This is a genomic window from uncultured Arthrobacter sp., assembly GCF_947495145.1.
Classification (GTDB): domain Bacteria; phylum Actinomycetota; class Actinomycetes; order Actinomycetales; family Micrococcaceae; genus Arthrobacter_D.
This window is the reverse complement of record NZ_CANLXP010000006.1, coordinates 57,396-167,729: the sequence shown is the minus strand read 5'-3', so window position 1 is coordinate 167,729 and position 110,334 is coordinate 57,396. Positions and strand designations below refer to the sequence as shown.

Genomic DNA, 110,334 nt, shown 5'->3' with positions numbered 1-110,334 from the left:
AGGCGTGGGCCGTTGACCTGCTGGACACGGCAGCGTTGGAGGAGATGACCCTCGACGCGGACATCCTCGTGAACAACGCCGGGATCCAGGTCGTGCAGCCTATCGAGGAGTTTGAGCCGGCTGACTTCCGGCGCATCCACACACTGATGCTCGAGGTGCCGTTCCTGCTGATGCGTGCCACCCTGCCGTCCATGTACGCCAACAAGTTCGGTCGGATCATCAACGTGTCTTCGGTGCATGGGTTGCGGGCATCGCCGTTCAAATCCGCCTACGTGTCCGCCAAGCACGGGCTGGAGGGGCTGTCCAAGGTTGCGGCGCTGGAAGGAGGACCGCACGGAGTCACCAGCAACTGCGTGAACCCCGGCTATGTGCGGACACCGCTCGTGGAGAACCAGATCGCGGACCAGGCGCGGCTGCACGACATCAGCGAGGACGAGGTGCTCGAACGGATCATGCTGACCGAGAGCGCCATCAAGCGGCTCGTGGAGCCGGCGGAGGTTGCCTCGCTCGTGGGATGGCTGGCGTCCGAGCAGGCCGGGATGGTGACCGGCGCGTCTTACACGATGGACGGCGGCTGGTCCGCGCGCTGACCTACCCCGCTCCGTGAGTTGGCAGGACACGCCCTCAATGCACGTGCAAAAGGGGCGTGTCCTGCCGAATCAACGTGGAGGGGGTCAGCCGACGCCGAGCAGCTGCTCGATCGGGCCGATCCCGAAGAACACCACGAAGGCGCCAGCCACTGCCCACATCAGCGGGTGAATCTCCCTGGCCCTGCCCTGGAACGTCCGCACCAGGACGTACGCGACGAACCCTGCGCCCAGTCCGTTGGCGATCGAATAGGTGAACGGCATCAGCGTGAACGTCAGGAAGGCCGGAATGGCAATTCCCCAGTCCTGCCAGTCAATGCGGCCCACCTGGGACACCATCATGAAACCAACGACGACGAGGGCCGGCGCCACCGCCTCGAACGGCACCAGCGAGATCAGCGGCGTAAAGAACATGGCCACGAGGAACAGCAGTCCGGTCACGATGTTGGCGATGCCGGTGCGCGCGCCTTCGCCGATGCCGGCGCCCGATTCAACGTAGATCTGGTTGGAGGAGACGGAGCCCGCTCCGCCGGCCACCGCTCCCAGGGCGTCGACAATGAGGACGCGGTCGACGCCGGGAATGTTGCCCTGCTTGTCCACCAGCTTTGCCTCATTCGCGAGACCCACCATGGTGCCCATCGCGTCGAAAAAGATGCTCAGCAGAATGGTGAAGGTCAGCAGCAGGGCGGCCGTTGCCCCGAGGCTGCCGAATGCTCCGAAAACGCTGACACTGCCGATCAGGCTCAGGTCGGGGAGACCGATCCAGGCCCCGGCCGGAAGCTCCGGAACAACGAGCGACCAGCCCTGCGGATTGGAGCCCTCCGGGCCCACGCTGGGCCCGACATTCGCCACCGCCTCAATGATGACGGCGAGGATCGTGGCGGCGACAACGCCGATCAGGATACCGCCGCGGACCTTCCGGACCACCAGCGCAATCGTGAGGATCAGGCCAAAGACGAAAACGAGGGTGGGCCAGCCGAGGAGTACGCCACCGAATCCCAATCCGACCGGCACGGTGGTCTCTGCAACATCAGGGATCCGTCGGACGAAGCCCGCATTCACGAGACCGATCAGGGCGATGAAAAGCCCGATTCCGACGACGATGGCCGTCTTGAGGCTCTCCGGCACTGCGTTGAATACGGCAGTGCGGAAGCCGGTGAGAACCAGCACCAGCATGGTGAGGCCGGCCAGAACCACGAGCCCCATCATGTCCGGCCACGTAAGTTCCGGATTGGTGGCAACGGTGATCGCGACGAAGGCATTGACGCCCAACCCGGTTGCCAGCGCAAAGGGATACTTGGCCCACGCACCCATGAGGATGGTCAGCAGCCCAGCAACGAGGGCGGTTACCGCGGCCACCCGCTCGAAGCCGAGGCTGCCGCCGCTGGCGTCCGCTCCGGCAAGGATCAGAGGATTCAGCACCACGATGTAGCTCATTGCGAAGAAGGTGGCGACGCCGCCCCTGATCTCACGCGAATAGGTTGACCCGCGGGCCGTGAGCTGGAAGTAGCGGTCCATTGTGGCGCGCAGTGCAGGCACAGATATTCCTCTGTTGGTGGGGGAGTTCGCGTCAGCAGTCTACCCAATGAGCGGCTCAGGATCCTGTCAGTTCGCTCCCGTAGGCTTGAGGTATGACCCAGTATTCCGCAGTAGTTGCAGCACGCCCGGCCGCGCTTTCCGGTGCCCGATCCTTTCAGCGCATCGCCGCGGTCCTGGCCGGCGTATTGATGATTGCGTTTGCCCTGGTCGTTGGACCGGCGAACACGGCTTCAGCGCATGAGGAACTGAGCTCATCGAGCCCGGAGCCGGGCGCAACCCTCGAGACGGTTCCTGGGGCGGTTGAACTCACGTTCACCAACGTTCCTGCCACAATCGGGTCAGAAGTTCAGGTGCTCGACGCTGAAGGCGAGGACTGGGCGGAGGGAGATGTGTCCATCACGGATACCGTGGCCACGCAGGCCATCCGCGCTGGAGCCCCGGCCGGAACCTACACCGTGAACTGGCGCGTGGTATCCTCTGACTCCCACCCCATCGAGGGAACGTTCGAATTCACCGCTTCCGACGGCGGCACCACTTCCGATGCTCCTGCAGCTTCGGGAACTCCCGAGGCTTCGGTAGGTACTGCCGGCCCCATTGAAACAGCTGACCCCGGCGCGCTTGACCAGGAGCCAGCAGCAGACTCCGGCCTGTCCTGGGGGGTCATCCTGATGATTGCCGTATTGATCGCCCTGGCCATAGTGCTGGCTCTCGGTGCCCGGCGCCGGCTCAAGCAGGGCAGTAACGACGCCGCGTAGGTTGTGCCTCAGGCACTGATTGCCGGGGTGCGGCGGGTGGAGCCGGAAACTGCCGCGGCCAGGACGGATGCTTTCACCGGCTGGACGCGCTGAGCTGTGAGCGCACCCTGCGAAACGATTGCGTCGCTGATCACTTTGGCCTGACGGACTATCTCACGGGTTGTCGGCGTCAGCACCTCGCCGACTCCGATGAGGTAAAGACCGATAGCGCGCAGAGCCGCCTTGATGTCGCTTCCCAGGGCCAGGCCGAGGGACTGTACGAAGCGCCGCAGCTGGTTCTGGGGATACTTCGTCAGAACCACATGGTCCGCGAGCAGGACGCCGTTCCGGGTCTGCACCGCCCACTTCTTGGAGCCGAGCACGGGTGCAGGCAGAATCTGCGAATAACCCACCATGCACAACCCCTCCGCTACGGTTTCCTGCCGAATGTCCAGGGAGTGGCTGGATGCATAGCAGCGGAGCAGCCGCAGGAGTTCAGTGCGTTCGGACAGGGACACCGAGTCCGTCATGATGGTCCGGTTCGGGCCGGAGTTCAGACATTCGATGCTCTCCACCACTATGGCTTGAACGCCTCGGCGGCTCAGCTCGCTGGCGACGGCCAGGCCGGACAGCCCGGAACCGACCACCACCGTGGTTGTCACCTCTGCCCCGCCGGGCATGAAAGATTCAGGAACCACACGCGTACTCGGCTCTGGCGCCATCGAAGAAACCTCCGGAGGAAGGAAAATTCCGCACAGCCCGGCGCCTCTTCCGGGCTGTGCGGACACTTGGCTGCGAACGGGTCAACCAAGCGCACTGAAAGCGGGCGGGAACCCACTGGGAGACCATCCGCCCGATAACGATTCTCGAAGCCTATATAACTTTTTGGGCGCTGAATAGTCCCCCTACTGGCGAGTAGGCTAGAAATAACTGGACGGCTGAGCGAAGGTGTCAATAGTAGTTCAACCGCGAGGAGGCGGACATGAAGGAGGCTCAAATTCCGGGCACGCAGGGGCATCCCCACGGGCGCGGAATCGTTGTCGGAGTTGACGGCTCGGACCAGGGCATGTGTGCCCTGGTATGGGCTGCACAGGAGGCTGAGCGTCGCCACACTCCGCTACATGTGGTGACCGCATATACAGTGCCGGTCTTCGCGGCGTCGAGCATGGATGCAGGTTACGCAACCGTGGATGACTCGGTGATCCGGGAGGGCGCGCAGGCAGTCCTTGACCAGTCCATCGAAAAGATTGCCCGGCATCACAACGTGGAGATTGTGCCGCGGGTCGAAAGCGGGGACGCCGCAGGAGTTCTGCTCGAACTTTCGGAGGAAGCGGAACTCATGGTCGTCGGCTCACGCGGCAGGGGAGGCTTTGTGGGGCGGCTGCTCGGGTCGGTCAGCTCTGCCCTGCCGGCGCACTCAAAGTGCCCCACCGCCGTCGTACCGCTCTACTGTGCTCCCCGCCTCGATGAAGCAGGTGTCTCGGCACCAAAGCCGAAGGGCGAGCCGTGTCCACGGGCGGAGGAAGTCGAGAAGGTTGTCGTTGTCGGCGTCGACGGCTCGGAGCAGGCCCGCATGGCTTCGCTGATCGCAGCCGAGCAGGCGGAATCACGCGGCATGCCTTTGCGGGTGGTGTGTTCGCTTCCGCCGTTCACCGGTTCGCTGGCGTGGATGCCCACCCCGGTTGATCGGGACGCCCTCCACGCCGAGATCATGGTTCAGCTCAACGCGGGGAAGGCATGGCTGCAGAGCCACTTCCCACAGTTGAGCATCTCAGTCGAGCTGCTCGACGGTCCGCCGGTTGAGGTGCTGATCGAAGCGTCACGCACGGCGGAGCTGGTTGTGCTTGGCACACGCGGTCGCGGGGGCTTCGCCGGCATGCTGCTCGGTTCCACGAGCCAGGGCATGCTGCATCACGCGAAGGGCCCGGTGCTCGTGGTTCCCGATCGTGAGGATCCGCGCCTGACTGACCGCTCGAAGTTTGGACCGATGGCGGCCTAGAGACGGGCAGCAAGCGGGTTGAGTGCGCCCATCCCGCTCATGTTTGCGAGACTTACTTCGAGGATGCCCTGGGTCGGGTTGAGCGCGTTGACCACAGTGTTGTTGCCGACATAAATGGCGACGTGCCAGATGCCGGCGCCCTCGCCCCAAAAGACCAGATCGCCGAACTGCGCCTGTGAAAGCGGGACATGCGTGCGTGCGGCGTAGAACTGCGCGGACGCCGTCCGGGGCAACGAGATGCCGCCCGAGGCGAAGGCCTGCTGGACCAACCCGGAGCAGTCATAGCCCCGGGGTCCGTTGCCGCCCCACTGGTAGGAGTATGGTGCTCCAACGCGGGCACGGGCGTAATTGACGGCCGCGGCCACGCGGCCGGTGTTGGTTGCCGGCGGAGCCGGTGCAGGTGCAGGTGCAGGTGCAGGTGCAGGTGCCGGAGCTGGTGCCGGAGCTGGTGCAGGTGCTGGTGCTGGTGCCGGCGTAACAGGTGCCGGTCGGGGAGCCGGTGCAGGCGTAACAGGTGCCGGTCGGGGAGCCGGTGCAGGGGCAGGGGCCGGTACTGGTGTGGGCCTCGGCGCAGGGGCCGGCGTCGTCGGACGGGGTAGTGGAACGGCGGGCCGCTCGACTGCCGGCGGCTGTACCGGAGATACGGGTGCTGGAGCCGGGGGAGTGTTCCGTGCCGGGGGCGCCGGCGCGGGAGCTGCGGATTGCGGAGCTGCTGCTTGGGTCCCAGCAGGCGCCGCAGTCGCAGCCTCGGCGGATGCTGCGAGGATGCGTGCGAGCTCTGCTTCACGGCGTTCCTGCTCAAGCCCGGCGATCCGCTGTTCCTCCAGAGCGGCGGTGGTGTTCCGCAGCTGAGCCAGTTGCGTAACGAGCGTTTCGCGTTCCGCCTGCTTTTCCTCAACCAGCTGTTCGGCCGAGGCCATGGCGGCTTCGGTTGCGGCGCCCGCCTTTTTCGCCGCGTCCGCCGCTTCGGCGGCAGCCTGCTCCGCGTCCCGGGCATCTGTCTGCAGCGACTCCAGCGAGCTCGCCGCTGTCTCAGCCTGACTGACCGTCCGTGACCGGGAAGCAGCCAAACCCTCGACGGTGGAAGCCTGGTACATGATGCTTCCCGGGTCCTGGGCGAAGGCAAGGAGGCTGCCGTCGGGCATGATGCCGCCGGCGCGGTAGATGTCCCCCGCAAGGTGTCCGAGCTCCGTTGAAGCGGTGCGGTAGGTCTCCTCCGCCTGCAATGCCAGCGCCGAGAGCCGCTGGGCCGTCCATCGCCGCTCCTCCAGTTCAGCCAGGGTGTCGATGTAAGCGCCCTGCGTCTTCAGGGACTCCACCTGCACGGATTGCAGTTCTGCGGCAGCGTTCTCGAGAATGCCTTCGATCTCCGTGACAAGTTCACCAGTCCGCGCGGTGTTGTCCTTTGCGGCTGAAATCTCGCTGGCACTCGGCAGGTCCGGTGCGCCGAATGCGGCCGACGGCGTCAGCCCGACAGTGAGCAGCGAACCGGCAAGCATGGCGGAGAGCACGGAGAACCCGCGCTTGGGGAAGGTTTGCGGCATAGCTCGATCCTCGGACGGCAACCAGACTGTCCGAGGATAGGGCTACAAATGTCACTTTAGCAACATTTGTCACAGCAGTATCGTAAACAACAACGGTGTCATTTGTGCTGAACGGCCTTTCCGGCGTGTCGTGGCCGCGTCAGGCGTGCTGCCGGTTCTCGTGCACCGCATGCTCCAGCGGTTCAAGCTGGAAGGTGCAGTGTTCTGTGTCGAAGTGGTTGCTGAGGCAGTGGGCAAGCCGGTCGAGCATGGAATCCACGCCCTCCGCGTTGAGGCTTTCGGCGTCCACCACAACGTGGGCCGAGAAAACCGGCACGCCGGACGTGATGGTCCAGGCGTGGATGTCATGCGCGTCGACCACCCCCTGGACCTTCAGGATGTGCTCCCGGATCATCGCCGGGTCCACGCCCTTGGGTGCCGACTCCAGCAGCACGTTGATGACGTCGCTCAACAGGCTCCATGCGCGAGGCAGGATCATCACCGCGATAAGGATCGAGGCAATGGCATCAGCCTGCCGGAACCCGGTGAGCGCAATGACGACGGCGGCAACCACCACGGCGACCGACCCCAGCAGGTCTCCCAGCACCTCCAGGTAGGCACCGCGCAGATTGAGGCTTTCCTTGTGGCCGCCGTGCAGGATCAGCAGGCAGGCGAGATTGGCCGTCCCGCCCAGGAGCGCGGCGACCAGCATGATGTCAGTGCGCACGTCGGTCGGCTCACCCAGCCTGCGGAAGGCTTCGATACTGATGACGACGGCGATCACCACGAGGATGATGGCGTTGGCGAGAGCGGCGAGGACTTCCGCCCGCTGGTGGCCGTAGGTGCTACGGACAGTGGCGGGCCGGGTAGCGATCCAGGAGGCAAGCAGCGCGATGAAAACGCCTGCGGCGTCGGAAAGCATGTGGCCCGCGTCAGCGAGCAGGGCCAGTGATCCGGACAGCGCCGCACCGATGACCTGAACGACGACGACGGCGAGCGTGATCGCCACAACCAGCACCAGCTTTTTGCGGTGTTTTCCCGTTGCAGTGACGGGATGTCCGTGTGAGGCACCCATGTAACCAGTATGAAGCCCGGCCTGTGGCGCGCGCGGTTATCCCCAGCCCAGTTCGTGCAGGCGCTCGTCGTCAATGCCGAAGTGGTGGGCTACTTCGTGGATCACGGTGATAAGGATTTCGTTGACGAGCTCCTCGCGGCTTTCACACATCCGTAGAAGGGGTTGCCGGAAGATGCTGATCCGGTCGGGCAGCGATCCGGCGTCCCACCACGAGTCCCGTTCGGTCAGCGGGGTTCCCTCATAGAGGCCGAGCAGGTCAGGGTCCGGTTCCTCGCCAGGACCCGGCTCGAACTCCTCTCGAACAAAGATCGCCACATTGTTCATTGCCCGCGCGAGCTTGTCGGGGATCTGGTCGATCGCGTCGTCAACAGCCGACTCGAAGTCGTCGAGACTCATCTCTATGGGCACGGAGAAAACTCTACTGCCGGCTCTTTTGGGTACGTTCCGCCGGTGATCGCCGGGTTTTGTGTAATCGAGATCGAGGCCCTATAGTTTTAGAGGTCCACAACGAGGAGTAAAGCACTTGTGTGGTCCAGGCCCCCATCGTCTAGCGGCCTAGGACACCGCCCTTTCACGGCGGCGGCACGGGTTCGAATCCCGTTGGGGGTACGCAGGAGTCTGGTCTGAGGCACGGTTACCGTGCTGGTAGGATGAAACTCTTGCAAAATCGCAAGGCCCTGTAGCGCAGTTGGTTAGCGCGCCGCCCTGTCACGGCGGAGGTCGCGGGTTCAAGTCCCGTCAGGGTCGCTGAGACGGCCGGAGAAATCCGATCGTCGACGGTGATCATCGCATGATGGTTGCAAGGCTCTGTAGCTCAGTTGGTAGAGCGTTCGACTGAAAATCGAAAGGTCACCGGATCGACGCCGGTCGGAGCCACCACTGGAAGCCCCTGGGAAACCGGGGGCTTTTTGCTGCGCCGACACTCTCTGCATCCGGACCTCCTGCAAGGCTGTCCTTGCGGCAATCCTTCCGCGTTCCTGCACATAAACCGCCCATCGCGCGGGCGGCAGTCGATTACGCTATGGGAAAGCGGGCAGTCTGCAATGCGGGAAGGGTCTGAAATGCCACACAAGATTCTGGTTGTCGACGACGACGCGGACATCCGTGACCTCGTCTCCACCAAACTCGAGTCCAGCGGGTACGAGGTCGAAACCGCCGGAGACGGCGTTGCCGGCCTCGAACTGGCGACCAACAATGGCTACAGCCTTGTGATCTCCGATGTCATGATGCCGGGCATGTCCGGGGTGGACATGGTCCGGATGATGCGTGCAGCGGAACCGCCGGTCTCCGTCCCCGTCATCCTGCTGACCGCCAAGAACCAGGAACGCGACATCGAGAGCGGTTTCGCAGCGGGGATCACCGATTATGTGGTCAAGCCGTTCAGCCCGCGCGAACTCGCCGCCAGGGTTGCCGGCATCCTCGCCCGTTAGCGCCCGTGCTGGTCTCATGGGACGTACTGGCGATCGCCGTCGTCGTACTGGTGGTGGGGTGCATTGTTGCGCTCGCCGCCGTCGTCGTCATCAAGGGCTCCCGCCATGCGCGTGAGCGCCGGCGGACCGTCCACGAGAACGCCGTCCGCAGCCGCATCATGGCGCTTGCCGTTGCGGAGGATGAGGCCCTCGATGCCCTCGTACAGGAACTCGCTTCGACTCCCGGCCCTCTCGGCGACCACGTGGAGCAGACCCTGCTGCGTATGATCCCGGAGGTCCGCGGCGATGTACGCGAGGCGATGATCAGCGTCCTCGCAGCCCGCGGGCTCCTCCGTCGCTCCCTCCAGCGGATCAGCTCCCGCAGCGCTATCCAGCGGGCCGGAGCTGCGGAACTCCTCGGCGTTCTCGGCGGAAGCGAGGTCATCAGGCCCCTTACCGCAGCGTTACGGGACAAAAACCTCGAAGTCCGCCTCGTGGCCGCACGTGCTCTCGGCGTTGCCGCCCGGCCGGAAGCCGGAGGGCATCTGGTCGACGCACTCTCGCTGACCAGCGGCATTCCCCACTCAGTCGCCGCCACAGCTCTGCTCAACCTTCCCGATCAGGATCCCACGGTGTATATCGAGGGTCTGCGGGACCGCGACGCCGGAATCCGTTATGGCTCGGCAGCGGTTGTGGGAATGCTGCTGATGTCGGAGGCTGCAGAGGCCCTGTTCGAATGTCTGCTGGCGGAGGGAGGCCGGGAGAACGCGTCCGACGTCGTTGTTGCTGCGTGCGCCAGATCGCTGGGCAGGTTGAGTTACAAGCCGGCCACCAGCGAGCTCGCGGAAATCTCCTGTTCGAGCAGTGCGTCGTCGTCGGTCCGTCAGGCAGCCGGGGAAGCGCTCCGGGCGATGCCCGGCGCCGAGGCCCGCGAGGTACGCCGGCACGTTATGGAGCGGGCCGACGCCGACGTTCGCCGTATCCTCGTGGACGCGTAGGGAACCCGGGTGGACAACATACTGGAGCCGCTGAGGGCAGGAATACAGTGGCTTTTCGAAATCACGGCCTACCCCGTGCTCGCCTATTTCATCGTGATCAACACTTCGCTGCTGTTGCTGATTATCTTCGCGAGCGTGAACTTCACGTCGCATCTTCGCAGGCAGTCCTTCACCGGATCCCGCGTCACTGCCGCTTCGCCGCTCAGCCCGGGGATCTCGGTCCTCATGCCCGCCTATAACGAGGGCGCCGTCATTGCCGCGTCGGTTCGCGCGGTGCTCGACCTGCGTTATCCCGATCACGAAGTTGTTGTCATCAATGACGGCAGTTCTGACGAGACCCTGCAGACGCTGATCGATGTCTACGACCTCGTCGAGGACCAAAGGGAGGTGTCCATCAAGGTTCCCGTTCGCGGGGCTGTCCGCCGCACTTACCGCGCACGGGATACGGCACTGCCTATCATCGTTGTCGACAAGGAGAACTCGGGGCGGTCGGACTCGCTGAACATGGGCCTGAACGTCGCGTCAAAGGACCTGGTGGTGATGGTCGACGCCGACAGCCTGCTGGATCCTGATTCCCTCCTTGTTGTTTCCAAGCCCTTCACGGATGATCCGGAGCACGTGATCGCGACCGGGGGCGTGGTGCGGGTGGCCAACGGGTGCGAGGTGGTCGCGGGCCGCGTGGTCAGCGTCAATATGCCGAAGAATTACTTCGCCCGCATCCAGATCGTCGAATATCTGCGCTCCTTCCTGCTCGGCCGTGCCGGGTGGTCGCAGCTGAACTCGCTCATCCTCATTTCGGGTGCTTTCGGAATGTTCCGCCGCGACCTGATCATTCGGGCGGGCGGGCTGGATGCGGACAGCATCGGCGAAGACTTCGAACTGGTCATGCGGCTGCACAAGCTGATGCGCGAGGAGAAGCGGAAGTACCGCGTCATCTTCATTGCCGAGCCGGTGTGCTGGACGGAAGTCCCTTCCAGCGCTGCTGTCCTGGCACGACAACGACGGCGGTGGCACCGCGGTCTGTGGGAAGTCCTCACCAAGTACCGCGGCATGACTTTCAATCCGCGCTATGGATCCGTGGGCATGATCGCGTTGCCCTACTACTGGATCTTCGAGCTCATTGCCCCTGCGATTGAACTGTTCGGGATCTTCATTGTCCCGTTGGGGCTGCTGCTCGGTGTGGTGAACGTCCCCTACGCGCTTGCGTTCATTGCTGTGGCGTACCTCTACGCCATCTTCGTGTCCCTGATGGCGCTACTGGTGGAGGAAGCCTCCTTCCACCGCTACAACCGGTGGAGGGACCTCTGGGTTGCCCTGTCCGTTTCTGTGATCGAAAACGTTGGCTACCGCCAGCTCACCGCGGTGTGGCGGATGCAGGGTTGGTGGGCGGCGCTGCGCGGCAAGAAGCAGGTGTGGGGAACCATGACCCGCACCGGTTTCGAGAGTTCGGCGCCATAGACGGACGCAAAGGAGGCGCCGGGAGAAGACTGGGCCGCTCGACCGTTAATCCCGTGGAGCGTTGCCGCGGGCAGCGGACGCTACATCCGCCAATTCAGCTGAACGGAAGGACCTGTCAGGCGTGAGACCCTTGTTCGCCGTGGCCGTTTCCGGTGTACTGACCCTGGCTCTGTCAGGGTGCGCCGATTCCGCACCTGAGGCGACAAGCAGCCTTAGCATGCCCGCCGAGCTGCCGGGGTCACCGCAGCCCGATCCCTCCGAATCTCAGGCGCCGGAGCGCAGGCTTGCTCAAGGAGCGGAGAGTGAGCGGGCGGAAATGAAGGACTGCCTGGTTGTGGCCGCCGGCGTCTCCTCGGTGCTGCTCGCGCCGCTCAGCTTCATGGGGGACGAGGATCCTGAGACGATGACCAGACTTGAGGACCAACTGCACTACCTTCACGGCAAGGTTCCGGAGGAACTCAAGCCGCATTTTGCCCGGGTGGCGGACGCCGCTGAGAGCGGCCCCGAGGGTGCCGGGCAGTTCGACGAATCGGCGTTCAGAGAGGCGTTGAAGCCGGTGCAGGAATGGCTCGAACTCCACTGCAGCGAACCCGTCCGCTGAGCCTTTCGCCCGCGTGTCAAACCTTCAGCGGAAGGGTTAGGCTGGGCAAAAGAGAAAGGGGGTCAGCATGGAGAACGAGCAGGAAATCCGGCCGGCGGGCATTCCGCCTGCCACCGCGGCGCCAACCGGCAGGACAACCATCTCCGAGACGGCCGTAGCCAAGGTCGCCGCCATCGCGGCACGCAGGATAGCGGGGGTCTATTCCCTGGGCAGCGGTACCGGCCGCGCCCTCGGAGCGCTCCGCGACGTCGTCGGTGCCGGCGACCTCGCCCAGGGCGTGCACGTGGAGGTCGGGGAAGTCCAGGCGGCTGTTGACGTCAACCTCGTCGCTGAATACGGCTATCCGCTGACCGCCGTTGCCGATCAGGTGCGCGCGGCCGTCTTCGCCGCTGTGGGTGAATTGGTGGGACTGCAGGTCATCGAAGTCAACGTCGAAATCAATGACGTGCATGTGCCCGGCCTGAATGACCCGAAGAGCACCGACAAGCCGCGCCCGGCGGCGAGCTAAGGAGACACCATGAACCTCACCGTCGTCGGGATCCTCGTGGGCACCATTCTGGCTTTCGCCGCGCTCATCTTCCACTTCTGGGGTTTCCTTCTGGTGGCACTGTTCATGGCCATCGGTGCCTTTGTGGGCCGGGTTGCGGAGGGCAAGCTGGACCTGCGCAGTGTTCGCGACGCCCTGGCCGGCCGCCGCTCTTCATCGTGACCGCACCTGCCGCACGGGAGCGGCTCGCCGGCCACAACCGCATCAGCACGCAGGCTCTCACCAGCACGGCCTGCGGCGTCGCTGCCGACGTCCTGCACGTGCCGGTGCGGGACATCCGGGCCACCTGGTTCGACGACGCCGGGCTGCTTGCGCTCAACCTTGCCCTTCCCATCCCAGTCCCCCCGCTGCACCGGGTGGCAGCAGACCCCGCAGCGGTGGCCGTCCTCGGCGGCTCCGTCGAGGACCGCGTGCACCGCGCCAAGGGGGAGATTCTAGAGCGGGTGGTGCAGCTCAGCGGATCGCGTCTCAGCCGGGTGGACATCCGGGTCACCGGTGCCCGCGTAACCGGCACGGGGAGGGCAAGATGACCGACGAAACGACCCGCCTGACCTCGGACGTCATCCGGCGGGAAACCCACTCATCGCGCGCTGTTCCTTCCACGATCATGGCCGGGCTGGTTATCATCTCCGCCCTCTATGTGATGCTCGAAGCAGCCCTGAAGGCGCTTGGCCAGGATCCGTGGCTGCTCGGTCCGGAGGCCGCAGCGGGCTGGATCAGCTCGCTTCCCGGCGGAATTTCCTCTACCGTCCTCGCCGCAGCCGGAGGGCTGACCTTTCTGGCGGGGCTTATTTTCTTCCTCGCCGCTGTGCTGCCCGGCAGGAAGGCGCGGCTGAGCATCCCGAACGAGCGTGCCGCCGTCGTTGTCGATGCGGAAGTGCTGGCCTCCTCCCTGGCACGCCGTGCGCGGGTGGCCGCCGGCGTGACCCCGGAGCAGGTGCTGGTGACCATCGACCGGCGTCTGGCAGAGGTGCAGGTGCGGCCGACATCCGGCATACCGGTAAGCGAACAATCGGTTCAGGCCGCGGTCGAGGATGAACTTCACCGGACAGCAATTGATCCGGTGCCGCTGGTCCGGGTGACAGTTGCCCAGTCCGGGGTGATCGGGCAATGAACCAGACCCCGCGGACGCTCAACCGGGTCCTGCTGGCCGTGTTCGGACTGGCACTGATGCTGGCCGGTGCCCTGGCCATGGCGCTGGGTGTGCCCGCCGTGGCCCGCTGGTGGCAGTCAGTGGCCGGGCAGGCGGGCGAGGCGATCGCCGGCGTCCTTGCGGCCACCACCCTCTCCGGGCAGCGCGACAGCTGGCTCTGGATTGTCGTAGCGCTGCTGATGATCCTGCTGGTCATCCTCATGTTTGCGTGGGTAGCCAACCAGGGAAAGGGGCGGTCAGGCACCCTTGCCTATGACGACGACGACCAGCCGGTCCCCGGCAGCGTAACCATCAACGCAGCGGTAGCAGAACAGGCGCTCAAGGCCGCCCTGAGCGAGCGGGTGGACCTGGTGAATTCGGCCGTTTCCACCTATGAATTCCGTGGCCGGCCCGCGCTCAAGGTGCGGGTCTCCCCACGGCAGGGGGTGGCTCCCCAGGTTGTGGCAGAGGAGGTGTCAGCGCTTGTCCTGGCGCTCGACGCCGTCCTCGGGGTGCAGACACCGGTGCTGATCAGCATCAGCTCCGGTGCCCGCTCGCGGTTTACCCGCGCCGAGAGAGTGCGCTAGGCCCTTATTGCGGCTCCGGCCGTGTCAGGACCGCTCGATCCACACTGAGCTGTCCGGCTGCAGCAATGTGCCTGTCTCCGCACCGTTCGCACCGTTCGCACCGTTCGTCACCGCATCCTCCGCACTGGCAATGACGACGACGCCGGCAGGCAGTTCGACGGGCTCCGCGCCCATGTTCGCAACCACCAGCGCTGAACCATTGGTGAACGCGAGTACGCCGTCTTCGGCACGGTGTTCCGGTGCCCATTCAAGTGAGCCGCGGCCCAGCCTGCGGGACGAGCGCTCGGCCAGTGCGGCCTTCACAAGCTCGTGCACTGAGCCGGGGCGATCCACCTGCACGTCCGCTGCGTACCCGGAGAATCCGGCGGGCTGGGGCAACCAGGGCGAGGTGCCGTCGTCGTCCGTTGTGCTGAAACCGAACCCCGGCGCGCCAGCTTTCCACGGAAGCGGCACCCGGCAGCCGTCGCGGCCTCGCTCAACGCCTTCGGTCCGGAAGAACGCCGGGTCCTGGCGGACAGTGTCGTCCAGCAGGGTGTGCTCGGGCAGGCCAAGCTCGTCTCCCTGGTAGAGGTAGGCCGAGCCGGGCAGCGCCAGCATAGTGAGCAGCGCTGCACGTCCGCGGCGCAGGCCGAGGACCTCATCCGGCTGCTCATCCTGCGCACCGACGCCCTTGGGCAGTTGCGTGGGGTCCTGCAGGCCAAAGCGGGTGGTATGCCGGACGGTGTCATGGTTGGAGAGAACCCAGGTACTGGGTGCGCCGACGTTGCCTGCCTGTGCAAGGGATTCGGTGATGCTCGCGCTCAGGCGCTTCGCATCCCAGCCGGCGCGCAGGAAGTCGAAGTTGAAGGCCTGCTGCATCTCGTCTGGGCGAACGTAATGGAAGAGCCGTTCGGCCGGCTCCACCCAGGCTTCCGCCACGAGCATGCGGTCACCCGGGTACTCGGCCAGGACGCGGTTCCAGTCGCGGTAGATGGCGTGCACCCCGGGCTGGTCGAAGTACGGCGGCGTGGGTTCGGTCGCCGCTGCTTCCTCTGCCGCATCCGGGTTATGCACGTCGCCGACCATGCTTTCCCGGCCGGCCCAATCCGGCAAACCCTCCGCCTTGACCAGGCCGTGCGCCACATCGATGCGGAAGCCGTCCACGCCGCGGTCCAGCCAGAAGCGCAGGACGGAGATCATTTCCTCGTGGACCTCGGGGTTCTCCCAGTTCAGGTCCGGCTGCTTGGTGTCGAACAGGTGCAGGTACCACTGGCCGTCCTCGACCCGCGTCCAGGCATTGCCGCCGAAGATCGACTGCCAGTTGTTCGGGGGCAGCTCGCCGTTCTCGCCGCCGCCGTCACGGAACATGTAGCGGTTGCGTTCGGCGGAGCCCTTCGGTGAGCGCAGGGCAGCCTGGAACCACTCATGCTCGTCGGAAGTGTGGTTCGGCACCAGGTCGACGATCACCTTGAGTCCGCGCTCGTGGGCTTCAGTGAGCATGGCGTCGAAATCGGCCAGCGTGCCGAAGCGGGGGTCCACGTCCCGGTAATCGGCGACGTCGTACCCGGCATCCGCCTGCGGGGAGACATAGAAGGGGGAAAGCCACACGGCGTTCACACCGAGGTTCTGCAGATAGGGCAGCTTGCCGGTGATGCCGTGCAGATCTCCCATGCCGTCACCGTTGCCGTCTGCAAAAGAGCGCGGATAGATCTGGTAGATGACGGCGTCTTCCCACCAGGCGCCGCCAGCTGCCTGAACCGTGCGTGCTGGAGAGAGATCGGAGGTGGTCATAGGGCTCCTCTGTAGGGATACGGGTCACGATTGCATATCGACGAGACGGTGGGGTGCGCTGAGTGTTGCAGATCACTACGTAAGCGCTTACTTTGATGGTATCAAGAGGCAAGGCGGCGGTGACCACTGAGTGCCCGGCTGCCGGACAAAGGAGTCATTTTCATGGCGATTATTCGCGGTAACAAAGCTGTGCTGCCACTGGCCGCGCTCAGCATACTCACGCTTACACTCTCTGCCTGTGGATCAGGAAGCGAGGGCGAAGGAGGCGGCGAAGAACCGTCAGCTGACTGCGCCGCCTACGAGGAATACGGAACCTTCGACGGTGAAGAGGTAAACGTCTACTCAACAATCGTGGACATCGAGGCCGAGAATCTCGAGAGTTCCTGGGCAGACTTCGCCGAATGCACCGGCGTCGAGGTTGTCTACGAAGGCTCGAAGGAATTCGAGACCCAGATCGGCGTTCGTTCACAGGCCGGCAACCCGCCGGACATCGCGATCTTCCCGCAGCCGGGTCTTCTGGCAGCAGAGGTCGCCGGCGGCAACGTCCTGCCCGCCCCTGCTGAAGTCGAAGCACTCGTGGACGAGAACTGGTCCGAGGACTGGAAGGGTTACGGCACGGTGGACGGCGAGTTCTATGCCGCGCCGATGCTCGCCAACGTCAAGGGCTACGTCTGGTATGACCCTGCAACCTTCGAGGAGAAGGGTTGGGAAGTTCCCACCACCCTCGACGAGATGATGACCCTCACTGAGGACATCGCTGCCGAGGGCACCATGAAGCCATGGTGTGCAGGCTTCGAGTCCGGGGAAGCCACGGGATGGCCGGGAACCGACTGGGTTGAGGATTACGTCCTCCGCCAGGCCGGCCCGGAGGTCTATGACCAGTGGGTGAACCATGAGATTCCGTTCAATGACCCCCAAATCGTGGAAGCCTTCGATTCCGTCGGTGAAATCCTGAAGAGCGATGAATTCGTCAACGGCGGTTTCGGTGACGTTCGCTCCATCCTGACCACTCCGTTCGCTGACGCCGGCCAGCCGGTCCTCGACGGCGAGTGCGCCATGCACCACCAGGCATCCTTCCAGGCGGCCAACTGGCCCGAAGGAACCGAGGTTGCCGAAGACGGAGATGTTTGGGCCTTCATGACTCCGGGTGTTGAGGAAGGCAGCAGCGCCATCACCGGTGGCGGCGAGTTTGTCGCTGCCTACTCGGATGAGCCCGCCGTTGTTGCTTTCCAGACGTTCATGGCAAGCGGTGAATTCGCCAACAACCGTGTCGAACTGGGTGGCGCCATCAGCGCGAACCAGGCTCTCGACCCCTCGCTGGCGCAGAGCGCGCTGGACCGTCAGTCCATCGAGCTGCTGCAGAGCGAAGACACAGTCTTCCGCTTTGACGGCTCTGACCTGATGCCGGGCGCCGTGGGCGCCAACTCCTTCTGGAGCGGCATCGTCGAATGGATCAACGGCACGCCGACGCAGGAAGTGGTTGACACCATCGAAAGCAGCTGGCCCCAGTAGTTCCCTCTTCAGACCCGGCGTTCCACAGTAGTGGGACGCCGGGTCTGTCCTGATATTCAACCGCACCCAGCAAGGAGGCTGCGCTATGGAGGATCTCGGCGAGAAATTCCTTCAGGTGGTAATCGCCATGGCGATCTTCGCCGCCGTTATCGGGATCATCATGCTGCTGGTGGACCGCGCACCCAAGTCATTCCGTGACAAGGCAACGATCATCGGGTTCCTGGCGCCCGCTGCAATCCTGCTCATCATTGGCATGGTCTGGCCGGCGCTGCAGACCACTTTCCTCGCGTTCACCGATCGCGACGGCAACATCAACGGCATCGACAACTTCATCTGGATGTTCACGGAGCCGACGGCCCTGGTCACTCTCCGGAACACGGTGCTGTGGGTGATTCTGGTACCGACCATCTCGACGATCATCGGGCTCGTGTATGCCGTCTTCATCGACAAGGCCCACGGCGAGAGGGTGCTGAAGGCCCTCGTCTTCATGCCGATGGCCATCTCGATGGTGGGCGCAGGCATTATCTGGAACTTCATGTACGCCTACCGTGGCGCGGAACAGGAGCAGATCGGGCTGGTCAACCAGATCCTCGTCTGGTTCGGCAGCGAGCCCCGCCAGTTCCTGCTCGAGGCGCCGGGAAACACCTTCTTCCTCATCGCCGTGATGGTGTGGATCCAGGTCGGTTTCGCGATGGTGATCCTCTCAGCGGCGATCAAGGGCATCCCCGCCGACATTGTGGAGGCATCACGCCTGGACGGCGCTACTGCCTGGCAGCAGTTCTGGAGCATCACCATCCCGTCCATCCGGGGAGCACTGGTTGTGGTGGTTACAACGATCACCATCATCACCCTGAAGGTCTTCGACATTGTGCGGACAATGACGGCTGGAAACTACGACACCTCGGTGATTGCGAACGAGATGTACACCCAGGCATTCCGGGCCAATGAGCCCGGCCGCGGCGCAGCGTTGGCGCTGATTCTGTTCCTGATGGTGCTGCCCGTGGTCATTTACAACGCCCGCGTGCTCAAGAAGCAGAAGGAAATTCGATGACCTCGACACCAGCTGTCCCAGCGATGGGCACCAAAGACACCGGGGAAGACACTGCGATACAGCCGCCGATCGCCAAGCGGGTCAAACAAAAGCTCACCTCGCGCGGCGCCACCATCGCCGCTGTCATTATCGCCGTCGTGTGGACCGTTCCGACTGCCGGACTGTTCATCTCCTCGTTCAGGCCGGAGGAGAACATCAACCAGAACGGTTGGTGGAACGTACTGGCGAACTTCGAATTCACACTCGACAACTACTCCGACGTTCTTGTCTCAGGCGGCAGCCAGTCTCCAAACCTCGGCCAGTACTTCATCAACTCCCTGGCTATCGTCATCCCGGCAACGTTGATCCCGCTCGTCATCGCTTCAATGGCGGCGTACATCTTCGCCTGGAGCCGGTTCCGGGGCAAGGACACACTGTTTGTGTTCATCTTTGCCCTGCAGATCATTCCGCTGCAGATGGCGCTGATTCCCCTGCTGACCCTGTTCGTCAACCTGAAGATCGGCGAATTCGAGCTTCTTCCGTCCGGATCCTACGCCCAGCTCTGGATTGCGCACACGATCTTCGCGCTGCCGCTGGCCATCTTCCTGCTGCACAATTTCATCGCGGAGATTCCCGGTGAAGTTATCGAGGCGGCGAGGGTGGACGGTGCCGGACACGCCACCATTTTCTGGCGGATCATCATCCCGCTGTCGGTGCCGGCTCTGGCGTCCTACGCGATTTTCCAGTTCCTGTGGGTCTGGAATGACCTGTTGGTGGCGTTGGTGTTCTCCGGAGGAACCGGCGATGTTGCGCCGATTACCCAACGGCTCGCTGAGCTCACCGGAACGCGCGGCGGCGAATGGCACCGGCTGACAGCAGGCGCGTTCGTTTCGATGATCGTCCCGCTGCTGGTCTTCTTCGGACTGCAAAGGTACTTCGTCCGCGGGCTGCTGGCTGGTGGTCTCAAGGGCTGATGCAACCGTGACCGGCATCGAGGATGTTGCGGTAGCCACGGGGGTCTCAACCGCGACGGTGTCGCGTGCCCTGCGGGGGCTGGCCGGCGTGTCGGCCGGCACCCGCGCCCGGGTCCTGACCGCCGCCCAGGAACTCGGGTACGTGCCGTCGTCGGCGGCGTCCGGACTGGCATCCGGGCGCACCATGGCGATGGGCGTGCTCCTGCCACAGATCGAACGCTGGTACTTTTCCGCTGTCCTTGAGGGAGTGGACCGCCAGCTGAGGGCTGCGGGATACGACCTCATTGTGTTCAGTCTGGGCGGAACCGGGATGAACCGCGAGCGGGTTTTTCACCGGTCGATCCTGAGGAAAAGGATCGACGCGCTTCTGGTGATGTGCATGGAGCTCACTGAGGCCGAGCACCGGTCGCTACGCGAACTGGAGTCGCCCACGATAGTGGTGGGCGGCTCTGTTCAGGGCGTGCGGCACGTGGGTATCGACGACGCCGGTGCGGTGAGCGACGCCGTCGAGCACCTCATTTCCCTTGGGCACACGAAGATCGGCCACGTGCGCGGCGGGGGCGACGACGGGCTCTCCTTCGAGGTACCGAGGATCCGCGAGGAGGCCTATCTGGCGGCCATGGCGGCACACAACCTGCCCATCCGGGATGAGTGGTCCGTGTTTGGCGACTTCCGCTTCAGCGAGGCGAAAGTGGCCGTCAAGCGAATGCTCGCGACCGTACGGGAGCGGCCCACTGCGCTCTTCTGCTCGTCGGATGAAATGGCTTTCGGCGCGCTGGTCGCTGCCGCAGAGCTGGGAATCAGTGTGCCCGCTGAACTGTCGATCGTCGGCATCGATGACCACGAGTTCGCGGAGCCCATGGGCGTAACCACGGTGCGGCAGAAACCGGAGGAGCAGGGCGCTTTCGCCGCTGAACTCCTGCTGAGTGAGCTTGAGGGTGCGGTGCCCGTGCTGAAGCCGCCCACGCAGCCCCACGAGCTCATCCAGCGCACGTCGACCGGACCGGCGCCCCGCTGACCGTTGCCCACACCGGCTGGGAACGGTCGCTAGGCTGGTACGCATGGCTACGGAACTCCTCTACCTTGACGACTTCGATGTGCTGACCAATTCCGCAACCGTTACCGCCGTCACCACGGCCGACGACGGTCGCGTTGACCTCATGCTGGACCGCACCTGCTTCTACCCCCGCGGCGGCGGACAGGATTGGGACATCGGGACAATCCGAGCAGGAGACGCCGCGTTCACTGTTGACGAGGTCCGTCTGGACGAGCACGGTGTGGTTCACCACCTGGGTCCGGGCGGAGGAGTGGGCGAAGCAGCGCTGGACGCAGGAATATCCGTAGGCGCCGGCGTCGTACTGGAAGTGGACGCCGACCGGAGGGCGGTCAACACCCGGCTCCATTCCGCAGGCCACATCGTTGACCTCGCTGTCGAACGGCTGGCGCTGCCCTGGGTACCCGGGAAGGGCGCGCACTACCCGCATATGTCCTTCGTCGAGTACAGCGGTGAGGTGCCCGGCGACGTGGAGGAGATTCGGCAGCGCATCGAGAACGAGGTAGCAAAGGTAATCGGGGAAGGCAGCCGCAACGAGATCAGGTTCATGCCGGTGGCCGAGATGGGTGAATACTGCCGGCACGTTCCAGACAACATCCCGACCAACAAGCCGGCGCGGATTGTTCTCTACAACGAGACCTTCGGCGTGCCATGCGGCGGGACCCACGTCCGCGATGTGACCGACGTCGGCAGGCTGAGCATTCCCAAGATCAAGTCGAAGAAGGGCGTCACCAAGGTGTCGTATGCGGTGGAGGGCGTTAGCTGACCGCTTCGGTTGCGTCTTCGACTGATGCCGTTTGGAACGGTGACAGCGCCAGGATCAGCGCGGCCAGCAGCAGAATACCGGCGGCGAAACCGAGCGCGACGACGGGACCGAACGCCGTTGCCAGCAAGCCTCCCAGCGGAGCGCCCACCACGATCATGCCGCGGTTCACGGACCGTCTCGTTGCGCTCATTCGGGCGGTCAGCGCGTCCGGGGTGACTCCCTGCCAATACCCCATTTCCAGCGGCCCTTCAGCTCCCATCGCCAGCCCGAAGAGGAACTGACCGAGGAACGCGCACGCGAACGCCGCCCACACCGCGGGCGGCCAGCTTTCGATGCTCCCGCCGCCCGTCTGCCCAGCCGCTATCAGCGGTGCAATAACCACGACGACGACGGCGGCCGGCTGAATCAGCCGCGCCGCCACCATGACCCGCCCAAGACGCCAGCGTTCGCCCCAGCCCGGCGACAGCGTGGTGCCGAGCACTGCGCCGATGCCTGCTCCGCCAAGGACCAGGCCCAAACCGAGGGCGCCGAGCTGGAGTTCCTTCAGGATCAGCGCAGGGAGGACCGTGCCGAGCATCGCTGAGCCGACGAACCAGACGTGAGTGCTTAGCGCCAGGGGCCGGAGCATCCGGTGTCCGTAAATCCACCGCAGGCCCTCGGCGATCCGGCTGCGCACCGTCGTCGTACTGGTGATCGGCGGTTCACGGGAAGGAACGGTGAGCAGCACAAGGCCGGAGAGCAGGTAGCTGAGCGCGTCGATAAGGAGCGCGAAGGGCGCACTGACGAGAGCGACGACCGCGCCGGCGACCGCCCCGCCCGAGGCCTGAGCCACCGTTTCACTCTGCTGCAGCCGGGCGTTCGCGTGGACCAACCGGGGCCGGGCCACCAACTGGGGAAGGAAGGACTGATAGGCCGCGTCACCGGCCAGGGCGAGGGTGCCGAACAGAAACATCAACACCACCAGCAATGGAATGGACGCAGAGCCCAGAAGTGCGAACAGACACAGTGCGGCGAGGACCGCTGCGCGTCCCAGATCCGCCGCCACCAGCACGGTGCGCCGGCGGAAGCGGTCCACCAGCACGCCGGCCAGCAAACCGAAGAGCAGGTAGGGAAGCCAGCGGGCGGCATTGACGGCGCCCTGATCCAGGGCCGTCCCGTCCAGCGTGACCAGGATGAGCACGGAGAGCGCCACGGTGGTGAGGTAGGTGCCGAAGTCCGACACCGTCGAGGCGAGCCAGAACCGGACAAAAGCGCGGTTCCGGCGGAGCTGCATGTGCTGCTGCACCCGCTCAGTCAGGAGGCGCGGGCGAGCTGGCGGATGGGAACCCACCGTGACGCGAGGCGGCGGTACGCGGCGGCCGCGCCGGTCATGTCCGCTTCCGCGAGGCACTCGATGCCCATCCGGACGTCCATGGGGGACTCGTCAGGGAACACCAGATCCGCCACCGGCCCGTAATCCAGCTCGACGATGGCATCACGACGGAAGGACTCAAGCCACTCCGTAATTTCGCTCAGCTCTTCAAGCAGGTCCAGTTCCGGGGCGGCAATGGCGAGGCTGGCGGACGCCCGCCTGGCACGGTCAATCCCCTCGCCGATGGTCACCGCGACGCGGACGGTGTGGACCTCGCCGTCGTCGTCAACCACCTCCGTGAGGTCGTCCTCGTGGATGAGCACAAACCAGGCGAAGGGGACCCCCCAGGTGGCCGACCGGGTATGCAGCTTTGCGGTGGAATCGGCCAGGGTTTCCGGGTCCAGCCGCGCCTGATGGGCTTCACGGGAAACCTCGGGAAGGAGCACGTCCATCAGCGGACCGCGAATGGTCTGCTCCAGGGATTCGGCGGCCAGGAAGGTGCGTACCGCGAGCTGGTTGGGGCAGTAGTAGGGCGCAGTGGTGCCGTTGCTGCGGGGGAAATGCAGCACACGCACGAGGTCCTGGGCATGGTGGGGGAAGGGGTCGGAGACCGCACGCGTGATGCGGCGAAGGGCGTCCAAGCGGTCCAGGTGTTCGGTGACCCTGCGCCTACGGGTGCGCTGTTCGAGGATGGCGAGCTGTTGCGCGTCACTGAAGGCATCGAGCGGTTCGTAAATTCGCAGGAAAGAGACGTAGGGAAAGCTGCGGCCCGTGCCCGGTACGTCAGCCATGGGTCAGGTCAGCTCCACAATGACCGGTGCGTGGTCTGATGCGCCCTTGCCCTTGCGTTCCTCACGGTCGATTGATGCGCCGCGGACGCGCTCGGCGAGGGCGGGCGAGGTCAGGATGAAGTCGATTCGCATGCCCATGCGCTTGGGGAAACTCAGCTGCTTGTAGTCCCAGTAGGTGTAGACGCCGGGGCCGGGGGTATGCGGGCGGACGACGTCGGTGAAGCCGGAATTCTCGAAGGCATGGAACGCGGCGCGCTCCGGCGGGCTGACATGGGTGTAGCCGTTGTTGAGGAAGAGGTCAATGTCCCAGACATCCTCATCCTGGGGCGCAATGTTCCAGTCGCCGGTTAGCGCCACCTGGGCTGAGGGGTCGGATTCCAGCAGCCCGACGGCGTGCTTGCGGAGCAGCTCCAGCCACTCCACCTTATAGGCCATATGCGGGTCTCCGAGCGCCCGCCCGTTCGGAACGTACAGGCTCCAGACTCGAACGCCGCCACACGTGGCGCCGATCGCGCGGGCCTCCTGCACCGGGTCCGTGTCCTTGCCGAACACCGGCTGGTCCGGGAACGTGCGCTCGACGTCGGTCAGCCCAACCCGGGACGCGATGGCGACGCCGTTCCACTGGCTCATTCCGAAGTGGGCCACCTCGTAGCCGCTCTTCTCGAACATGTCCCAGGGGAAGTTGTCGTCTTTGCATTTGGTTTCCTGGATGGCAAGGACGTCCACATCGGAGCGGTCAAGCCAGGCTTCCACGCGGTCGGCACGGGCTCGGAGGGAATTGACGTTCCAGGTAGCGATCTTCACAGAAGCTACGTTACCTAATCAGCGCCACCAGGAATCGTGGATGGAAACCGGAACCGTCCGCTTGTGCCGGGTCATGAGGTAGCGGCGCTCGATCGAGTGCGCAGCTTCCTCGGGGACGTCCCGGCCCTCGAGGTAGTCGTCGATCTGCTCGTAGGTGAGGCCAAGCTCATGCTCGTCGGTCTGGCCCGGGTTCTCATCGAGCAGGTCTGCGGTGGGAATCTTGTTGTACAGGCGCTCTTCCGCGCCGAGTTCCTTCAGCACTTGGCGGTTCTGCCTCTTGTTCAGTCCGAACAGCGGAAGGATGTCCGCCCCGCCGTCGCCGTACTTGGTGAAGAATCCCGTGACTGACTCCGCGCCGTGGTCGGTGCCGATGACCAGCAGGTTGTCATCGCCGGCAAGGGCGTACTGCGCCACCATCCGTACGCGCGCCTTGACGTTGCCCTTGTTGAAATCGGACATTTCATTACCGGCAGCGCTGGTGAACTCACGCTGGAAACCGTCGACGGCGGGAGCGACGTTGTAAACGACAGACCGGTCCGGATCGATGAACGCCAGAGCCGCCTGGGCATCGTCCTCATCATGCTGGACGTTGTACGGCAGGCGCGCAGCGACGAAGGTGGCATCCGTACCGTCAGCCCGCAGCTCCTCGGCCGCCAGCTGCGCCAGCTTGCCCGCGAGAGTGGAGTCCAGGCCGCCGCTGATTCCGAGCACGAAGCCCTTGGTGCCCGTAGCGCGCACATAGTCCTTCAGGAAGTCGATCCGGCGCCGGATCTCTTCCGCAGCGTCAATGGCGGGCCGGACGCCCATTTCCTCGATGATCTTCGTCTGGAGTTCACGCATAGGGGACAGGCTACTAAACTCCAGGCGCCTACTGCTTGAACGCGGCGTCGAAGGACAACGACGACGGCGCGAAGTCGAACTTCTTGAGGAAGGCCAGCGCCTCGGGGGCTCCGTCCAGGCGGTCCATGCCGGCGTCTTCCCATTCAACCGAGATCGGCCCGTCGTAGCCGATGGCGGTGAGTGCCCTGAAGCTGTCTTCCCAGGGCACGTCGCCGCGTCCGGTGGAGACGAAGTCCCAGCCCCGGCGGGGGTCCCCCCAGGGCAGGTGTGAGGAGAGAATGCCGTTGCGGCCGCCCCCCATCCGCATCTTGGTGTCCTTGCAGTCCACGTGGTAGATCCGGTCCGCGAAGTCGGAAATGAAGGCTACCGGGTCGATCTGCTGCCACATGAAGTGGCTCGGGTCCCAGTTGAGCCCGAAAGCGGAACGGTTGCCGACGGCGTCGAGCGCCCGGCGGGTGGACCAGTAGTCATACGCGATCTCTGACGGGTGCACCTCGTGCGCGAACCGCACGCCGCAGTCATCGAAGACGTCGAGAATGGGGTTCCAGCGGTCGGCGAAGTCCTGGTAACCGGCGTCGATCACGTCCTGGCTGACCGGCGGGAACATCGCGACATACTGCCAGATGGAGGAACCGGTGAAGCCGACGACCGTCTTCACACCGAGTTTCTGCGCGAGCTTGGCGGTGAGCTTCATTTCCTCCGCAGCGCGCTGCCGGACGCCCTCGGGATCGCCGTCTCCCCAGACCTTCGGCCCCACGATGGCTTCGTGGCGGAAGTCAATCGGGCTGTCACAAACAGCCTGGCCTTTGAGGTGGTTCGAGATGGTCCACACCTTCAGGTTGTTGCGCTCCAGGATGTCGAGACGATCCTGAATGTAATCGTCGTCGTCCCAGCGCCACGCGTCGAGGTGGTCACCGGAGACTGCGATCTCAAGGCCGTCATACCCCCACTGCCCGGCGAGTTCGGCCACCTTTTTGAACGGCAGGTCTGCCCACTGCCCGGTGAACAGGGTGAAATTGCGTGCCATGATTTTCTCCTTGTGTAGTAGGTCAGGAAAGAGTGCGGGTAGTGGGGTCCCAGTCCTCGGGCAGGGGCTCGGCCGCAACGGCTGAGCTGGCGACGTCAACGAACGCGTGCCCCTCCACCGATTCGGCGATCGACGCCATGGTGTCCGGGACGTGGAAGGCGGTTTCGCCCTGCGCGCGGTGTGGAACGCCGGCGCGGATCGAGCGGGCCATGTCGAGGACGCCTGTGCCGCGACCGTAGGTGGAACCGACGGACGGGAAGGTCTCCCAGTCTTCGGCGCCGTGGCGGTGGAGGCGGATGTCGCCGTCGAACATGTTGGGATCCGGGAAGGCGATTGTGGCTTCCGACCCGGTGATCTCGACGAAACCGTGCCGGGGAAGCGGTGAATCGAAGCTGAAGTTGCTCGTGGCGGAAGCGCCGCGCTCGAACTGCACCAGGGTGCTCACATGGGTCGGAACGGTGACGGCGAACTCCTCACCGGCGCGCGGGCCGGAGCCGATAATGCGCGTTTCCCGCGACCGTGAACCGAGCGCAGCAACGGTCTCGATCGCACCGAAAGTCTGAACGAGGGTTGTCAGGTAGTAGGGGCCCATGTCGAAAAGCGGGCCGGCGCCCTCCTGGAACAGGAAGGCGGGGTTGGGGTGCCAGGCTTCAGGCCCGGGGGACTGCATGAGGGTCAACGCTGTAAGCGGCACTCCGATGTCCCCACGCTGGATCATCCGGAGGCCCGTTTGCAGGCCGGCGCCGAGGAACGTGTCAGGGGCGCAGCCCAGGCGGAGGCCGGCGTCGGACGCGGCCTTCAGAAGGGACCGGCCGGATTCGCGGTCGAGCGAGAACGGTTTTTCACTCCAGACATGCTTCCCCGCAGCCACAGCGTCGAGGGCGACCGGCACATGTGCGGCGGGAGTGGTCAGGTTGACGATGATGTCGACGTCCGGGTGTGCGAGCGCGTCCTCGACAGTCCCGGAGGCAGCGATCCCGAACTCCTCGGCACGCGCCCGGGCGGCGTCCGGGAAGAGGTCCGCGACGATATGGACCTGAACGTCGGGGAACGCGGTGAGATTGGTCAGGTACTCCTTGCTGATGACGCCGGCGCCAATAATGCCGACGCCCACGGGCCCGCTCATGCTTGTGCCTGCCTGGAGTCCGGCTGCAGGTAACGCAGGCTGTCCTCAAGCGCCTGGAACAGGTCGCCGGCGCTGTCATCAAGCTCGACGACGCCTACTTCCACGGAGGCGGCTGCTGCCAGCACCGCAGGAATGTCCATCCGGCCTGCGCCTGCGCCTACGGCAACCTGCGACTTGTTGTCCTTGTCGACAGCACCGTCCTTGATATGGATATACCGGACACGGTCGCCCAGCTTCTTCAGCAGCTCCGCCGGATTCTGCCCGCCCACTGCCACCCAGTAAGTGTCCACTTCCAGCACGACGGCGGGATCCAGGGCTTCAGCGAGCAATTCAAGACCGGTACGGCCGTCGAAGTCGGTTTCCAGCTCCCACCAGTGGTTGTGGTAGCCAACCGTGACACCGTACTCCGCCCCGAGGAGCGCCACCTCATTGAGCGCCTGGGCGGTCTGAACAATCGCCTCTTCGGTGCTCCAGCGGACAGGATCAACCATGGGATCAATGACAGTGCCGATGCCCAGCGTCCGGGCAGCCTCGAAAATCAGGTCGCGGTCGCCGTCGAGCAGTGGCGCGTGACCGGTTGGCGCGGTCATTCCGTTGCGTTGCAGGGCAACGCTGAGCGCCTCCGTGTTAGCGGCGAAATTGTAGGGCTCGGCCCGAGTGAAGCCCATCGCTGCAAGGCGGTCAATGGTGCCGTCCAGGTCGGCTTCGAGTGCTTCACGGACTGTATAGAGCTGTACTGACAGGGGTGGAGTTGGCACTGTGGGTCCTCTCACTGACGCAAGCCGGAAAACGCTGGTACTAGATGGTCTTGGTCCAGACGCTATCGGCTTCTGCGCTGCGTTCCACCCCGTTCAGGACTTTCTGTACCTGGAGGCCGTCTGCAAAGGACGGCTCCGGCTGGCGGTTCTCGGTGATGGCTTCGACGAAATCCTTGGCCTGATGTGCGAAACCGTGCTCGTAGCCCAAAGCGTGTCCGGTGGGCCACCAGGCTGACATGTAGGGGTGAGCCGGTTCGGTGACCATGATGTTGGTGAAGCCCTGGCGGGTATCAGGTGCAGTTGCGTCGTAGAAGCCGAGCGAGTTCATGTTTTCCAGGTCGAAGGAGATGGCGCCGGTGGACCCGGCCACTTCAATGCGCAGCGCATTCTTGCGGCCGGTGGACATCCGGGTGGCTTCGAATGAACCGACTGCACCGCCGTCGAACCGGCCGGTGAAGAGCGCGAGGTCATCCACGGTAACGTTGCCGCGCTCGGCTGAGGACGTGCCTGCGAGACCTGAGGCTTCGGCCAGCAGCGGGCGTTCATGAACGAAGGTATTGAGGATGCCGCTGACGCCGGTGACTTTCTGGCCGGTGATGAACTGGGAGAGGTCAACCGCGTGTGCGCCGAGGTCCCCGAGGGCTCCGGAGCCGGCCGAGTCTTTCTGCAGGCGCCAGGTCAGCGGAGCTTCAGGGTCAACCAACCAATCCTGCAGGTAGGCGGCACGCACCTGGCGAACCTCGCCGATCGCGCCGGACTGAACCAGGTCCCTCGCGAAGGCTGCCGCCGGAACGCGGCGATAGGTGAAGCCGACCATGGCGAAAACGTTGTTGCCGGCGCGGTCAGCGGCAGCGGCCATCGCTTCAGCTTCTTCGAGGGTGTTGGCGAGCGGCTTCTCGCAGAGGACGTGCTTGCCGGCCTCGAGCGCAGCAATGGCGATCTCCGCGTGGGATCCACCGGGAGTAACGATGTCGATGACGTCGATGTCATCGCGGGCAATGGCAGCCCGCCAGTCCGTATCAGTCTGTTCCCAACCCCATTTGCGCGCCGACGCCTCCACGCCACGGGCATTGCGCCCCACAAGCAGGGCCATCTCCGGCTGGGCCGGCAGGTCAAAGAATCGCGGTGCAACCCGCCATCCCTGTGAATGGGCAGCTCCCATGAATCCGTGTCCGATCAGGGCAACCTTCAGGGGTGGTACGTCGTTGAGCATGTTTCCTCTTTATCCGGCGGCGGTAATAAAAGCAGTTGGATCGAGGTGGGGCGCCCTGTCGCTGGCAAGGGCGCCCCACCTCGATAAGGTTCTACGATTCGAAAGCCGTCGGCAGGTACTGATCGACGTTCTCGCTGGTGACAACCGGTGCGTTCAGAACGATGCGCTTCGGAACTTCCACTTCCACCAGGTCGCTCATGGCCTTGCCCTGAGCGATCAGGCGGGCGAGCAGGATGCCGTCCGCAGCCTGGGTGGCCGGGTAGATGACAGTAGCCTGGAGAACACTCTCGCCCGACTGGATCTCACGCATTGCGTTCGCGGATCCTGCGCCGCCCACCATGAAGAACTCATCGCGGCCTGCGTTGTCGATGGCGGCCAGGACGCCGATGCCCTGATCGTCGTCGTGGTTCCAGATTGCGTCGATCTCGGGAGCAGCGGAGAGCAGCTGCGATGTTGCTGCCTCGCCGCCCTGGACGGTGAAGTCGGCTGCGACGCGGTTGTCCACGTCGAGGCCACAGGATTCCAGTGCGTCCGCGAAGCCCTGGCTGCGGTCCTGCGTCAGCGGCAGCGAGTCGATGCCTGCGATCTCGGCAACCACTGCATCGTCATTGCCCTCGAGCTGCTCGCAGATGTAAGTGCCTGCGCTGACTCCCATTCCGTAGTTGTCGCCCAGGATGGTGGTGCGTGCCGCGAAGGGGCTGGAGAATTCGCGGTCCACGTTGATGACGGGGATGCCGGCTTCCATGGCCTGGGTGGCGACCGGGGTCAGAGCGGCGCCGTCGGTCGGCAGCAGCACGATGGCATCGACGCCGTCGTTGATGAACTGCTCAACCTGGCTGATCTGCAGGTTCGCGTCATTGGTTCCCTCGGCTACGCGCAGATCGATGTCCGGGTAGTTCTCCGCCGTCGCGATTGCAGCGGAGTTGATGGCACCGAGCCAGCCGTGGTCGGCAGCAGGCCCGGAGAACCCGATGACTACGGTGTCGCCCTCGGCCTGGTTGCCCTCAACGGATGCATTGGTGGGCTGCGTGTTGGTGTTGCCCGCTTCGGCAGTACACCCGGTAACAAGGGCACCGACAGCCAGGAAAGCACCGGTGGTGACGAGCATCTTCCGGCCCGTACGAACTGCAAGCATGTGTATCTCCTCAATGAGTTGGGTGCGTCTTCGCGAGCGGAACAGCTTGCCTCTGCAGGCCCGCATCTTCGCGTGACTGCAATCACAATAACAGAAGATTGAGCGAAATCGACGACTTTATACCGATTGCCGACATAATGTGTTAGCTTCGTCTCATGTTCGAAGAAGATCAGCCAAAGCCATTGCTCGAAGTTCGAGGAATCACCAAGCAATTTGCGGGTGTCCAGGCGCTCAAGGGCGTCGACCTGCAGGTGCTTCCGGGCGAAGTCCACTGCGTCATGGGCCAAAACGGAGCCGGCAAATCCACTCTCATCAAAACGCTCTCGGGCGTGCACCAGCCCGACGGCGGCGAGATCCGCTGGGAGGGCGAGCCGATTTCAATTCCGAGCCCCACCGCAGCACTGGATCTCGGCATCGCCACCATGTACCAGGAACTTGACGTCGTGGACGGACTCTCCGTCGCCGAGAACATCTTCCTCGGCCATGAGCGGGCCAGCGGCGGCGTGCTCCACGTAAAGAAGACCAACGCAATTGCCCGCAATCTGTTGAAGCGGCTTGGGCACGGCAGCCTGTCGCCGTCCACCGAGGTTGGTACGCTTTCGGCTGCCAACAAGCAGATCGTGAGCATGGCGCGCGCCCTGTCTCGGGACATCAAGCTGATCATCATGGATGAGCCCAGTGCCATCTTGGACTCCGGCGAGGTCGCCAACCTGTTCCGCGTTGTTCGGGAACTCACCGCGCAGGGCATCGCCGTCGTCTATATCTCCCACCGGCTCGAAGAGATCCGGCAGATTGGTGACCGCATCTCCGTCATCAAGGATGGCCGCAGCACCGCGAGCGGGCTCAGTGTCACTGACACCCCGAAGGCGGAACTCATTCGGCGCATGACCGGCCGCGACGTCGAGAACGTCTTTCCGGAGGGACAGCCGGTGGCGTCCGACGCACCCGTGGTCCTGGAGGTGGACAACCTGGAACTCGACGGCCACTTCGAAAATGTCAGCTTCACGGTGCGCGCAGGGGAAATCGTCGGCTTCGCCGGGCTTGTCGGATCCAAGCGGTCCGAGATTCTCGAGACAATTTACGGTGCGCGCAAGTCTTCCTCAGGGAAGGTGTCCGTGAACGGCAAGCTGCTCAAGCCCGGATCCATTCCCGCCGCGGTCAACGCAGGAATCGGACTTTCGCCGGAGGAACGCAAAAGTCAGGGCCTGATCCTCGACGAGCCGATCTTCAAGAACGTGACGCTCTCAAGCTTCGAACGGTTTGCTCGGGCCGGCAGCCTCAATGAGCGTGCAGAGCGGGATGCAGCACGCGAGCAGATTGCCGCCCTGGAGCTGCGTCCAGCCGATCCGGATCGCCCTGCCCGCACTCTTTCCGGCGGAAATCAGCAAAAGATCCTGCTCGCCCGCTGGCTGGTGCACGGAACTTCGGTCCTCCTGCTGGATGAACCGACCCGCGGCGTTGACGTCGGCGCGCGTGCTGAAATCTACGCTCTCATCCGCAGACTCGCGACAGCCGGAACGGCAATCATCGTCGTCTCCAGCGAAATCGAGGAGGTGCTCGGCCTCGCGGACAACGTTCTCGTTATCGATGACGGCAGAGTACTCACTCACACCAAAGCAAGCGATCTAGACGAGCACGGAGTGCTCGACCTCGTCATGAAGGGAAGTGCCGCGTGAGCGAGCAGAATACCAAGGTGGCTGAACCGCGTCCCGACGCGACGGCCGACCATAGCGCACCCAGGGCCAACCCCGTGCAGAACTTCCTGAGAGGTCCGGCGGGGCGGAACGTGGGACTGGTCATCGCACTCGCGCTGCTCTTCGTCGTGGGAGCGGCCACCAGCGGGGACCGGTTCCTCAACCCGGAAAACATGCTCACCATCCTGCGGTACGCATCGATCATCGGCGTAGTGAGTGTCGGTGTCACCTTTGTCATCACCGCGGGCGGCATCGACCTCTCGGTGGGCTCGGTGCTCGGCCTGACCTCGGTGGTTGCGAGCCTCACCAGCGTGCAGTTGGCAGCGACCCAGTCATCCTGGATCCTCATGGTGATTGTGGCACTGGCGGTCGGCGCCTTCGCCGGTCTGGTCAATGGACTGGTGGTCGCTTATGGCAACGTCGTCTCGTTCATTGCCACTCTTGCCATGTTGGTCGGCGCTCGCGGGCTTGCCGAACTCATCTCCGGCCGCAGCACTCAGATTGTGACCAACCGCGACTTCTCGCAAATTATGCGCAGTGATGTGCTGGGCATTCCGATCCTGGTCTGGATTTTTGTCATCGTGGCCGTGGCGGGCTGGTTCCTCCTGAATCGCACCACCTTTGGCCGCCGGACCATCGCCATCGGCGGAAATCTTGAGGCGGCCCGGCTCGCGGGTATCAAGGTGAAGCGCCACCAGGTCTACCTGTACGTCCTCGCGGGTCTCACCGCCGGCATTGGCGGGGTCATGATGCTCGGCCGCACCACAGCGGGCACGTCCACCCACGGTCTGCTCCTCGAACTCGAGGTAATCGCCGCAGTCGTCGTCGGTGGAACCCTTCTGATCGGTGGGCGCGGAACCATCATGGGAACCGTCCTCGGCGTGCTGATCTTCAGCACCCTGGTGAACGTTTTCACCCAAAACAACCTGGACACCTCCATCCAGGCGCTGGTCCGCGGCCTGATTCTCGTCGTAGCGGTCCTGCTGCAGCAGCGCTTCGCAAACCGCGGCAAAACACGACGGGCAAAAGCCAAGCCGGTGAAGGTCTAGCCGGAAGCTGGTTGCAGCCCACCAGCCGGCTCCCGGGCACCGGGAGCCGGCGGAACCGGAGGATGAGTCGGTGAACCTGAACGTGGACCATGCGCTGAAGGGCAATACGGACCTCGAGCTGGTCGAAGATGCGATCCAGCGATTCTTCATCGACGCGAAACTCCGCGCTGTATCGGTCAACGCGACCTACCTGGGGCTTTGGGAAGCTCTCGAACGGGCAACCGCGGGCGGCAAACGCTCCCGCCCGCGGTTGGTGATGCTCGCCTACCGGCAGCTCGGGGGCGCCGACTTCCCGAGCGCGGCGCAGTTGGCGGCTTCCTACGAGCTCCTGCACAGTGCGCTGATCATTCACGATGACGTCATTGACCGCGACTTCGTGCGTCGCGGCAATCCCAACGTGTCCGGCCACTACCGGAACAGGGCATTGCGTGCCGGTGTACCTTCAGCGCCCGCAGAACATGCGGGAGTATCGGCGGGCGTGCTTGCCGGCGACCTCGCCCTCTCGGGTGCCTTCCGGCTGTTGAGAAGCATCGATGCCTCTGTCGCCGTGCGCCGGCGGCTTGACGAGATTCTCGACGACGCCATTTTCTGCTCCGTGGGCGGCGAGGTTCTCGACATCGAGTTCAGCCGCACGGCGGACATGCCTTCCCTCGAGGACATCACCAAAACGGCGCACCAGAAAACCTCGGTCTACTCATTTGAGGCACCGCTGCAGGCCGGCGCCGTGTTGGCGTGTGCGCCCGAACCGGCTGTCGCCGCGCTGACCTCCTTTGGGCGTTACGCGGGTATCGCTTACCAGGTAGCCGATGACGTGCTGGGGGTGTTCGGTAAGGAAAGCCGCACCGGAAAAACCACCTGCGCAGCAGCCTCGAGCGCATGCTCTTCTCCGTCATCGAAGACGTAGAGTCCAACTAACCTCATTCCGGCCTCTCCACAGCAGCAGCCGCGCCGCAACCGCCCCGCCGTACACACCCGCGTTTCCCCGTTATCATGAAGGAACAAATCCGGCACCGAGGCGATCTGCCAGGAAGGCGCGTTCCTCCGAAATGACTTCGCCCGCGCAGGATGAACGCATTCGCCGCACGGTTGCGGGTACCAACCTCGGCAATAACCGCGATTCAACCCGGCAGCACAATCTCTCAACGGTGCTGCGGCTCGTGCACTCCATGGCGGGCGTCTCCCGCGCACAGCTCACCCGGGCCACCGGGCTCAACCGTTCGACCATCGCCGCACTTGTCGGCGAACTGGTCCAGCTGGGCCTCGTAATGGAGAGCAACCTCGACCTGGCGCAGCAGCACGGCCGCCCCAGCATCATGATCGAGCCGAGCCGCGGGGCGCTGGCGCTGTCCGTGAACCCGGATATTGACGTCGTCAGCGTGGCGCTTGTTTCGCTCGGCGGCCACATCGTGAATCCGGTACGGTTCCATACGGTTCGTGCGCCATCGGTCGCCGAAGTGGTGAACATCGTGAAAGCGGTCTACTCGGGAATGCGCACGTCGCTGCCCACCGGACACCGGATCATGGGGGTGGGGCTGGCCATTCCAGGGCTGGTGGATCCCGGAGACGGAACCGTTATCGAAGCGCCGCACCTCGGCTGGCGTGATGAACCGCTTGCCGCACTCCTCAGCGATGCGCTGAAGCTTCCGGTCATCGCCGCGAACGACGCCGTTGTGGGTGCCCGTGCCCAGGCGACCTTCGGCGCGGGCCGCGACGTGTCAGACCTCGTCTATCTCTATGGGGGAGCCAGCGGTATCGGCGGAGGTGTCATCAGCGGCGGCCGTCTCATCAGCGGCGCCACCGGGTTTGCAGGTCAGCTGGGACACACCCATGTGCGTTCCAGCGGCGCGGCGTGCACGTGCGGGTCTTCCGGCTGCCTGGAAGCCGAGGTCACGCGCGAAGAGCTGATTGCCGCCGTCGGTCTCCCTGCGGGTGAGACGGAGAACCTTGAAGAAGCAGTGATGGAGAAGCTGCAGCAAGAGGGGTCCCAGGAGCTGAGGGAGATCATCGAGCGGCAGGTCCAGCTCCTGGCCGTAGGGCTCAAGAGCGTCGTCAACCTGCTGAATCCCTCCATGATCGTGCTGGGAGGGTTCCTGCGGATCCTGGATCGCGCCGCCCCCGACGCCCTGAGCGAGGCACTGCGGACTCCGGGTACGCGCGGCCCGAGGGAGCGCGTGGCCATTGAACTGGCTCCCCTGGGCGAAGATCCTATCCTGGTCGGCGCCGCGGAGCTCGCGTTCGAACCCCTCATCCGGAATCCCGCCGGCTTCCTGCGCCTCCATGCCTGAGAGACATCGATGCAGCCCGGTTGCCTCGCTTTACTTCGGGTGATCTATCGCCACGTTCTGTCGAAAGTGTGCTGTAATTAGTCGATGAGTGACATAAGTAGCTTCAATGGCCTTGGTTCCTCTGGAGCAAGCGAGTTGTTCCAGATCCTGCGCGATGGCCGCCCCCGCACCCGCACTGAGCTCGCCGAGCAGATGGGGCTGGCGCGATCGACGGTCACGCTGCGCATTGAAGCGCTGATGGAATTGGGCCTCGTGGGTTTCGTCGACGACGCCGTTTCCACCGGTGGACGGCCATCCTCCCGCATTGCGTTGAAGGCCGGCAGCAAGGTCGTCCTGGGCGTAGACATTGGCGCCTCCCACCTGCGCGTGGCCGTCACTGACCTGACCGGCCACCGTCTGCGTGAGGCCGGTAGGACCATCGAGGTCACGCAGGGCCCCGACGTCGTACTGCAGGCTGTTGTCGAGTTGGGAACCGAGCTGCTTGAAGGCACCGGGCGTGCCATGACGGACCTTCTGGCAATTGGAATCGGCGTACCGGGTCCTGTAGAACACAGGACCGGCAGGCCCATCAACCCTCCGATCATGCCCGGCTGGAACGGCTTCGACGTTCCCGGTCATCTGCAGGACCACTTCCACGTCCCGATCCTCGTGGACAACGACGTGAACATCATGGCGCTGGGCGAGCGCAATGTCGCCTGGCCGAAGGTGGACAACCTCATCTTCGTGAAGGTTGCCACCGGTATCGGCTCGGGGATTGTGTCCAGCGGCATGCTGCAGCGCGGCGCTGACGGAGTGGCCGGGGATATCGGCCATATCCGCGTGCACAACGGCGGTGGCGTGCCCTGTCACTGCGGAAACAAGGACTGCCTCGAAGCGGTCGCTTCAGGACCGGCCGTCGCCTCGAAACTTCGCGCGCTGGGCCTGGAAGCGAACACCAGCGAGGACGTGGTGCGACTGGTCAGCGCCGGCACCACTGAAGCCGTGCACGCGGTGCGTCAGGCTGGCAGGGACGTGGGTGAGGTTCTTTCCGCCTGCGTGAGCCTCATCAATCCGTCGGTGATCGTCATCGGCGGCTCGATGGCCCTTACCGGCGAGCATTTCATCGCCGGTATCCGTGAGGTGGTCTACTCGCGCACAATTCCGCTGGCAACCCAGCATCTCCAGATTGTCCAGTCGAGCTCCGGATTGGACGCCGGCGTTCTCGGCGCCAGCATGCTCGCCATCCACCATGCCATGTCTCCACAGCGCATCGATGCAATGGTTCTGGGCCTCTCCGGCTCCATGGTGGGCTAGGCCGCTCGGCGACATTCTCCCGACGCTCGCCGACTTTTGCTTGACAGACAACAAAACCCGGAATTAGTCTCAAATCACAAAGCCCGGACGACGGCGGCACTACCTCCCGGTATGCGTCTCCTCAGTCCGGCCAGGCAAGAGGGCAACACTTTCTGTCTGGATTCTCCGCGCAAAAACGCGGGAAATCTGGGGATTCATGACGGCGAAGGCGTTCACCAGATCGACATCATGAGTTCCTGCCACCATCGCGTCTGTTACTGATCGACGGCAACGGTGGATCGCGGAGGCTGCGGCGAGGACGCTGCGGGTGAAGCAACCAACCGTGGGCGGCTCTGCTGTCCGGCCGAGTTCAGTGTCTGCCGCGAGCCCCGTAATCAACTGCTGCGCTGCAGCTTCGCATGCTTCCTGCACCAAAGCCGGTGGAGGAACGCATCCAGTGCCAGGAAAGGCAAACATATGTGCTTCGGATTCAATGCCCCAGGCGCCCTTCGTCGTTCATTGGAAGAGAAGGGGGTCGATCGGCGCAGTTTCCTCAGGGGAGCAGCGGCGGTGGGCGTGGGTGTAGGCCTCGCCGGCGTCGGCGGGACTGCTGCCATCGCGGCTCCCGGCGGCAGGAAGGGCCGGCCGGTTCCTCCCGGACTCATCAGCATCCAGCTGTACACGCTGCGTTCGATCATGCGTGGCGAAGGCGTGGATGCAACGCTGGCGAGCCTTGCCGATTTCGGTTACACCAAGGTTGAGCTGGCCGGTCTGTACGGACGCACCGCCGACTCAATGCGCTCAACCCTCGATTCACTCGGCATCACCCCTTCTTCGAGCCACGACGGCATCAGTTCCTCGCCGGCCGCACTTGAAACGAAGATCGCGAACGCCGTCACACTCGGCCAGACCCACATCAACGTGCCGTACCTGGCTTCCAGCGCTGCAGATGACTGGCGCCGCTGGGCCGACCAGATGAACGTCGAGGCCGCCGCGGCGCGCGAGGCCGGGCTGAAGTACGGCTACCACAATCACGCTCACGAGTTCACTACGGATCTGGGCGGCGGAGTGACCCCGTGGGACATCTTCACCAGCCGTCTCGATCCCAAACTGGTTCACCTTGAGGTTGACCTGTACTGGGCTGTCACCGGCGGTGTAGGCGTTGGCGCAGCCGATCCCATCCAGTTCGCCATCGACACGATCCACCAGGCTCCGCAGAAGGTTCTGCAGTACCACGTGAAGGATCGCGATTCTTCGGGCGATTTCGCCGATCTCGGAACCGGAACCATCGACTTCGCGCGCATCTTCCAAGCCCACAAGCCCAAGGAATACATCGTCGAGAACGATCAGCCGGACGTAACTCCGCTGCAGACGGCCGAGGTGGGCTACGACTACCTGCGGGCGCTCCGCTTCTAGCGGGACCAGCTTCCGGTAAACCTGCCAGGCCGTAGAAGCCGGCCCGGTGCCTTCACTTAGGGCACCGGGCCGGCTTTCGTCGTCGGGCCCTTCATCCGGGTCCATCTACCTTCAGCGCGTGCCGTTCCGTGCAGGTTTGCGCCCGAAAACCGTGTGTCGCAGCTGGACAAGCCGGGTAGCGCGGGCATCGCAGCGGCAAACCTGCACGAAATCGTCCGGGCCGCCGGCGCTCACCGGATCACCCGCCCGGAGAGCACTGCGCGCACCCGGCTCAGGACGTAGTCCTGATTGAACATGACGTCCTCGTAGCTGAAGCGAAGATACAGGTAGCCCCGAGCGATCAACTCGTTGTTCCTGCGCCTGTCACGGTTCCGAGCCGCGCGGTCAGAGTGGTACTTGTCCCCGTCAACCTCGACCACAAGAAAACCCTCCAGGACGAAATCAACCCGTCCCACTCCTTCGATGGGCACCTGCGTTTCGCAATGAAAGCCGGCACGCCGAAACAGGATCCGAGCTACTACCTCGATTGCTGATTCCCCACATCCGGTCACAAGCTCCAGAGCGGCACGGGCCTTTCCGTTCCGGTTACCCTGCAGCCGCTCCTCGAGGAAGGACTTCACATTATCTCCCCGCCGCAGGGAGCTCTCGACGACGACGGCCGCATCAACCGGCGGAAGACATTGAAGCGCATGAATCAGGGTGTCGACAACGCCGGTGACAGGGAGGTGCGGATGCGGATCGACCGTGCGGAACTGATGGTTCACATATTTGCCGCCGCTTCTCCCGACGGAGCTGACGTGCAGTCGGGTGGGAGGGGTGAGCAGCCACAGTCCATGGTGAGCTGCTGCCGAAGCGCAGGTGAGGCGCGCATTCATCCGAAGCGCGGCAACGTAATCGCCAGGTGCATCGGGGAGGGCGTAAATGCCCTTCCGCACGTGGACCAACGTCCCGTCGTCCACCGCGGTGCGCAATTGTCGGCGTGAGACACCCCAGCTGAGGAGGTCGCCGGTTCTGGCGACGGAACCTGATCGGCGTAAGGCATTGAGAACATCCATTCCGCTATTGCACAGAGCCGTCGCGTCCGTTGGTGCCTGGAACGGCCGTATGTGGACAACCTCGGTGATGTGGAGCAGAAGTCGGGCCTCCGGCGCGTGCGGTTCCGTGCAGGTTTGCGCCCGGAAACCGTGTGTCGCAGTTCGACACGCCGGGTAGCGCGGGCATCGCAGCGGCAAACATGCACGGAATCGTCTCGGCGTCGCACGAAACGGGCCATCAGGGCCGCCCCTACTAAACTGGTTCCCATGACCGATATCCCCGCCGCCCGTGACCGACTCCGCGATCTCATCCTGGAACTGGCTGTGGTGAGGGGGAAGGTAACGCTCTCCAGCGGCAAGGAGGCGGACTACTACATCGATCTTCGCCGGGTCACCCTGCATCACGAAGCGTCCGCACTGGTGGGCGAGGTCATGCTGGACCTGCTCGACGACGCCGGCATCACCTTTCAGAGCGCAGGCGGCCTGACGATGGGGGCAGATCCGGTGGGAACCGCGCTGATGCATGCCGCCTCACGCGATGGGCGCGCCATCGACGCTTTCGTCGTCCGTAAAGCCCAGAAGACCTACGGGATGGGCCGCCAGGTTGAGGGGCCGGAGGTCGCCGGCCGCGACGTCGTCGTGCTTGAAGACACCTCCACTACCGGCGGTTCAGCGCTGACCGCGGTCGAGGGCGTACGCAACGCGGGCGGCAATGTGAAAGCAGTTGCCGTCATCGTGGATCGCGACACCGGCTCAAAGGAACGGATCGAGTCGGAGGCGGGCGTTCCGTACCTCTTCGCTTTCAGCAAGGATGAGCTCGGTCTGGAGTAATGGCCAGGCCATGACCGACGAACCTAAGCGGCTCCTTGAGTACGCGCATGGCCTGAAGGGCATGTCGCGCCGGCGTTTCCTCACGGGTTCCGCACTCGGTCTGGCGCTGGCCACAGACCTGTTCGTCACGCGGCAGATCCAGGAGGCGCGCGAGGAACTCACCATCATTCCGGTCGACGACGAGTACGCCGACGCCGCCTTCCCCAACGCCCGCTGGATCCTGTTCCCCGGATACAAGACCAGCTGGGAGGAGGGCGTCTGGATCATGAACTCGCTACGCCCGGTGTTGAGCCGACGTGCACGGCTGGCGGTCATGGGTTACTCCAACCGTGGACTCGACGTCTCCACCATCGTGGGATCGCTTCGCCGCTACATCCGTACGCAGCAGATTGACACCCTGTACTTCTACGGACACAGCTTCGGCGGGATGGTGGCCGTCGAGGTTGCCTCACGGTTGCGGGAGGTCGGTATTGATGTCCGTTTCGTCCTGCTGGACTCCAGCCCGCATGACCGCTTCGATGTCATTGACCAGGCCATGTTCGACGGCGTGGTCTACCTTTACGAGGCCGGCTACCGGGTGCCTACGATTCTTCGCGGTGGATATGAGCTGGCGGAGCGCATTGTTCACAAGAACGAGCGCACCTGGTCGCAGATTGTTGACCAGACTCTTGAGCAGCTGTCGCCGCTGGCTCCGTCGAGCGTGCTCATCCAGTCCCAGGCGTCCTACATCTTCCACTACAACGTCACCAGGTTCAGCCTCGGCAGCAGCACCGAACTGGCTTTCATCGGCAACCCGAATGACGGCACGGTGGATTACGCAACGGCCAGGCCCGGCTGGGCGGCGGCCTTCCCCGACAATATGGTCTCAGCCGACCTCATCACTGAAGGCGCCCTCCCCGCGCACGCCAGCCCACAGTGGAACCCGTTGATCTACCAGGCGGTGGCGCGGGAACTGCAGCAGGAATTCCTTCCGATACCCACGGGCGGAAAAACGAAGAGCTACAACTGACCGCCCACTGCCTACTGTCGGCACCTAATCGCTAACGGCGCAGCGAACCGCGCAGCGAGCGGAGTTCAGCCTCGCTCATCCCAGCGCCCAGCAGGTAGTCATCAACTGAACCGTGGTCCCGATTCAGACCGGTGAGGAATGTGGCCATTGCTTCCGCCGGAGCCGTCAGGATGACCGGAAGGTCCGTCGGCATGTCGTGCGCCGGCAGCTGACTTGCCCAGAGCTCCGCGAGCGCCGGCAGGATCTGCGGCAGCGCGCCGGTGGTGTGGGCGTAGTCCTCGATGATCAGCTCCTCCTCCACCCCGGCAACCAGGAGTACGACGGCGGTGATCACCCCGGTGCGGTCCTTACCTGCCGCGCAGTGCACGAGGGTGGTGCGGCCCGCACCGATAGGGCGCAGTGCATTCAGGACAGCATCCGGGCGGGCGGTCAACCAGTTGAGGTAGTAGTTGCCCAGGTCCTCTGCGGTCTGCAGGAGCAGCGTGGCTGCAGGGTCGGCGTCGGCTGGATCCAGGGGTGCGGCAATGACGTCGATTCCGGCGTCGTGCGCCAACTGCCAGGGCACCTTGCCGGCCTCGCGCTCACTGCGCAGGTCCACGATCGTCTCGATGCCCTGCCGGGAGAGAAACTCCATGGTGGCTTCGGCGTCCCACCCGAAGGGCTGGCTGGACCGGTAAACCCGGCCGCGGGCAGGTGCGTTGGAGCTGCCCGCCGTGAGCTCGCCGATGTCCCGCAGGTTGAGAATGCCGGCCATCAGACCTGCTCGATCAGGTCCTGAACGGAGTCGACAATCTGCGCCGGCCGGAAGGGGTACGCCTCAATATCTGCCCGCTGCGTGATGCCTGTGAGTACGAGGACGGTATGCAGGCCAGCCTCCATGCCCGCGATGATGTCGGTATCCATGCGGTCGCCCACCATGGCTGTGGTCTCCGAGTGCGCGTCGATCTGGTTCATGGCCGAGCGGAACATCATGGGGTTCGGCTTGCCCACAATGTAGGGCTCGCGGTTGGTTGCTGCCGTGATGAGCGCAGCTATCGCCCCCGTGGCGGGCAGCGGACCCTCCTTCGACGGGCCGGTGGTGTCCGGGTTGGTGGCGATGAACCGGGCGCCCTCGAGGATCAGGCGGATGGCCTTGGTGATCGCTTCGAACGAGTAGGTGCGGGTTTCGCCGAGCACCACGTAGTCCGGGTTCTGGTCGGTGAGGACAAAGCCGGCCTCATGCAGCGCCGTCGTCAGTCCGGCCTCACCGATCACATAGGCGCGGCCTCCCGGTAACTGGTCACGCAGGAACTGCGCGGTGGCGAGCGCCGACGTCCACAGGTTTTCCTCCGGAACCTCAAGTCCTGACGCCTTCAGCCGCGCCGCGAGATCACGGGGGGTGTAGATGGAGTTGTTCGTGAGGACGAGAAAGCGGCGGGAAGTTGCGACCCAGCGGTCGATCAGTTCTGCCGCTCCGGGGATCGCCTGGTTCTCATGTACCAGGACGCCGTCCATATCGGTCAGCCAGCACTCAATGTGTTCGTTTTCGCGCATTCGCTTCTTCTCTGACGACGGTGGAAAAGGACAAAATCCGAGCTCAGTCTTTCACCTTAGTCTTGGGGGGTGGAAGAAACTGTGGAAAACGCTCCGGCAACAGTGGGCGTGGGGCCCTGGGAAGGCGTCTGGCCCTCCGGACCCCAGTGGGATCCGGAGCTGCTTGCGCACGGGGACACCCGGAACGTGGTTGATGAATACCGTTACTGGAATCACGACGCGATCGTCGCCGACCTGGACTCGAAGCGTCACAACTTCCATGTGGCCATCGAAAACTGGCAGCACGATCTGAATATCGGCTCGGTGGTCCGCACGGCCAACGCTTTCCTTGCCCGTGAAGTTCACATCATCGGACGACGCCGGTGGAACCGCCGGGGCGCGATGGTCACCGACCGCTACCAGCACGTGCGCCACCATCCCACCGTTGAGGAATTCGTCGAGTGGGCGCAGTCGGCCGGTCTGAGGGTGATCGGTATCGACAACTTTCCGGACTCGGTGCCGCTGGAGACCTACGAGTTGCCGCGCGATTGCGTCCTCGTGTTCGGGCAGGAGGGCCCTGGTCTCACACCCGAGGTCCACGCCGCGGCCGACGCCACGTTATCCATCGCCCAGTTCGGATCCACGCGGTCAATCAACGCGTCGGCGGCAGCAGCCATCGCGATGCACGGGTGGGTGCGCCGACATGTGTTTGGTCAGCTTGCGGTCCCCGGCAGCTAGGCTCTCCGCCCAACGTCGATCCGTCCGGCGTCGATCGAGTCGACGGCATCACGCATACGGGTGAGGAAGTCAACGACGACGGCAGCGTCCTCAGTACTGAGGGTTCCGGCGACTTCCATCATTTTTGTGTGCATGTTGCCCATGGCCTGCCGTAACTCGCAGTCTGCCTCCGAGGTGGCTTCGAGTACCAGCGCCCTGCGGTCTTTCGGGTGCGGCTTGCGGCGAACGTGACCAGTGCGGGCCAGCCGGTCGATAAGGGTGGTGGTGGACGCTGAGGAGATACCGAGCCTGGCGGCAAGTTCCTTGGGACTGACTTCCCGGCCGTCCTGCTGCGCCTCAAAGAGGTGGCGCAGGGCGAGGATGTCAGTCTCGTTCATTCCCATGGACGAACGTGTTCGGCGGCGCATCGCCGATTCCGCTGCCCGGTACTCCCGCAGGGCATCGAGCACGTCCTTCCCCTCTGAAGACAACCCATACCAGTAGCCCGGCGTTCGGGGTAGGGCCTGCGGGCTGGTGCTCATGCCGATCATCTTAGCATTCTTACTAGCTGACCTTGCAGAATGTCATCCTTATAGATAGGTTACCTAGTGAAATAGAAGACGAATTACTAGCTTGACTAAGTATCAGGGAATGGAAGTACCGGCGATGTCCCTCATGACCACGAGTTCCTATGTTGACGACCAGTACGGGAAGCTTTCGCATTGCGGTGAAGCGATGTCGGTCGTCGCCGGCAGCCGGGGCTACTTCCAGCCGGCGGACGGCTACGCTACCTGGCGCTGCTTCTGCGGTTTCCAGCAGGATGGTCCCGCCGCCATGGACCTGGGCGCTGACGAGGTGCAATTGCTGGGCATTCGATGAGCTTCACCGCCGAAGCCCCGCCGGTCATCCGATCAGATGAACCGCACCTCGCCGCTCTGCTGCGACAGGTGGGACTCGGCGACGAGAAGTCTTTTGCCTCCCTGTACCGACACACCAGCGGGAGAATTTTCGGCCTCGTCCGCAGGCTCGTCGTGGATCCTGCCATCGCCGAAGAGGTGACCCAGGAAGTTTTCCTTCAGATCTGGAACAAGGCATCGGACTTCTCGCCGGCGCTCGGCTCGCCCCTCGCCTGGATGATGACCTTTGCGCATCGACGTGCGGTCGATCGAATCCGGTCGGAACAGGCCTCACGCAACAGGCTCGCCCACTGGTCCGTCTCCGAACTGCAGACCCCCTTCGACGACGTCACCGAGGCAGTAATCGCCCGGGACGAGTTCCTGGCGGTCCGCACGGCGTTTGCCGAACTGAGCGAGAAGCAGCGCCAGGCTATCGAGATGGCCTATTACAGCGGGCTTACCTATGCGCAGGTGGCCGAGGTGCTGGAAGCTCCGCTGGGTACTGTCAAGGGCCGCATCCGGGACGGGCTCGCCCGGTTGAGGACCGCGCTTGAACCGGGACCTTCCCTCGTGTCGTAAGGTTTCCGCGCAATTACCGCCGTCGTTAGGATGGGACGGAAGTAAGGCAATGATCCACAGCCTTAAGTCGCCCCGAACCCATACGAGGAGTTGCCATGCCCATCGCCACACCGGACAGTTACGCCGAGATGATCGACCGCGCGAAGGCAGGCGGCTTCGCCTATCCCGCGGTGAACGTCACGTCCTCCCAGACGCTGAACGCCGCGATGCGCGGCTTCGCCGAAGCCGGCTCGGACGGCATCATCCAGGTGTCCACCGGCGGCGCGGCCTACTGGTCCGGCGCATCCGTGAAGAACATGGTTGCCGGCTCACTCGGCTTCGCAGCTTTTGCCCGCGAGGTAGCCAAGAGCTATGACGTGAACATCGCACTGCACACCGATCACTGCCCCAAGGACAAACTCGACGACTTCGTGCTGCCGCTGCTGGCCGCATCCGAGGAAGCCGTCAAGCGCGGCGAGGACCCGTTGTTCCAGTCGCACATGTGGGACGGTTCCGCCGAAACGCTCGAGGATAATCTGCGCATCGCCAAGGACATCCTTCCCCGCGCCGCTGCGGCGAAGATCATCCTGGAAGTTGAGATCGGCACCGTCGGCGGCGAGGAAGACGGCGTCGAGAACGCCATCAACGACAAGCTCTACACCACGGTCGAGGACGCGATGGCCACAATTGATGCACTCGGTGCCGGCGAGCACGGCCGCTACATCACCGCGCTGACCTTCGGCAACGTGCACGGCGTCTACAAGCCGGGCGGCGTGAAGCTGCGCCCCGAAATTCTGAAGGACATCCAGGATCAGGTGGGCTCGAAGATCGGCAAGGACAAGCCGTTCGACCTCGTGTTCCACGGCGGCTCCGGTTCTTCCGACCAGGAGATCGCTGACGCCGTTTCCTACGGTGTCATCAAAATGAACATCGACACCGACACCCAGTACGCATTCACCCGCCCGGTCGCTGACCACATGTTCAAGAACTACGACGGCGTCCTCAAGGTCGACGGCGAGGTCGGCAACAAGAAGACCTATGATCCCCGCGTCTGGGGAGCGTCCGCAGAAGCCGGTCTGGCCGCCCGCGTGGTCGAGGCTGCCAAGTCCCTCGGCTCAGCCGGCAGGAAGCTCTGATGTCGGACGAGTTCCGCAAGAACCTTTTGGGCCCGGAGCCAACCCTCCTTCCCGAGGAACCCGACGTCGTGTCGCGGCTGGCGGCAGGGGAGGAAGCTGTCGATCTGGCAGCCAGGCATCCGACGTCGTCGTTGGTGTGGGCCATCCTCGCCGATGAGGCGTACCGGGAAGGCCGGACCATCGAGTCCTATGCCTACGCGCGCACCGGCTACCACCGCGGGCTGGACGCGCTTCGCCGCAACGGCTGGCGGGGCGCTGGGCCCGTGCCTTACTCACATGAGCCGAACCGTGGGTTCCTTCGCGCGCTGAACGCGCTGGGTCGTGCTGCTGCCTCCATTGGTGAGCTCGACGAGGCGGAGCGCATTGCGAAGTTCCTCCGGGAGTCAGACCCAGAGGCAAGCGAGCTGCTCTCCGGTTCCTAGCCCGCGTTCGAAGGGAAGGGCCGTTCTCCCACGCGGGAGGGCGGCCCTTTGTCATGCTGCCCGTTCCATTTTTGACACTCCCTCGGGCATCCTCATAGTTTCGTGTGAGGTTCTTGGGTGCCCAAGGGCGCCTCCACGCGAAGGAGATGCATGACTGAGCACGAGAGAACAACCGGGCCTCCAACCGCTGAGGCGGCGGAATTTGCCACTCCCAACTCGGAGACGCCCGAAGGAAAGCGGACGCTGCGGAAGGCCATCGGCGCGTCCGCGATGGGCAACGCCGTCGAATGGTTTGACTACGGCGTTTACGGCGTCATGGTGGTGTACATCAGTTCGGTGTTCTTCCCGGGTGACCAGGCCACCGTCTGGGCGCTGGGAACGTTCGCCGTCTCATTCCTCGTCAGGCCGCTCGGCGGGCTGTTCTGGGGCCCGCTGGGTGACAGGATCGGGCGTAAGGCAGTCCTGGCCATCACGATTCTCCTGATGGCGGCGGCCACTTTCGTGATCGGGCTGCTGCCCTCTTATGACTCCGTCGGTTGGCTTTCGCCGGCCCTGCTGATCTTCCTCCGCCTCATCCAGGGATTCTCCACCGGCGGTGAGTATGGCGGCGCCGCCACCTTCATGGCCGAGTATGCACCGGACCGGAAGCGTGGCTTCTACGGCAGCTTCCTCGAGTTCGGCACACTGGCCGGCTTTGCTCTCGGCACGCTGATTGCCCTGATCTGCGAAATCACACTTGGCGCCGAGACAATGGCCGATTGGGGCTGGCGCATTCCGTTCCTTATTGCCGGGCCGCTCGGTCTGATCGGCTGGTACCTGCGGACGAAGCTCGAGGACACTCCCGTCTTCCGCGAAGCGGAGCAGAAGGGTGAGACTGAGTCCAGCGCCGGCATGGCGCTGAAGGACCTGCTGACCAAGTTCTGGCGCCCCATGCTTGCGATGGGCGGCCTCGTCGTAGCGCTCAACGTCGTCAACTACACGCTGCTCGCGTATATGCCTACGTACCTGCAGGACACGATCAACATGGACGCCGACGCCACACTGACGGTGGTCCTGATCGGCCAGCTCGTGATGATGGTGTTGATCCCGTTCTTCGGCAAGCTCTCGGACAGGGTCGGCAGGAAGCCGCTCTGGTGGACCTCGCTGATCGGCCTGTTTGTCCTGGCGCTGCCGCTGTACATGATGATGGCCGTCAACTTCTGGCTGGCCATGCTCGCCTTCGCCATTCTGGGTCTGTTGTACATTCCGCAGCTGGCAACCATCTCGGCGACCTTCCCGTCGCTTTTCCCCACGCACGTGCGGTATGCGGGGTTTGCGATCACCTACAACACCTCGACGGCGCTGTTCGGCGGCACTGCTCCCGCCGTCAACGAGGCGATTATCGAGGCGACCGGCATCTCGCTGGTTCCCGCGATGTACATGATGGCTGCCTGCCTGATCGGAATGGTGGCAATGTTCGGCGTCCCTGAAACAGCCGGGGTTTCGCTGCGTGGGCGCGAAGTTCCGGGCCGCAAGCGGCCGCGGTGGAAGAAGGCCAGCGCCTAAACGCGGTCGTCCGCGGTCTCCTCCGCCGGCGATTCGGTGAGCGGGAGCACCGTCGTCGTCACATCAACCACCTGCGGCTTCTTCGGCACGGAGCTGAAGCCGAAACCGACGCGCGGCCGGACATTGGTCAGCACACCGAGCGGGTCGCCCGCCCAGGACGCAGCTGCGGAGGTGATCAGCCGGGCGCCGGTGACGCCGTAGAACTGCTGGCGGCCGTCCTTCGTGCTGCCCGCGGTGCGCACGCCGGGCATGAGGATTTTCGCGATTGGGTTGATGGCTTTGAGCCAGCGCGGGTCGGTGCCGATTGCGCGGGGAATGAGGCCGAGTAAGCGACCGACGGCGGTTACGTCCCCCAGTTCTGCCCGGACGCTGAGGGGGCCGGCATCGAGGGCAAGCGAGTCTTCGCCCATGCTCACGGTGAGCGGAACGGTGCGCACGATGTCGAAGGAATAGGCTCCGGCCACGTAGTCGGCGATGGCGGACGTCGGCGCGAGCAGCGTGCGGGTCCCTTCGGCGCTCTGCACCATCACGTCGGTGAACGAGCCCAGGGGCGAGGAGGTCCACATGCCGATGACGATGCGCACCCCCGACGTGGTGCCCAGGCCAGCGATATGTCCAACGAATTGTTCGGTCTCGGCGCTCATAGTTCCCATTATGTACGGTGTGCCCGCCCGCGCCACAGGGCGGGTTCCGTCGGGCTGACGGCGCTGCGTTCACTCTCCGCGCTGCTCGTCTTCCTCGTTGACGGGCCGGTCATCATCTGCGGTCTCCGTTGCCGCGCCCGACGGCGTTGCCCCGCCCTCGCCGGTCCAGTCGCCCTGGTTACTGGCGTCGGCTGCGGGATCGGACTGGACGTCCGGATCGACCTGCGGCTTGCCCGGCAGGTCCTCGTTGATTTCCTGCGGCTCGTCCGACGTGCTCTCGCTCATGGTCTCTCCTCGCGCTTGTTCCAATAGCTGGTACCTGAGTCCTATGCCCCGGCGACGGTCGGCGTCAAGGCCGCCACCGGGGCACGCGGCAGGTCAGAGACCAAGTTCGTCCAGCACGGAGAGCTTCCCGCGCACCGAATTCCGAGCCTCCTCGGCAGTGCGCGCGGACAGGGCCAGATTCGCCAGTTCCTGCGCCTGCTCCAGTGTCACGGTCTTCAACACGGCCGCCACCGCAGCCAGTGAGCGGGCGGTCATGGACAGCGTGGTGACGCCAAGACCCACCAGCACGACGGCGAGCGCAGGATCCGCTGCTGCCTCACCGCACACTCCCACCGGTTTGGCATTACGTTCTGCGGCTGCGCCTTCCGTCGCCGCGCCTTCCGCTGACAGGTGAACCAGCCGCAACACGGCCGGCTGCCAGGGTGTGTTGAGGGCGGCAAGAGGGCCCAGCTGGCGGTCCGCCGCCATGGCGTACTGGGTTAGGTCGTTGGTGCCGAGGCTCGCGAAGGACACTTCGCGCAGAATGGCATCCGCCGTCAGGGCGGCAGATGGCACTTCGACCATCACGCCGGGTGTCTTCAGGCCAGCCTCGGTGCACATCGAGGCGAAGTGTGCGGCCTCGTCCGCCGTCGAAATCATCGGCGCCATGACCCACACATCTGCTTCCGACTGGTCAGCAGCGCGCGCGATTGCTTCGAGCTGGCGCTTCAGCACGCCGGGGGAGGTGAGGTCGGTGCGATAGCCACGGACGCCGAGTGCGGGGTTGGGCTCGGTCGCGTCCGTGAGGAAGGGGAGCGGCTTGTCAGCACCGGCGTCGAGCGTTCGAAGAACCACCTTCTTGCCGGGGAACGCATCAAAGACGCCCTGGTAGGCAGCTGCCTGCTCATCGACGGTTGGCTCACTGTCCCGCTCAAGGAAGCAGAACTCGGTTCGGAACAGGCCGACCCCTTCTGCGCCCAGCGCGGCCGCCGCCACCGCGTCTTTCGCTCCGCCCACATTAGCGAGGAGGGGGACCAGGTGGCCGTCCGCCGTCGTGCCCTGGCCGTCGAAGTCAGCCAGCAGCGAGGCCGTTTCCGCCCACCCAGCAGCGGCCGTGCGCTCAGTATCACCGGGTTCAACGACGATAGCGCCAGCCGCGCCGTCAACGTATACCTCCGCGCTGTCGGGCAGCTCGTCGACGCCGGTTGCCGCCACTACGGCAGGCAGCCCGAGGGAGCGGGCGATGATCGCGGTGTGTGATTGCGGGCCGCCACCGGAGGTGACCAGGGCAATCACGATAGCGGGATCGAGGGTGGCGGTATCGGCCGGAGCGAGGTCCTCGGCTACGAGGACAAACGGCGTGGCGGAGGCGGGGATGCCGGGTGCCGACTGTCCGCGCAGCTCGGCGACGACGCGGGAACGGACGTCGAGGACGTCGGTTGCGCGCTCCGCCATGTAGCCGCCGAGGTTGTGGAGCATCTCCGAAACGGAGGCGGCGGATTCCCAGACCGCCCGCTGGTTCGAGGTGCCCTTCGCGATCAGCTTGCCGGCGCCTTTCAGGAGCATGGTGTCCTTGGCCATCAGTGCCGTTGCCTCCAGGACTGCCTTACCGTCTCCGGTTGCGCGCTCGGCGCGTGCCTTGAGCTCGTCATGGACCGCAGTGGCCGCTTGCTTCAGCTGCGCCGTCGCGTCCTCTGCGCTTACGCCCTCCGGCAACTGCTCTCCTGCGGGCGGTTCACTGACGGGTTTGGGCATCTGGCGGACCGGTCCGATCACTCGACCGGGGCTGACGCCTACTCCTTGGAAGTTCTGCACTGGAGGTCCTCGTTTTCCTTGTGACGCAGTTCATATAGCGTTGCTATAGGTGCTAGGCTAGCGGCCATGAGTTTCGAAGGCCAGCCACCGGCGAAGATGAGACTGCTGCGTGCAGCCGCAGAACTGCTGGCCAACTCTGCTGGAGCTCCCGTCTCCACCCGCCAGATCACCCAACTGGCGGGGGTGAGCGCGCCCACCCTGTACCACCACTTCGGTGACAAGGAGGGCTTGTTCGATGCGGTGGTTTCAGCTGGTTTCGAGGAGTATGTGGCGGGCGAAAGGGATTTCGCCCCGTCCGGGCAGCCGCTGGAAGACATCAAGCGGATGTGGGACAACCACGTGCAATTCGGGCTCAACCAGCCGGAGCTCTATTTGGTGATGTTCGGCAATATCCGTCCGGAAAGCCGCCCCGCCATCGTCGCGGATGCCGAGGCGCTGATGGAGGAGATGTTGAACAAGGCAGCTGCTGCCGGCCAGTTGAGCGTTCAGCCGCGGGAGGCGGCCAGGAGCATCCTGGCGGCCAACGTGGGAGTGACGCTCATGCTGATCGCAGAAGCTGTCGCTGACCGGAACCTCGATCTGTCCACCATGACCCGGGACGCCATGATTTTTGCGGTGGCCTCGGACCAGGCGGAACAGGGCGCTGGCGAGGCGTCTGGGAAATCGTCGGTCGTGGTGGCTGCAATTGCGTTGAACGCTGCACTGCAGGCGTCCCACTCCGACCAGCTTTCCAGCTCCGAACTCAAGCTCTTCCTTGAGTGGCTCCACCGGATCTCCACCAGCCCCAGCACTTAGCGCTCCACATCTATCGGACCATCCCGCGCAGGCGCGGGACTCACGGTTAGGAAATCACATGGCAACAGAGACAGCTGCGAAGCCGCGAAGCGGTATGAGGGTCGGCGTCCAGAAATTCGGCACGTTCCTCTCCGGCATGATCATGCCCAACATCGGGGCGTTCATTGCCTGGGGCCTCATCACCGCTCTCTTCATTGAAGCGGGCTGGCTGCCGGTTCCGGAACTCGGCGGTTTCGGCACCGACGCGGAAGGGAACCCGAATACCGGCCTGGTCGGCCCCATGATCACCTACCTGTTGCCGCTCCTGATCGCCTACACCGGCGGCCGGATGGTCTATGACGTCCGCGGCGGCGTCGTGGGCGCCATCGGCACCATGGGCGTGATCGTTGGCGCAGGCATCCCCATGTTCATCGGCGCCATGATCATGGGCCCGCTCGGCGGCTGGACCATGAAGAAGATCGACAAGATCTGGGACGGCAAGATCAAGCCGGGCTTCGAAATGCTCGTGAACAACTTCTCCGCCGGCATCTGGGGCGCAGCGCTGGCGCTGGTCGGATTCTACGGGATCTCGCCGCTGGTCGAAGCGTTCAGCACGGCTGCCGGGAACGTTGTGCAGTTCCTGGTGAACAACGGGCTCCTTCCGCTGACCAGCATCTTCATTGAGCCCGCCAAGGTGCTCTTCCTGAACAATGCCATCAATCACGGCGTACTCACCCCGCTGGGTGTCCAGCAGTCGCTCGAAGAGGGCAAGTCGATCCTCTTCCTCCTCGAAGCCAATCCCGGCCCGGGCCTCGGCATCCTGCTGGCGTACATGTTCTTCGGACGCGGTGCCGCCAAGGCATCGGCGCCGGGAGCTGCGATCATCCACTTCCTCGGCGGCATCCACGAAATCTACTTCCCCTACGTGCTGATGCGTCCGCTCCTGATCCTCGCCGCGATTGCCGGCGGCATGACCGGAATCGCCACCCTCGCAGTCACCAACGCAGGTCTGGTTGCTCCGGCAGCCCCGGGCTCGATCATCGCCGTGCTCGCGCAGACAGCCCGCGACAGCTACTTCGGTGTGGTCCTGTCAGTTCTTCTCGCGACGGCGGTGTCCTTCCTGGTTGCTTCAGTGATCCTGAAGACCGCAAAGCGCAAGGACGACGACGGCGATGAGGACGGTCTCGCGGCCGCCACCTCCCGGATGGAATCCATGAAGGGCAAGAAGAGCTCGGTTGCTTCGTCCCTGACCGGCGGCGGAAACGTAGCAGTGATGTCCGGCCCGATCCAGAACATCGTCTTTGCCTGCGACGCCGGGATGGGCTCAAGCGCAATGGGAGCGTCGGTGCTGCGGAACAAGATCAAGGCGGCCGGCTACCCGGACGTCAAGGTGACCAATGCGTCGATCGCGAACCTGCGGAATGATTATGACGTCGTGGTGACCCACCAGGACCTGACGGAGCGGGCCAGGCCCGCCACCTCAAGCGCCGTGCACGTCTCTGTGGACAACTTCATGAACAGTCCGCGGTATGAGGAGATCGTGGAGTTGGTCAAGGAAAGCCGCAGCGAACAGGCGGGAACGGATGCCGGTGCCGGTGTTTCTGCAGGTCCTGACGCCGACGCCGGCTCCTTCGGCGGAGCGCACGCCTCGGAGCCGCATGCCGGCGGAACCGCATTGGACGCCGATGCCGCGGGAACTGCTTCCGGCGCGCATAGAGCCGGGACCGCGGCCCAGAGTGACGCAGCGCCGTCGGACATTCTGGTTGCCGAAAGCGTTGTGCTCAACGGGTCTTCCACCTCCCGAGACGCGGCGATCGACGAGGCAGGGCAGCTGCTGCTGGCCCGCGATGCGGTGGATGAGGGCTACCTCCGGGCGATGCACGAGCGTGAGGAATCCGTGTCCACCTACATGGGCAGCTTCCTTGCCATCCCGCACGGCACCAACGCTGCCAAGGATCACATCCGCAAATCGGCGGTGTCGTTCGTCCGGTACCCCGAGGGAATTGACTGGAACGGCAAGGAGGTCAAGTTCGTAGTCGGCGTGGCCGGTGTGAACAACGAGCACCTGCACATCCTGTCCTCCATCGCGAAGGTCTTCACAGACAAGGCGCAGGTGGCTCAACTCGAGGCCGCAACCTCGGCTGACGAGATCCTCGAAATCTTCCGGAAGGTCAACGCATAGTGAAGGCAGTTCATTTCGGAGCAGGGAACATCGGGCGCGGCTTTGTTGGGTTGCTCCTCCATCAGGCCGGCTATGAGGTGGTGTTCGCGGATGTCGCGGACGCTCTCATCAGCGAGCTGGCGCGCGCGGACAGCTACCGTGTCCACGAGGTCGGTGAGCAGCCGGCGGTGCACGTTGTCGACAACTTCAGGGCGGTGAACTCGAATACCGAGGAGAACCGACTGGTTGAGGAGATCGCCACCGCTGACATCGTGACAACCGCGGTGGGGCCGCACATCCTGAAGTTCGTCGCTCCGGTCATCGCCAAGGGGATCGCGGCCCGCGCAGATGATTCGGCGCCTCTGCAGGTCATGGCGTGCGAGAACGCGATCAACGCGACGGACATCCTGCGGGAAGCGATCGAGGGTTCCTGGGACTCAGTGGTCGGTCCGCTCGCAGAGCGTGCAGTGTTCGCCAACACGGCCGTGGACCGGATTGTTCCGAACCAGGAACCCGGGCAGGGGCTCGACGTCACGGTGGAGACGTTCTACGAGTGGGTGATCGACCGCACGCCCTTCGGGGACAACGCGCCGGTGATTCCCGGAGCACTCTTTGTGGACCGGCTCGGGCCGTACATTGAGCGCAAGTTGTTCACCGTCAACACCGGGCATGCAACCACGGCCTACTTCGGTTACCAGGCAGGGCTGAAGAAGATTTCCGACGCCATGGCTGATCCCCAGGTTGCTGCCGATGTCCGTGCGGTGTTGGAGGAGACCAAACAGCTGCTGGTAGACAAGCATGGGTTCGACTCCGGCGAGCAGGAAGCCTACGTGCAGAAGATCCTGGGCCGCTTCACCAACCCGTACCTGCCGGACACGGTGAACCGGGTGGGCAGGGCGCCGCTGCGGAAGCTCAGCCGACATGAGCGCTTTATCGGTCCCGCAGCTGAACTTGCCGAGCGGGGCACCCGCCCCGAGGCGCTGCTGAAGGCGATCGCATCCGCGGTGCGTTTCGATGATGCCGCTGACACCGAAGCGGTTGAGCTGCAGCAACTCCTTCGGTCCACAGAGGCAGCCGAAGCTACGAAACAGATCACCGGGCTCTCATCGGATCATCCGTTGTTCCCGGATGTGCTGAAGCTTGTGGAGGAACGTCAGGGCGCGCTGGTCTGATTTCTGAGCAAAGCGAAACGGCGCCGTACCCCACCAGGGGTGCGGCGCCGTCATCGTTCTTCTTGGAAGGGTGCTGACTCAGGCGCTCTCTTCACCCTTGGTGTCGACTTCCTCGACCCAGCTCGGCGGCTCGTCCTTGCCCTGGTCCTCGTCCTTCTCGGCGTCCTCCGGGGTGTTCTGGACGATGCCCTGCGCGTGATGGGTGGGCGCGTAGATGGTGTAAAGGCGGAGCGGCTCGTCACCGGTGTTCTCGACGTCATGCCAGGTTCCGGCCGGCACCTGGATGCTCCAGCCGTCCTCGACGTCCTTCTGGTAGGAGAGGTCGTCCTTCGAGGGGCCCATCTTCACGCGGCCCTTCCCTGCATCAATGCGCAGGAACTGGTCGGTGCCGTGATGCACCTCGAGGCCGATTGCGCCGCCCGACTCGATTGACATGAGCGTTACCTGGAGGTGCTTGCCCGTCCAGGCGACGCGGCGGTAGGCGGCGTTTTCGGTTGTGGCGCTCTCGATGTCGAACGCGTTTGGGTTCGGTCCGTTGTCAGTAATGTCCATGACTTCATCCTTGACTATCTCGCCGGGGATCGCCAGCGTGAGAAGCGCTTCGCACCCCGATCCGGGAGGGCGGTGAGGAGGCACGGGTGGTTCGGTTCAGGTCCAATAGAGAAGCCGGGCAGCCGGCAGGCGCCGCTCCAGCTCCTCCGTGAACCACTCGCGCATCTCCGACATGGTCTGCTTCGGGTACACGTACTTGATTCCGCCGAACTTTGAGCGCTTTTGGCTGCGTGCACCTTCATCCATTTCGAGCTTGGTCCTGGGATACCAGCCCAGCAGCACCTCCTTGCTCGCCGGGGTGAAGCGGTGCGTGATGATCTCGGCGGTCAGGTCGAGGTCGCCGATCCCGGCAACCGACTCGGAAACGTCGTCCAATAGCGCGCCATACTGTTCCCGCCAACCGGGTATCGGCATGATGGGGGCAATCGTCAGGCCCACTCGGTAGCCTGCCGTCGCCACCGTACGCAGCGCCGAGAGCCGCGCCGGCATACGTGCGGTCCCGCCTTCGAAACGATTTGCCACTTCCGCAGCATTGACCGAGAAACGGATTCGCGTCTTGCGCGCATGATCGAGCGTCGCCAACTCACCGACGTCGTCGAACTTTGTGGTGAACCGTAGCGATACGTCGCTTCCGAACTCACCGGCGCCGACGCGGGAGATCGCGGCCGCGAGTGAACCGGTCACGCTCTCGATTCCGAGTGGGTCGGTGTAGCAGGACAGTTCGAACGTCGTACCTTCGCCACCACGCTCGAGGGTGCCGCTGGTAACTGAACCTCTGCCGGCGTGGGTGCGTACGCCGTCCAGTACGTCGTCGATGTTGGCGTACACGCGGGTGACCGGCGGGCCCTGCAGGGAGCCGGCGAGGTAACAGTACTGGCAGTGCGCGGGGCAACCCTTGGCAAGGTCGATCCGCCAGTCCGCGCTAGGCGGGATCGGCTGCGGCTTGAGGGCGCTCGGAGGGGCGACGACGACCGCAAGGGTGTTCTTCGCGGATGCGTAGGTTTCGCGCTCGGTAGCACCGCGCAGACCTGTCAGAGCGTTGCCGGGCAGGAAGCGGATATCTTCGACTCCGGCGCGCTCGCAGCGTTGAAGAATGTCTGCCGTGTGGGGGAGATCGGCTGCGGCCCGCGTGACCAGCACGTGCTTCGGAATCCACAGGCGCGTAGGAGAAATAGCGGTCAGATCCAGATCCTGGTATGCCGTTGTCATCACTGTGTATAACAACGCGAAGGGCCGGTGTGTTCCGCCCGTCGAAGTGTCTAGTGGGTTATGATTTTCCTATCAAGGGGAGTACTCCCGTCTGTGATTGGCCCGTCATTACGGATGCACTGATGCATCTCGGGTTGTCAGTCCCGGCGTCGTCCGGGCGGAGGAGACCTTGGCGTATCTGTTCAACGCCTACCCTTGGGAGCACCTCCTATGCAGGTCACACCTTTCATCTGGCTCGTCACGATCGCAGTGACGATCCTGTTTTTCGTTTACGAGTTCTTCGCCCACGTGCGTAAACCCCACGAGCCGTCCATCGCAGAATCGGCGCGTTGGTCGGCGTTCTACATCGGTCTGGCTCTGTTGTTCGGCGTGGGAATAGGCATGGTGTCGGGATGGACGTTCGGTGGCGAGTACTTCGCCGGCTACCTCACCGAGAAGGCACTGTCGGTCGACAACCTGTTCGTCTTCCTCATCGTGATGGCCGGATTTGCCGTCCCGAAGAAATACCAGCAGAAGGTGCTGATGATCGGGATCATCATCGCCCTGATCCTGCGCGGCGGGTTCATCGCCATCGGAGCGGCCCTGATCGAGAACTTTTCCTGGGTCTTCTATATCTTCGGTGCCTTGCTTCTCGTCCTGGCCTACCGGCAAGCTTTCGGCAGCCACGAGTCCAATCCGGCTAACGGTAAGTTCATGACACTCGTACGCCGGGTTCTGCCCGTCACTGACGAGTATCACCAGGACAGGCTCACCGTGATGCAGGGCGGAAAGCGCTTCGTCACGCCGATGCTGCTCACAATCATCGCGATCGGCTTCGTGGACCTGATCTTTGCCGTCGACTCGATCCCTGCGATCTACGGACTGACCAACGAGGCCTACATCGTCTTCACCGCCAACGCGTTCGCGCTCATGGGTCTGCGTCAGTTGTTCTTCCTCATCGGAGGTCTGCTCGAGCGTCTGGTCTACCTCGCCCAGGGACTGGGCGTCATCCTTGGCTTCATCGGCGTGAAACTCGTTTTTCACGCCCTGCACGTCAACGAGCTCCCATTCATCAACGGAGGGGAACCGCTGCTTTGGGTGCCCGAGATCCCCATCTGGTTCTCGCTGCTCTTCATTGCCGCCACCATCGTCGTTGCAACCGCCGCTAGCCTGCGCAAAACCCGCCGCGATGAGAAGAAGGACGACCGCGCACGCGTCCACGGCACACCGGTGATCGCCGCCGAACCACACGGCAGGGACGAAGAGACCGAGGTCGATGAAAGGATGACGTCCACCGCGGATAAGTCCAAGTAATTACTCGGCACCGCCCGGGTCAACGCTAGTGGCGGCGGTATGGTTTCACTGTTCCCGGCGGAACAACCGGCATTATTGACTATCTGGGGCGTGTCAGCCGCCGAACCCGCCGAGCTTGCCGAGTAGGTCCTGCGGGTTGATGCCGAACTTGTCAAGCATCCCCTTGTCCTGGTCGGTGTCGACCTGATCGGGGAGTTCCTGCTGTGCCTGGTCGGCTTTGTCGTGGTCTCCACGGTTCTTCAGCAGGTCAATAATTTGTTGCTTGTCAATATTCATGGTGTGCTGCCTCCTTCTTATTTGTTCAATGCTGTGGTTCGTTTGGCTTAGCGGTTATCCACCAGATTGGCTTTGTCTACCTTGCGGTGGAAGCGCATGCCGGCGAGTCCGCCGAGGATTGCACCGATGAGGGCAACGACGGCGGCGATGACCGCTGAGATGATTCCCGCAGTGGTCATGTTCTCCGCGTTGGGAATCTGCGGGAAGCTGTTCAGCTGGGCAAGGATGTTGAACTGGGACCCGGCGATCGCGCCGAGGATGCCCACGATGATCGCGATGACGATTGCCCACACCCACACGGCTACACCCTGCTTCATGCCGTTGAACCGCGCCATCCGCCCTGCGACGTATCCGCCGCAGTAGTATGCGACGAACAGGATTACAGCCAGAATGATGGCCCCGATAATGCCTGCTTGTTGTGGGTCTTGAGTGGCCTGGTTAGCGACGTCCGTGTTGGTCACGTTGCCCACCACAGCGCCCAGCGCTGCGGCCAGAGCGGTAAGGAGGACGGCGGTGCCGGTGGCCGTGAGCCAGCCGAAGAAAGCTGAGCCGATCTTGACGCCGCCGAACTCCTCTTTTTCCCGTTCCAGTAGATGATCTCGCTGGTCCCGGTCTACGTCCCGGTGCTTGTTGTGGTCTCGGTCCGCGTCTCGGCGATCGTTGTAATCCCCGTCGTTGTCGTCCGGCCCGCTGCGGGCCGAACCTGCGCTGGTGCTCATGATGACTCTCCTTAATGGTCAAGCCGGACGCCTTATGGCGTCCGGCCCGGTATCCTTAGCGGCGTTCGCCGCGGGTGGTATCGACGTCGTCGGTGTCGATTTGTTCCTTCCGGACTTCCTCGTTGACGGTCTGCTGTTCTGTCACGGTTTCCTTATCCAGGCGGACACGCTCAACCGGTACGGCTTCCTTTTCCACGACGGGGCGTTCCTCGTGGAGGGTGACCTCGTGCTCTTCCTCGCTGATCGCGGGCCCGTCCATCGCGTCACCGCGGTTAGCGTCGGTGATCGGCTCGCGCTCAATACGAACCTCTTCACGCTGCACGGGAACGGTCTCGGTGACGTTCTCTGTGACAACGAACTTCCGCAGCCGTGCCCTGCCGGCTTCGCGGCTTTCGGTGCCGACGCGGAGCTGCTCCTCGGAACGGGTCATAGCGTTATCGGTGGTGGGCCCGGAGGTGTCCCGGCCCACGACGCCTGGCTCTCCGGCATGGTCGGAGCGTTCATCTCCGGCCTGATATCCGGGCTGGCCCGCGTCACCGCCACCATAGGTTCCTGTATCGGTTCCACTTCCTGCACTGGAGAGGCCGTAGTAGCGGTAGAGCTCGTCCTCTTCCTGTTCGCTCAGGTGCCCGTCCGGTGCCACCCGGGGGGCATCCTTGACCTTGGACTTGTCATAGGCGACGCGGACGTCGTTGCCCTCTTGCGTTGCTCCTTCCAAAGGTGCAAAGGACTCGCTGGAGCCGAACAGACCGGTGTTGATGGTGACCCAACTGGGGTTGTTCGTCTGGTCATCGACATAGATCTGACCGACCTTCCCGATTTTGTCGCCGTCATTGTCGAGGACCTTGCCGCCGGCTTCAAGGATCTGAGAGATGTTGTTCTGGGAAATCATGATGTTCTCCTTTGTCAGTGATAGTTCGCTAATACTGAGGTGAGAGGGGTACTCACGGTCGTTAGATGCGGTGTGCACCGGATCCATCGTTGGTCTGGTTTCTGGCCTTTTCCTGCTGGGCTTTGCTCTTGAGCTGCTCTTTCGCCGAGGGTGAGCTCTGCGCTTCGGCTTTCACTCGCGGAGCCTCTTCCTCAGCCTTATTGAGGTAGGTCTCCCAGCGCTGGGACATTGGCTTGATCAGGCCACCACCGACGCCGACAATGATGACGCCGACGATGGCAGACAGTACGGCAATCAGGATCGGTGTGGTGACGGTGGTAGCGATCTCGACCTGATTCAAGGCAGCAATGATGCCGATGCCGAGGATGAAGATGCTGGCGATGTTCGCCAGGACCTTACCGTAGGAGAGCCCACCGAGGGTGCTCTGGATCAGGCTCTTGACCGCTGCCGCGATAGCAGCGGCGATGATCACGATGATGATCGCGACGATGATTTTCGGCAGGAACGCGATGATGCCACGCAACAGATCGCTGACCGGGTTAGGCCCGAAGACCCCAAAGGCGAATTGCAATACGAACAGCACGAGGGTGTAGTAGAGGATTTTCGCAATGATGTCGCTGGCATCCAGTGACGACTTTGCTAACGCCTTCTTCACCCCGCCGCGCTCGACGGCCTTATCGAACCCAACCCGTTCCAGCAGCTTATCCAGTGCCTTGGATATTGCTTTGGCGATCAGGAGTCCTACGATCAGGATGACTAGGAACAACAACAGCTTCGGAACGAATTCTACGACGGTGGCTAAGCCACTTCTGAGTGTTTCTTCCATGAATGCCTCCAGATTGAGTGAACATTTTCAGGCTTCGACGGCCCCCACACCGACCCTGTGTGATCTAACGGTAAGCACAAACATCCCTCAATGGGAAGCATGCTTATTACTAGGCAGCCTCATGAATCTGACACTCCGATACGGAGACGGCCGTTCAATAGCATTAGGCCGGCCCCGGTTGCTGCATGAGACGGGCGCCTAGGAAACTTCGAAGGTTGGTGCATGAAACCAGCGAGGCAGCGGTTCTCTTGGTCACGTGGTGGATTGATATGAACAAGTTTTATCAATGTGTTTCACTTTGATTACGAGTGCGGAGCACTCACTTACGATGCGGCGACTTTCGCTGCAAGACAGTAGAACGGTCGCGCGCCTTTATGCCGGATGAACAGGAATTAGCTCACGAAGTTGAGCAGGACAGCGTGGTCGCCATGCTCCAGGACAAGGTTCTGGAAAGCGACGACGTCCAGATGTTCCTTGCGGGCATGGCCGACGTGGCGGCGAAATCCTTCACCGGCTCACACGGCGAGGTGTTCTGCGGGGTGACCCTTCTGCGGCCACAATCGATGGTGACAGTGGCCAGTAGCAGTGAAGAAGCGCAGCTCATGGATGAGGTCCAGTACGGCTTCGACGACGGCCCGTGCCTGCGTGCCGCACGGGAGGGCTATACCGTGAATATCCCTGACTTCCTGACTGAATCTCGCTTCCCCGAATACAGGGAAGCGATCGCAGCACACGGAATTCGCTCCGCCCTTGGGATACCCATCAAGCTCGATAAAGGCGCCAGCGCAGGGCTCGACTTCTACTCCACCAAGCCCAACATCTTCGACGACAAGGGCATCGCGGTCGCTGAGGGATTTGCACGGGAGGCGTCCCGGTCACTGCAGCTGGCGGTACGCATTGCTCACCTAACCGATGAGGCGCATCACCGCCAGATAGCGATGGAATCACGAACCGCCATCGATATGGCGGTGGGGGCGGTCATGGCGCAGAACCGGTGCGGCCAGGAGGAGGCAATTGCCATCCTGCGCCGGGCATCGTCTGCGCGGAACATCAAGCTCAGAGACCTCGCAACGCAGATCCTGTCATCGATAAGTCAGTCCGCCCCCATCCAGACCCATTTCACCTAGCCCGACCCGAACCGGTATCGCCATGGGATAGGCGCTGGGGTCAGGGGTCGATAATCTCCGCTTCGACGAGGCGGGCAAGACTCATCAGAAACCGCCCGTCCTCGACGGAAAAGTCGCGTGGGTTCTGGTCGATGACGCACAATGTGCCCACCGTCCATCCTCCGGGTCCCCTCAAGGGACATCCGGCGTAGAAGCGGATGAACGGCTCTCCAAGCACGAGTGGGTTCTCGCGGAATCTCTCGTCCTTGAGTGCATCCTTGATGATGAGCGGGCCTGCGTTGCGGACCGTCGTGTTGCAGAAAGTGATCTCATGCGGCAGATTCTGCTCAATTGCGCCGAGCACCGATTTGAGGAATAAGCGCCGGTCATCGAGCAAAGCGATGATTGACGAGCTGACCTTGAAGTGGGCCTTGGCCTGCTGCGTATACCGATCAAACCGGGTCTCCGGGATGGAGTCCAGTAAGCGGGTACGGTCCAACGCCGCCAAGCGTTCGCCTTCCTGCTCGTCGGCGCTGAACAGGAAGGCTCCTGCCGCGCCGAGCGGGCGCAGTGGGTCCCCCTTTGGGGCGTCGTTCTCTGCATCAATCGGCACACGGGTCTGCACCGTCGTCAGCTCAAGTAGCTCGTTTGCGGCTTGGGCAAGCAGGTTCCGCTCAAGAGGCGGCAATGACAGTAGGCCCTTCAAATAGCTTTGAACCTCGAACGTCGAGATGCCTCCACCAAGCCCGTAGTAACGGATCCATAGATCCTCAAGGCTCAGCTTCGCCTCAGACAAGGCCGTAGACGTCATCTCGATCTGCACTTGCCCGTTCAACGTACCTCCAGAGCAAATTCAATTAACGACCCAGCAGCACCGATCAGTAGGAAGCATGAGGTCTGGGATGACAAGCGTGCTGATCATCCCAGCCTAGACGCTTTTCCTCCCCAGCCGCTCCGCCAAGCCGATGGCGTTGAATGGGGCGTGGACCTTCACATCGTTGTCGAAGTACACGTAGACCTCGCGGCCGCGCCCGTCCGGGCACGTGCGCCCGGACAGCCAGCCCTCGCATAGGGCCGCCCACTCGTCCAGCTCCGGATCCGTGTAGCCGCTGGTGTAGAGCTCGGTGCTGCCGTGCAACCGCACATAGACGACGCCGCCGGTCACCTCCCGGAACTGCGGCCACTTCTCGGCCGAGTCGGCCACCACCAGCCCGACGCCGTGACGCCGCAATACTTCGAGGCTTTCCTCGCTCCCGAAACTCTCGTGCCGCGGCTCGAGCACGTGCTGAATCGGCCGATCGGCGTCGGTGGTGATCCAATCGCGGTCCTTGAGGCGCTCGTCGTGGCCGCGGGCGAGCGAGGCGGCCGCCGTCGTCGTTCTGGGTAGCTGGGAAAAGAAGGTGTCCAGGAGCTCCGGATCGAAGCGGCGGGTGGCAGGCAGCTGCCAGAGAACCGGGCCCAGCTTCTCACCGAGGGCGAGGACGCCGGAGGCGAAGAAGTTCGCGAGCGCGGTTTCCGCGTTGCGCAGTCCGAGCATGTGGGTGATGTACCGGGGGCCCTTGACGGAGAACCGGAAGCCGTCCGGCACGGTGTCGCGCCAGCGGACAAAGCTGTCCCGGTGCTGGAGGGAGTAGAAGGTTCCATTGATTTCGATGGTGTCGAGCTGCGACGCGGCGTATTCAAGCTCGAGGCGCTGCGGAAGGCCGGTCGGGTAGAAGGACTTCCGCCAGGGGGCATACCGCCAACCGGAGATGCCGATGCGGGCGCGAGGCTGGGAATCCAACATGGCCGAACGCTACCGCGCACGGCGCTTGCGGCACCAGCAGCCTCGACGGTTGGCAGAGGCAATTGTCCTTGTTGGGGGAGCCGCGGCGGGCGTGAAATGCAGTCCTCAGTTCACTGTTGGGGGCCGACGTGAAAGGAGTCGGAGACACCCTTACCTCTACCTCCGCCGCGACCCGGTCGCCTCCAAGAGAAGCTGAAGACCATGAGTTCCGCCCTACCCCGTGTTGAGCTGCGTACGTCCTATTCCCCGCCGCGCATCGCGCTTTATGCCGTCGGTGCCACGGCAGCCTGGATACTGTCTGTCTCAATCGGCGCAGCGCTCGAAGTCGACGCCGGAGTCGCGAAGATCGCGCTGATTGTTCACACCATCTCGCTGGTCGCGGCGTTCGGTGCTGTGCTGCTGGTGGACTGGGTGGTTACCTGTGGCTGATCTCCCGGCGGAAGCTGGTCGAGACCAGCCGGATAGAGTCTGCCGCCATGCCCATCATCTGGGGTGGACTGGCCGGGCTGCTCGTCACCGGTGCCCTGATCAATCCGGCCATGGACAATCCACTGACCGTTATCAAAGTCTCAGCGGTTCTGGTGCTGATGCTCAACGGGATCCTCCTCATCCCCTGCATGCGCCGGCTCAACTCGATGCCGGCGGGAACCCGGTTCGGCGACGTGCCGGGAGGGATGCGGGTTCACCTGCTGATCTGCCTCGCACTATCCCAGACGTGCTGGTGGACGGCGATGGTAGTCGGGTTCATCAACAGCTCCGATCTCTTCTAGCATCCCGGTTTCCGTTGTCCGCTAAACTTGGGTGGTAAGAGCCCCGGACTTCCTCCTGTGAATCAGATTGAAGCCTTGGGGCGTTCTCATGCACGGCGGCACCTTTTCGCGCGGCACGCGGCGCGCACCTGTTGCCGCCAAACAATGGGGGAGGATCCCATGCCAGCAATCGTGATTGTCGGAGCCCAGTGGGGCGATGAAGGCAAAGGCAAGGCCACAGACCTGCTCGGCGGGCGCGTTGACTACGTCGTGAAGCCGAACGGTGGCAACAACGCCGGGCACACCGTCGTCGTCGGCGGAGAGAAGTACGAGCTCAAGCTCCTTCCCGCCGGCATTCTCAGCCCCAATGCGGTGCCGATCATCGGCAACGGCTGCGTCATCAATCTCGAGGCGCTGTTCCAGGAGATCGACGGACTGGAGGCACGCGGCGCTGACACCTCGAAGCTGCGCGTTTCCGCCAACGCACACCTCGTTGCGCCGTACCACCAGGTCCTCGACAAGGTCACCGAACGCTTCCTCGGCAAGCGCGCCATCGGAACTACCGGCCGCGGCATCGGTCCGGCGTACATGGACAAGGTCGCGCGCCTCGGCATCCGGGTACAGGACGTCTTTGACGAGTCGATCCTTCGCCAGAAGGTGGAGGGTTCGCTGAAGCAAAAGAACGAACTCCTGCTGAAGGTGTACAACCGGCGCGATGTCGAGGTCGAGGAGATCGTCCAGTACTTCGTATCCTTCGCCGACCGGCTGCGCCCGCTGGTCATTGACTCCACGTACGTGCTCAACGAAGCGCTCGACGCCGGCAAGGTGGTCCTCATGGAGGGCGGCCAGGCCACCTTCCTCGACGTGGACCACGGCACCTACCCGTTCGTTACGTCATCGAACCCGACCGCGGGCGGAGCCTCCGTGGGTTCGGGCATCGGGCCCACCCGCATCAGCCGCGCCGTCGGCATCATTAAGGCGTACACCACTCGGGTGGGCGCGGGGCCGTTCCCCACCGAGTTGTTCGATGACATGGGCATCTACCTGCAAAAGACCGGCGGCGAGTTCGGCGTGAACACCGGCCGGCCGCGCCGCTGCGGCTGGTATGACGCCGTGCTGGCCCGCCATGCGGCGCGCGTTAACGGGTTCACGGATTACTTCGTGACCAAGCTCGATGTTCTGACCGGGATTGAGCAGATTCCGGTGTGCGTGGCCTACGACGTCGACGGCGTCCGTCACGATGAAATGCCCATGACGCAGACCGAGTTCCACCACGCCAAGCCGATCTTCGAGTACTTCGCCGGCTGGACCGAGGACATCACGGGTGCGCGGACCATCGAGGACCTGCCGGAGAACGCCCAGGCGTATGTGCGGGCGCTCGAGAAGATATCCGGCGCCCGGTTCTCGGCCATTGGCGTCGGTCCGGACCGCGACCAGACGATCGTGATCAACGACCTGATCGGCGGTTAGCTCCACTTATAAGTTTGGCCAGGTTCCCACTGCGGGGACCTGGCCATTTTTGTTACTCCGCTCGGTATCGACCGGGTGGAAATACCGTAGTTCTGCGCTCGCAGACGTTATTTCCACCCGGTCGATGGGAGTGTTAGAGATTGCTGACGACGTCGGCCTCTCCACGCAGCTTCTCCACCAGAGCGAGTGCCGCTTCGGACTTCTTCTGGTCCTTGACCTGCTGCTCCAGCTGGGGCTTCACTTCCTCGTACGGCGGAATCTCCCCACCCTGCGCGGCTGCGCCGGACGCCTTGGCCTCCTCGTAAGCGGCCTTCAGTTCCTCCTCGGTAGGCGCGGTGTCTCCGCTTTCCTCCGCGAGCAGTGCGTCAAGACGGACCTGCTGCTCGATCTGCGAGGTGGCGTCCTCCTTCGTGATGCCCTGCTCCTCTTCAAGCGCCGCGAAGAGCTCGTCGGCAGAGGCAAACTGGTTTGATGCAACCAGCTCATCCGTTGTTGCGGTGACCGCTTCCTCGCTGGCCTCGATCCCACGATTGTCAGCTTCCTGAATGAGGAGCTTATTGCCGATGAGATTGTCGAGCGTCTGCGTCTTCAGCTGTTCCTGGTCGACTTCCTGCCCGGTTACCTGGGACTGCATGGACATCTGCTGAAAGGCACCCTCATAGGAGGTAGTGAATTCTTCCTTGGTGATCTCGGTACCGTTGACGGTGGCGACGACCTCGGGAACCCCTTCAAGGTCAGGGGTGGGGGCTTCGGCCGGGGCGCTCGCTGCACTTTCGCTCGGTGCAGGCTCTGCCTCGGTGTTACCGGCGCAGCCAGTCGCGAAGGCGAGCGAGCCCGCCAGGACAACGCTCAAAAGCAACTTCTTCTTCACGGACTCTCCTCATGTTGATTACCGACGTGAAACTCTAGCAACCGTCGATGTGTGTCGGCTCGGCATCGGCTGAGTGGATGCTGGACGGTAGGATGCGCAAGATGCCGACCTTCAGCGCCGACCTGCACCTGACCAGTCTTCCGCAACTGCTGCTTGATGTGAATGCGATCGAGGCCAACATCGCGCTCAAGGAACAGTGGGCGGCGAAACACTCAATGGTTTTGGCTCCACACATCAAAACAACGATGACCCGCGAAATAATCCACCGGCAGCTCCCCGGTTCCTGGGGAGTAACGGTCGCGACGCCGGCGCAGGCAGCTCACGCCGTTGGGTGGGGCGCCCGGCGGATCCTCATCGCCAACGAGGTGGTTTTCCCGCCGCTGGTCTCGGAACTCCGCCGGCTGGTGGAGTTCAATCCCTCACTCGAGGTGTACTGCCTGGCTGACTCCTCGGCTGCCGTCTCAGCTCTCGCGCACGGATTCGAAGACACGGACCGACAGCTGTTCGTGCTGCTCGACGTCGGAATCCCGAGCGGGCGCACCGGTATCCGGTATGCCCAGGATGCTCCCGCTCTAGCTGCCGCAGTGCGGGATTCCCGTGGCCTCCGCCTCGCGGGTATCAGCGCCTACGAGGGAATCGCGCCCAACGTTCGAACACCCGAGAACCTGGCGGTGATCGACGCACACTGCCGGACGGCGATGGAGGTCTTCGCTACGCTGCGAGACCGGTTCGAGGTTGAGCAGCCGCTCTTCTCGGTGGGAGGCTCAGCCTTCCAGGACCGGGCTGCCGGGTTTCTCCCGGAAGGGTCCCTCAACGTTCTGCGCTCCGGTTGCTATGTCATTCACGACCACGGCACCTACGCGGACGTCTCCCCGCTGCCGGGTCTGCGGGCCGCCGCGGTGGTGCGCGCCGTCGTACTTTCCGTGCCGGAAGAGGGGCAGGCGATCCTGGGCGCCGGGAAGCGGGAGTTAGCGTACGACGCCGGTCTGCCCACCCTGGTGGCGCATCACCGGGACGGCAGTACGCTGGCTGAGCCGACCGGCGTCGTCGTGCGGCTTTTCGATCACCACGCGGTGGTGGAGAACTCCGGATCCCTTCAGGTGGGCGACACGGTTGACCTGGGCATTTCCCACCCGTGCTCGGTGTTTGACCGGTGGCGGACGGCGCTCGCAGTGCACGGCAATGCTACCGAGCTATGGCATCCGCAGTTTTGAGTGCTACCAGCCCCAGGTTCCCGGTGCGCCCTTGAAGGGACCGACCACTTTCGAGGTGATCCAGCCGCCGTAAAAGTCGCCCGGCTGGGCCTGGACCTCCTCATTGTCGACGAGGCAACGGTCCATCCGGCCCGGATAGACGGCAATAGTGCCGGCCAGCTGCTCAAAGCCGGCCGTGGGTTGAAGGTACGTCCAGGCGGACCGATCCGCGCGCGCTGAGCCGGCAACGACGTCGTAATAGGTGGCAGCTCCCTTGAACTCACACCAGGTGGTTCCCTCCACCCTATGCAGGGTGCCGGGTGCAAAATCTGCCTCCGGCACATAGAAAACGGGCGGGTGACTCGTCTCCAGCACGCGCAGGGCGCGGTCGGTCCGCGCGATCTGCTGACCTCCGAATTCGAGAACGACGACGCCCGGATAGTTCTCGACGCGGGGCGGGCGCGGGTAGTCCCACACCGACTCCTGGCCTGGCCCCGGCTGATCTCTCGTGATACCCATGGGGCCACGCTACTCTTCGGTACCCTTGAATCAGCCCCAATTTCTACCCGAAAGGGCCGCGATGAAGATCAGTGTTGGACAATTCAGGCCGGGCGCGGACGTCTCCGCCAATGTTGCGACCATGCGGGAGCTCGCGGGCCAGGCTGTGGAGGACGGGTCGGAGCTGATTGTCTTTCCCGAGGAATCGATGTTCTCGATCGGGAAGGTCGAGGGTACGCTCGCCGCTGCTGTGGACGCGGGCTGGTCCGTTTTCGTGCAGCAGCTCTCTTTCCTGGCCGCCGAGCTGAAGATCGCCGTCGTGGCCGGCGGGTATGAGTCCAGCGGCGAGGAACGCCCCTACAACACGCTGGTGCTCATCGACGCCACCGGTCGGATTGTGGACACCTACCGCAAACTGCACCTCTACGACGCGTTCAGCTACTCGGAATCGCAGCGCATCAAACCGGGCGACGGCGGGATCACCGTGGTGCCGGTCGGTGCACTGAACGTGGGGTTGATGACCTGCTACGACCTCCGTTTTCCGGAGCAGGCGAGGGCGCTCGCGGACCGTGGTGCCGACGTCGTGCTGGTGCCTGCGGCGTGGTTCAAGGGGGACCACAAGATTGAGCACTGGGAGACGCTGCTCCGTGCGCGGGCCATCGAGAATACGGTGTGGATCGCGGCGGCGGGAACGTCGTCGACGCACACCATCGGACACTCGGCCATCCTTGACCCGATGGGTGTTCCGCAGGGCTTCCTGAATGATGAGGAGCAGGGCGTGGTCACGGCGGAGGTGAGCCGGAAGCGTATCGAGGAAGTGCGCGAATTCCTGCCTGTGCTGCGGAACCGCAGGTTTGCGCGCAACGAGGAGATTGTCGAGGGGCACTAGCTTCACCTAGCGCTTCCGCGTTCGTCGAAACAGCACTGCAGCGCCGAGGTGGGCTGCCACCCCGAGAGGTACCCACCAGGCGAGCGTCAGCCAGACGTCGTCGGACGCGGCACTGCCCATGAGATTGGACCGCACGGCTTCGATGACCGGGGTGAGCGGCTGGTGTTCAGCGAAGCCCCGGATCCATTCCGGCAAGGTGCTGACGGGGACGAATCCGCTGCTGATGTAGGGCAGGAAGATCATCAGGAACGTGGACCCGCTGGCCGCCTCGGGGCTGAGTAGAAGGCCGAGCAGGCAGGCGATCCAGGTCATCGCAACGACGAACACCAGCAGGACGGCGATTGCCGTCAGCCAGTCCGCTGCGTCGCCTGCAGGCCGGAAGCCGAGCGCAAAGGACAGGCCCACTACAACCGCCGAGGAAACGAAGTTGCGCAGAACGCTTGTGATGACGTGCCCGGCAAGAACGGCGGATCCGTAGGTGGGCAGCGTGCGGAAGCGATCGATGGTGCCGGTGGTCATGTCGGTCGCCACTCCCACCGCGGTATTCGCCGCACCGTACCCGGCACACAGCACGATTACGGCAGGCACCACGTAATCCACGTACTTGGTCCCCGTGTTCATGGCACCGCCGAAGATGACCACGAAAGAGAGCAGGATCATGGCCGGTAGCACGATGGAAAGGATGAGGCCGTCGATACTGCGGGCGGTGCGGCGGAGCTCGCGCACCACCATGACTGAAGTACCAGAGCGGAAGTTCAGGGTTGAGGTGGTCATGGGGCAGGTTCCTTTGCGGGCTGGGTTGGCTCGTTCGGCTCGGTCAGGCTGAGGAAGACGTCGTCGAGCGTGGGTTGCAGGATGGCGATGTTGGCCACGTTGGTCCCCCCAAGGTCGGCCAGGACCTGGCGGATGGTGGAGGCTGTGTTGGAGGTCGCGACGGTGAGCGACCAGGCGTCGGGGTCGACGGCGGTTGCCTGGGTGAGTGCCGATGCCTGGTCGAGGTCTTCCAGCGATGCGAACGAAAACCGGACCTGGTGGGTGCCTCCGAGCAGCCCTTTCAACTCTGAACCGGTGCCCTCTGCAACGAGGGTCCCGTGGTGCAGGATGAGAATACGGTCTGCCAGCCGATCCGCTTCCTCGAGGTACTGGGTTGTCAGTAGGATCGCCGTCCCGTCCCGCGCCAACTGTCGAATCTCCTGCCAAAGCCTGTGCCGGCTTTGCGGATCCAGGCCGGTGGTCGGCTCATCCAGGAAGAGTGCAGCAGGTCGGGAAGCGATGCCTGCTGCCAGATCCAGCCGACGTCGCATTCCACCTGAGTAGGAGGAAACGGGTTTCGCAGCGGCGGTGGTGAGCTCGAACGACTCAAGGAGCTGCCGGGCGCGCGCGTGGGCGTCGCGGCGTGGGAGGCCGCCGAGCCGGGCCATCATGACGAGGTTCTCATGGCCGGACTGGAAGTCGTCCAGGGCTGCATACTGTCCGGTGAGGCTGAAGTGCCGCCGGGCGCTTGCTGGAGACGCCAGTAGATCGATTCCCGCGATGGCCGCGGTTCCCTGATCGGGTTTGAGAAGTGTGCTGAGAATGTTGATCAGGGTGGTCTTCCCGGCGCCATTGATCCCGAGGAGCGCAACCACCTCCCCTTCCCAGAGCTCGATGTCGACGCCGGTGAGTACCTTATGGGCGCCGAAGCGCTTATGGATCCGTTCCGCCCGCACGATGGGCTGGCCGGCGTGGCGCTGGCTATGTGAGGTGGATAGTTGCATCTGCACTCCTACTGGCCTGAACAGCGTGCTATATAAACAGTTTATATGGTACACAAAACTGTTTGCGCTGCACACTGTTTGCTAGGATCAACTGCGGGCTATTGAAGGAGCGGCGACGGTGCAGGAGAAAGAGCAGGCCGCGCCATCCTTTCCCGAAGGAGTTCTTCCGCCCGGGTTCCTCAAGGCCTGGGGGCTGCAGGCGCCGGCACTCCGCGGCCCGAAGGCCGACCTGACTGTCGGCCGCATTGTGCGGGCTGGAATTGAAACTGCCGACGCCGAAGGGCTCGGATCGCTGACCATGGCCCGCGTTGCTCGGGTGCTGGGATACACCACAATGTCGCTGTACCGTCATGTGGAGTCGAAGGACGAGCTGCTTGTCCTGATGCAGGACGCCGCGTACGGGTCTCCGCCGCCGGTATCAGCAACCGGCTGGCGGGACCGCGCCATGGAGTGGGCCGAAAATGTCTCCGCACGATACCGGCGGCATGCCTGGGTGCTGGACATTCCGATCAGTCATATGCCGTCCACGCCTGGCCAGTTGAAGTGGTTGGAGCAGCTCCTCGGCGCACTGCGGGAGACGGGCTTGAGCTCACCGGACAAACTCGGCGCGGCATTGATGATCAGCAACGTGGTGGCCACCACCTCCCGGCTGGAGCGGGATCTGGCGATGAATCCGGTGAACCTGACCGACGAGGGCGGCGATGCCTATGTGCGAGCACTCTTCAGCGTCCTGGATCCGGCTGTCTTTCCCGAGATCCTCAGCGTCTTCGGGGATCCGGAAATGGGAGCTTCTTCCGATCCCGGCTACGAAATCCACTTCGCACTGCCGCGGGCGCTCGACGGCATCGAGCGCTTGATGGAGCACCGCGCAGCGAGTCGGCCTGACTAGGGATTCAATAGTTGTCCTACAAGTAGGTTAGTTGTACTATAAGTTATCCGATCCGCTCTTCCGAAGGTCCCGTGATGACTTACACGCCCGATGCGATCCGCCACGTCAAACTCTCCACCGCCACGCTGCCGCTGGCCACGCCGATCTCCGACGCCAAGGTCTTCACCGGCAGGCAGAAGCCGATGACCGAAGTGGTCTTCCTCTTCGCTGAGATCCTCACGGAGCAGGGCGTGTCCGGCCTCGGGTTCTCCTACTCGAAGCGAGCCGGCGGCCCGGCGCAGTATGCCCACGCCCGGGAAGTCGCGGAGACCATGATCGGCGAGGACCCCAATGACATCGCCAAGCTGTATAACAAATTGCTCTGGGCAGGGGCATCGGTGGGCCGGTCCGGCGTCGCCACCCAGGCGCTCGCCGCGCTGGACATCGCGCTGTATGACCTGAAGGCGAAGCGCGCAGGGCTTCCGCTCGCAAAGCTGCTCGGTGCCCACCGGGACTCGGTGCGGACCTACAACACTTCCGGCGGGTTCCTCAACGCCTCGATCGACGAGGTGAAGGAGCGCGCAACCCAGTCGCTCGCCGAGGGCATCGGAGGGATCAAGATCAAGGTGGGCCTGCCTGATTCGGCGGAGGACCTGCGCCGTGTCGCAGCCGTCCGCGAGCACATCGGCCCGGACGTTCCGCTGATGGTGGACGCGAACCAGCAGTGGGACCGCGCCACCGCTCTGCGAATGGGACGCAAGCTGGAGCAGTTCGATCTGGTCTGGATCGAGGAACCCCTGGACGCGTACGACGCCGAGGGGCACGCAGCGCTGGCCCTGGCCCTTGATACTCCCATCGCCACGGGCGAGATGCTCGCGTCCGTCGCGGAGCATGAGCGGCTCATTGCCACCCGTGCCTGCGACATCATCCAGCCCGACGCGCCGCGCGTCGGCGGCATCACCCAGTTCCTACGGCTCGCCACGCTCGCGGACCAGGCCGGGCTGGACCTTGCACCGCACTTCGCCATGGAGATCCATCTGCACCTCGCCGCTGCCTACCCGCGCGAGCCGTGGGTGGAGCACTTCGACTGGCTGGACCCGTTGTTCAACGAGCGCCTCGAAACCCGCGAGGGCCGCATGATCGTCCCCGATCGTCCCGGCCTTGGCGTGACGTTCAGTGACCAGGCGCGGGCCTGGACCACGGACAGCGCCGAGTTCGGGACGCGCTGACGTCAGCCGGCCGCTCTGCTCTGGCCGTGCCGGCCGCAACGGCGTGTCAGCATTAACCGCATGAAGCAAACGCTGGCAGTCTCGCTCGTCGACAGCCTCCGCCGTCGGATCGTGGACGGCACCATCCCCTCGGGCGAAAAGCTGCCCAGCGAAAGCGCCCTCATCGGCGAGTTCGGTGTCAGCCGCACGGTGGTCCGGGAAGCCGTATCGCGCCTGCAGGCTGAGGGCCTTGTGTACACCCGGCGGGGGAGCGGCAGTTTCGCCCTCACCCCGCCGTCGGCTGAAGAGGAATCCGCGGGCGGCATGCGTCGGCCCCGCACCCCCGAGGAGCGGCGGGCGCTCCTGGCCTTCCGCGCCGGCGTCGAGAGTGAGGCCGCCGCGCTCGCCGCAGGTAACGCCACGCCTTCCATGATTGCCGCACTGGATAACGCCCTCGCGGCGTTCGACGCAGCCGGCAACCACGCCGCTACGGCCGTCTCCTGCGACTTCGCGTTCCACCGGTCGGTTGCCGATGCCAGCGGCAACTTCTACTTCGTCGACGCCCTGCTGTCGCTGGGGCCAGCCATGATCGCAATGCCTCCGGAACGGCTTGAACCAGCCGACGACGGCGGTCAGCCAGGTCGGTTGCAGCGCGTTGCCGCGGAGCATCGAGCGGTACGCAACGCGATAGCTGCGGGGGATCCGCTGACCGCCGCCGCTGCCATGCGCCTGCATCTGGCGAACTCGCGCTCCCGCCTGGACGGCTCGTAGTGATTCTGCGTGCCGTTTCTCGCAGGTTTGCGGCTTGTCGACGGCGTGTCCTTCCAGACACGCCGGGCTTCGCGGGTTCCCGCTCGTCAAACCTGCGAGGAACGGATCGGTGGCGGGCAGTGACCGACCGCAATGCGGAGGCGCAGGATTGCCTCGGACATAGAATTGTTCAATGACTACAAACCCCGACACCATCAGGATGTACGGCGCCGACTGGTGCCGTGACTGCATCCGCACCAAGCGGCAGCTGGACGAACTCGGCATCAGCTACGAGTACATCAACCTCGTTGAAACGCCGGATGCTGCCGACGAAGCCAAGAGCATCTCGGGCCGGACCAACATCCCCGTGGTGGTGTACCCCGACGGTGCGCACCAGGTCGAGCCGACCAACCCTGACGTTGAAGCGAAGCTCCGCGAGTTGAACCTGCTCGGCTAGCTAATCGCGCCCGTCCGGCTTCACTGCTAGCACCGGACGGTCCGCCTGCAGGAGGATCCGCTGGGCGTGGGAGCCCATGATGAACTTGCCCACCTGCGTGCGCTGGCGAAGGCCGATCACGATCAGGGAGACGTCGTGCTCGACGGCGAGCTCGAGGATTTCGTCCGCAAGGTCATCCCTGTGGGAGGGGCGCAAAACGCGTGCGGTGATGCCGGCGTCGTCGGCGGTCGCTTTCAGGCGCGAAAGATCCTCGTCACTGGCAACCGACTTGTCCACGCGGGAGCCCTCGCGCACGGAGTTGACGATCAGCAGCTCCTCGCCGCGGAGCTTCGCCTCGGTGATTGCTGCGGCAACTGCGGCTTCGCCGACGGGGGTGGGCACGTAGCCGACCATGATGCTCATAAGTTCTCCTAGGAATCTGTGATCAGGAATCTGCGCTGACGCGGGTGGTGTCGCGCTGCTGGCGGCGAGCCAGAGCGGACTTGATCATGGGGCCTACTGCTACCAGGACGAAGATCACCAGCAGGGTGGCCGATATGGGGCGGGTGAGGAAGCCGGAGACGTCGCCTTCGAGCACCAGCAGCGAGCGGCGCAGGTTCGACTCAAGGAGCTCACCGAGTACGAACGCCAGAACCAGCGGGCCGGGTTCGAAGCCGAACTTCTTCATCAGGTAGCCGAGCGCCCCGAAGAGCACCACGAGCAGCACATCGAACATTGAATTGCGGATGGTGTATGCGCCGAGGATGGTGATCAGCGCCGTGATGGGCGCGAGGATGGCGGCTCGAACCCGCAGGATCTTGACGAACAAACCCACCAGCGGGATGGACAGGATCAGCAGCAGGATGTTCCCGATGTACATCGAGTTCACTACGCCCCAGAACAGCTCCGGGTCTTCTGAGATGAGCTGCGGCCCGGGCGTGATGCCGTGGATCAGCAGTGCGCCGAAAATGATGGCCATCGTGGCGTTGGCCGGGATGCCGAGCGTGAGCAGCGGAATGAAGGAGCTCGTCGCAGCCGCGTTGTTGGCGGTCTCCGGGCCGGCCACGCCCTCGACGGCGCCCTTGCCGAAGCGGGAAGGGTCCTTGGCCCGCTTCTTCTCCACCGCGTAGGAAACCATGGAGGAGATTGTTGCGCCGCCGCCGGGCAGGATGCCGAGGAAGAAGCCCAGGACGGAGCCGCGCCCGATCGCGCCGGAGGACTTGCGGAGGTCCGCGCGTGAGGGCCAAACGTTAGCCACCTTGGCCGGTGCGCTGACCGCCCGGTGGCGTTCCTCGAGGTTGTAGAGGATCTCACCGATACCGAACAGGCCCATGGCGATGGGTACGAAGTCGATGCCGTCGGCCAGGCTCAGGTTTCCGAACGTGAAGCGCTCGGCGCCGGTGAAGACGTCGCGCCCCACGGTCGCCAGCAACAGGCCGACGGCGGCGGCGATGAGGGCCTTGATCTTGGTTCCACCGCTGATGGTTGCGACCAGCAGGATGCCGACGAGGGCCAGCGCCGTGTACTCCGGCGGGCCGAAGTCGAGTGCGAAGCTGGCTACCAGCGGAGCCAGGAAGGTGAGGCCGATGATGGCGACCGTTCCACCGATGAACGAACCGATGGCGGCGATGCCCAGGGCGGTTCCGGCCTTACCCTGCTTGGCGAGGACATAGCCGTCGAACACGGTCACCACGGAGCTCGCCTCGCCCGGGAGCCGCAGGAGAACCGAGGTGATGGTTCCGCCGTACTGGGCACCGTAGAAGATGCCGGCGAGCATGATGATCGCGGTAACGGGGTCAATGCCGTAGGTCAGGGGCAGCAGGATGGCGATCGTGGCTGCGGGGCCGAGGCCCGGCAGCACGCCGATAAGCATGCCGATCACCACGCCCATCAGGCAGTAGAGGAGGTTCTGGGGGTCCAGCACTACGCCGAAGCCGTTCAGAACCGGGTCGAAGAAATCCATGGTGGGTCCTTTGGTCCGTCAGGTCTTAGAACAGGTAGGGGATGGACGTCCCCAGACCCAGGATGAAGATGGCGTAGAAGGCGGCCACAACGAGCACCGAATACAGGGTGGCGGAACGCCAGGTCTCGCCGCCGAGGAACTTCATCCAGACAAAGCACAGCAGCAGCGCCGGGATCTCGAAGCCGATGACCGGCATCAGCCAGACCATGGCAAGCAGCGTGACGAACCCGAAAGCCGCCATCCGGGACAGCGGAGAAAACCTCTCACCGTCCATACCCCCGCGCCGGCCGACAACCAGCTGGGCGAGGGCAAGGACGGTGATGATGAGGCTGATGATGAACGGCCACGTGCCGGGACGTGGCTCGCCCGGTGTGCCCAGGCCGAGACCAAGGGCAATGATCATGCCCGCAATGCCGACGCCGGCCGCCACCAGTGAGGCGGCGAGGTTGGCTACCGGGCCCGAAGGCGGCGGGGACTCCGCTGCCCATTCGGCCGCCAGTTCTTCCGGCGTCAGGTCCGGTGCGCCGAGGACGTCCGTGGAGTCACTCTCGGCTTCGTAGTCACGCTTCCGGTTCATGGCAATGCTCATTTCAGCTGATGGTCTCGGCCGGGGCAGGTGAGGTTATTACTCGCCGGAAAGCGAGATGTCGTATTCCTCAACCAGTGCCTTGTACTGCTCGGCGAGTGCGTTCCATTCCTCGACAACCTCTTCGCCGGAGACTTCCCACGGCGTCAGGATGTTCTGCTGGTTGAACTCCTGGTAGGTCTCGGTTCCCTGGACTGTCTCGACCGACTCGACCAGGCGCGCCTTGGCGTCCTCGGAGAGGCCCTTCGGTGCAGCCAGTGCACGGTACTGCGAAACCGGAACCTCGTAGCCCTCTTCAATGGCGGTCGGGACATCGGCGAGGAATTCGCTGCGTTCCTTGGCGAAGGTGACGATAGGGGTGACGGTGCCGGCCTCGATCTGGGGGAGGGCTTCACCGAGCTGGATGGTGGCGACATCGACCTGGTCACCCATGACGGCGGTGAGCGCCGGCGAACCTGAGTCGAACGGTACAGCGGTTCCGTCGATCTCGGCCTGTGCGAACAGGACTGCCTGGGCCAGCTGCGAACCGGTGCCGACGCCGGTGGTGCCGAAGTTCAGTTCGCCGGTGCTTTCCTGGATATCCGCGAGGGTCTCGAAACCGGATTCCGGGCTGGCCACCAGCACGTAATCGTCCTGGGAGAGACCGGCGATGACGTCCAGGTTGTCCAGGTTCACTGCCTCGTCCTCGCCGACGGCAAGCGGGGTGATGGTGATCAGCGATGCGTTGAGGAGGACGAGGTTCTGGCCGTCGGGCTCCATGGCGGCAACTTCCTTGGTGGCCAGTGCGCCGTTGGCTCCGGCTTTGTTGACCACAGGCACTGCAACACCGAGATCTTCCGCCATGCCCTCGGCAATCGCGCGTGCAATGCGGTCAGTCGAGCCGCCGGCGTCCTGGCCGACAGTGAGGGTAATGGGGCCGCTGGGGAATGCTTCGCCGGATTCGGCGCTGCCGCCGGCTACGTTTCCGCCGCAGGCTGACAGGGCGAGAACGCCGGCGGCTGCGGTGGTCGCGACCAGGGTGCGGCGGGTAAGTGATGCTTTCACGGGTGGGTACTCCTCATTCGGGAACGGCATTGTTCGGCTACAGGCCAGGAGCGAAGATGTGATGGCACTCACGGCTTGGCCCTGAGAAGACTGTACGGAGCGGCTATGATGCATGTCCAAGCCAACATATGCATGAAGTGATACCCGGAAGGCATCATGTTTACTCTCGATCAGGCACGCAGCTTCGTTGTCATTGCCGAGGAGCTGCACTTCGGACGGGCTGCCGAACGGCTCAACATGACGCAACCGCCGCTGAGCCGCCAGATTCAAAAACTTGAGCGCAGTGTCGGCGTCGAGCTGCTGGAGCGTGACAACCGCAAGGTGTCGCTGACGGCGGCCGGCAGCGCCTTCCTCGCGGAAGCCCGGAAGCTCGTTGTTGCCGCAGAACGGGCGCCCCAGACGGCACGGCGTATCGCGGCCGGCAGGTCGGGCCAGCTACGGGTGGGCTTTACGGCCGCTTCCGGTTTCAGTCTCCTCGGTCCGCTGCTGACCGAGATTGCCACCGAGCTTCCCGACGTCGATGTGGACCTGCAGGAGCTCGTCACCGGCGAGCAGGTGGCAGCGATTGCCGACGGCGACCTGGACCTTGGCCTCGCGCGGCCGGCCTTCGATGCGGACCTCTTCGAATCGCACCTGCTCTTCACTGAGGATTTTCTGCTGGCTGTCCCGACCGGGCACGATCTCGACCGATTGAACCGGTCGCTGACGGTCGCTGACCTCAAGGGCGTGCCGCTGATCATGCACTCGCCTACCAAGGCGCGGTATTTCTATGATCTGGTGGTGCGCAATATCCCGGTGGAGCACGGGAATGTGGTGCATACCGTAAGCCAGATTCTGACCATGGTGGCGTTGGTGGCAGCCGGGCGGGGAGTGGCGTTCGTGCCGGAATCAGCGAGCGTGCTCGGAGTGGAGGGAGTCTCTTACCTGCGGTTGGCGGATATCGAGCCGGACGCCGTCGAGCTCTATGCGATCTGGAGCAGGGAAATGCGCAATCCGGCGCTGGGAAGGCTCCTTGAGGTGATCCGCACCAAGGAGCTCTGATACCCGGAGGGCATCAATCCATTCAAAAGTGGGCTTAGACAGGCATCATCTGACTTCCTACTGTTGAAGCAACCCACCAGTAAGCACCACCCCTCGCCGTTCGCGGCGAACTGCCCTAAGGAAGATGCATCGTGGCCCAGTACGCGCCTCAGGAACTCGCTCAGAAACTCAAGGACGGACTGCTGTCCTTCCCGGTCACCGCCTTCACGTCCGAGCTGGCCGTGGATGAGGACGCCTACCGGCAGCACCTGTCCTGGCAGGCGAGTTTCAACGTCGCAGGTCTCTTCGCAGCCGGCGGTACCGGTGAGGGTTTCAGCCTGACGCCGGCCGAGGCAGCGCAGGTTATCCGGGCCGCCGTCGACGAGGTCGGCAGCAAAGTGCCAGTCCTCGCTTCCGCCGGCGGTTCCACCGCCCAGGCGATCCAGAACGCGCAGGACGCTGAAGCTGCCGGCGCCGAGGGCCTCCTGCTGCTCCCGCCGTACCTCACCGAATGCGACCAGGACGGGCTCCTCGCGCACGTCAGCGCGGTCTGCTCCGCCACGAACATCGGCGTCATCGTCTACAACCGCGCGAACGCCATCTACTCGGCAGACACCGTTGCCCGCCTTGCAGAACGCCACCCGAACTTCATCGGCTTCAAGGACGCCATCGGCGACATCGAGCACCTCACCAAGGTGTACGCCAAGAACGGTGACCGGCTCTTCTACCTGGGCGGCCTGCCCACCGCGGAAACCTTCGCCCTTCCACTGCTGCAGCTGGGCATGAGCACCTACTCTTCCGCGCTGTACAACTTCGTGCCCGAGTTCGCGCTTGAGTTCTACGGTGACGTCCGTCGGCAGGACCACGCGGCTGTCACCGAGAAGCTTCAGCGCTTTGTGCTGCCCTACCTCGACATCCGCGATCGCGTGCGCGGTTACGGCGTCTCGATCGTCAAGGGCGGCCTGAAGGTTGTGGGTCGCGACGTCGGCGGTGTCCGCCCGCCGCTGCAGAACCTCACTGAAGCAGACCTCGCTGACCTCGGAGCACTGCTTGACGCGGCCGGTATCCGCCCGGCACCCGCAGCACTCACCAACGCCTGAACGCACACCCGTAGAAAACAACCAACCGGACACCATCCGTAAGGAGCTTCATGCCTACGCAGCACGCTACACTTCAGGGTCACTCCATCATCGCCGGAGGGACGACTGCCGGTAACGGCAAGACCGTCAACGGCTTCAACCCGGCCACCAACGAGACACTCGAGCCCGCCTACTCCCTGATCGACGAGGCGCAGCTCAAACAAGCGACCTCCGCCGCCGAGGAAGCCTTCGACTCCTTCAGCACGCTCGAACCGGAGGCGCACGCGTCCTTCCTGGAAAGCATTGCCGACCGGATCGAAGCGTCGGGCGAAGAGATCATCGCCCGGGCCATGCTTGAAACGGGTCTGCCGGAAGCGCGCATGCGCGGCGAGCTCGCCCGCACCACCGGCCAGCTGCGCCTCTTCGGCTCTGTGGTTCGCCAGGGCGATCACCGCGGCGTGCGCATCGACCCCGCGCAGCCGGAGCGTACTCCCATGCCGCGCGCTGACATCCGCCAGCGCAAGGTTCCCCTCGGCCCGGTCGCCGTCTTCGGCGCGAGCAACTTCCCGCTGGCATTCTCCACGGCAGGCGGGGACACGGCGTCGGCGTTCGCCGCCGGCTGCCCTGTAATCTTCAAGGCGCACAACGCCCATCCCGGAACCAGCGAGCTGGTGGGACGCGCCATCACAGAAGCAGTGAACGACGCCGGCCTCCACCCGGGCGTCTTCTCCCTCATCTACGGCCCCGGTGCCAGTATCGGCCAGGCCCTTGTTTCGGATCCGGTCATCCAGGCAGTCGGCTTCACCGGCTCCCGTTCCGGCGGCACGGCGCTGATGGCGACCGCCGCCGCGCGCCCACAGCCAATCCCGGTGTATGCCGAAATGAGCTCCATCAACCCGGTGATTTTCTTCGACGGCGCGCTGCAGGGCGATCTCGATGGGCTCGCCGCCGCCTATGTCACCTCGGTGACCGGCTCCAGCGGCCAGCTGTGCACCTCGCCCGGCCTGGTCTTCGTGCCAACCGGCGACGCCGGGAACAACTTCCTCGCCGCGGTCGCCCGTGCGCTCGCGCCGTCTGCGGGACAGACCATGCTCACCCGCGGAATTGCTGACTCCTGGAACGCAGGTGTGGAAGCGCTCGGCTCCCAGAATGGCGTCGAACTGGTTGCCCAGGGCGCAAACGGGGCTACCGAGAACGCGCCCGCACCGGTTGTCTACGGCACCCAGGCAGAGACGTTCCTGAACAACCCTGTTCTGCACGAGGAGATCTTCGGTGCCGCGTCGCTCGTGGTGCGCTACTCCTCCACCGAGGAGCTGGTGGCGGCAGCGAAGCGCCTGGAGGGCCAGCTGACCGCTACCCTCCACCTCACCGAGTCGGACTATGAGACCGCGGCGAGCGTCCTGCCCGTGCTGGAGCGCAAGGTCGGCCGCATCCTCGCCAACGGCTGGCCCACCGGCGTCGAGGTCGGCCACGCGATGGTTCACGGCGGACCGTTCCCCGCGACCTCCGATACGCGGATAACCTCGGTAGGTACGCTCGCCATCGAGCGGTTCCTGCGGCCGGTTGCGTACCAGAACATTCCCGAGGTGCTGCGTCCCGCCGCAATCCAGGACGCCAACCCGTGGCGCCTCAACCGCCGGATAGACGGCACCGTGGTGCGGGCAACGGAGGGTGACGGCACGGGGTCGGCTGTCGAGGCCACAGGGGAGGACGCGTGACCTCCCAGCCGGCTATCGCCGCCGTCGAAGTTGTCCCGGTTGCCGGGCACGATTCGATGCTGCTCAATCTCTCCGGGGCGCACGCACCCTTCTTCACCCGCAACGTCGTGATCATTACCGATTCTGATGGCCGGACAGGTTTGGGCGAGGTTCCGGGCGGGGAGGCCATCGGTTCCACCATCAGGGAAGCCGGTGAGTTCCTGTCCGGTAAGCCGGTGGCGCAGTTCCGCAGTCTCCTGCGCGAAGTGGCGGTCAGGTTCGCCGACCGCGACGCCGGTGGACGCGGTCTGCAGACCTTCGACCTGCGGACCACAGTGCACGCCGTGACTGCGATCGAATCGGCACTGCTGGACCTGCACGGCCAGTTCCTGGACGTTCCTGTTGCTGAACTGCTCGGGAACGGACAGCAGCGCGCCGCTGTGCCGATGCTCGGCTACCTCTTCTACATCGGCAACCCCGACCGCACGGATCTTCCGTACCTTCGCGAGCCTGAAGGAAAGGACGACTGGGAGCGGGTGCGCCGCGAGGAAGCAATGACCCCCGAGGCCGTGGTGCGCCTCGCAGAAGCAGCGCAGGCCCGGTACGGGTTCTCGGACTTCAAGCTCAAGGGCGGAGTCCAGGCCGGTGACCTGGAGGTCGACGCCGCCACGGCCCTCAAGGAACGCTTCCCCGACGCGCGGATCACGCTCGATCCGAACGGCGGCTGGCTGCTGGAGGACGCCATCCGGCTGGGGAAGCGGATGCAGGGCGTGGTGGCCTACGCCGAGGATCCCTGCGGCGCCGAGGGCAAGTTCTCCGGCCGTGAGGTCATGGCCGAGTTCCGCAGAGCTACCGGGCTGCAGACAGCGACCAACATGATTGCAACCGATTGGCGTGAGATGGCTCATGCCGTGCGCACCAATGCGGTCGACATTCCGCTGGCTGATCCCCATTTCTGGACCATGGCAGGCTCGGTGCGGGTTGCCCAGCTGTGCCACGAGTTCGGCCTCACCTGGGGATCGCACTCGAACAACCACTTCGATATCTCGTTGGCAATGTTCACCCACGTCGGTGCGGCCGCGCCCGGTGAGATCACCGCGCTCGATACCCACTGGATCTGGCAGGACGGCCAGGGGCTGACGAAGGATCCGCTGCAGATCCGGAACGGCGAAATCCGGGTGCCGGATGCTCCCGGCCTTGGCATTGAGCTGGATCGGACGCGACTCGACGAAGCCCACGCCCTCTACCTCGAGTACGGCCTGGGTGCACGCGACGACGCTACGTCAATGCAGTACCTGCTTCCGGAGTGGACCTTCGATCCCAAGAGGCCTTGCCTGGTGCGATAGGGCGGATTTCGGTGGGCTTTATGCAATAGGAGGGTGAGTGGAGGGGGTTCTCCTCGGGTTCGGCATTGTGCTGGCGCTGGTTGGCGTGGGCGTTCTCGCCTCGATCCTCCTCCCCACCCGCACCGGGGCCATGCAGGAGGGCCTCACGCCGGTGATTTACTACATCACCAACCCGGCCCTCATGTTCATCCTGCTCGCCGAGACGGAACTCGCCGAAGTGCTCAGCGTCTACACACCGATCGCGCTGATCGTTGCTGCCGCGACAGCCGCGGTCTACGCCCTGCTCAGCCGCTTCATCCTGAAATGCCAAGCGGCGCAGATCGCCGTCGGCGCCATGGCCTCCTGCTACGTCAACGCCGGCAACATCGGTATTCCTATTGCGCTCTACGCCGTGGGCAGTTCAGCTCCCGTGGTGTCGGTGCTGCTGGCTCAGCTGCTCGTCATCGCACCCGTCTTCCTCACCATCTTCGCCTGGTGCGGCAGGAAGACGGGCTCCCACGGTTCGGCCGCTTCAGCTGGTACAGCTGGTTCGGCCGGTTCTGCCGGCACCTCCCCGACGCTGGTGCGGACAGTCCTGCGTTCAGTCGCAAATCCCGTAACCACCGGCACGGCTGCCGGAGCCCTGTTCGCCGCAACTTCACTGACTCTGCCGCCGATTATCTGGACGCCGCTGGAAATGCTGGGCCAGGCTTCGATTCCGCTGCTGCTGGTGGTTTTCGGCATGAGCCTCCGCGGCCAGAAGCCGCTGGCACAGCGGAACGTGCGCGCCGACGTCGTACTGGGGAGCGTAGTGAAGCTGGCACTGATGCCGCTCATTGCCTGGGCAGTTGCGTACTATCTCTTCCGGGTTGAGGGCACAGCCCTGCTCGGCGTGGTGGCCATGGCGGCGCTGCCGACGGCGCAGAATGTGTTCCTGTTCTCCGCCCAGTTTGGGCTGAGGGTGACACTGGTCCGCGACATCATCCTGGTGAGTTCACTCCTGGCGCTGCCGGCGTCGCTGCTGGTGGCGCTGTTGCTGGGGTGAGTAGGCTCCGGCCGCCCCGTCGATGCTGCGCGCGGTTATCCCGAACAGAGGCAGAACGGGTGGCCCGCTGGATCCAGGAATACGCGGAATGACTCTCCGGGCTGGTGCTCGTGTTTGGTCGCTCCCAATTCCAGCACCGCGATCTCGGCGGCATCGAGATCATCGACGATCACGTCAAGGTGCATCTGCTGCGGGGAGTGCTGCCCCGGCCATTCCGGCGCTGAGTAGTTCTCGACCTTTTGAAAGCAGATGGACTGACCGTAGTCCGCCTGGACTTCGACCCAGTCGGGTTCCTCCTTCACCTTCCAGTCGAGCATGGTCCCGTAGAACCGTGCGAGGGCAAGAGGATCGGGACAGTCGATGACAGTGGTGGGGAATCGCGCGATAGCCATGTCACACACCGTACGTCCACTTGCGGACGATTAGGGTCCGGAATAGGACAGACTTGGATCATGGCCGATACCGAGGAGGTCACAACGCAGCATTCGACTGTTCAGGAGTGGACGCGAGCCCTGGGCGAGTCGGTCGGTTCGCCCGGCGGCGGTGCCGGGGCAGGGGTGATGCTCGCCATTGCAGCTTCACTGACGTCCATGGTGGCCGGCTATACCGACGCCGAGGGTGAACAGGAAAACCAGCTGGCGGATCTGCTCTCCCGGGCGCAGAACCTTCGTCGGACTGCCCTGGAGTTGGCAGATGGTGACGCCTCGGCTTCGCGGGCCTTCGGCGCAGCTTTCCGGTTGGAGAAGGGCGACGAACGCGACCAGGCGATACGCGAGGCGTCACTTGTCGCCGCCCGGGCGTCTGCGGCGCTGGGCGATCACGCGATCGATGCGATCAGCGACCTCTCCTGGTTGGCGGATAACGGGAACAAGGCACTGATCGCCGACGTCGTTGTGGCCTTCGGTGCGCTGCGGGCGGCCGTAACGGGAGCGCGGACCAACGTGAGCTTCGATTTGGCCACCCTGAGATCTTCCGGACTCACACTCGAGCAGGTCCGCGAACGACAACCCGGGTTGTGGGCGGCCGTTGAGAAGCTCGATGCCGCGATCGAGCGAATCGACAGGATGACGGCCGCAGTAGATGACCGTGCTGCCCCGACTGATTCGGCCTAAAGCTCACCAGCTGAGATTTTATCGCCGGTATACGGCGTGGCCGAGATGACCGAGATGGAGACCTGCCGCTTGTTGGGCGCGGTGTAGGAGGTGACGTCTCCGGGCCGCAAACCGCGGATGGCCATGCCGAGGGGACTCTGTTCGCTGAAGACGTTCAGCTGCTCCGTTCCCAGGATTATCCGGTTACCCATCAGGAACACTTCGGGTTGCCCGTCAATGCACGCCTCGATCAGCATGCCCGGCTCCACAATTCCGTCATCTGCCGGCGAGTGGATGTTCACGTTCTTGAGCAGAACAGTCAATTGCCTGATCCGCGACTCGGTGGCCATCCGTTCGCCCGATTCTTCCTGCCTTGCCCGTGCAGCGAACAGCCCGTCCAGTTCGCTCTTCAAACGAGTGTAAGCCTCTTGTGTGAGCCAGGTAGCGGGGGCGACTGAATGCAGCATTTCACTCCTCAGATACGTGCGGGCACCACCGGAAAACCGGAGCAACAGCGGCTGCGGGACGGTGATGAAAGTCTGAGCATAGCCCAATTGCTTTTTTTAGCAATTCCCGCAGGGCGGCGGGCGCAGCATTTCTCGCGCAGCGTCAGGACTGGCTTTAAAAATATAAGTGGGTATGGTTCTGGGTATTGAATGAGGAAGGCGGTGATCCCCGTGTCAGGAAAGTCTCCCAGGAGCGTAGGAGCGAAAAAACAAGGAAAGTCCATCCTTGAAAAGCGCGCTCAGAAGAAGGCAAAGGCTGAGTCCAGCGAGTCGCTGTTCGCAAAACCCCGCAAGAACCAGCGTTAGTTGAAGTCTTCAGTGGTGTCCCGCCCTGCACAGTGCCGCCGGTCAACGTTCCTCCCACGGGCCGGCGGTGATAACGCGGGAGCGGGATGCCTCTGATTTCGCTGTCCAGTGATCTTATTTCGACCTGCTGGGAATTCCGTTCGATACGTTTCCTCAAACTTTGCGCTATTTATAGTCGGGAGCAGCCCTAGGGAATGTGTTCCAAAACTTGTGTCGAGAAAACTTCTGCCGGAGGTGCGAAAAATTCGTCTCAAATTCTTGTGCCCACAAACGTCATTAGTGGGTCTGTTTCCGCCGATCCAGTACCGTTTCCTGTGTGACCGTAAACAGTGAGCCGGCGTCGTCGTCTGCCCAACACCCCGCCCCGCGCAGCCGCTCCGCAAACATTCGCGATGTGGCGAAGGCCGCGGGCGTGTCTCACCAGACCGTGTCGCGCGTGATCAATGGGCACCCGAGCCTGCGGGAGAGCACCCGGCAGCGCGTGCTGGACGCCATGGAGGCACTGCAGTTCCGGCCCAACCGTGCCGCTCGCTCACTGGTGACCAGCCGCTCCGGCATGATCGGCGTGCTGGTGACCAACGGCACCTACTTTGGTCCGTCGTCGACCAGGGCCGCGATCGAAGCAGCAGCTGCCGGTGCCGGCTACCTCGTTGACACCGCCACGTTGACCTCACTCGATGAGGCCGCCTTCAAGGAAGCGCTCGGGCGGCTCGTCGACCACGCGGTGGAGGGCCTCATCATCCTCGCGCCGCAGGAAGCTACGCTTCGGCAACTCGGTCACCTGTCGGTCAGGCTGCCGATGGTGACAGTGCACTCCACGTCAGCGGCAGACGATCATGGGCTTTCGGTAGACCAGGTCGCCGGGGCCAGGCTTGCAACGCGCCACCTCCTGGAACTTGGGCACCGCAACATAGTGCACATCGCCGGGCCGGACGGCTGGGTGGAGTCGAGGGAGAGGATTCGCGGCTTCCGCACGGAAATGGCACATTGGGGGCTCGACGGCTCGCGGGTGGTGACCGGCGACTGGACCTCCGACAGCGGTTTCCGGATAGGGCAGGAGATCCTCGGTGAGAATCAGCCGACGGCGGTCTTCTCCTCAAACGACCAGATGGCGCTTGGACTCATCCACGCCTGCCGTGACCGCGGTCTCCGGGTCCCCGACGACGTAAGCGTCATCGGTTTCGATGACGTGCCCGACGCCGCGCACTTCGCACCGCCGCTGACGACCGTTCGCCAGGACTTCACCGAGTTAGGACGGCGCTGCGTGGCGCACCTGCTCACCCAGCTGGGAGTTCCAGTCCAAAACCCCTCACGGACGGTAGTGCCGGAACTCATCGTCCGCCGCTCAGCGGCAGTGCCTTCCAACAGCACACCGTGACGATTGCTCGCGATCATTCCACCGACAGGGCGTTGATGGCCGTGCGTTCGACCTCGAGGCCCCTGGAGTAGCGGTCAAGGTAGGCTGCGAAGCCGGCGACGTCGGCCGCGTCAGGTTCGACTGTTTCGAATTCCGCGCTGCCGAATGCGTGTTTGCGCAGGTAAGCGTCCAGCCCGAGTTCCTTGCCGGCGGCGTTGGCTGAGGCGTAGGAGGCAAGCACCGCAATGCCCCAAGGGCCGCCCTCGGAGGCCGTAGCCGCAACGGAGACCGGTGCGGCAAGAGCACCGGCGAGGAAGCGCTGCGCCACGCCCGCCGTGCGGAACATGCCGCCGTGCGCAAACATCTGGTCCAGCTCAACGCCCTCACTGGCGAGGACGCGCATGCCCAGGGCGAGGGTGCCGAAGACTCCGTAGAGCTGTGCCCGCATGAAATTGGCAAGCGTGAATTCGCTGTCCGGCGTCCGCAGGAACAAGGGGCGGCCCTCAGGAATGTCGGCGATGGGTTCCCCGGAAAGGTGGTTGTAGGCGAGGAGTCCGCCGGCGTTCGGTGCACCCTCGAGCGCCTCACGGAAGAGCGTGTTGAAAACATCATCCGACTCAAGCGGAGCACCGGACGCCGACACAGCTCCTGAGGCGGCCGCGAAGCGGGAGAAAAGCCCTACCCACGCCGCGAGCTCACTGGCGCCGTTGTTGCAGTGCACCATGGCTACCGGGTCCCCGGCAGGTGTTGTCACCAGATCCAGTTCATGGTGCACGTGTTCGAGGGGATGTTCGAGTACCACCATCGCGAAGATGCTCGTGCCGGCGCTGACGTTGCCGGTGCGGGGGGCAACCGAGCAGGTCGCCACCATGCCGGTGCCGGCGTCGCCCTCCGGCGGGCACAGCAGCGCACCAGGCCGGAGACCGCCGGTGGGATCAAGGAGGGCCGCTCCCTTGGCTGTCAGCTCGCCGGCCGGCTGTCCCGCCGGAAGTACTTCGGGCAGGAGTTCGGAGAGGTTTAGTCCGGGTGCAGCTTTGGCCGCCAGAGTGTCATAGCGGGACAGCAGCTCGGCGTCGTAATTCCTGGTAAGGGAGTCGATGGGGAACATTCCGGAAGCGTCGCCCACGCCAAGTATTTTGCGCCCGGTGAGCTCACGATGCACATACCCAGCGAGGGTTGTAATGGAGCGAACCTGCGATACGTGCGGTTCACCGTCCAGTACGGCCTGATGCAGGTGCGCAATAGACCACCGCAACGGGATATTGACTCCGAAGAGTTCGGTGAGCTCTGCCGCCGCCGGCCCGGTGTTGGTGTTGCGCCAGGTGCGGAAGGGAACGAGGAGTTCGTCGTCGTCGTCGAAAGCAAGATAGCCATGCATCATCGCTGAGACGCCGATCGCGTTCAGGCTCTCCAGCCGGGTATCGTAACGGCGTTCAACGTCGGTGCACAGGTCCGCGTAGGCAGCCTGAAGACCCGTCCAGACGTCTTCCAGCGAGTAGGTCCACAGGCGGTCGACGAGTTGGTTCTCCCAGTCATGAGCGCCTACAGCCAGGACCACGGAAGGATCCTCACCGATCAGACAGGCTTTGATGCGTGTGGATCCGAGCTCGATTCCGAGGCAGGCGCGTCCGCCGGCGATTACGTCCTTGGGGTCGGTCATGAACAGAGTCTCCTTCGGTAAGGGGTCACGGTTGCCAGAACCAATCCCGTCAGTGTGAATTGCCGTGAGCGTGTGATTCTTGACATCAAACGTCGCGTCCAGCATATAGTGTGAACGGTCACATCAGGTAGTTCCCAGTGCTAGGAACTCCGCCGGACCGCCTACTGAAAGCGATGGTTAACGCATGACCAGCACTCCTGAGTCCTTCACCGACCGTGAACTGGACACCATCAACGCCGTCCGCCGCGATGTTGCCAAGCTGCACGCGGAACTGGTCCGTTACAACCTGGTGGTATGGACAGGCGGCAACGTCTCCGGCCGCGTGCCCGGCATGGATCTCTTCGTCATCAAGCCGAGCGGTGTGGACTATGACCAGCTCACGCCCGAGAACCAGATTCTGTGCGATCTCGACGGGAACGTGATTGCGGGAACGCCGGGCTCCGAGCGCTCGCCGTCCAGCGACACGGCTGCGCATGCCTACGTCTACCGGAACATGCCGCGCGTTGGGGGAGTGGTCCACACACATTCGACCTATGCGACTGCGTGGGCCGCGCGCGGTGAGTCCATCCCGTGTGTCATAACGGCCATGGCGGACGAGTTCGGCGGAGAAATCCCCGTAGGCCCGTTCGCGGTCATTGGCGATGACTCAATTGGCCGGGGAATCGTGGAAACCCTCACGGGCCACCGCTCCCGCGCCGTCCTGATGCAGAACCATGGGCCGTTCACCATCGGCAAGGATGCCCGCGACGCCGTGAAGGCCGCCGTCATGCTCGAGGACGTTGCCCGTACTATCCACATTTCGCGCCAGCTCGGCGACCCGCTCCCCATTGAGCAGCGCCACATTGAATCCCTCTTTGACCGCTACCAAAACGTGTACGGGCAATCCACGCCCGCAGGAACCGGAGCCGCACTGTGACAACCCTCAAAACCTCACTGGATGAATACGAGATCTGGTTCCTCACCGGAAGCCAGGACCTCTACGGGGATGACACGCTTCGCCAGGTGGCCGAGCAGTCCCAGCAGATCGTGAAGATGATCGAAGCCTCCGACGTGCCGGTCAAGGTTGTCTGGAAACCGACGCTGAAGGACTCGTCCTCGATCCGCCGGATGGCACTTGAGGCGAACGCAAGCGACAAGACCATCGGCGTTATCGCGTGGATGCACACGTTCAGTCCCGCCAAGATGTGGATCGCGGGCCTCGACACCCTGCGCAAGCCGCTACTGCACCTGCACACGCAGATCAACGTCGAGCTGCCCTGGGCGGACATCGACTTCGACTTCATGAACCTGAACCAGGCAGCGCACGGCGACCGCGAGTTCGGTTACATCCAGACCCGGCTTTCCGTGGCGCGGAAGACCGTCGTCGGGCACGTGTCCAATCCCGCGGTTACTGCGCAGATCGCCACCTGGTCCCGTGCAGCCGCCGGCTGGGCCGCAGTGCACGAGCTCAAGGTAGCCCGCTTCGGCGACAACATGCGCAACGTGGCCGTCACCGAGGGTGACAAGACCGAGGCGGAGCTGCGCTTCGGGGTCTCCATCAACACCTGGGGCGTCAACGAGCTCGTCGAGGTTGTGGACGCGCAGTCCGATGCGGACATCGACGCGCTGGTCGCCGAGTATGAGGAAACGTACGACGTCGTTCCTGAGCTGCGGCGCGGAGGTGGCCGCCATGAATCGCTCCGGTACGGCGCGCGGCAGGAGCTCGCGCTGAAGTCCTTCCTTGAGGAGGGCTCCTTCGGTGCCTTCACGACGACGTTCGAGGACCTTGGCGGGCTGCGTCAGCTTCCGGGGCTCGCGGTTCAGCGGCTCATGGCCGCCGGCTACGGTTTCGGCGCCGAGGGTGATTGGAAGACGGCCGTGCTGGTCCGCGCGGCGAAAGTGATGGGTGCCGGTCTGCCCGGCGGCGCGTCGCTGATGGAGGATTACACGTACCATCTGGTGCCTGGGGAGGAGAAGATTCTCGGCGCACACATGCTGGAGATCTGCCCGACGCTCACTACGTCGAAGCCCACCCTTGAGGTGCACCCGTTGGGTATTGGCGGTAAGGAGGACCCGGTCCGGCTGGTGTTCGATACGGACTCAGGGGACGCCGTCGTCGTCGCCATGTCCGACATGCGTGACCGCTTCCGCCTGACTGCCAACGCCGTCGAGGTTGTTCCTCCGGACGCGCCGCTGCCCAACCTTCCGGTGGCGCGTGCCGTCTGGAAGCCGCAGCCGGACCTGGCGACGTCGGCAGCGGCCTGGTTGAGCGCGGGTGCTGCGCACCATACGGTGATGAGTACCGCCGTCGGGCTTGATGTGTTTGAGGATTTCGCCGACATCGCCGGCACCGAACTGCTGCGCATCGACAGCACGACGACGCTGCGTGAGTTCCAGCGCGAGCTACGGTGGAACGCGGCCTATTACCGGCTGGCGCAGAAGCTCTAACCCGTTCATTTGGCAGGACACGCCCCTTTTGGGCCTCCATAAGGGGCGTGTCCTGCCAACTCACGTGAAGGAAAGGTAACTGATGGCGAACGACGTCGGCACTAACTGGGCGGGAAATCTTGCCTATGGAGCTTCCATCCTGCATGAGCCGACGTCGGTGGAGGAGGTGCGCCGGATCGTCGCCGCGGCGACCTCTATCCGTGCGCTTGGGTCGCGCCACTCCTTCAATGACATCGCGGATGGGACCGCCGAGCTGCTGTCGACCGCCGCCCTGACCGGTCCCGTATCAATCGATCGGGAGCGCTCGACTGTCACCGTCGGAGCCGGGATCCGTTATGGGGAACTGGCCCGGGAGCTCGAACGGGAAGGGCTCGCGCTCGCAAACCTCGCGTCGTTGCCACACATTTCAGTGGGCGGAGCTGTGGCTACGGGAACCCACGGCTCGGGCAGGCGGAACGGCAGTCTGGCGACCGCCGTCGTCGGGTTGGAGCTGGTGACCGGGAACAGCGAGCTGGTGAAGTTCACCGCCGGAGATCCGGACTTCGAAGGTGCGGTCATCAACCTGGGGGCGCTCGGCATCGTGACAAGTCTTGAGCTGCGGGTTGAGCCTGCCTTCGAGGTGGAGCAGACCGTTTTTGAGCGGCTGCCGCTCGAGAACCTGCTGCAGAACTTCGACGGCGTGACGGGCGCCGCGTACAGCGTCAGCGTGTTCAGCACCTGGCGGAACCCGGACGTTGCCGACTCTGTGTGGGTGAAGCGGCGTGCAGACCGCGACGCACCGTTGGAGGAAACCCTGTTCGGAGCGGTGACGGCCGACGACGAGCGCCACCCGCTGCCCGGGCTGCCGGCGATCGGCTGTACTCCGCAGTTGGGTGTGGCGGGTCCCTGGTACAACCGGCTGCCCCACTTCAAGCTCGACTTCACGCCCAGCAACGGTGTGGAGCTCCAGTCCGAGTACCTTATTCCCCGTGAGCATGCCGTCGACGCGGTCCGGGCTGTTCGGGGGCTCAGCGCCGAGATTGCGCCGCTTCTGCAGGTGAACGAGATACGCACGGTTGCCGCGGATGAACTGTGGCTCAGCTCGAGCTACGGGACTGACGCCGTGGGCCTGCACTTCACGTGGGTTCAGGACCAGCCGGCGGTCGAAGCGCTCCTGCCCGAGCTCGAGGCGGCGCTGGAACCGTTCGCAGCAAGGCCGCACTGGGGCAAGCTTTTCACCCTTGGCGCGCACGATTTCGACCGGCTGTACCCGCGGATGGAAGACTTCCGCGTCCTGGCCAAGCGGCTGGATCCTGAAGGCGTCTTTGCGAACCCGTTCACCGCAGCCGTTATGGGGCGCTAGCACCCTTCGGGCCACGGGAGCGTATTCCCAGGACCACCATGCCCGCGGCCAGCAGGGCCAGAAGCACTGCGCTGACGCCGACCACGGCCGGCGAGCCGGCAGCAGCGACGTCCGGCGACTCACTTCCGGCGGCCGGTGTGGCCGGGGCAGGTGACTCTGCGGGAGGCTCGTACATCGGCGCCCACGCATAGGGCGGCATGGCAAACGGAGCGAGCTCGGGTTCTGCTTCCTTCGTTTTCTCCGGAGCAGGCTGCTCGGCCGGAACAACCTGGACCGGAACCATCAGCATCGGGGCCGGCGGCGGGGGAGGTGGCGCCGGCTGAGGGGCTTGCACCGGGACCTGTGCCGGCGAAGGGGCCGGAGCCGGGTCAGGCGTTGTAGTCGTAGGCGCGGGTTTGGGCTCCGGTTTTGGGGCAGGCGGTGGCGGTGGCGGCTTAGCCGGTGCGGGGTCGGGGTCCGGTTTTGGGTCGGGCTGAGGCGCGGGCGCCTCTATCGGCGGGACGGGTGCCTCCGTCTCTGGCGGCACCTCGGTTTCGGGTGGGCCGGGCGTTCCGGGCCCGGGAGTCCCGGGATCCGGCGCCTCATCGGACGGCGGTCCAGGTTTCGGCGGCGTTTGTCCTGGAGCGGTGGCCGGACCCGACGGAGAAAGCCCGTGGTCTGACTCGTGACCCGCCTTATGGTCCGCGCTCGCGGGCGGAGCGGAAGCGAGCGTCGCTCCGACAATCAGTGCCACGCCGGCGGTACATCTGAACCAGTTATTAGTGATCTGCACGGTGTTCTCCCAACGCTGCCGGCCCATCTGGCCAGGACAACTCGCTCTGTTCGGCCGGGAGCCCCACAGCTACAACCCCGACTCGTAAGCGTGCTTATGAGTTTACATGGTTGGTTGGATTTTTCACCCGCTGAGACCAGCGCCCAGCCAGGCAGCCAGTTCCGGAATCATGGTAGGTGCGGCCCGCAGGAAGAAGGGCAGCATGACGAGGGCGGGGACGATCAGCACCACGGTGAAGGTCAGGTTCACGTAGAGGGACACCGTGCCGGTCACCAGTCCCGGGTTGCCGTGGGTGGAGTAGGCGCAGAGGAATCCTGCAAGGGCGGTTATACCCATCGGGCTGAGGAGCGCCGACGCGTACACGATAACCACGTCGATTGTGGCGTTTTGGTCATCCTCCGGGACGGTGCCGAACATTTGAACGATCATGAAAACCAGTGCGACGACGATGATCGGCGCAGCGAACCCAAACAGTTTACGCACCTTCCAGAACCAGGATCTGCCTGGTCGCCGGGTGTCGATTTCAGAAGTAGTGCCGTGCCCGTTGGCGTCCGTTTGATCTCCCATCGAACGAGAGTATCGAGCATCGGACGGTACTGACTTTGGTTATCCACAGGGCGGTGAGCCCTTGAACTTACCGCTTCCGCTGGCCGTCCCGGATTTCGCAGATCGACAGGGCTTCGCTCACGTCCCCGGCGACGGAACGGCCGAGCACAACCACCCGGTCGCCGAGGCGGAGGGCCTCTTCCATGCTGTTGGTTGCCAGTAGGACGGTGGTGGGCAGCGCACGGTGAAGGGTCTGCAGTACATTGTGCAGCACGGTTCGGGCAGCGCCCTCGACGGCGGTGAACGGGTGATCGAGAAGCATGACGCCCGGCGTGCTTGCCAGCGCGCGGGCCAATGCTGCGCGCCGGACTATCTCAGCGGTGACGTCCGTGGGCAGCAGTTTCGCGAACCGGTGCAGGCCGGTCAGATCGAGAAGTTCAGCGATTTTCGCCTTGCCCTCGCTTGCGCTGGAACTCTTGCGAAGACCAAGTGCAAGGTTTGCCTGCAGGGAGTGGGTCGGCTGCAGATCAGCGTCCCTGGGGGCCCAGGAGCAGCGGTCGTCGGTGCGCCGTACCGGCTCTCCGCCCACGAGCACTGATCCCGACTGTGGATGATCGAGACCGGCGGCTGCACGCAACAGGCGGGAGGCGCCGTCGTTCTGGGTGCCGTTGCCGCCTACGAAGGCAAGCACCTCACCGGCGCGGATGTCCAGACTGACGTCCCGAACGCCCTCGGCGTGCAGTTTCACAAAGGAGACCGGAAGCGGCGTCGAAACACGCCTTACTGCGGCGTGGTGGGATGGAACCGTGCTGGGACTCATCGGTTACTCCGTAGTCATCATGGGCGCGGGAACGCGAATCGCCCGGATTGATCAGCACCAATCTAGCGGCACAGAACAGGATCCCCGCCATAACCGGGGATCCTGTCGTAACACTGCGACTCGCAAGCTCAGCGGCAGGCGCGGAACATCTCTTCCATGGTGCGGTCGAGCGGCGTGTCCAGTGCGCACACGACCAGTCCCAGCCAGGCATTCCTCGCCAGGCCGCGCAGTCCCCAGGAGCGAAGCGGCAGTCGCTCCGCAGCCGGTACTGCACTGCGGCCGACGTAAGCAAAGAGTGCGACCGTCACCGTCAGAACAATCAGCAGCGCCATGGCTATGCCCCCGCCGCGGTGAGGTCGGAATAGGACCGGCTCGGCAGGGCGGAGTCGCCCCAACCCGAGTGCGACCGTATGGGGGGATTATGCCCCGCTCCGTCTGCGCGAACAGTGCGGAGAACAGCCGAGATAAGAACGGCTACAACAACCAGTACGACGACGATTTCCATACCTCGATGGTGCTCTCACCGTGGAGGAGGCAACAGTGGCAGAAACGACCACTATCGATAACTTTCTGCCACCTTCCATTCGGGCGGAAAATTTCCTTCAGTTACCTGGTATCAGGCGATGACCTGACGCTTTGAGGAGATCACACCGGTGTTGAAGCCGGCGAGATTCAAACCGCCGTGAAAGCGTGCGTGCTCGATCTTGATGCAGCGGTCCATCACGACGTTCAGGCCGGCAGCTTCGGCGTTCCGCGCAACGTCCTCGTGCCAGGAGCCCAGCTGGAGCCACAGGGCCTTGGCGTCGACGGCCTTTGCTTCATCGAGGACCGAGGGGAGGTCATCGTGCCTGCGGAACACGTCCACAATGTCGGGCCGTTCCGGCAGATCCGCCAGTGACTTGTAGACCGGCTGCCCGAGAATCTCGGTGGCTGTCGGATTCACGAAGTACAGCCGGTACGGCGAGGATGACTGCAGGTACGTCGCCACGAAGTACGACGCCCGAGACGGCTTGTCCGAGGCACCCACAATCGCAATCGACTCCGCGTTGCGGAGGATGTTCAGGCGTTCGGGGGCCGATGGGCCTTGCCAGGAGCGGTCCGGTGTGCTCATGCCTTCACTCCCTCTGCGGCGACTTCCTCTGCACTGACGTCCAACGCGTGTTCGAGGTGCTCTGATGTTCCGGCAACAGCGGTCTCGAGCGCCTGGTCGAGATCCCAGAGGATGTCTTCGAGGTCCTCAAGGCCGACGGAGATCCGGATGAGATCCTCCGGGATCCCCGCGGCTTCGAGCTGTTCGGCCGAGAGCTGCTGGTGCGTCGTCGATCCAGGATGGATGACCAGGGTCCGTGCGTCGCCGACGTTGGCAAGATGGGATGCCAACTGCAGGGCTTCGATAAACTTCTGGCCCGCCTCGCGGCCGCCCTTGACGCCGAAGCTGAAGACCGAGCCGGGACCCTGTGGCAGCAACTCCTTCGCCCGCTCATGGTGCACGTGCGAGGGCAGTCCGGCGTAGTTTACGTACTCGACGCGCGGATCCTTCTCGAGCCACTCGGCAACGGCTCGTGCGTTGGCCACGTGCTCGTCCACGCGCTGCGCCAGCGTCTCGACGCCCTGCAACAGCTGGAACGCCGACGACGGCGACAGCGACGGCCCGATATCCCTCAACTGTTCGGTGCGCAGTTTGGTGAGAAACCCGTACTCGCCGAAGTTCGCCCACCACTGGATGTTCCCGTAGGACGCGACCGGTTCGGTCATGGTGGGGAACTTGCCGTTGCCCCAGTTGAACCGCCCGCTTTCGACGATCACACCGCCCAGCGTGGTGCCGTGCCCGCCGATGAACTTGGTGGCCGAGTGGATCACGATGTCCGCACCGTGTTCCAGCGGGCGGATCAGGTAGGGCGTGCTCAGGGTGGAGTCGACGATCAGGGGGACACCGGCGTCGTGCGCTACTTCCGCCAGCCCCGCGATGTCCGCGATTTCACCGCTCGGGTTCGCGATGATCTCGGTGAAGACGGCCTTGGTGTTCTCCTGGATGGCGGCGGCATAGTCGGCCGGGTCCGTTCCCGGAACGAACGTGGTTTCGATGCCGAACCGGCGCAGGGTCACATCGAGCTGGGTCACTGTGCCGCCGTAGAGCTGGGCTGCCGCAACGATGTGGTCGCCGGCCTGGCACAGCGCGGCGAAGGTGATGAACTCGGCGCTCATGCCCGACGCCGTTGCTACCGCACCGATGCCGCCCTCAAGCGAGGCGACGCGCTCTTCGAAAGCCGCGACAGTGGGGTTGCCGATACGGGAGTAGATGTTGCCGTACTTCTGCAGTGCGAAGAGGTTGGCGGCGTCGCCCGTGTCCTTGAAGACAAACGACGTGGTCTGGTAGATCGGCACGGCTCGTGCGCCGTGCGTGGCATCCGGGGTTCCGCCGGCGTGCAGAGCACGGGTGCGGAAGCCGAAGGTGCGGTCAGTGCCCATGTTTCCTCCAAATTGATCCAACTTTTGTGCGCCTGTGGCGACGTGTGGACCGTCGAATCCACCATACGTGCACAAAACTTCCGTTAGGTTCGCCCAGCGAGGACTTCCGCGATCCGCGGAACACAGCCCTCGTTCTGCAGCGAGGTGGTGTCACCCAGTGGTGCTCCCTCATACAGCTGGGTCAGCAGCCGCCGCATGATCTTGCCCGAGCGCGTCTTGGGCACATCCTCCACGACGACGACGGCGGACGGCTTGGCAATCGGCCCGATCGCCTTCGCGACGTGGTTGCGCAGGTCCTGTTCCAACGCCGGAGTGCCGGACTCACCGTGCACGACGACGAACGCCGCGATCGCATGCCCCGTCACCGGGTCAGCCACCGGGCAAACCCCGGCCTCGACCACCCGGGGATGGGACACGAGCGCCGACTCGATCTCAATGGTCGAGAGCCGGTGACCGGACACGTTGATGACGTCATCCACGCGGCCGAGGATCCAGGTGTCGCCGTCGTCGTCGTACCGGGCGCCGTCGCCGGCCAGGAACCAACCCTGTGCAGCGAACTTCCGCCAGTAGGAATCGAGGTAGCGCTGCGGGTTGCCCCACACCGTACGGGCCATCGCCGGGCCATGCCGGTCAACCACGATCAGGCCCTGCTCGCCAGGACTGACGCGCTCGCCGTCGTCGTTCACTATCCGCGTGCTCACACCGGGCAGGGCACGTGAGGCGCAGCCCGGCTTGAAGGAAGCATCGGTGGGGCGGGGACTGAGGACGGTCGCACCCGTCTCCGACTGCCACCAGGTGTCCACCATGGGTGCGGTGCCGGAGCCCACGTTCTCTCGGAACCAACGCCACGCCTCGGGATTGGTGGCTTCACCGACCGTGCCGAGGACCTTGATGGAGGAGCGGTCGTACTCGGTGGGAACACCGTCGGGGAACCAGCCCATCAGCGAGCGGATCAGCGTGGGCGCCGTGTAGTAACTGGTCACGCCATAGCGCTCGATGATCTCGAAGTGCCGCCCCGGATGCGGGGTGTTCGGCGTGCCCTCGAAGATCACCTGGGTGGCGCCGTTGGAGAGCGGCCCGTAGATCTCATAGGTGTGCGCGGTGACCCAGGCGAGATCGGCGGTGCACCAGTGGACGTCGTCGGCGCGTTTCGCGGGGTCGGGGACGCTGAACAGGTACTCGTAACTCCAGGAGGCCTGCGTCAGGTAGCCGCCGGTGGTGTGGACCAGTCCTTTCGGCTTCCCCGTGGTGCCGGAGGTGTACATGATGAACAGCGGCGTCTCGGCGTCGAACGCCTCCGCCTCGTGCAGGGGGGACGCGGCGTCGACGGCGTCATGCCACCACACGTCGCGGCCCTCGGTCCACGCAGTCTCGCTGCCGGTCCGCCGGATCACCAGCACGTGCTCGATGGCGTTGTCCCCGGCGACCGCAAGGTCAACGTTCTCCTTCACCGGCACGGCCTGGCCGCGCCGGTACTGCCCGTCGGTAGTGACGAGGAGTTTGGCGCCGGTGTCCTCGACCCGGAACCGCAGCGCCTCGGCGGAGAAACCGCCGAAGACCAGCGAGTGGACCGCGCCGATCCGCGCGCAGGCCAGGGTCACGACGACGGTCTCCACCAGCACGGGAAGGTAGATGACAACGCGGTCGCCCTTGCCGATTCCGAGAGCGGTCAGGGCATTAGCCGCGCGGCAGACCTCGTCCTGGAGCTCGGCGTAGGTGACCGTGCGCCGGTCGCCGGGCTCGCCCTCGAAGAACAGGGCCGGCTTGTCTCCGAGTCCGGCCTCCACATGACGGTCCACGCAGTTGTACGCGGCATTCAGCGTGCCGCCGGCGAACCACTCGATGCGCGGCACCGACAGCTCGCCGTTCGGTCCCGGCCGTGCCGGTTCGAACGTGTGCGGCGTATGCCATTCGGAGGACCAGTCAAGCCGCCGCGCCTGTTCCTCCCAGAACGCGAGCCGCTCTTCCTCGGTGGTGAAGTCCTCGAGAACAAGGGAATCTACGGCAGTTACGCCCATTTCCGGATAGCCCACTTCTCAAACACGCCGAGGATGGCGTCGGTGATCTTGCCGAGGATTGCCAGCAGCACGATCGCCAGGATCAGCCTGTCCACCCGTCCGTTGTTCTGCGAATCGGTGAGGAGGAAGCCCAGGCCCATCGAGGACGCCAGCAGCTCAGCCGCGACGAGGAACAGCCACGCCTGCGCCAGCGCCAGACGCAGACCGGAAATGACCGAGGGAACAACGGCGGGCAGCTGAACCACCGTGAACAGCTTCAGCCCGTTCAGGCCGAAGGCCTTTCCCGCCTCCACGAGGTTCCTGTCCACATGCCGCAGAGCCATTGAGACGGTGGTGAAGACCGGGAAGAAGGCACCGATGGCGATGAGGATGACTTTCGAATCCTCGCCAATTCCGACCCAGAGCATCAACAGCGGAACCCATGCCAGCGACGGGACGGCGCGGATGGCGCCAATGGTCGGCGAGAACAGGGTATCCACCCACCGCGACAGGCCAACGAATGCACCGACAGCCAGGCCGGCGATCGCGCCGATGAGGAAGCCGATAATCACCCGCTGGGTGGAAATTGCGATGTGGATGCGCAGTTCCCCGCGCTGAATCAGATCCGCAGCGGCGTTGAAGACGGCGGTCGGCGCCGGCAGCGTGACCGGACTGATCAAACCGACGACGGCGGCGAGTTGCCACGCTGCCAGAAGCGCCAGCGGAACAATCAGACCCAGTCCGAGCCGGGCAGCTGCCTTGCCCCGGTGCTTCCGGCGGGCGGGCGTGCGGCCCTGGCCGCCGTCGTCATACTGGTCTGACCCCTTCGGAGGATTTGTCCCGCTGTGTGAAGCTGTCCCCTTCGGCGAGAGAACCTGCGCGGGACCGGTGCCGACGCCGCCCGGGACGACGCTCTTACCGGTGAGGTAGGGATTGCTCATTACTCTCCAATAGCGGAAGGATCGGCATTGGTGGCGTAGGTGTCATCGAGAAGGGTGGACAGGGCCTCGTCGATGTCTTCCTGGCTCGCGACGTCTCCGGACTCAACGAACATCGGGCCGACTACCTCGAGCACGTCCAGTTGGGCCTGGCCCGGGGTTCCGTCGACGTCGAGGTTGGACCGTTCGGTGATGACCTTGGTGGCCACTGACTCTTCGATGCCTGCGACTTCAGCGAGAATCGCCGCAGTCTCCTCGGGATTCTCCCGGGCCCACTGGCGTGCCTTTTCATAGGCATTGACCACGGCCTGGGCAAGCTCGGGGCTTTCCTCGAGGAAGGACTCGGTGGCGTTCAGGAAGCCATAGGTATTGAAGTCCACATTGCGGTAGAACAGCTCGGCGCCGTCCTCTTCAGCGGCAGCCATGATCGGGTCGAGGCCGGACCAGGCGTCCACCGAACCGGTGTTGAGGGCGGCCCAGCCGTCGGCATGCTGAATGTTCTGGATTGTGACTTCGCTCGGGTCGACGTTGTGCTCGGCCAGCGACTGGAGCAGGAAGAAGTAGGGGTCGGTGCCCTTGGTAGCGGCGATGGACTTGCCGCGGAGATCCTCCGCCGATTCGATACCCGTTTCCGGAGTGGTAACCAGTGCCGACCACTCGGGCTGGGAGTAGATGTCGATCGTCTTGATGGGCGAGCCGTTGGAGCGGGCCATCAGCGCTGCGGATCCCGCCGTTGACGCCACATCAGCCTCACCTGAGCGCAGCAGCTCGTTGGCCTTGTTTGATCCAGCGGACTGGACCCACTTGACGGTGACGCCCTCGTCCTCGAGCTCGGCTTCCAGCCAGCCCTGGTCCTTGATGATGAGGCTGAGGGGGTTGTACGTGGCGAAGTCGACGGTGAGCTCGCCGCCTGTCGCGGCTGTGGCTTCGCCGACTGAGCCGTCGGCGTTCTCGCCGGCAACGCAGCCGCTGAGGGTCAGGGCAGCTACGGCAGCGGTTGCGGCGAACAGGGAACGGGCGGTGCTCTTCATGGGGATCCTTCTCGGAGAGTGCTTGGGGACGGGTCTGGTCATGGGCGCGCGGCACATGGTGGGTGCCGCAGCCCGCAGATGTACGGCTCTGCGGACTGAGGCAGGGCTGGAAGTTAGTGCTTGTGGCTGTCGACGCCGAGGCTGCTGAGCAGGGAGCTTCGCAGCGCGGCAAGTTCGGCTGAGCCGCGGTCACGCGGGCGGTCACCGGGCACCTCCAGCACGCGGCTGATGGTTGCTCCTTCGACGCCGGGCTCCTTGCCCAGCACGATGACCCGGTCGGCGAGCTGGAGAGCTTCGTCGACATCATGGGTGACCAGCAGGACAGTGGTGGGGGTGGCGTTGTGGATCCGAAGCAGGAGGTCCTGCATTTTCAGGCGCGTGAGAGCATCCAGTGCACCGAATGGTTCATCGAGGAGCAGTACACCGGGATTGCGTGCCAGTGCCCGCGCCAGTGACGCCCGCTGGGCCATTCCTCCAGACACTTCGCGGGGTCGGTGGCCTGCAAAACCGTCGAGTTCAACCAGGCCGAGGAGCTCCTCGACCTTCGCCTTGCCTGCCACGGAGCTGGTTCCCCGAGGCAGACCGATCGCGATGTTGTCGCGCAGCGAGAGCCAGGGGAGCAGCCGGGGTTCCTGGAAGGCGACGGCGCAGCGCGGGTCGATACCGTCTACGCCTGTGCCGTCAATGAGTACGGCGCCGCTGGTTGGTGCATCCAGTCCGGCGGCGGCTCGCAGGAGGGTGGACTTCCCGCAGCCGCTGGCGCCCACAATGGCGAGGACCTCGCCTGCTTCAACGTCAAGGCTGACGTCGCGAAGGACTACGTGCTGCTCACTTCCGCTTCCGAAACTGCGGGTCAGGGAAGAAAAAGTGAGCGGCAGTGTCTGGTTGCCCTCCTGGCGGGAGGCGGGGTTACGTTGCGCTCGAAGTACGGTGCTCATGTATCACTCCATCGCTCCTGGCAGTAGCACCCGTTCTCCTGCATGCAGGTAAGGGTTGCTGCGGCGTCAACGATCCAGGTCTCTCGGCCGCTCGGGATGGTGAGCTTCCACTAAACGCTTTTGGGAGGGGCCTGCGCAATATGTGTCGTAACAAAGCGCCGGCTGGGTATCCGTTACTGTGCGGTCTCCGCTTTGAGTAGGTCCAGGGCGAGCGCGGCAGTCCAGCTGAAGTTTCTGGTCCCGTGAGGTGCGCCGGTTAGAGGGTCGATGTATTCGGGAAAGCCGTGCCTGACCGCCAACTCCTGCAGGTTGGTCGCCAGTCGCTGTGCTTCGGATTCATATAGACCTGAATCTTGCGCACCGGCATCCGGCGCACTGTGCGTACGCAGCCCGAGGATTACCAGCCAGGTCATGTTGAACCAGGCAGGCCCCCGCCAGTACTGGGCAGGTTCGAAGTCGTCGGCACGAATGTCGTAACTGGGCACCATGTGGGGCTTGCTGCCGAGGAATCCCGGCCCCATCAGCGTTTGCAGGACGGGCTGCGCCGAATGCAACCGGGCAAGGATCAGCGGAATGAGCCCCGAGATCGTGGACTTGCGCACCAGCGCGCCGGTGGTGACATCGCGCGCCACATAGAGCCCCAGATCGGTGTCGAAAAGCGTCTCCAACGCGTCCGTCAGCGCCTGGGCACGCTCGTCGTGCGGTGCCGGGTCCTTCCCGATGGTGCGGGCAATGTCAGCGAGTGCGAGCTCCGATCGTGCCCACAGTGCATTGAAGGTGGGATCTTCCAGCACGAAGCTGTCTTCGCCTTCCAGGTCATTGCACCCGTGGTCGCGGTACTGCTCGGCCAGCCAGAAGTAGCGGCCGTATTCCTTGGCACTCGGCCGTTCACCGGCGTCGGCATGTTGCAGGTCAGGACGGCGGATCTCATGCTTGGGCGTGTCCGGCACCCGCGCCAGGGCTTCATCCCAGAGCGGCGAGTTGTCCATTCCCGACTCCCAGGGATGGACCACGCTGGCAAGACCGTTTCCACCCCGGTTCCGGCGGGTTGCAAGGTATTCATGCCAGGCGACGAGGCGCGGGTAGACCCGGGAGAGAAAGCTGTTCCGTTCGGAGGCTTCCGGGTTTGTGCGGTGCACTTCCCAGGCGGCCCAGGCGTGATTCGGGGGCTGGATGAGCCCCGTCGTCGGTACGATCGGCGCGTCCGGGTGCTCGCCTGACCGCCAGAAGGAAGCACCGGGTGAGTAATCGTCGTCGCGGCTTACGTCATAGATGATCTGGGGCAGGCGGCCATCATCCCACTGCCCGTTGAGGAGTGACTCCAGCTCCTGCTGGGCGCGGTCAGGATCGACATGCCGCAGCCCCAGTGCAATGAAGCCGGAGTCCCAGCTCCACTGGTGCGGATAGAGTCCCGTGGCCGGAAGGGTGTGTGAGCCTGCCCAGTTCCGGTTGAGCACCGCTATGGCTGCTTTGGCGAGTGATTCCGGGACGGGGGAGGTCATGACGGTCCATTCGGTTTGCTGGCGGAGACTCTGCTCGGGGAGGCAGGAGAACTGGGGAAGGCCGGAAACGGGGAAGGCGGCGGGGCGGTGCCGAGGATGCGACGGGTCGTCTCAAGGCCCCACTCATCCAGCTCGGCAATGCGGTCCGAAGCGGAACGCAGACCGCCGTGCTCTTCGATGACCTTTGCCCACGCCTCGCGCAGGGCGAACGCCGGACGCGCCACCAGGCAGTCCGGGTCGTTGGCCCAGAACCGGCCGTGCTGCCAGGCGCGTGCTGCGGTGCCGATGGCGCCACGCAGCTCACCGTCGGCGTCCTGTGCGTGCTCATGGAAGGTATCGGGTGAGACGCGCATGCCATCCACCAGCCCGACGCTTGGAAGGATGGGAGCACCGCATCCGACAAGGTAGCTGTCCGGGCCAACGGCGTCCCGGATCAGCTCCAGCCCCGACCGGTATGCCTCGACAGCGCCGACGTCAACCAGGCGGTCCCCGGGCAGGGCGCCGCCGTAGAGGAAGTCGAGCTTGAAGTAGTCGAAGCCGGTTTCGTGCAGGTTCCGGAAGGTCGTCCACAGGTAGTCGCGCAATCCGGGGTTGGTCAGGTCCAGGCCGCGCAGCTCCTGCCCCCAGTTGAAGCCGGCCGGTCCCATCAACCAATCGGGATGGTCCCTGGCGAGGTCCGTCTGGGTGCCCGCTATAAAAGGCGCCACCCAGATTCCCGCCCGCCGGCCGCTGGAGTGGATTCGCTGCGCCATTCCTGCCAGGTAGGGAAACCGGTCCGTTCGGGGAGCCCAGTCGCCCACTGCGGTTTCCCAACCGTCGTCGAGCTGGATGACATCCACTGGAAGCTGGGAGCGTTCGATCGCGTCAAGATTCTCGAGGATGTCCTGTTCGGTGACGTTCTCGAAGTAGCGGTACCAGCTGCACCACACAGCGGGCGGTGTCTTCAGCGGGGAAACACGGGCGGCGCCGTATTCATCACCGAACCGGGTAAGGCCCGCAACCAGATCGGGACTGTCGAACGAGCTGACCGGTCCGTCGGCACTGACCCTGAGCGTGTCCCCATCCAGTTCTGCCCGGATGGACGGCACCGCATCAGATCCGGGCACAGCACCGTAGACCCGGACCGGATCCCCTGTCCCCGGATCGACAACGAGCAGCCCTTCGGCATGGAACCCGCTGCCCGGCTGTTCCATCCCGGGGCGGAAGCGCATCAGGTGGCGTAGCCCGGATTCCGGGCGGCGGGAGGTCTGTGTGATCGCGTAGGTGGTGGTGGGGCTCCAGCTTTGCCAGCCCTCCTCGTAGATCCGGCCGTGGGCAGGTGAGACGGTCAACTCATCAACTGTATTGAAAGTCACTCAATCCTCCGTTCCTAGAACTGCACGCCGGGCAAGGGATGCTGACGGGAGCCGTCCTCGACGGACCTGCGCGCACCGATCATCAGTTCCAGTGAGGCAAGGTTGTGAGCGGCGCTGTTGTAGGGCTGACGGTTGTCCGCAATTGCGCTCATCAGTTCGCCCATCGCCCCGGCGAAGCCGTCAACGAACCATTGGCCTCTGAGCGAATACTGGGTGACGACGTCGTCCCTTTCCAGTTCCAGTCGGTCGGAGCCGCCCAGCACGCTTCCACGGATGGTGCCTTCGGTTCCATGGATCCAGAAGGGGCAGGACGGCTTCTTTGTGCGAACATCGCCGACCACCCGGAGCAGCGCGTGTGCACCATCGGTGCAGGCCACCGAGATGGACGCCGACCACGGGTTCTTCGCCGTGACCGGTTGCCCCGGCACCCGTGAGTCGACCGCCTGCACCGTGCTCGCGTCCTTGCCGGCCAGCCAGCAGCGGGTGATGTCGATCCAGTGCATCAGGTAGTCGGAGATGAGCATGTGCTCCAGGTCATCGAAGGGCGTACCGGCAATGGGCGGCAGCGGCTTGTCATGGAGATGCGTTACGCCGACCACCTCCCCGATTGCGCCGTTCTCGATCAGCAGCGTTGCCAGGCGCCAGGCCGGTGCCCAGCGCGCGTTCTGGTTCACGGCGACAATTACGCCCCGCTCGTCGGCCTCCGCAAGAATCGGAGCGAGCCCCGCCAGATCGGTGGTGAGGGGCTTCTGGGCGAGGACGTGCTTGCCGGCGGCGACGGCGGCGCGAAGCCAGCGCAGGCGGTCTTCCGCCGGCGTTGCCAGATCCACAATTCCGACGTCGGGGTCCTCCAGTAGTTCCTCGGGCGTTGCGTAGATGCGGCCCACGAAAGGGAAGCGCTCGCGGACGTCCGCCGTCGTTTCAGGACGCCTGCTCCAGACGCCGGCGACCTCCAACCCATACTGCTCATAGGCGGGAAGATGTGCTGTTCGCGCGATGCCGCCGCATCCCAGGATGCCGATCGCCGGCCTGGTTCCCGCCGGGAACTGCGGTCGGTAATCGGGAACGGACGTGTTCATTGGTTCCGCTCGCTCACCGTCGTCGCATCGGTATCCATGGCTGTGTTCGCGGCTGGATTCATCGCTGGGTCCATCGCTGGGTCCATCGCGATAACCAGGCCAGTCCACGATTGCGGAATGGCTCCGAGGCCCTCGCCCGTCTCAGGGTTCCAGTACTCTGCCCAACCGCTTTCGACGGCGGAGCGCGCGGTTTGCGCCGCCAGCCGGCCCGCCGCTTCGCTCCGGTCCCAGCGGAGCTGCGCGAGCCACAACAGGTAGTTCAGCGGTGGCCAGGCCGTTCCCCGCCAGTACGTTCCCGGATCATAGGACGGATGGGTACGGGCAACGTTCGTCGGCCCATGTTCGCTACCGAAGCGGGCTGGATCCTCGAGCTGGTCCAGGGCCGCCGCTGCCTTGGCCGGGTCGCTGGTGACCAGGGCGCCCATGACGCCGTCGCTGGTTGGAATGCGGGTTGACGCGCCGCCGCCCACCACCGCACGATCGGACCACAACTGCTCCTCCTCGTCCCAGAGCAGCTCGTCCATCGCCGAACTGAGTTGACGGGCGCGGGCCGTGAGGTCGTCGTCGCCCAGCGATTCACCGAGTTCGGCGAGGTTGAATGCAACGTAGGCATTGAAACTTGCGGGGCAGGTGACGAAGGTGGAGGACCACTGCCCGGCGCCGTCGTCGGCGAATGAAATGTCCCGTACCCGCTCCTTGTTCCAGGCAGTCCGGGCGGGGCGGCTGTAATTTTCCTTCGTCCGGCCGGGTGCACCCCAATCGTCCCACCGCGGGGAGTGGTCGTTGCCGCCCTCCCACGGATGGACGATGTAAATCAGGCCCTCTTCCGTACGACGCCGGTTCCAGAGCCAGTCGAGCCCTTTCCGCGCGCGCTCGATCGTCTCCGCGGATGGCTGCAGGCCTCGCTCCCGTAGCACCTTCACCGCGTGTCCGAACATGGGCGGCTGGGTGAGGGACGACGACGCCGGCAACGGTCCCAGCCACGTGTCCGCCGGACCGCCGCCGTACCGCATGTGGGGAACCATCCCTTCCGGCAGCTGGCCCTGCAGTACTGCGTCAAGCTCGGTCAGGGCGCGCCCATCGCCGAGGGTTGCCCAGACGATTGCGTGGAAACAGGAGTCCCAGAGCCAGAGATGCGGGTAAACGTTGGGATTCGGTACCGTCCAGCCTCGGTCGGCATCCCAGTGTGCCTCGAGGAGAGATTTGACGTCCTCGGTCAGCGAGGGAGCTTGGGGATTACTCACGCTGGTGCTCCTTCGAACCGCAGGACGGTCTGCATTGTCTGCGGAGCTCCCTCATCGAGCCGGCGGAACGCCTGCGCCACCTGCTGGGCGTCCACAATGTCCGAGATCAGCGGTGCAACCTCGATCCTGCCCGCGGAGAGCTGATCCATGAACACTGAGACCAATCGCGCGGGCGTCCAGCGGGTACCCAGGCCTACGGGCGTACCGCCGATCTGGCTGGCGACAATCTGCACCCGGTTGTGGTGGAACTCCTCGCCCAGTGACAGGTGTGCGCCACCGCCCTGATAGAACCCCGCGGCGATCACCCTGCCATCGGCTCCAACGGACCGCACAGCCTCGTGCAGGGCGCGGTAGTTTCCACTGAGTTCAATGGCCACGTCCACGCCCCGGCCATTGGTCAGCGACCGGATACTCTCAGCGGCGCCGCCCGCCACGTTCGACGCCACCACATCATGGGCACCCATGGCTTTGGCGGTCTCCAGCCGAACCCCGAAATGGTCGATCGCGACGACGTTTGCGCCGCTCAGGTTCGCCAGCCGGGTCGCCAGGAGCCCGATCACGCCCTGGCCGAACACCGCAACGTCCTCGCCAAGGTGGAGGTTTGCGCCGAGCACCGCGTTCAGGGCGATCGCGCCTACCCGGGCGAAGATGCCGTGCAGGGGTTCGGTACCATCCGGGACCTGCCTGCCCATCACGGCCGTCGCCGGGACCACCGCATCGCTGCGGTGACCCCAGATCCCGTAGACCACTTCGCCGACGGCGAGCCCGACGACGTCGTCCGCCGCCTCAACCACCTCCCCCACCTCGGAGTATCCCCAACCGACGACCGGGTAACTGAAGGCGGGGGCTCCCTCGGTGAACAGGCGTTGGGCAACATCCCAGCTCTTGGAGAGGTAGGGGTTGGATCCGCGGTAGGCGGTCAGTTCCGTGCCGGCGGAGATGCCGGAGTACCAGGTGCGGATACGGACGGTGCCGGGCGTCAGTTCCTGCTGCTCACACTCGACCAGTTCCACTAGTCTGGGCGCGGAGAATTGCACGATGCTGGGCATGACTTCTTTCGTTGAGGTGGTGGAGGACTAGCCCTTCTCCGCGCCCGCCGTGAGACCCTCCGTGAGGAGGCGCTCGGCCGCGAAGAAGATGATGATGATCGGCAGGGTCAGGATGACTGATCCGGCCATCAGGACGGTTGTCGGGATTTCGATGCTTCCTGCCAGCTGCGACAGGCCGAGGGACACGGTCCAGTTCTCCCGCGATTCAACGAGGAACAGCAGGGCAAACAGGAACTCGTTCCACGCAATCATGAAGATGTAGAGCGCGTTCGAGATGATGGCGGGCATGGCCAGCGGCAGGCTGATGCGACGCATGATCGCGAAGCGGCTGGCGCCGTCGATCGCTGCCGCTTCTTCGAGACTGGTGGGAATTGTCTCGAAGTAGTTGCGCAGCATGTAGATGCTGACCGGCACAACCTGCGCCACGTAGACCAGGAGTAGCCCAAGAAGCTCTCCCCGGAGCCCGATCCGCGTAAAGAACACGAACAGCGGAATCGCGAGCAGGATGCTGGGGAACAGGTAGACGGCCAGGAAAAGCGCACTGATCTTGTTACGGCCGAAGAACTGGAGCCTGCTGATCGCGTACGAGCCTGGGATGGCCAGCAGCAGCGTGACAAAAACCGTCCCCAGCGCCACCAGGGCACTGTTCCGCATGAAGATCAGGAAGCCCTGTCCGCCGTCGGAGGGCGACTGCAGAACGGAGGTGTAGGTATCAATGCTGAACTCAGTTGCCGAGATCCACAGCGCTCCCGGATTTTGGAGGAGGCTGGAGATCGGCCGCACCGAGAGGATCAGCATGTAGTAGAACGGAAAGAGCGTCACTATGAGGATCAGCGCAATGATGATCCAGCGCAGCCAGGTCAGGATCAGGGTCTCAACCCGGTCCCGGGACCACGGACGTCGGGTGGACGCTGAGCGCTCGCGGCGGGTTTGCGTTTCGGTCGACATCAGCCCACCTCCTCTTTCTTGGCGAAGAACTTCAGATAGACGCCGACGAGTACGGCCAGGATGGCTGCCAGAACCAGCGCCTGGGCGGACGCTGCGCCGATATCACCGCGCGCGGTGAGGAAGTTGTAGACACGGACGGCAACGACTTCGGTTCCGGCGCCGCCACCGGTGAGCAGGTAGATGTCGTCGAAGCTGTTGAAAGTCCAGATGAAGCGGAGCACTGACAGCACGGCGATGGTCGGCAGCAGTTGCGGGAGGAGGATGTGACGGAAGCGCTGGGTGGGAGTTGCGCCGTCAACACGGGCGGCTTCATCCAGGCTCGCGGGAACCGCCTGCAGCCGGGCCGTCAGGAAGAGGAAGGCGAAGGGGAAGGAGCGCCAGGCCTCGAACGCGATCACCGTCAGCAGTGCGGTCGGGACCGTGAAGGTCAGGCCGAGGAAGGTAACCTCCCGCTGGCGCTCGCTCAGGAAGGGGACTGCCTGGTCCCAGCCCAGGTATTCGGTTCCCCAGTGGTTGATGATGCCGAACTGCGGATTCAGCATGGTGGTCCAAACAAAGGTCACAGCCACGATCGGAGCAACGTAGGGAATCAGCGTCGCGGCGCGGACGAAGGTCCTGCCGCGAAACGGCTTTCGCAGCGCCAGCGCGGCGATCAACCCGAACAGAATGGCCAGCCCCGTTCCGGCAACAGAGTAAATAAGCGTTGTCACCAACGCTTCAATGAAGCCCGGTGAGGAGAACACTTCGGTGAAGTTCGACACCGTGTAATTGCCGAAGATTCCCGCTGTGCGGAGGTTGAGCAGCCGAATCTGCTGGAACGCGAGCATGATCGTCCAGAGAATCGGCAGCACGATCATGACGAAGACGATGATCAGGGTGGGGGAGATCAGCGTGAACCCGGCGCGCTGTTCCGCCTTGGCCATGGGTGAGATCTTTTGGCGGGTGCGAGGCACCGACGCGTTTCTGCGCGCCGGTGCCTCGCTGGCCTTACGGGAGTTCATGCTCACTCGAGGGAGTCCTGGATGGAGCTCAGGGTCTCAGCAGCCTGCTGAACGGCTGTCTCCGGGTCCACTCCGCCGTTGGCTACCTCGGCAACAGCGTTGGCTATGGGCAGTTCGCCCAGGGCCGCTCCGGCCAGGTCACCCTGTCCCTGGGGAATGCCCCAGAGGAGCAGGTCATCCACGCCGGTCTGCAGGGCCTGGAGAACCTCTTCGGAGTAGAAATTTTCCAGTGGTTCCTTGCGGTCTACACCTGCGGGGAGGGTCTGCCAGGCGTCTGAGAATTCGGTCGGGTTCTCGGCTGTG

At 64.1% G+C, this 110,334-nt stretch carries 114 protein-coding genes, 3 tRNA genes and 1 riboswitch (2 of these 118 running past the window's edge); of the genes, 58 read left to right on the top strand and 59 right to left on the bottom strand.

What is annotated here, in order from left to right; genetic code table 11:
* Nucleotides 1-590, top strand: the 3' portion of a protein-coding gene (locus Q0877_RS06725; protein ID WP_299166610.1) for a 3-hydroxybutyrate dehydrogenase. It extends 235 nt beyond the left edge of the window; the window shows 590 of its 825 coding nt (coding positions 236-825); its start codon lies beyond the left edge, outside the window; the stop codon is at nt 588-590.
* A gap of 84 nt (nt 591-674) precedes the next feature.
* Here Q0877_RS06725 and Q0877_RS06720 read toward each other — a convergent pair whose 3' ends face one another.
* Complete coding sequence (locus tag Q0877_RS06720; RefSeq protein WP_299166626.1) at nt 675-2,105, bottom strand: NCS2 family permease; 1,431 nt, start codon at nt 2,103-2,105, stop codon at nt 675-677.
* 113 nt (nt 2,106-2,218) lie between these two features.
* On the opposite strand from Q0877_RS06720, the gene Q0877_RS06715 reads away from it, so the two are divergent.
* Nucleotides 2,219-2,881, top strand: a complete 663-nt coding sequence (locus tag Q0877_RS06715) for a copper resistance CopC family protein (RefSeq protein ID WP_299166609.1) — start codon at nt 2,219-2,221, stop codon at nt 2,879-2,881.
* An 8-nt stretch (nt 2,882-2,889) separates the two neighbouring features.
* Here the strand turns inward: Q0877_RS06715 and Q0877_RS06710 are convergent, their stop codons facing one another.
* The gene (locus tag Q0877_RS06710; protein ID WP_299166608.1) at nt 2,890-3,582 is read right to left on the bottom strand and encodes an FAD/NAD(P)-binding protein; all 693 of its coding nucleotides are present in this window, start codon (nt 3,580-3,582) and stop codon (nt 2,890-2,892) included.
* A 260-nt stretch (nt 3,583-3,842) separates the two neighbouring features.
* Here Q0877_RS06710 and Q0877_RS06705 point away from each other — a divergent pair, with 260 nt between their 5' ends.
* A complete protein-coding gene (locus Q0877_RS06705) occupies nt 3,843-4,859 on the top strand; it encodes a universal stress protein (RefSeq protein WP_299166607.1) in 1,017 nt (338 codons plus the stop codon).
* Here the strand turns inward: Q0877_RS06705 and Q0877_RS06700 are convergent.
* From Q0877_RS06700 to Q0877_RS06690, 3 genes are all read right to left on the bottom strand, one after another.
* Nucleotides 4,856-6,403 carry an NlpC/P60 family protein gene (locus tag Q0877_RS06700; protein WP_299166606.1) on the bottom strand — a complete coding sequence of 516 codons (1,548 nt, stop codon included), beginning with the start codon at nt 6,401-6,403 and terminating at the stop codon, nt 4,856-4,858. The two genes, Q0877_RS06705 and Q0877_RS06700, sit on opposite strands and share 4 nt — an antisense overlap.
* A 139-nt stretch (nt 6,404-6,542) precedes the next feature.
* Complete coding sequence (locus Q0877_RS06695; RefSeq protein WP_299166604.1) at nt 6,543-7,457, bottom strand: cation diffusion facilitator family transporter; 915 nt, start codon at nt 7,455-7,457, stop codon at nt 6,543-6,545.
* Nucleotides 7,458-7,493: 36 nt separating this feature from the next.
* A complete protein-coding gene (locus Q0877_RS06690) occupies nt 7,494-7,853 on the bottom strand; it encodes a metallopeptidase family protein (RefSeq protein ID WP_299166625.1) in 360 nt (119 codons plus the stop codon).
* Between the two features lie 140 nt (nt 7,854-7,993).
* Here Q0877_RS06690 and Q0877_RS06685 point away from each other — a divergent pair.
* The 12 genes from Q0877_RS06685 (at nt 7,994) to Q0877_RS06630 (ending at nt 14,189) form a co-directional block, all read left to right on the top strand.
* Nucleotides 7,994-8,066, top strand: a tRNA-Glu gene (locus Q0877_RS06685).
* A gap of 64 nt (nt 8,067-8,130) precedes the next feature.
* Nucleotides 8,131-8,204, top strand: a tRNA-Asp gene (locus Q0877_RS06680).
* Nucleotides 8,205-8,260: 56 nt separating this feature from the next.
* Nucleotides 8,261-8,336 (top strand) — tRNA-Phe (locus tag Q0877_RS06675).
* Nucleotides 8,337-8,518: 182 nt separating this feature from the next.
* Complete coding sequence (locus tag Q0877_RS06670) at nt 8,519-8,887, top strand: response regulator transcription factor (protein ID WP_299166603.1); 369 nt, start codon at nt 8,519-8,521, stop codon at nt 8,885-8,887.
* Nucleotides 8,888-8,892: 5 nt separating this feature from the next.
* On the top strand, nt 8,893-9,864 hold the full coding sequence (locus Q0877_RS06665; RefSeq protein ID WP_299166602.1) for a HEAT repeat domain-containing protein: 972 nt from the start codon (nt 8,893-8,895) through the stop codon (nt 9,862-9,864).
* A gap of 9 nt (nt 9,865-9,873) precedes the next feature.
* Nucleotides 9,874-11,322: a glycosyltransferase gene (locus Q0877_RS06660; protein ID WP_299166601.1), complete on the top strand. Its 1,449-nt coding sequence runs from the start codon at nt 9,874-9,876 to the stop codon at nt 11,320-11,322.
* 121 nt (nt 11,323-11,443) lie between these two features.
* Nucleotides 11,444-11,923 carry a hypothetical protein gene (locus Q0877_RS06655; protein WP_299166600.1) on the top strand — a complete coding sequence of 160 codons (480 nt, stop codon included), beginning with the start codon at nt 11,444-11,446 and terminating at the stop codon, nt 11,921-11,923.
* 67 nt (nt 11,924-11,990) lie between these two features.
* Complete coding sequence (locus tag Q0877_RS06650) at nt 11,991-12,431, top strand: Asp23/Gls24 family envelope stress response protein (RefSeq protein WP_299166599.1); 441 nt, start codon at nt 11,991-11,993, stop codon at nt 12,429-12,431.
* A gap of 9 nt (nt 12,432-12,440) precedes the next feature.
* The gene (locus Q0877_RS06645; RefSeq protein WP_277359790.1) at nt 12,441-12,632 is read left to right on the top strand and encodes a DUF2273 domain-containing protein; all 192 of its coding nucleotides are present in this window, start codon (nt 12,441-12,443) and stop codon (nt 12,630-12,632) included.
* Nucleotides 12,629-13,000: a hypothetical protein gene (locus Q0877_RS06640; RefSeq protein WP_299166598.1), complete on the top strand. Its 372-nt coding sequence runs from the start codon at nt 12,629-12,631 to the stop codon at nt 12,998-13,000. The genes Q0877_RS06645 and Q0877_RS06640 overlap by 4 nt, the downstream gene beginning before the upstream one ends.
* Nucleotides 12,997-13,584, top strand: a complete 588-nt coding sequence (locus Q0877_RS06635; RefSeq protein WP_299166597.1) for a DUF6286 domain-containing protein — start codon at nt 12,997-12,999, stop codon at nt 13,582-13,584. The genes Q0877_RS06640 and Q0877_RS06635 overlap by 4 nt, the downstream gene beginning before the upstream one ends.
* Nucleotides 13,581-14,189, top strand: coding sequence for a hypothetical protein (locus Q0877_RS06630; protein WP_299166596.1), 609 nt, complete (start codon nt 13,581-13,583; stop codon nt 14,187-14,189). The genes Q0877_RS06635 and Q0877_RS06630 overlap by 4 nt, the downstream gene beginning before the upstream one ends.
* 24 nt (nt 14,190-14,213) lie before the next feature.
* Here Q0877_RS06630 and Q0877_RS06625 read toward each other — a convergent pair whose 3' ends face one another.
* A complete protein-coding gene (locus Q0877_RS06625; protein WP_299166595.1) occupies nt 14,214-15,959 on the bottom strand; it encodes a glycoside hydrolase family 13 protein in 1,746 nt (581 codons plus the stop codon).
* A gap of 162 nt (nt 15,960-16,121) precedes the next feature.
* On the opposite strand from Q0877_RS06625, the gene Q0877_RS06620 reads away from it, so the two are divergent.
* The 5 genes from Q0877_RS06620 (at nt 16,122) to Q0877_RS06600 (ending at nt 21,295) form a co-directional block, all read left to right on the top strand.
* Nucleotides 16,122-17,471 carry an ABC transporter substrate-binding protein gene (locus Q0877_RS06620; protein WP_299166594.1) on the top strand — a complete coding sequence of 450 codons (1,350 nt, stop codon included), beginning with the start codon at nt 16,122-16,124 and terminating at the stop codon, nt 17,469-17,471.
* An 85-nt stretch (nt 17,472-17,556) separates the two neighbouring features.
* Nucleotides 17,557-18,522 carry a carbohydrate ABC transporter permease gene (locus Q0877_RS06615; protein ID WP_299166593.1) on the top strand — a complete coding sequence of 322 codons (966 nt, stop codon included), beginning with the start codon at nt 17,557-17,559 and terminating at the stop codon, nt 18,520-18,522.
* 23 nt (nt 18,523-18,545) lie between these two features.
* Nucleotides 18,546-19,475, top strand: coding sequence for a carbohydrate ABC transporter permease (locus Q0877_RS06610; RefSeq protein ID WP_299166624.1), 930 nt, complete (start codon nt 18,546-18,548; stop codon nt 19,473-19,475).
* A 7-nt stretch (nt 19,476-19,482) separates the two neighbouring features.
* Nucleotides 19,483-20,493 carry a LacI family DNA-binding transcriptional regulator gene (locus Q0877_RS06605; RefSeq protein ID WP_299166592.1) on the top strand — a complete coding sequence of 337 codons (1,011 nt, stop codon included), beginning with the start codon at nt 19,483-19,485 and terminating at the stop codon, nt 20,491-20,493.
* Nucleotides 20,494-20,536: 43 nt separating this feature from the next.
* Nucleotides 20,537-21,295, top strand: a complete 759-nt coding sequence (locus Q0877_RS06600) for an alanine--tRNA ligase-related protein (protein ID WP_299166591.1) — start codon at nt 20,537-20,539, stop codon at nt 21,293-21,295.
* Here the strand turns inward: Q0877_RS06600 and Q0877_RS06595 are convergent.
* The 9 genes from Q0877_RS06595 to Q0877_RS06555 all read right to left on the bottom strand — a co-directional run bounded on the left by Q0877_RS06595 (nt 21,288) and on the right by Q0877_RS06555 (nt 30,340).
* Nucleotides 21,288-22,580, bottom strand: coding sequence for an MFS transporter (locus Q0877_RS06595; RefSeq protein ID WP_299166590.1), 1,293 nt, complete (start codon nt 22,578-22,580; stop codon nt 21,288-21,290). The two genes, Q0877_RS06600 and Q0877_RS06595, sit on opposite strands and share 8 nt — an antisense overlap.
* Before the next feature lie 8 nt (nt 22,581-22,588).
* A complete protein-coding gene (locus Q0877_RS06590) occupies nt 22,589-23,437 on the bottom strand; it encodes a hypothetical protein (RefSeq protein WP_299166589.1) in 849 nt (282 codons plus the stop codon).
* Between the two features lie 3 nt (nt 23,438-23,440).
* A complete protein-coding gene (locus tag Q0877_RS06585) occupies nt 23,441-24,241 on the bottom strand; it encodes an exodeoxyribonuclease III (protein ID WP_299166588.1) in 801 nt (266 codons plus the stop codon).
* An 18-nt stretch (nt 24,242-24,259) separates the two neighbouring features.
* Nucleotides 24,260-25,081: an ammonia-dependent NAD(+) synthetase gene (nadE, locus tag Q0877_RS06580; protein ID WP_299166587.1), complete on the bottom strand. Its 822-nt coding sequence runs from the start codon at nt 25,079-25,081 to the stop codon at nt 24,260-24,262.
* Between the two features lie 28 nt (nt 25,082-25,109).
* The gene (locus Q0877_RS06575) at nt 25,110-26,108 is read right to left on the bottom strand and encodes a sugar phosphate isomerase/epimerase (protein ID WP_299166586.1); all 999 of its coding nucleotides are present in this window, start codon (nt 26,106-26,108) and stop codon (nt 25,110-25,112) included.
* Between the two features lie 22 nt (nt 26,109-26,130).
* Complete coding sequence (locus tag Q0877_RS06570; protein ID WP_299166585.1) at nt 26,131-27,234, bottom strand: Gfo/Idh/MocA family protein; 1,104 nt, start codon at nt 27,232-27,234, stop codon at nt 26,131-26,133.
* The gene (locus tag Q0877_RS06565) at nt 27,231-27,992 is read right to left on the bottom strand and encodes a sugar phosphate isomerase/epimerase (protein WP_299166584.1); all 762 of its coding nucleotides are present in this window, start codon (nt 27,990-27,992) and stop codon (nt 27,231-27,233) included. Before Q0877_RS06565 ends, Q0877_RS06570 begins: the two co-directional genes overlap by 4 nt.
* A gap of 40 nt (nt 27,993-28,032) precedes the next feature.
* On the bottom strand, nt 28,033-29,205 hold the full coding sequence (locus tag Q0877_RS06560) for a Gfo/Idh/MocA family protein (RefSeq protein ID WP_299166583.1): 1,173 nt from the start codon (nt 29,203-29,205) through the stop codon (nt 28,033-28,035).
* A gap of 91 nt (nt 29,206-29,296) precedes the next feature.
* Nucleotides 29,297-30,340: a substrate-binding domain-containing protein gene (locus tag Q0877_RS06555; protein ID WP_299166582.1), complete on the bottom strand. Its 1,044-nt coding sequence runs from the start codon at nt 30,338-30,340 to the stop codon at nt 29,297-29,299.
* A gap of 155 nt (nt 30,341-30,495) precedes the next feature.
* Here Q0877_RS06555 and Q0877_RS06550 point away from each other — a divergent pair, with 155 nt between their 5' ends.
* The 6 genes from Q0877_RS06550 (at nt 30,496) to Q0877_RS06525 (ending at nt 38,056) form a co-directional block, all read left to right on the top strand.
* Nucleotides 30,496-32,016 (top strand): sugar ABC transporter ATP-binding protein, encoded by a 1,521-nt coding sequence (locus tag Q0877_RS06550; RefSeq protein WP_299166581.1) that lies wholly within the window; start codon nt 30,496-30,498, stop codon nt 32,014-32,016.
* A gap of 74 nt (nt 32,017-32,090) precedes the next feature.
* Nucleotides 32,091-33,083 carry an ABC transporter permease gene (locus Q0877_RS06545; protein WP_299166623.1) on the top strand — a complete coding sequence of 331 codons (993 nt, stop codon included), beginning with the start codon at nt 32,091-32,093 and terminating at the stop codon, nt 33,081-33,083.
* 70 nt (nt 33,084-33,153) lie between these two features.
* A complete protein-coding gene (locus tag Q0877_RS06540) occupies nt 33,154-33,987 on the top strand; it encodes a polyprenyl synthetase family protein (RefSeq protein WP_299166580.1) in 834 nt (277 codons plus the stop codon).
* 142 nt (nt 33,988-34,129) lie between these two features.
* A complete protein-coding gene (locus tag Q0877_RS06535; protein WP_299166579.1) occupies nt 34,130-35,368 on the top strand; it encodes an ROK family transcriptional regulator in 1,239 nt (412 codons plus the stop codon).
* An 84-nt stretch (nt 35,369-35,452) separates the two neighbouring features.
* Nucleotides 35,453-36,661 carry an ROK family transcriptional regulator gene (locus tag Q0877_RS06530; protein ID WP_299166578.1) on the top strand — a complete coding sequence of 403 codons (1,209 nt, stop codon included), beginning with the start codon at nt 35,453-35,455 and terminating at the stop codon, nt 36,659-36,661.
* A gap of 456 nt (nt 36,662-37,117) precedes the next feature.
* Nucleotides 37,118-38,056, top strand: a complete 939-nt coding sequence (locus Q0877_RS06525; RefSeq protein WP_299166577.1) for a sugar phosphate isomerase/epimerase — start codon at nt 37,118-37,120, stop codon at nt 38,054-38,056.
* Between the two features lie 230 nt (nt 38,057-38,286).
* On the opposite strand, the gene Q0877_RS06520 is transcribed toward Q0877_RS06525, so the two are convergent.
* Nucleotides 38,287-39,111 (bottom strand): type IV toxin-antitoxin system AbiEi family antitoxin domain-containing protein, encoded by an 825-nt coding sequence (locus Q0877_RS06520; RefSeq protein ID WP_299166576.1) that lies wholly within the window; start codon nt 39,109-39,111, stop codon nt 38,287-38,289.
* A 246-nt stretch (nt 39,112-39,357) separates the two neighbouring features.
* Between Q0877_RS06520 and pyrE the strand changes: the two genes are divergently transcribed.
* Nucleotides 39,358-39,921: an orotate phosphoribosyltransferase gene (gene pyrE / locus Q0877_RS06515; RefSeq protein ID WP_299166575.1), complete on the top strand. Its 564-nt coding sequence runs from the start codon at nt 39,358-39,360 to the stop codon at nt 39,919-39,921.
* Nucleotides 39,922-39,931: 10 nt separating this feature from the next.
* The gene (locus Q0877_RS06510) at nt 39,932-40,930 is read left to right on the top strand and encodes a thioesterase domain-containing protein (protein ID WP_299166574.1); all 999 of its coding nucleotides are present in this window, start codon (nt 39,932-39,934) and stop codon (nt 40,928-40,930) included.
* A gap of 31 nt (nt 40,931-40,961) precedes the next feature.
* On the opposite strand, the gene Q0877_RS06505 is transcribed toward Q0877_RS06510, so the two are convergent.
* Together Q0877_RS06505 and Q0877_RS06500 are read right to left on the bottom strand one after the other, a co-directional pair.
* Nucleotides 40,962-41,684 (bottom strand): tyrosine-protein phosphatase, encoded by a 723-nt coding sequence (locus Q0877_RS06505; RefSeq protein ID WP_299166573.1) that lies wholly within the window; start codon nt 41,682-41,684, stop codon nt 40,962-40,964.
* A complete protein-coding gene (locus Q0877_RS06500; RefSeq protein ID WP_299166572.1) occupies nt 41,684-42,463 on the bottom strand; it encodes an HAD-IIA family hydrolase in 780 nt (259 codons plus the stop codon). The genes Q0877_RS06505 and Q0877_RS06500 overlap by 1 nt, the downstream gene beginning before the upstream one ends.
* A gap of 69 nt (nt 42,464-42,532) precedes the next feature.
* On the opposite strand from Q0877_RS06500, the gene Q0877_RS06495 reads away from it, so the two are divergent.
* The gene (locus Q0877_RS06495) at nt 42,533-43,180 is read left to right on the top strand and encodes a TrmH family RNA methyltransferase (RefSeq protein WP_299166571.1); all 648 of its coding nucleotides are present in this window, start codon (nt 42,533-42,535) and stop codon (nt 43,178-43,180) included.
* Here Q0877_RS06495 and Q0877_RS06490 read toward each other — a convergent pair.
* Nucleotides 43,177-43,701, bottom strand: coding sequence for a MarR family winged helix-turn-helix transcriptional regulator (locus Q0877_RS06490; protein ID WP_299166570.1), 525 nt, complete (start codon nt 43,699-43,701; stop codon nt 43,177-43,179). The genes Q0877_RS06495 and Q0877_RS06490 overlap by 4 nt on opposite strands.
* Nucleotides 43,702-43,792: 91 nt before the next feature.
* Here Q0877_RS06490 and Q0877_RS06485 point away from each other — a divergent pair, with 91 nt between their 5' ends.
* The 5 genes from Q0877_RS06485 (at nt 43,793) to Q0877_RS06465 (ending at nt 47,716) form a co-directional block, all read left to right on the top strand.
* Nucleotides 43,793-44,038: a hypothetical protein gene (locus Q0877_RS06485; RefSeq protein ID WP_299166569.1), complete on the top strand. Its 246-nt coding sequence runs from the start codon at nt 43,793-43,795 to the stop codon at nt 44,036-44,038.
* A complete protein-coding gene (gene sigK / locus Q0877_RS06480) occupies nt 44,035-44,634 on the top strand; it encodes an ECF RNA polymerase sigma factor SigK (protein WP_299166567.1) in 600 nt (199 codons plus the stop codon). Before Q0877_RS06485 ends, sigK begins: the two co-directional genes overlap by 4 nt.
* A 95-nt stretch (nt 44,635-44,729) precedes the next feature.
* Nucleotides 44,730-45,749 (top strand): class II fructose-bisphosphate aldolase, encoded by a 1,020-nt coding sequence (gene fbaA / locus Q0877_RS06475; RefSeq protein ID WP_299166566.1) that lies wholly within the window; start codon nt 44,730-44,732, stop codon nt 45,747-45,749.
* On the top strand, nt 45,749-46,171 hold the full coding sequence (locus Q0877_RS06470; RefSeq protein WP_299166565.1) for a DUF3151 domain-containing protein: 423 nt from the start codon (nt 45,749-45,751) through the stop codon (nt 46,169-46,171). The genes fbaA and Q0877_RS06470 overlap by 1 nt, the downstream gene beginning before the upstream one ends.
* Before the next feature lie 150 nt (nt 46,172-46,321).
* Complete coding sequence (locus Q0877_RS06465; protein ID WP_299166564.1) at nt 46,322-47,716, top strand: MFS transporter; 1,395 nt, start codon at nt 46,322-46,324, stop codon at nt 47,714-47,716.
* On the opposite strand, the gene Q0877_RS06460 is transcribed toward Q0877_RS06465, so the two are convergent.
* From Q0877_RS06460 to ptsP, 3 genes are all read right to left on the bottom strand, one after another.
* Nucleotides 47,713-48,360 carry a hypothetical protein gene (locus tag Q0877_RS06460; RefSeq protein WP_299166563.1) on the bottom strand — a complete coding sequence of 216 codons (648 nt, stop codon included), beginning with the start codon at nt 48,358-48,360 and terminating at the stop codon, nt 47,713-47,715. The two genes, Q0877_RS06465 and Q0877_RS06460, sit on opposite strands and share 4 nt — an antisense overlap.
* A 69-nt stretch (nt 48,361-48,429) precedes the next feature.
* A complete protein-coding gene (locus Q0877_RS06455) occupies nt 48,430-48,645 on the bottom strand; it encodes a hypothetical protein (protein WP_299166562.1) in 216 nt (71 codons plus the stop codon).
* A gap of 93 nt (nt 48,646-48,738) precedes the next feature.
* A complete protein-coding gene (gene ptsP / locus Q0877_RS06450) occupies nt 48,739-50,439 on the bottom strand; it encodes a phosphoenolpyruvate--protein phosphotransferase (RefSeq protein WP_299166561.1) in 1,701 nt (566 codons plus the stop codon).
* Between the two features lie 66 nt (nt 50,440-50,505).
* On the opposite strand from ptsP, the gene Q0877_RS06445 reads away from it, so the two are divergent.
* The 3 genes from Q0877_RS06445 to Q0877_RS06435 are packed head-to-tail and all read left to right on the top strand — an operon-like array spanning nt 50,506 to nt 54,546.
* Nucleotides 50,506-51,234 (top strand): TetR/AcrR family transcriptional regulator, encoded by a 729-nt coding sequence (locus Q0877_RS06445; RefSeq protein ID WP_299166560.1) that lies wholly within the window; start codon nt 50,506-50,508, stop codon nt 51,232-51,234.
* A gap of 58 nt (nt 51,235-51,292) precedes the next feature.
* Nucleotides 51,293-53,395: a PTS mannitol transporter subunit IICBA gene (locus tag Q0877_RS06440; protein ID WP_299166559.1), complete on the top strand. Its 2,103-nt coding sequence runs from the start codon at nt 51,293-51,295 to the stop codon at nt 53,393-53,395.
* Complete coding sequence (locus Q0877_RS06435; protein WP_299166558.1) at nt 53,395-54,546, top strand: mannitol-1-phosphate 5-dehydrogenase; 1,152 nt, start codon at nt 53,395-53,397, stop codon at nt 54,544-54,546. Before Q0877_RS06440 ends, Q0877_RS06435 begins: the two co-directional genes overlap by 1 nt.
* A gap of 78 nt (nt 54,547-54,624) precedes the next feature.
* Here Q0877_RS06435 and Q0877_RS06430 read toward each other — a convergent pair whose 3' ends face one another.
* On the bottom strand, nt 54,625-55,098 hold the full coding sequence (locus Q0877_RS06430) for a cupin domain-containing protein (protein WP_299166557.1): 474 nt from the start codon (nt 55,096-55,098) through the stop codon (nt 54,625-54,627).
* Nucleotides 55,099-55,194: 96 nt separating this feature from the next.
* Nucleotides 55,195-56,307 (bottom strand): spore photoproduct lyase family protein, encoded by a 1,113-nt coding sequence (locus Q0877_RS06425; protein ID WP_299166556.1) that lies wholly within the window; start codon nt 56,305-56,307, stop codon nt 55,195-55,197.
* A gap of 210 nt (nt 56,308-56,517) precedes the next feature.
* On the opposite strand from Q0877_RS06425, the gene Q0877_RS06420 reads away from it, so the two are divergent.
* Nucleotides 56,518-57,600: a TerC family protein gene (locus Q0877_RS06420; protein ID WP_299166555.1), complete on the top strand. Its 1,083-nt coding sequence runs from the start codon at nt 56,518-56,520 to the stop codon at nt 57,598-57,600.
* Between the two features lie 93 nt (nt 57,601-57,693).
* On the opposite strand, the gene Q0877_RS06415 is transcribed toward Q0877_RS06420, so the two are convergent.
* The 4 genes from Q0877_RS06415 to Q0877_RS06400 form a co-directional block, all read right to left on the bottom strand.
* Nucleotides 57,694-57,876 carry a hypothetical protein gene (locus tag Q0877_RS06415; RefSeq protein ID WP_299166554.1) on the bottom strand — a complete coding sequence of 61 codons (183 nt, stop codon included), beginning with the start codon at nt 57,874-57,876 and terminating at the stop codon, nt 57,694-57,696.
* A 47-nt stretch (nt 57,877-57,923) separates the two neighbouring features.
* Nucleotides 57,924-58,595 carry a YrzE family protein gene (locus Q0877_RS06410; RefSeq protein ID WP_299166553.1) on the bottom strand — a complete coding sequence of 224 codons (672 nt, stop codon included), beginning with the start codon at nt 58,593-58,595 and terminating at the stop codon, nt 57,924-57,926.
* 55 nt (nt 58,596-58,650) lie between these two features.
* Nucleotides 58,651-59,487 carry a PRC and DUF2382 domain-containing protein gene (locus Q0877_RS06405; RefSeq protein WP_299166552.1) on the bottom strand — a complete coding sequence of 279 codons (837 nt, stop codon included), beginning with the start codon at nt 59,485-59,487 and terminating at the stop codon, nt 58,651-58,653.
* A 61-nt stretch (nt 59,488-59,548) separates the two neighbouring features.
* Complete coding sequence (locus tag Q0877_RS06400; RefSeq protein WP_299166551.1) at nt 59,549-60,313, bottom strand: mechanosensitive ion channel family protein; 765 nt, start codon at nt 60,311-60,313, stop codon at nt 59,549-59,551.
* A gap of 374 nt (nt 60,314-60,687) precedes the next feature.
* Here Q0877_RS06400 and Q0877_RS06395 point away from each other — a divergent pair, with 374 nt between their 5' ends.
* Entirely contained in the window at nt 60,688-61,440 is a 753-nt protein-coding gene (locus Q0877_RS06395; RefSeq protein WP_299166550.1) for a GAF and ANTAR domain-containing protein, read from the top strand.
* A 40-nt stretch (nt 61,441-61,480) separates the two neighbouring features.
* Here the strand turns inward: Q0877_RS06395 and Q0877_RS06390 are convergent, their stop codons facing one another.
* Both Q0877_RS06390 and Q0877_RS06385 read right to left on the bottom strand, forming a co-directional pair.
* Nucleotides 61,481-62,230, bottom strand: a complete 750-nt coding sequence (locus Q0877_RS06390) for a GAF domain-containing protein (protein WP_299166549.1) — start codon at nt 62,228-62,230, stop codon at nt 61,481-61,483.
* Between the two features lie 117 nt (nt 62,231-62,347).
* A complete protein-coding gene (locus Q0877_RS06385; RefSeq protein WP_299166548.1) occupies nt 62,348-63,205 on the bottom strand; it encodes a DUF72 domain-containing protein in 858 nt (285 codons plus the stop codon).
* A gap of 201 nt (nt 63,206-63,406) precedes the next feature.
* Between Q0877_RS06385 and Q0877_RS06380 the strand changes: the two genes are divergently transcribed.
* The 3 genes from Q0877_RS06380 to Q0877_RS06370 all read left to right on the top strand — a co-directional run bounded on the left by Q0877_RS06380 (nt 63,407) and on the right by Q0877_RS06370 (nt 65,424).
* Nucleotides 63,407-63,634 carry a hypothetical protein gene (locus Q0877_RS06380; RefSeq protein ID WP_299166547.1) on the top strand — a complete coding sequence of 76 codons (228 nt, stop codon included), beginning with the start codon at nt 63,407-63,409 and terminating at the stop codon, nt 63,632-63,634.
* A 47-nt stretch (nt 63,635-63,681) separates the two neighbouring features.
* Nucleotides 63,682-63,975: a hypothetical protein gene (locus tag Q0877_RS06375; protein ID WP_299166546.1), complete on the top strand. Its 294-nt coding sequence runs from the start codon at nt 63,682-63,684 to the stop codon at nt 63,973-63,975.
* A 159-nt stretch (nt 63,976-64,134) separates the two neighbouring features.
* Entirely contained in the window at nt 64,135-65,424 is a 1,290-nt protein-coding gene (locus Q0877_RS06370; RefSeq protein WP_299166545.1) for an adenylosuccinate synthase, read from the top strand.
* A 133-nt stretch (nt 65,425-65,557) separates the two neighbouring features.
* Here the strand turns inward: Q0877_RS06370 and Q0877_RS06365 are convergent, their stop codons facing one another.
* Nucleotides 65,558-66,295, bottom strand: coding sequence for a SurA N-terminal domain-containing protein (locus Q0877_RS06365; RefSeq protein ID WP_299166544.1), 738 nt, complete (start codon nt 66,293-66,295; stop codon nt 65,558-65,560).
* A 101-nt stretch (nt 66,296-66,396) separates the two neighbouring features.
* Here Q0877_RS06365 and Q0877_RS06360 point away from each other — a divergent pair, with 101 nt between their 5' ends.
* The gene (locus Q0877_RS06360; RefSeq protein WP_299166543.1) at nt 66,397-67,509 is read left to right on the top strand and encodes an alanine racemase; all 1,113 of its coding nucleotides are present in this window, start codon (nt 66,397-66,399) and stop codon (nt 67,507-67,509) included.
* A gap of 3 nt (nt 67,510-67,512) precedes the next feature.
* Here the strand turns inward: Q0877_RS06360 and Q0877_RS06355 are convergent, their stop codons facing one another.
* Nucleotides 67,513-68,007, bottom strand: a complete 495-nt coding sequence (locus Q0877_RS06355) for a DUF427 domain-containing protein (RefSeq protein WP_299166542.1) — start codon at nt 68,005-68,007, stop codon at nt 67,513-67,515.
* Between the two features lie 61 nt (nt 68,008-68,068).
* Between Q0877_RS06355 and Q0877_RS06350 the strand changes: the two genes are divergently transcribed.
* On the top strand, nt 68,069-68,875 hold the full coding sequence (locus Q0877_RS06350; RefSeq protein ID WP_299166541.1) for a carbon-nitrogen hydrolase family protein: 807 nt from the start codon (nt 68,069-68,071) through the stop codon (nt 68,873-68,875).
* A gap of 6 nt (nt 68,876-68,881) precedes the next feature.
* Here Q0877_RS06350 and Q0877_RS06345 read toward each other — a convergent pair whose 3' ends face one another.
* Complete coding sequence (locus Q0877_RS06345; protein ID WP_299166540.1) at nt 68,882-69,649, bottom strand: ABC transporter permease; 768 nt, start codon at nt 69,647-69,649, stop codon at nt 68,882-68,884.
* Entirely contained in the window at nt 69,646-70,632 is a 987-nt protein-coding gene (locus Q0877_RS06340; protein WP_299166539.1) for an ATP-binding cassette domain-containing protein, read from the bottom strand. Before Q0877_RS06340 ends, Q0877_RS06345 begins: the two co-directional genes overlap by 4 nt.
* Nucleotides 70,633-70,750: 118 nt before the next feature.
* Between Q0877_RS06340 and Q0877_RS06335 the strand changes: the two genes are divergently transcribed.
* From Q0877_RS06335 to Q0877_RS06320, 4 genes are all read left to right on the top strand, one after another.
* A complete protein-coding gene (locus tag Q0877_RS06335; RefSeq protein WP_299166538.1) occupies nt 70,751-71,521 on the top strand; it encodes a TetR/AcrR family transcriptional regulator in 771 nt (256 codons plus the stop codon).
* Nucleotides 71,522-71,595: 74 nt separating this feature from the next.
* Nucleotides 71,596-72,729, top strand: a complete 1,134-nt coding sequence (locus Q0877_RS06330; RefSeq protein WP_299166537.1) for an L-talarate/galactarate dehydratase — start codon at nt 71,596-71,598, stop codon at nt 72,727-72,729.
* A 60-nt stretch (nt 72,730-72,789) separates the two neighbouring features.
* Nucleotides 72,790-73,479 (top strand): FadR/GntR family transcriptional regulator, encoded by a 690-nt coding sequence (locus tag Q0877_RS06325; protein ID WP_299166536.1) that lies wholly within the window; start codon nt 72,790-72,792, stop codon nt 73,477-73,479.
* A gap of 172 nt (nt 73,480-73,651) precedes the next feature.
* A complete protein-coding gene (locus tag Q0877_RS06320) occupies nt 73,652-73,915 on the top strand; it encodes a glutaredoxin family protein (RefSeq protein WP_299166535.1) in 264 nt (87 codons plus the stop codon).
* On the opposite strand, the gene Q0877_RS06315 is transcribed toward Q0877_RS06320, so the two are convergent.
* The 4 genes from Q0877_RS06315 to Q0877_RS06300 are packed head-to-tail and all read right to left on the bottom strand — an operon-like array spanning nt 73,916 to nt 77,487.
* Nucleotides 73,916-74,317: a universal stress protein gene (locus Q0877_RS06315; RefSeq protein WP_299166534.1), complete on the bottom strand. Its 402-nt coding sequence runs from the start codon at nt 74,315-74,317 to the stop codon at nt 73,916-73,918.
* A 22-nt stretch (nt 74,318-74,339) separates the two neighbouring features.
* Nucleotides 74,340-75,857: a tripartite tricarboxylate transporter permease gene (locus tag Q0877_RS06310; protein ID WP_299166533.1), complete on the bottom strand. Its 1,518-nt coding sequence runs from the start codon at nt 75,855-75,857 to the stop codon at nt 74,340-74,342.
* A gap of 25 nt (nt 75,858-75,882) precedes the next feature.
* The gene (locus Q0877_RS06305) at nt 75,883-76,434 is read right to left on the bottom strand and encodes a tripartite tricarboxylate transporter TctB family protein (protein ID WP_299166532.1); all 552 of its coding nucleotides are present in this window, start codon (nt 76,432-76,434) and stop codon (nt 75,883-75,885) included.
* 48 nt (nt 76,435-76,482) lie between these two features.
* Entirely contained in the window at nt 76,483-77,487 is a 1,005-nt protein-coding gene (locus tag Q0877_RS06300) for a tripartite tricarboxylate transporter substrate binding protein (RefSeq protein WP_299166531.1), read from the bottom strand.
* Between the two features lie 156 nt (nt 77,488-77,643).
* Between Q0877_RS06300 and Q0877_RS06295 the strand changes: the two genes are divergently transcribed.
* The 5 genes from Q0877_RS06295 (at nt 77,644) to Q0877_RS06275 (ending at nt 83,653) form a co-directional block, all read left to right on the top strand.
* Nucleotides 77,644-78,528: a LysR family transcriptional regulator gene (locus Q0877_RS06295; protein WP_299166530.1), complete on the top strand. Its 885-nt coding sequence runs from the start codon at nt 77,644-77,646 to the stop codon at nt 78,526-78,528.
* 131 nt (nt 78,529-78,659) lie between these two features.
* Entirely contained in the window at nt 78,660-79,607 is a 948-nt protein-coding gene (gene kdgD, locus Q0877_RS06290; RefSeq protein ID WP_299166529.1) for a 5-dehydro-4-deoxyglucarate dehydratase, read from the top strand.
* Between the two features lie 50 nt (nt 79,608-79,657).
* On the top strand, nt 79,658-81,304 hold the full coding sequence (locus tag Q0877_RS06285) for an aldehyde dehydrogenase (NADP(+)) (RefSeq protein WP_299166528.1): 1,647 nt from the start codon (nt 79,658-79,660) through the stop codon (nt 81,302-81,304).
* Complete coding sequence (locus tag Q0877_RS06280) at nt 81,301-82,629, top strand: enolase C-terminal domain-like protein (RefSeq protein WP_299166527.1); 1,329 nt, start codon at nt 81,301-81,303, stop codon at nt 82,627-82,629. Before Q0877_RS06285 ends, Q0877_RS06280 begins: the two co-directional genes overlap by 4 nt.
* Nucleotides 82,630-82,666: 37 nt before the next feature.
* Nucleotides 82,667-83,653, top strand: coding sequence for an AEC family transporter (locus Q0877_RS06275; protein ID WP_299166526.1), 987 nt, complete (start codon nt 82,667-82,669; stop codon nt 83,651-83,653).
* Between the two features lie 35 nt (nt 83,654-83,688).
* Here the strand turns inward: Q0877_RS06275 and Q0877_RS06270 are convergent, their stop codons facing one another.
* Nucleotides 83,689-84,045 carry a VOC family protein gene (locus tag Q0877_RS06270; protein ID WP_299166525.1) on the bottom strand — a complete coding sequence of 119 codons (357 nt, stop codon included), beginning with the start codon at nt 84,043-84,045 and terminating at the stop codon, nt 83,689-83,691.
* Between the two features lie 60 nt (nt 84,046-84,105).
* Here Q0877_RS06270 and Q0877_RS06265 point away from each other — a divergent pair, with 60 nt between their 5' ends.
* Complete coding sequence (locus Q0877_RS06265; RefSeq protein WP_299166524.1) at nt 84,106-84,765, top strand: cyclodeaminase/cyclohydrolase family protein; 660 nt, start codon at nt 84,106-84,108, stop codon at nt 84,763-84,765.
* Here Q0877_RS06265 and Q0877_RS06260 read toward each other — a convergent pair.
* On the bottom strand, nt 84,762-85,211 hold the full coding sequence (locus Q0877_RS06260; protein ID WP_299166523.1) for a GreA/GreB family elongation factor: 450 nt from the start codon (nt 85,209-85,211) through the stop codon (nt 84,762-84,764). The two genes, Q0877_RS06265 and Q0877_RS06260, sit on opposite strands and share 4 nt — an antisense overlap.
* A gap of 661 nt (nt 85,212-85,872) precedes the next feature.
* Between Q0877_RS06260 and Q0877_RS06255 the strand changes: the two genes are divergently transcribed.
* Nucleotides 85,873-86,934 (top strand): LacI family DNA-binding transcriptional regulator, encoded by a 1,062-nt coding sequence (locus Q0877_RS06255; RefSeq protein WP_299166522.1) that lies wholly within the window; start codon nt 85,873-85,875, stop codon nt 86,932-86,934.
* A 13-nt stretch (nt 86,935-86,947) separates the two neighbouring features.
* Here the strand turns inward: Q0877_RS06255 and Q0877_RS06250 are convergent, their stop codons facing one another.
* Nucleotides 86,948-88,573 (bottom strand): xylulokinase, encoded by a 1,626-nt coding sequence (locus Q0877_RS06250; RefSeq protein ID WP_299166521.1) that lies wholly within the window; start codon nt 88,571-88,573, stop codon nt 86,948-86,950.
* 184 nt (nt 88,574-88,757) lie between these two features.
* On the opposite strand from Q0877_RS06250, the gene Q0877_RS06245 reads away from it, so the two are divergent.
* The 3 genes from Q0877_RS06245 (at nt 88,758) to Q0877_RS06235 (ending at nt 92,342) form a co-directional block, all read left to right on the top strand.
* Complete coding sequence (locus Q0877_RS06245) at nt 88,758-89,489, top strand: L-ribulose-5-phosphate 4-epimerase (RefSeq protein ID WP_299166520.1); 732 nt, start codon at nt 88,758-88,760, stop codon at nt 89,487-89,489.
* Nucleotides 89,486-91,000: an L-arabinose isomerase gene (araA, locus tag Q0877_RS06240; protein ID WP_299166519.1), complete on the top strand. Its 1,515-nt coding sequence runs from the start codon at nt 89,486-89,488 to the stop codon at nt 90,998-91,000. Before Q0877_RS06245 ends, araA begins: the two co-directional genes overlap by 4 nt.
* An 82-nt stretch (nt 91,001-91,082) precedes the next feature.
* A complete protein-coding gene (locus Q0877_RS06235; RefSeq protein ID WP_299166518.1) occupies nt 91,083-92,342 on the top strand; it encodes an FAD-binding protein in 1,260 nt (419 codons plus the stop codon).
* Here the strand turns inward: Q0877_RS06235 and Q0877_RS06230 are convergent.
* The 18 genes from Q0877_RS06230 to Q0877_RS06145 form a co-directional block, all read right to left on the bottom strand.
* Nucleotides 92,329-92,631, bottom strand: a complete 303-nt coding sequence (locus Q0877_RS06230; RefSeq protein WP_299166517.1) for a hypothetical protein — start codon at nt 92,629-92,631, stop codon at nt 92,329-92,331. The two genes, Q0877_RS06235 and Q0877_RS06230, sit on opposite strands and share 14 nt — an antisense overlap.
* Nucleotides 92,632-93,237: 606 nt before the next feature.
* Nucleotides 93,238-93,681 (bottom strand): hypothetical protein, encoded by a 444-nt coding sequence (locus Q0877_RS06225; protein WP_299166516.1) that lies wholly within the window; start codon nt 93,679-93,681, stop codon nt 93,238-93,240.
* A gap of 67 nt (nt 93,682-93,748) precedes the next feature.
* Nucleotides 93,749-94,480: an ATP-binding cassette domain-containing protein gene (locus Q0877_RS06220; RefSeq protein WP_299166515.1), complete on the bottom strand. Its 732-nt coding sequence runs from the start codon at nt 94,478-94,480 to the stop codon at nt 93,749-93,751.
* A 128-nt stretch (nt 94,481-94,608) separates the two neighbouring features.
* Nucleotides 94,609-94,812: a hypothetical protein gene (locus tag Q0877_RS06215; protein WP_299166514.1), complete on the bottom strand. Its 204-nt coding sequence runs from the start codon at nt 94,810-94,812 to the stop codon at nt 94,609-94,611.
* Between the two features lie 284 nt (nt 94,813-95,096).
* Nucleotides 95,097-95,591: a CoA-binding protein gene (locus tag Q0877_RS06210; RefSeq protein WP_299166513.1), complete on the bottom strand. Its 495-nt coding sequence runs from the start codon at nt 95,589-95,591 to the stop codon at nt 95,097-95,099.
* Entirely contained in the window at nt 95,588-96,949 is a 1,362-nt protein-coding gene (locus Q0877_RS06205) for an O-acetylhomoserine aminocarboxypropyltransferase/cysteine synthase family protein (protein WP_299166512.1), read from the bottom strand. The genes Q0877_RS06210 and Q0877_RS06205 overlap by 4 nt, the downstream gene beginning before the upstream one ends.
* An 83-nt stretch (nt 96,950-97,032) precedes the next feature.
* A complete protein-coding gene (acs, locus tag Q0877_RS06200) occupies nt 97,033-98,967 on the bottom strand; it encodes an acetate--CoA ligase (protein ID WP_299166511.1) in 1,935 nt (644 codons plus the stop codon).
* On the bottom strand, nt 98,958-99,887 hold the full coding sequence (locus Q0877_RS06195) for an ABC transporter permease (RefSeq protein ID WP_299166510.1): 930 nt from the start codon (nt 99,885-99,887) through the stop codon (nt 98,958-98,960). Before Q0877_RS06195 ends, acs begins: the two co-directional genes overlap by 10 nt.
* The gene (locus Q0877_RS06190) at nt 99,887-100,915 is read right to left on the bottom strand and encodes an aliphatic sulfonate ABC transporter substrate-binding protein (RefSeq protein ID WP_299166508.1); all 1,029 of its coding nucleotides are present in this window, start codon (nt 100,913-100,915) and stop codon (nt 99,887-99,889) included. The genes Q0877_RS06195 and Q0877_RS06190 overlap by 1 nt, the downstream gene beginning before the upstream one ends.
* Before the next feature lie 113 nt (nt 100,916-101,028).
* The gene (locus Q0877_RS06185) at nt 101,029-101,853 is read right to left on the bottom strand and encodes an ABC transporter ATP-binding protein (RefSeq protein ID WP_299166507.1); all 825 of its coding nucleotides are present in this window, start codon (nt 101,851-101,853) and stop codon (nt 101,029-101,031) included.
* 5 nt (nt 101,854-101,858) lie between these two features.
* A riboswitch (SAM riboswitch) is annotated at nt 101,859-101,956 on the bottom strand.
* Nucleotides 101,957-102,026: 70 nt separating this feature from the next.
* Complete coding sequence (locus Q0877_RS06180) at nt 102,027-103,355, bottom strand: MGH1-like glycoside hydrolase domain-containing protein (RefSeq protein WP_299166506.1); 1,329 nt, start codon at nt 103,353-103,355, stop codon at nt 102,027-102,029.
* Nucleotides 103,352-104,710: a glycoside hydrolase family 36 protein gene (locus tag Q0877_RS06175; RefSeq protein ID WP_299166505.1), complete on the bottom strand. Its 1,359-nt coding sequence runs from the start codon at nt 104,708-104,710 to the stop codon at nt 103,352-103,354. Before Q0877_RS06175 ends, Q0877_RS06180 begins: the two co-directional genes overlap by 4 nt.
* A gap of 14 nt (nt 104,711-104,724) precedes the next feature.
* Nucleotides 104,725-105,789 carry a Gfo/Idh/MocA family protein gene (locus Q0877_RS06170; RefSeq protein WP_299166504.1) on the bottom strand — a complete coding sequence of 355 codons (1,065 nt, stop codon included), beginning with the start codon at nt 105,787-105,789 and terminating at the stop codon, nt 104,725-104,727.
* A complete protein-coding gene (locus Q0877_RS06165; protein ID WP_299166503.1) occupies nt 105,786-107,033 on the bottom strand; it encodes an MGH1-like glycoside hydrolase domain-containing protein in 1,248 nt (415 codons plus the stop codon). Before Q0877_RS06165 ends, Q0877_RS06170 begins: the two co-directional genes overlap by 4 nt.
* Nucleotides 107,030-108,082: a zinc-binding alcohol dehydrogenase gene (locus Q0877_RS06160; protein WP_299166502.1), complete on the bottom strand. Its 1,053-nt coding sequence runs from the start codon at nt 108,080-108,082 to the stop codon at nt 107,030-107,032. Before Q0877_RS06160 ends, Q0877_RS06165 begins: the two co-directional genes overlap by 4 nt.
* Nucleotides 108,083-108,109: 27 nt before the next feature.
* A complete protein-coding gene (locus Q0877_RS06155) occupies nt 108,110-109,030 on the bottom strand; it encodes a carbohydrate ABC transporter permease (RefSeq protein WP_299166501.1) in 921 nt (306 codons plus the stop codon).
* On the bottom strand, nt 109,030-110,031 hold the full coding sequence (locus Q0877_RS06150; RefSeq protein WP_299166622.1) for a carbohydrate ABC transporter permease: 1,002 nt from the start codon (nt 110,029-110,031) through the stop codon (nt 109,030-109,032). The genes Q0877_RS06155 and Q0877_RS06150 overlap by 1 nt, the downstream gene beginning before the upstream one ends.
* A gap of 2 nt (nt 110,032-110,033) precedes the next feature.
* Nucleotides 110,034-110,334, bottom strand: partial view of an ABC transporter substrate-binding protein gene (locus Q0877_RS06145; protein WP_299166500.1) — the final stretch only. The gene runs 1,106 nt beyond the window's last position; only the last 301 of its 1,407 coding nucleotides appear in the window; its start codon lies off the right edge, out of view; it ends in the stop codon at nt 110,034-110,036.

Coding starts and splice junctions, on each gene's coding strand:
- Q0877_RS06720 (WP_299166626.1), bottom strand. CDS start 2,105: ATGGACCGCTACTTCCAGCTCACGGCCCGCGGGTCAACCTATTCGCGT.
- Q0877_RS06715 (WP_299166609.1), top strand. CDS start 2,219: ATGACCCAGTATTCCGCAGTAGTTGCAGCACGCCCGGCCGCGCTTTCC.
- Q0877_RS06710 (WP_299166608.1), bottom strand. CDS start 3,582: ATGGCGCCAGAGCCGAGTACGCGTGTGGTTCCTGAATCTTTCATGCCC.
- Q0877_RS06705 (WP_299166607.1), top strand. CDS start 3,843: ATGAAGGAGGCTCAAATTCCGGGCACGCAGGGGCATCCCCACGGGCGC.
- Q0877_RS06700 (WP_299166606.1), bottom strand. CDS start 6,403: ATGCCGCAAACCTTCCCCAAGCGCGGGTTCTCCGTGCTCTCCGCCATG.
- Q0877_RS06695 (WP_299166604.1), bottom strand. CDS start 7,457: ATGGGTGCCTCACACGGACATCCCGTCACTGCAACGGGAAAACACCGC.
- Q0877_RS06690 (WP_299166625.1), bottom strand. CDS start 7,853: ATGAGTCTCGACGACTTCGAGTCGGCTGTTGACGACGCGATCGACCAG.
- Q0877_RS06670 (WP_299166603.1), top strand. CDS start 8,519: ATGCCACACAAGATTCTGGTTGTCGACGACGACGCGGACATCCGTGAC.
- Q0877_RS06650 (WP_299166599.1), top strand. CDS start 11,991: ATGGAGAACGAGCAGGAAATCCGGCCGGCGGGCATTCCGCCTGCCACC.
- Q0877_RS06645 (WP_277359790.1), top strand. CDS start 12,441: ATGAACCTCACCGTCGTCGGGATCCTCGTGGGCACCATTCTGGCTTTC.
- Q0877_RS06635 (WP_299166597.1), top strand. CDS start 12,997: ATGACCGACGAAACGACCCGCCTGACCTCGGACGTCATCCGGCGGGAA.
- Q0877_RS06630 (WP_299166596.1), top strand. CDS start 13,581: ATGAACCAGACCCCGCGGACGCTCAACCGGGTCCTGCTGGCCGTGTTC.
- Q0877_RS06625 (WP_299166595.1), bottom strand. CDS start 15,959: ATGACCACCTCCGATCTCTCTCCAGCACGCACGGTTCAGGCAGCTGGC.
- Q0877_RS06620 (WP_299166594.1), top strand. CDS start 16,122: ATGGCGATTATTCGCGGTAACAAAGCTGTGCTGCCACTGGCCGCGCTC.
- Q0877_RS06615 (WP_299166593.1), top strand. CDS start 17,557: ATGGAGGATCTCGGCGAGAAATTCCTTCAGGTGGTAATCGCCATGGCG.
- Q0877_RS06610 (WP_299166624.1), top strand. CDS start 18,546: ATGGGCACCAAAGACACCGGGGAAGACACTGCGATACAGCCGCCGATC.
- Q0877_RS06600 (WP_299166591.1), top strand. CDS start 20,537: ATGGCTACGGAACTCCTCTACCTTGACGACTTCGATGTGCTGACCAAT.
- Q0877_RS06590 (WP_299166589.1), bottom strand. CDS start 23,437: ATGGCTGACGTACCGGGCACGGGCCGCAGCTTTCCCTACGTCTCTTTC.
- nadE (WP_299166587.1), bottom strand. CDS start 25,081: ATGCGTGAACTCCAGACGAAGATCATCGAGGAAATGGGCGTCCGGCCC.
- Q0877_RS06575 (WP_299166586.1), bottom strand. CDS start 26,108: ATGGCACGCAATTTCACCCTGTTCACCGGGCAGTGGGCAGACCTGCCG.
- Q0877_RS06570 (WP_299166585.1), bottom strand. CDS start 27,234: ATGAGCGGGCCCGTGGGCGTCGGCATTATTGGCGCCGGCGTCATCAGC.
- Q0877_RS06560 (WP_299166583.1), bottom strand. CDS start 29,205: ATGCTCAACGACGTACCACCCCTGAAGGTTGCCCTGATCGGACACGGA.
- Q0877_RS06555 (WP_299166582.1), bottom strand. CDS start 30,340: ATGCTTGCAGTTCGTACGGGCCGGAAGATGCTCGTCACCACCGGTGCT.
- Q0877_RS06550 (WP_299166581.1), top strand. CDS start 30,496: ATGTTCGAAGAAGATCAGCCAAAGCCATTGCTCGAAGTTCGAGGAATC.
- Q0877_RS06535 (WP_299166579.1), top strand. CDS start 34,130: ATGACTTCGCCCGCGCAGGATGAACGCATTCGCCGCACGGTTGCGGGT.
- Q0877_RS06530 (WP_299166578.1), top strand. CDS start 35,453: ATGAGTGACATAAGTAGCTTCAATGGCCTTGGTTCCTCTGGAGCAAGC.
- Q0877_RS06525 (WP_299166577.1), top strand. CDS start 37,118: ATGTGCTTCGGATTCAATGCCCCAGGCGCCCTTCGTCGTTCATTGGAA.
- Q0877_RS06520 (WP_299166576.1), bottom strand. CDS start 39,111: ATGGATGTTCTCAATGCCTTACGCCGATCAGGTTCCGTCGCCAGAACC.
- pyrE (WP_299166575.1), top strand. CDS start 39,358: ATGACCGATATCCCCGCCGCCCGTGACCGACTCCGCGATCTCATCCTG.
- Q0877_RS06510 (WP_299166574.1), top strand. CDS start 39,932: ATGACCGACGAACCTAAGCGGCTCCTTGAGTACGCGCATGGCCTGAAG.
- Q0877_RS06505 (WP_299166573.1), bottom strand. CDS start 41,684: ATGGCCGGCATTCTCAACCTGCGGGACATCGGCGAGCTCACGGCGGGC.
- Q0877_RS06500 (WP_299166572.1), bottom strand. CDS start 42,463: ATGCGCGAAAACGAACACATTGAGTGCTGGCTGACCGATATGGACGGC.
- Q0877_RS06490 (WP_299166570.1), bottom strand. CDS start 43,701: ATGAGCACCAGCCCGCAGGCCCTACCCCGAACGCCGGGCTACTGGTAT.
- sigK (WP_299166567.1), top strand. CDS start 44,035: ATGAGCTTCACCGCCGAAGCCCCGCCGGTCATCCGATCAGATGAACCG.
- fbaA (WP_299166566.1), top strand. CDS start 44,730: ATGCCCATCGCCACACCGGACAGTTACGCCGAGATGATCGACCGCGCG.
- Q0877_RS06470 (WP_299166565.1), top strand. CDS start 45,749: ATGTCGGACGAGTTCCGCAAGAACCTTTTGGGCCCGGAGCCAACCCTC.
- Q0877_RS06465 (WP_299166564.1), top strand. CDS start 46,322: ATGACTGAGCACGAGAGAACAACCGGGCCTCCAACCGCTGAGGCGGCG.
- Q0877_RS06460 (WP_299166563.1), bottom strand. CDS start 48,360: ATGAGCGCCGAGACCGAACAATTCGTTGGACATATCGCTGGCCTGGGC.
- Q0877_RS06455 (WP_299166562.1), bottom strand. CDS start 48,645: ATGAGCGAGAGCACGTCGGACGAGCCGCAGGAAATCAACGAGGACCTG.
- Q0877_RS06445 (WP_299166560.1), top strand. CDS start 50,506: ATGAGTTTCGAAGGCCAGCCACCGGCGAAGATGAGACTGCTGCGTGCA.
- Q0877_RS06440 (WP_299166559.1), top strand. CDS start 51,293: ATGGCAACAGAGACAGCTGCGAAGCCGCGAAGCGGTATGAGGGTCGGC.
- Q0877_RS06430 (WP_299166557.1), bottom strand. CDS start 55,098: ATGGACATTACTGACAACGGACCGAACCCAAACGCGTTCGACATCGAG.
- Q0877_RS06425 (WP_299166556.1), bottom strand. CDS start 56,307: ATGACAACGGCATACCAGGATCTGGATCTGACCGCTATTTCTCCTACG.
- Q0877_RS06420 (WP_299166555.1), top strand. CDS start 56,518: ATGCAGGTCACACCTTTCATCTGGCTCGTCACGATCGCAGTGACGATC.
- Q0877_RS06415 (WP_299166554.1), bottom strand. CDS start 57,876: ATGAATATTGACAAGCAACAAATTATTGACCTGCTGAAGAACCGTGGA.
- Q0877_RS06410 (WP_299166553.1), bottom strand. CDS start 58,595: ATGAGCACCAGCGCAGGTTCGGCCCGCAGCGGGCCGGACGACAACGAC.
- Q0877_RS06405 (WP_299166552.1), bottom strand. CDS start 59,487: ATGATTTCCCAGAACAACATCTCTCAGATCCTTGAAGCCGGCGGCAAG.
- Q0877_RS06400 (WP_299166551.1), bottom strand. CDS start 60,313: ATGGAAGAAACACTCAGAAGTGGCTTAGCCACCGTCGTAGAATTCGTT.
- Q0877_RS06395 (WP_299166550.1), top strand. CDS start 60,688: ATGCCGGATGAACAGGAATTAGCTCACGAAGTTGAGCAGGACAGCGTG.
- Q0877_RS06390 (WP_299166549.1), bottom strand. CDS start 62,230: ATGACGTCTACGGCCTTGTCTGAGGCGAAGCTGAGCCTTGAGGATCTA.
- Q0877_RS06385 (WP_299166548.1), bottom strand. CDS start 63,205: ATGTTGGATTCCCAGCCTCGCGCCCGCATCGGCATCTCCGGTTGGCGG.
- Q0877_RS06380 (WP_299166547.1), top strand. CDS start 63,407: ATGAGTTCCGCCCTACCCCGTGTTGAGCTGCGTACGTCCTATTCCCCG.
- Q0877_RS06375 (WP_299166546.1), top strand. CDS start 63,682: ATGCCCATCATCTGGGGTGGACTGGCCGGGCTGCTCGTCACCGGTGCC.
- Q0877_RS06370 (WP_299166545.1), top strand. CDS start 64,135: ATGCCAGCAATCGTGATTGTCGGAGCCCAGTGGGGCGATGAAGGCAAA.
- Q0877_RS06360 (WP_299166543.1), top strand. CDS start 66,397: ATGCCGACCTTCAGCGCCGACCTGCACCTGACCAGTCTTCCGCAACTG.
- Q0877_RS06355 (WP_299166542.1), bottom strand. CDS start 68,007: ATGGGTATCACGAGAGATCAGCCGGGGCCAGGCCAGGAGTCGGTGTGG.
- Q0877_RS06350 (WP_299166541.1), top strand. CDS start 68,069: ATGAAGATCAGTGTTGGACAATTCAGGCCGGGCGCGGACGTCTCCGCC.
- Q0877_RS06345 (WP_299166540.1), bottom strand. CDS start 69,649: ATGACCACCTCAACCCTGAACTTCCGCTCTGGTACTTCAGTCATGGTG.
- Q0877_RS06340 (WP_299166539.1), bottom strand. CDS start 70,632: ATGCAACTATCCACCTCACATAGCCAGCGCCACGCCGGCCAGCCCATC.
- Q0877_RS06330 (WP_299166537.1), top strand. CDS start 71,596: ATGACTTACACGCCCGATGCGATCCGCCACGTCAAACTCTCCACCGCC.
- Q0877_RS06325 (WP_299166536.1), top strand. CDS start 72,790: ATGAAGCAAACGCTGGCAGTCTCGCTCGTCGACAGCCTCCGCCGTCGG.
- Q0877_RS06320 (WP_299166535.1), top strand. CDS start 73,652: ATGACTACAAACCCCGACACCATCAGGATGTACGGCGCCGACTGGTGC.
- Q0877_RS06315 (WP_299166534.1), bottom strand. CDS start 74,317: ATGAGCATCATGGTCGGCTACGTGCCCACCCCCGTCGGCGAAGCCGCA.
- Q0877_RS06310 (WP_299166533.1), bottom strand. CDS start 75,857: ATGGATTTCTTCGACCCGGTTCTGAACGGCTTCGGCGTAGTGCTGGAC.
- Q0877_RS06305 (WP_299166532.1), bottom strand. CDS start 76,434: ATGAACCGGAAGCGTGACTACGAAGCCGAGAGTGACTCCACGGACGTC.
- Q0877_RS06295 (WP_299166530.1), top strand. CDS start 77,644: ATGTTTACTCTCGATCAGGCACGCAGCTTCGTTGTCATTGCCGAGGAG.
- Q0877_RS06285 (WP_299166528.1), top strand. CDS start 79,658: ATGCCTACGCAGCACGCTACACTTCAGGGTCACTCCATCATCGCCGGA.
- Q0877_RS06270 (WP_299166525.1), bottom strand. CDS start 84,045: ATGGCTATCGCGCGATTCCCCACCACTGTCATCGACTGTCCCGATCCT.
- Q0877_RS06265 (WP_299166524.1), top strand. CDS start 84,106: ATGGCCGATACCGAGGAGGTCACAACGCAGCATTCGACTGTTCAGGAG.
- Q0877_RS06260 (WP_299166523.1), bottom strand. CDS start 85,211: ATGCTGCATTCAGTCGCCCCCGCTACCTGGCTCACACAAGAGGCTTAC.
- Q0877_RS06250 (WP_299166521.1), bottom strand. CDS start 88,573: ATGACCGACCCCAAGGACGTAATCGCCGGCGGACGCGCCTGCCTCGGA.
- Q0877_RS06245 (WP_299166520.1), top strand. CDS start 88,758: ATGACCAGCACTCCTGAGTCCTTCACCGACCGTGAACTGGACACCATC.
- Q0877_RS06235 (WP_299166518.1), top strand. CDS start 91,083: ATGGCGAACGACGTCGGCACTAACTGGGCGGGAAATCTTGCCTATGGA.
- Q0877_RS06230 (WP_299166517.1), bottom strand. CDS start 92,631: ATGCTGATGGTTCCGGTCCAGGTTGTTCCGGCCGAGCAGCCTGCTCCG.
- Q0877_RS06225 (WP_299166516.1), bottom strand. CDS start 93,681: ATGGGAGATCAAACGGACGCCAACGGGCACGGCACTACTTCTGAAATC.
- Q0877_RS06220 (WP_299166515.1), bottom strand. CDS start 94,480: ATGAGTCCCAGCACGGTTCCATCCCACCACGCCGCAGTAAGGCGTGTT.
- Q0877_RS06215 (WP_299166514.1), bottom strand. CDS start 94,812: ATGGCGCTGCTGATTGTTCTGACGGTGACGGTCGCACTCTTTGCTTAC.
- Q0877_RS06210 (WP_299166513.1), bottom strand. CDS start 95,591: ATGAGCACACCGGACCGCTCCTGGCAAGGCCCATCGGCCCCCGAACGC.
- Q0877_RS06205 (WP_299166512.1), bottom strand. CDS start 96,949: ATGGGCACTGACCGCACCTTCGGCTTCCGCACCCGTGCTCTGCACGCC.
- acs (WP_299166511.1), bottom strand. CDS start 98,967: ATGGGCGTAACTGCCGTAGATTCCCTTGTTCTCGAGGACTTCACCACC.
- Q0877_RS06195 (WP_299166510.1), bottom strand. CDS start 99,887: ATGAGCAATCCCTACCTCACCGGTAAGAGCGTCGTCCCGGGCGGCGTC.
- Q0877_RS06190 (WP_299166508.1), bottom strand. CDS start 100,915: ATGAAGAGCACCGCCCGTTCCCTGTTCGCCGCAACCGCTGCCGTAGCT.
- Q0877_RS06185 (WP_299166507.1), bottom strand. CDS start 101,853: ATGAGCACCGTACTTCGAGCGCAACGTAACCCCGCCTCCCGCCAGGAG.
- Q0877_RS06180 (WP_299166506.1), bottom strand. CDS start 103,355: ATGACCTCCCCCGTCCCGGAATCACTCGCCAAAGCAGCCATAGCGGTG.
- Q0877_RS06170 (WP_299166504.1), bottom strand. CDS start 105,789: ATGAACACGTCCGTTCCCGATTACCGACCGCAGTTCCCGGCGGGAACC.
- Q0877_RS06160 (WP_299166502.1), bottom strand. CDS start 108,082: ATGCCCAGCATCGTGCAATTCTCCGCGCCCAGACTAGTGGAACTGGTC.
- Q0877_RS06155 (WP_299166501.1), bottom strand. CDS start 109,030: ATGTCGACCGAAACGCAAACCCGCCGCGAGCGCTCAGCGTCCACCCGA.
- Q0877_RS06150 (WP_299166622.1), bottom strand. CDS start 110,031: ATGAACTCCCGTAAGGCCAGCGAGGCACCGGCGCGCAGAAACGCGTCG.